This is a genomic window from Blastopirellula retiformator (assembly GCF_007859755.1).
Lineage (GTDB): Bacteria > Planctomycetota > Planctomycetia > Pirellulales > Pirellulaceae > Blastopirellula > Blastopirellula retiformator.
In genome coordinates, this window is sequence record NZ_SJPF01000005.1 from 345,387 (window position 1) to 460,729 (window position 115,343).

General features: G+C 59.5%; 85 protein-coding genes and 1 riboswitch. Of the genes, 51 read left to right on the forward strand and 34 right to left on the reverse strand.

Translation table 11 applies throughout. From position 1 onward, the window contains the following. Positions 1 to 100: 100 nt before the first annotated feature. A complete protein-coding gene (locus Enr8_RS21550) occupies positions 101 to 1,441 on the reverse strand; it encodes a glycosyltransferase family 4 protein (protein WP_146435659.1) in 1,341 nt (446 codons plus the stop codon). A 319-nt stretch (positions 1,442 to 1,760) separates the two neighbouring features. Here Enr8_RS21550 and gmd point away from each other — a divergent pair, with 319 nt between their 5' ends. From gmd to Enr8_RS21565, 3 genes are all read left to right on the forward strand, one after another. After that, positions 1,761 to 2,762 carry a GDP-mannose 4,6-dehydratase gene (gene gmd, locus Enr8_RS21555; RefSeq protein ID WP_146435661.1) on the forward strand — a complete coding sequence of 334 codons (1,002 nt, stop codon included), beginning with the start codon at positions 1,761 to 1,763 and terminating at the stop codon, positions 2,760 to 2,762. 96 nt (positions 2,763 to 2,858) lie between these two features. Then, a complete protein-coding gene (locus Enr8_RS21560) occupies positions 2,859 to 3,968 on the forward strand; it encodes a glycosyltransferase family 4 protein (RefSeq protein ID WP_146435663.1) in 1,110 nt (369 codons plus the stop codon). Between the two features lie 396 nt (positions 3,969 to 4,364). Next, positions 4,365 to 4,973, forward strand: coding sequence for a hypothetical protein (locus Enr8_RS21565; RefSeq protein ID WP_146435665.1), 609 nt, complete (start codon positions 4,365 to 4,367; stop codon positions 4,971 to 4,973). Here Enr8_RS21565 and hemG read toward each other — a convergent pair. Further along, positions 4,953 to 6,383 carry a protoporphyrinogen oxidase gene (gene hemG / locus Enr8_RS21570; RefSeq protein WP_186767786.1) on the reverse strand — a complete coding sequence of 477 codons (1,431 nt, stop codon included), beginning with the start codon at positions 6,381 to 6,383 and terminating at the stop codon, positions 4,953 to 4,955. The genes Enr8_RS21565 and hemG overlap by 21 nt on opposite strands. A 226-nt stretch (positions 6,384 to 6,609) precedes the next feature. Between hemG and Enr8_RS21575 the strand changes: the two genes are divergently transcribed. The 4 genes from Enr8_RS21575 (at position 6,610) to Enr8_RS21590 (ending at position 12,258) form a co-directional block, all read left to right on the forward strand. Further along, positions 6,610 to 8,517, forward strand: a complete 1,908-nt coding sequence (locus Enr8_RS21575) for a hypothetical protein (protein WP_146435669.1) — start codon at positions 6,610 to 6,612, stop codon at positions 8,515 to 8,517. 132 nt (positions 8,518 to 8,649) lie between these two features. Beyond that, positions 8,650 to 9,387: a hypothetical protein gene (locus tag Enr8_RS21580; protein ID WP_146435671.1), complete on the forward strand. Its 738-nt coding sequence runs from the start codon at positions 8,650 to 8,652 to the stop codon at positions 9,385 to 9,387. A 90-nt stretch (positions 9,388 to 9,477) separates the two neighbouring features. Further along, positions 9,478 to 10,365: a formylmethanofuran--tetrahydromethanopterin N-formyltransferase gene (gene fhcD / locus Enr8_RS21585; RefSeq protein ID WP_146435673.1), complete on the forward strand. Its 888-nt coding sequence runs from the start codon at positions 9,478 to 9,480 to the stop codon at positions 10,363 to 10,365. Between the two features lie 594 nt (positions 10,366 to 10,959). Beyond that, positions 10,960 to 12,258 (forward strand): AAA family ATPase, encoded by a 1,299-nt coding sequence (locus Enr8_RS21590; RefSeq protein WP_246120197.1) that lies wholly within the window; start codon positions 10,960 to 10,962, stop codon positions 12,256 to 12,258. A 634-nt stretch (positions 12,259 to 12,892) separates the two neighbouring features. Here Enr8_RS21590 and Enr8_RS21595 read toward each other — a convergent pair. Next, entirely contained in the window at positions 12,893 to 13,354 is a 462-nt protein-coding gene (locus Enr8_RS21595) for a RidA family protein (protein WP_146435675.1), read from the reverse strand. A gap of 281 nt (positions 13,355 to 13,635) precedes the next feature. Here Enr8_RS21595 and Enr8_RS21600 point away from each other — a divergent pair, with 281 nt between their 5' ends. The 12 genes from Enr8_RS21600 (at position 13,636) to Enr8_RS21655 (ending at position 27,415) form a co-directional block, all read left to right on the forward strand. Continuing rightward, a complete protein-coding gene (locus Enr8_RS21600; RefSeq protein ID WP_146435678.1) occupies positions 13,636 to 15,180 on the forward strand; it encodes an MFS transporter in 1,545 nt (514 codons plus the stop codon). Between the two features lie 390 nt (positions 15,181 to 15,570). Beyond that, a riboswitch (cyclic di-GMP riboswitch) is annotated at positions 15,571 to 15,646 on the forward strand. A gap of 184 nt (positions 15,647 to 15,830) precedes the next feature. Further along, complete coding sequence (locus tag Enr8_RS21605; RefSeq protein WP_105336408.1) at positions 15,831 to 16,034, forward strand: Flp family type IVb pilin; 204 nt, start codon at positions 15,831 to 15,833, stop codon at positions 16,032 to 16,034. Positions 16,035 to 16,359: 325 nt separating this feature from the next. Further along, on the forward strand, positions 16,360 to 16,926 hold the full coding sequence (locus tag Enr8_RS21610) for an A24 family peptidase (RefSeq protein ID WP_146435680.1): 567 nt from the start codon (positions 16,360 to 16,362) through the stop codon (positions 16,924 to 16,926). A 113-nt stretch (positions 16,927 to 17,039) separates the two neighbouring features. After that, a complete protein-coding gene (locus Enr8_RS21615) occupies positions 17,040 to 17,447 on the forward strand; it encodes a TadE/TadG family type IV pilus assembly protein (protein WP_146435682.1) in 408 nt (135 codons plus the stop codon). A 186-nt stretch (positions 17,448 to 17,633) separates the two neighbouring features. Then, positions 17,634 to 18,794 (forward strand): Flp pilus assembly protein CpaB, encoded by a 1,161-nt coding sequence (gene cpaB / locus Enr8_RS21620; RefSeq protein WP_146435684.1) that lies wholly within the window; start codon positions 17,634 to 17,636, stop codon positions 18,792 to 18,794. Positions 18,795 to 18,873: 79 nt separating this feature from the next. After that, a complete protein-coding gene (locus tag Enr8_RS21625) occupies positions 18,874 to 20,496 on the forward strand; it encodes a type II and III secretion system protein family protein (protein ID WP_146435686.1) in 1,623 nt (540 codons plus the stop codon). A gap of 99 nt (positions 20,497 to 20,595) precedes the next feature. Next, complete coding sequence (locus Enr8_RS21630; protein WP_146435688.1) at positions 20,596 to 21,852, forward strand: nucleotide-binding protein; 1,257 nt, start codon at positions 20,596 to 20,598, stop codon at positions 21,850 to 21,852. A gap of 240 nt (positions 21,853 to 22,092) precedes the next feature. Continuing rightward, entirely contained in the window at positions 22,093 to 23,418 is a 1,326-nt protein-coding gene (locus tag Enr8_RS21635) for a CpaF family protein (RefSeq protein ID WP_146435690.1), read from the forward strand. Between the two features lie 39 nt (positions 23,419 to 23,457). Further along, positions 23,458 to 24,420, forward strand: a complete 963-nt coding sequence (locus Enr8_RS21640; protein ID WP_146435691.1) for a type II secretion system F family protein — start codon at positions 23,458 to 23,460, stop codon at positions 24,418 to 24,420. A gap of 8 nt (positions 24,421 to 24,428) precedes the next feature. Further along, positions 24,429 to 25,388 (forward strand): type II secretion system F family protein, encoded by a 960-nt coding sequence (locus Enr8_RS21645; protein ID WP_146435694.1) that lies wholly within the window; start codon positions 24,429 to 24,431, stop codon positions 25,386 to 25,388. 241 nt (positions 25,389 to 25,629) lie between these two features. Then, positions 25,630 to 26,166 (forward strand): hypothetical protein, encoded by a 537-nt coding sequence (locus Enr8_RS21650; protein ID WP_146435696.1) that lies wholly within the window; start codon positions 25,630 to 25,632, stop codon positions 26,164 to 26,166. Between the two features lie 205 nt (positions 26,167 to 26,371). Beyond that, positions 26,372 to 27,415, forward strand: a complete 1,044-nt coding sequence (locus Enr8_RS21655) for a tetratricopeptide repeat protein (RefSeq protein WP_146435698.1) — start codon at positions 26,372 to 26,374, stop codon at positions 27,413 to 27,415. Between the two features lie 85 nt (positions 27,416 to 27,500). Here the strand turns inward: Enr8_RS21655 and hemL are convergent, their stop codons facing one another. After that, positions 27,501 to 28,781 (reverse strand): glutamate-1-semialdehyde 2,1-aminomutase, encoded by a 1,281-nt coding sequence (gene hemL, locus Enr8_RS21660; RefSeq protein WP_146435699.1) that lies wholly within the window; start codon positions 28,779 to 28,781, stop codon positions 27,501 to 27,503. 103 nt (positions 28,782 to 28,884) lie between these two features. Here hemL and truB point away from each other — a divergent pair, with 103 nt between their 5' ends. Together truB and Enr8_RS21670 are read left to right on the forward strand one after the other, a co-directional pair. Further along, the gene (gene truB, locus Enr8_RS21665; RefSeq protein ID WP_146435701.1) at positions 28,885 to 29,760 is read left to right on the forward strand and encodes a tRNA pseudouridine(55) synthase TruB; all 876 of its coding nucleotides are present in this window, start codon (positions 28,885 to 28,887) and stop codon (positions 29,758 to 29,760) included. Between the two features lie 270 nt (positions 29,761 to 30,030). Then, entirely contained in the window at positions 30,031 to 32,943 is a 2,913-nt protein-coding gene (locus Enr8_RS21670; protein WP_146435703.1) for a DNA translocase FtsK, read from the forward strand. Positions 32,944 to 33,030: 87 nt separating this feature from the next. Here the strand turns inward: Enr8_RS21670 and Enr8_RS21675 are convergent, their stop codons facing one another. From Enr8_RS21675 to Enr8_RS21685, 3 genes are all read right to left on the reverse strand, one after another. Next, positions 33,031 to 33,420 carry a hypothetical protein gene (locus tag Enr8_RS21675; RefSeq protein ID WP_146435705.1) on the reverse strand — a complete coding sequence of 130 codons (390 nt, stop codon included), beginning with the start codon at positions 33,418 to 33,420 and terminating at the stop codon, positions 33,031 to 33,033. A gap of 152 nt (positions 33,421 to 33,572) precedes the next feature. Continuing rightward, the gene (locus Enr8_RS21680; protein ID WP_146435706.1) at positions 33,573 to 34,451 is read right to left on the reverse strand and encodes a DUF1559 domain-containing protein; all 879 of its coding nucleotides are present in this window, start codon (positions 34,449 to 34,451) and stop codon (positions 33,573 to 33,575) included. Positions 34,452 to 34,894: 443 nt separating this feature from the next. Next, the gene (locus Enr8_RS21685) at positions 34,895 to 35,497 is read right to left on the reverse strand and encodes a hypothetical protein (protein WP_146435709.1); all 603 of its coding nucleotides are present in this window, start codon (positions 35,495 to 35,497) and stop codon (positions 34,895 to 34,897) included. Positions 35,498 to 36,006: 509 nt separating this feature from the next. On the opposite strand from Enr8_RS21685, the gene cimA reads away from it, so the two are divergent. From cimA to Enr8_RS21705, 4 genes are all read left to right on the forward strand, one after another. Continuing rightward, entirely contained in the window at positions 36,007 to 37,635 is a 1,629-nt protein-coding gene (gene cimA / locus Enr8_RS21690) for a citramalate synthase (protein ID WP_146435711.1), read from the forward strand. Between the two features lie 122 nt (positions 37,636 to 37,757). Further along, the gene (locus Enr8_RS21695; RefSeq protein ID WP_246120207.1) at positions 37,758 to 40,838 is read left to right on the forward strand and encodes a valine--tRNA ligase; all 3,081 of its coding nucleotides are present in this window, start codon (positions 37,758 to 37,760) and stop codon (positions 40,836 to 40,838) included. 137 nt (positions 40,839 to 40,975) lie between these two features. Beyond that, positions 40,976 to 41,365: a bifunctional nuclease family protein gene (locus Enr8_RS21700; RefSeq protein ID WP_246120198.1), complete on the forward strand. Its 390-nt coding sequence runs from the start codon at positions 40,976 to 40,978 to the stop codon at positions 41,363 to 41,365. A 297-nt stretch (positions 41,366 to 41,662) separates the two neighbouring features. Beyond that, positions 41,663 to 42,604, forward strand: coding sequence for a PQQ-binding-like beta-propeller repeat protein (locus tag Enr8_RS21705; protein ID WP_246120199.1), 942 nt, complete (start codon positions 41,663 to 41,665; stop codon positions 42,602 to 42,604). A 240-nt stretch (positions 42,605 to 42,844) separates the two neighbouring features. On the opposite strand, the gene Enr8_RS21710 is transcribed toward Enr8_RS21705, so the two are convergent. Genes Enr8_RS21710 through Enr8_RS21720 form a run of 3 tightly spaced genes read right to left on the reverse strand, consistent with a single transcriptional unit; the run spans position 42,845 to position 47,196 of the window. Next, a complete protein-coding gene (locus Enr8_RS21710; RefSeq protein WP_146435717.1) occupies positions 42,845 to 44,623 on the reverse strand; it encodes an aspartate kinase in 1,779 nt (592 codons plus the stop codon). A gap of 56 nt (positions 44,624 to 44,679) precedes the next feature. Then, positions 44,680 to 45,882: a cofactor-independent phosphoglycerate mutase gene (locus Enr8_RS21715; RefSeq protein ID WP_146435719.1), complete on the reverse strand. Its 1,203-nt coding sequence runs from the start codon at positions 45,880 to 45,882 to the stop codon at positions 44,680 to 44,682. Between the two features lie 12 nt (positions 45,883 to 45,894). After that, complete coding sequence (locus tag Enr8_RS21720) at positions 45,895 to 47,196, reverse strand: homoserine dehydrogenase (RefSeq protein ID WP_146435721.1); 1,302 nt, start codon at positions 47,194 to 47,196, stop codon at positions 45,895 to 45,897. Positions 47,197 to 47,339: 143 nt separating this feature from the next. On the opposite strand from Enr8_RS21720, the gene Enr8_RS21725 reads away from it, so the two are divergent. Together Enr8_RS21725 and Enr8_RS21730 are read left to right on the forward strand one after the other, a co-directional pair. Then, positions 47,340 to 47,669: an antibiotic biosynthesis monooxygenase family protein gene (locus Enr8_RS21725; protein ID WP_146435724.1), complete on the forward strand. Its 330-nt coding sequence runs from the start codon at positions 47,340 to 47,342 to the stop codon at positions 47,667 to 47,669. Between the two features lie 45 nt (positions 47,670 to 47,714). After that, on the forward strand, positions 47,715 to 48,767 hold the full coding sequence (locus Enr8_RS21730) for a M42 family metallopeptidase (protein ID WP_146435726.1): 1,053 nt from the start codon (positions 47,715 to 47,717) through the stop codon (positions 48,765 to 48,767). Between the two features lie 130 nt (positions 48,768 to 48,897). Here the strand turns inward: Enr8_RS21730 and Enr8_RS21735 are convergent, their stop codons facing one another. Continuing rightward, positions 48,898 to 50,550, reverse strand: coding sequence for a hypothetical protein (locus Enr8_RS21735; RefSeq protein ID WP_146435729.1), 1,653 nt, complete (start codon positions 50,548 to 50,550; stop codon positions 48,898 to 48,900). A 231-nt stretch (positions 50,551 to 50,781) separates the two neighbouring features. Between Enr8_RS21735 and Enr8_RS21740 the strand changes: the two genes are divergently transcribed. The 3 genes from Enr8_RS21740 to Enr8_RS21750 all read left to right on the forward strand — a co-directional run bounded on the left by Enr8_RS21740 (position 50,782) and on the right by Enr8_RS21750 (position 53,281). Beyond that, the gene (locus Enr8_RS21740) at positions 50,782 to 51,222 is read left to right on the forward strand and encodes a thiol-disulfide oxidoreductase DCC family protein (RefSeq protein WP_146435731.1); all 441 of its coding nucleotides are present in this window, start codon (positions 50,782 to 50,784) and stop codon (positions 51,220 to 51,222) included. 77 nt (positions 51,223 to 51,299) lie between these two features. Beyond that, positions 51,300 to 51,734 carry a hypothetical protein gene (locus tag Enr8_RS21745; RefSeq protein ID WP_146435733.1) on the forward strand — a complete coding sequence of 145 codons (435 nt, stop codon included), beginning with the start codon at positions 51,300 to 51,302 and terminating at the stop codon, positions 51,732 to 51,734. A gap of 176 nt (positions 51,735 to 51,910) precedes the next feature. Continuing rightward, on the forward strand, positions 51,911 to 53,281 hold the full coding sequence (locus Enr8_RS21750; protein WP_146435735.1) for an L-serine ammonia-lyase: 1,371 nt from the start codon (positions 51,911 to 51,913) through the stop codon (positions 53,279 to 53,281). Between the two features lie 36 nt (positions 53,282 to 53,317). Here Enr8_RS21750 and Enr8_RS21755 read toward each other — a convergent pair whose 3' ends face one another. The 4 genes from Enr8_RS21755 to Enr8_RS21770 form a co-directional block, all read right to left on the reverse strand. Next, positions 53,318 to 53,863, reverse strand: coding sequence for a flavodoxin (locus Enr8_RS21755; protein WP_146435737.1), 546 nt, complete (start codon positions 53,861 to 53,863; stop codon positions 53,318 to 53,320). 136 nt (positions 53,864 to 53,999) lie between these two features. Then, positions 54,000 to 54,725: a tetratricopeptide repeat protein gene (locus Enr8_RS21760; protein ID WP_146435739.1), complete on the reverse strand. Its 726-nt coding sequence runs from the start codon at positions 54,723 to 54,725 to the stop codon at positions 54,000 to 54,002. 53 nt (positions 54,726 to 54,778) lie between these two features. Further along, positions 54,779 to 55,537 carry a tetratricopeptide repeat protein gene (locus Enr8_RS21765; protein ID WP_186767787.1) on the reverse strand — a complete coding sequence of 253 codons (759 nt, stop codon included), beginning with the start codon at positions 55,535 to 55,537 and terminating at the stop codon, positions 54,779 to 54,781. Between the two features lie 376 nt (positions 55,538 to 55,913). Beyond that, on the reverse strand, positions 55,914 to 56,639 hold the full coding sequence (locus Enr8_RS21770) for a DUF2071 domain-containing protein (RefSeq protein WP_146435743.1): 726 nt from the start codon (positions 56,637 to 56,639) through the stop codon (positions 55,914 to 55,916). A 93-nt stretch (positions 56,640 to 56,732) separates the two neighbouring features. Here Enr8_RS21770 and Enr8_RS21775 point away from each other — a divergent pair, with 93 nt between their 5' ends. Beyond that, the gene (locus tag Enr8_RS21775) at positions 56,733 to 57,362 is read left to right on the forward strand and encodes a hypothetical protein (protein WP_146435745.1); all 630 of its coding nucleotides are present in this window, start codon (positions 56,733 to 56,735) and stop codon (positions 57,360 to 57,362) included. 16 nt (positions 57,363 to 57,378) lie between these two features. Here Enr8_RS21775 and Enr8_RS21780 read toward each other — a convergent pair whose 3' ends face one another. The 6 genes from Enr8_RS21780 to Enr8_RS21800 form a co-directional block, all read right to left on the reverse strand. Then, positions 57,379 to 57,786, reverse strand: coding sequence for a hypothetical protein (locus tag Enr8_RS21780; RefSeq protein ID WP_146435747.1), 408 nt, complete (start codon positions 57,784 to 57,786; stop codon positions 57,379 to 57,381). A 63-nt stretch (positions 57,787 to 57,849) separates the two neighbouring features. Next, positions 57,850 to 58,131: an H-X9-DG-CTERM domain-containing protein gene (locus tag Enr8_RS21785; protein ID WP_146435750.1), complete on the reverse strand. Its 282-nt coding sequence runs from the start codon at positions 58,129 to 58,131 to the stop codon at positions 57,850 to 57,852. Between the two features lie 61 nt (positions 58,132 to 58,192). Next, positions 58,193 to 58,351 (reverse strand): hypothetical protein, encoded by a 159-nt coding sequence (locus Enr8_RS25585; protein WP_186767788.1) that lies wholly within the window; start codon positions 58,349 to 58,351, stop codon positions 58,193 to 58,195. Between the two features lie 317 nt (positions 58,352 to 58,668). After that, positions 58,669 to 59,442, reverse strand: a complete 774-nt coding sequence (gene purQ / locus Enr8_RS21790) for a phosphoribosylformylglycinamidine synthase I (protein WP_146435752.1) — start codon at positions 59,440 to 59,442, stop codon at positions 58,669 to 58,671. A 57-nt stretch (positions 59,443 to 59,499) separates the two neighbouring features. Then, complete coding sequence (gene purL, locus Enr8_RS21795; protein ID WP_146435754.1) at positions 59,500 to 62,424, reverse strand: phosphoribosylformylglycinamidine synthase subunit PurL; 2,925 nt, start codon at positions 62,422 to 62,424, stop codon at positions 59,500 to 59,502. Next, positions 62,405 to 63,247, reverse strand: coding sequence for a prephenate dehydrogenase (locus Enr8_RS21800; RefSeq protein ID WP_146435756.1), 843 nt, complete (start codon positions 63,245 to 63,247; stop codon positions 62,405 to 62,407). The genes purL and Enr8_RS21800 overlap by 20 nt, the downstream gene beginning before the upstream one ends. Before the next feature lie 161 nt (positions 63,248 to 63,408). Between Enr8_RS21800 and Enr8_RS21805 the strand changes: the two genes are divergently transcribed. From Enr8_RS21805 to Enr8_RS21815, 3 genes are all read left to right on the forward strand, one after another. Continuing rightward, positions 63,409 to 64,461 (forward strand): type II secretion system F family protein, encoded by a 1,053-nt coding sequence (locus Enr8_RS21805; protein WP_146435758.1) that lies wholly within the window; start codon positions 63,409 to 63,411, stop codon positions 64,459 to 64,461. Positions 64,462 to 64,880: 419 nt separating this feature from the next. Continuing rightward, the gene (locus tag Enr8_RS21810; RefSeq protein ID WP_146435760.1) at positions 64,881 to 67,904 is read left to right on the forward strand and encodes a PSD1 and planctomycete cytochrome C domain-containing protein; all 3,024 of its coding nucleotides are present in this window, start codon (positions 64,881 to 64,883) and stop codon (positions 67,902 to 67,904) included. Positions 67,905 to 67,917: 13 nt separating this feature from the next. After that, a complete protein-coding gene (locus Enr8_RS21815; RefSeq protein ID WP_146435763.1) occupies positions 67,918 to 69,357 on the forward strand; it encodes a DUF1501 domain-containing protein in 1,440 nt (479 codons plus the stop codon). Positions 69,358 to 69,372: 15 nt separating this feature from the next. Here Enr8_RS21815 and Enr8_RS21820 read toward each other — a convergent pair whose 3' ends face one another. The 7 genes from Enr8_RS21820 to Enr8_RS21850 all read right to left on the reverse strand — a co-directional run bounded on the left by Enr8_RS21820 (position 69,373) and on the right by Enr8_RS21850 (position 74,601). Next, complete coding sequence (locus Enr8_RS21820; RefSeq protein WP_146435765.1) at positions 69,373 to 70,866, reverse strand: PcfJ domain-containing protein; 1,494 nt, start codon at positions 70,864 to 70,866, stop codon at positions 69,373 to 69,375. Positions 70,867 to 71,129: 263 nt separating this feature from the next. Beyond that, entirely contained in the window at positions 71,130 to 71,420 is a 291-nt protein-coding gene (locus Enr8_RS21825) for a type II toxin-antitoxin system RelE/ParE family toxin (RefSeq protein WP_146435767.1), read from the reverse strand. Positions 71,421 to 71,432: 12 nt separating this feature from the next. Next, positions 71,433 to 71,675 (reverse strand): type II toxin-antitoxin system ParD family antitoxin, encoded by a 243-nt coding sequence (locus Enr8_RS21830; protein ID WP_146435769.1) that lies wholly within the window; start codon positions 71,673 to 71,675, stop codon positions 71,433 to 71,435. Between the two features lie 103 nt (positions 71,676 to 71,778). Further along, on the reverse strand, positions 71,779 to 72,006 hold the full coding sequence (locus tag Enr8_RS21835; RefSeq protein WP_146435771.1) for a hypothetical protein: 228 nt from the start codon (positions 72,004 to 72,006) through the stop codon (positions 71,779 to 71,781). Positions 72,007 to 72,015: 9 nt separating this feature from the next. Further along, positions 72,016 to 73,482 carry a sulfatase gene (locus tag Enr8_RS21840; protein ID WP_146435773.1) on the reverse strand — a complete coding sequence of 489 codons (1,467 nt, stop codon included), beginning with the start codon at positions 73,480 to 73,482 and terminating at the stop codon, positions 72,016 to 72,018. Positions 73,483 to 73,573: 91 nt separating this feature from the next. Further along, positions 73,574 to 73,855: an anti-sigma factor family protein gene (locus tag Enr8_RS21845; protein ID WP_186767790.1), complete on the reverse strand. Its 282-nt coding sequence runs from the start codon at positions 73,853 to 73,855 to the stop codon at positions 73,574 to 73,576. Positions 73,856 to 73,857: 2 nt separating this feature from the next. Beyond that, a complete protein-coding gene (locus Enr8_RS21850; RefSeq protein WP_246120200.1) occupies positions 73,858 to 74,601 on the reverse strand; it encodes a sigma-70 family RNA polymerase sigma factor in 744 nt (247 codons plus the stop codon). A 14-nt stretch (positions 74,602 to 74,615) separates the two neighbouring features. On the opposite strand from Enr8_RS21850, the gene Enr8_RS21855 reads away from it, so the two are divergent. Next, the gene (locus Enr8_RS21855) at positions 74,616 to 76,031 is read left to right on the forward strand and encodes a hypothetical protein (protein WP_146435777.1); all 1,416 of its coding nucleotides are present in this window, start codon (positions 74,616 to 74,618) and stop codon (positions 76,029 to 76,031) included. Between the two features lie 4 nt (positions 76,032 to 76,035). Here the strand turns inward: Enr8_RS21855 and tsaB are convergent, their stop codons facing one another. Then, positions 76,036 to 76,713: a tRNA (adenosine(37)-N6)-threonylcarbamoyltransferase complex dimerization subunit type 1 TsaB gene (tsaB, locus tag Enr8_RS21860; RefSeq protein ID WP_146435779.1), complete on the reverse strand. Its 678-nt coding sequence runs from the start codon at positions 76,711 to 76,713 to the stop codon at positions 76,036 to 76,038. A 204-nt stretch (positions 76,714 to 76,917) separates the two neighbouring features. On the opposite strand from tsaB, the gene Enr8_RS21865 reads away from it, so the two are divergent. The 15 genes from Enr8_RS21865 (at position 76,918) to Enr8_RS21935 (ending at position 106,057) form a co-directional block, all read left to right on the forward strand. Further along, complete coding sequence (locus Enr8_RS21865) at positions 76,918 to 77,670, forward strand: metallophosphoesterase family protein (RefSeq protein ID WP_146435781.1); 753 nt, start codon at positions 76,918 to 76,920, stop codon at positions 77,668 to 77,670. A gap of 44 nt (positions 77,671 to 77,714) precedes the next feature. Then, positions 77,715 to 78,467, forward strand: a complete 753-nt coding sequence (locus Enr8_RS21870; protein WP_146435784.1) for a metallophosphoesterase family protein — start codon at positions 77,715 to 77,717, stop codon at positions 78,465 to 78,467. 209 nt (positions 78,468 to 78,676) lie between these two features. After that, positions 78,677 to 81,010 (forward strand): membrane protein insertase YidC, encoded by a 2,334-nt coding sequence (yidC, locus tag Enr8_RS21875; protein WP_146435786.1) that lies wholly within the window; start codon positions 78,677 to 78,679, stop codon positions 81,008 to 81,010. A 25-nt stretch (positions 81,011 to 81,035) separates the two neighbouring features. Then, positions 81,036 to 82,373 (forward strand): tRNA modification GTPase, encoded by a 1,338-nt coding sequence (locus Enr8_RS21880; protein WP_146435788.1) that lies wholly within the window; start codon positions 81,036 to 81,038, stop codon positions 82,371 to 82,373. A 316-nt stretch (positions 82,374 to 82,689) separates the two neighbouring features. Next, entirely contained in the window at positions 82,690 to 84,018 is a 1,329-nt protein-coding gene (locus Enr8_RS21885; RefSeq protein ID WP_222434923.1) for a Gfo/Idh/MocA family protein, read from the forward strand. Between the two features lie 179 nt (positions 84,019 to 84,197). Next, entirely contained in the window at positions 84,198 to 84,860 is a 663-nt protein-coding gene (locus Enr8_RS21890; RefSeq protein ID WP_186767791.1) for an RNA polymerase sigma factor, read from the forward strand. After that, positions 84,853 to 89,505 carry a PQQ-like beta-propeller repeat protein gene (locus Enr8_RS21895; protein ID WP_146435792.1) on the forward strand — a complete coding sequence of 1,551 codons (4,653 nt, stop codon included), beginning with the start codon at positions 84,853 to 84,855 and terminating at the stop codon, positions 89,503 to 89,505. The genes Enr8_RS21890 and Enr8_RS21895 overlap by 8 nt, the downstream gene beginning before the upstream one ends. A 117-nt stretch (positions 89,506 to 89,622) precedes the next feature. Further along, the gene (locus Enr8_RS21900; protein ID WP_186767792.1) at positions 89,623 to 90,783 is read left to right on the forward strand and encodes a prenyltransferase/squalene oxidase repeat-containing protein; all 1,161 of its coding nucleotides are present in this window, start codon (positions 89,623 to 89,625) and stop codon (positions 90,781 to 90,783) included. Positions 90,784 to 90,820: 37 nt separating this feature from the next. Further along, on the forward strand, positions 90,821 to 93,340 hold the full coding sequence (locus tag Enr8_RS21905; protein WP_146435794.1) for a BatA domain-containing protein: 2,520 nt from the start codon (positions 90,821 to 90,823) through the stop codon (positions 93,338 to 93,340). Next, positions 93,340 to 95,832, forward strand: a complete 2,493-nt coding sequence (locus Enr8_RS21910; protein WP_146435796.1) for a hypothetical protein — start codon at positions 93,340 to 93,342, stop codon at positions 95,830 to 95,832. Before Enr8_RS21905 ends, Enr8_RS21910 begins: the two co-directional genes overlap by 1 nt. Further along, positions 95,829 to 97,517 (forward strand): hypothetical protein, encoded by a 1,689-nt coding sequence (locus tag Enr8_RS21915; RefSeq protein WP_146435798.1) that lies wholly within the window; start codon positions 95,829 to 95,831, stop codon positions 97,515 to 97,517. The genes Enr8_RS21910 and Enr8_RS21915 overlap by 4 nt, the downstream gene beginning before the upstream one ends. Then, positions 97,514 to 101,563, forward strand: a complete 4,050-nt coding sequence (locus Enr8_RS25590) for a hypothetical protein (protein ID WP_186767793.1) — start codon at positions 97,514 to 97,516, stop codon at positions 101,561 to 101,563. Before Enr8_RS21915 ends, Enr8_RS25590 begins: the two co-directional genes overlap by 4 nt. A gap of 66 nt (positions 101,564 to 101,629) precedes the next feature. Beyond that, on the forward strand, positions 101,630 to 102,661 hold the full coding sequence (locus Enr8_RS21925; protein WP_146435800.1) for an AAA family ATPase: 1,032 nt from the start codon (positions 101,630 to 101,632) through the stop codon (positions 102,659 to 102,661). Positions 102,662 to 102,681: 20 nt separating this feature from the next. Continuing rightward, the gene (locus Enr8_RS21930; RefSeq protein ID WP_146435802.1) at positions 102,682 to 103,587 is read left to right on the forward strand and encodes a DUF58 domain-containing protein; all 906 of its coding nucleotides are present in this window, start codon (positions 102,682 to 102,684) and stop codon (positions 103,585 to 103,587) included. A gap of 367 nt (positions 103,588 to 103,954) precedes the next feature. Further along, a complete protein-coding gene (locus Enr8_RS21935) occupies positions 103,955 to 106,057 on the forward strand; it encodes a prolyl oligopeptidase family serine peptidase (protein ID WP_246120201.1) in 2,103 nt (700 codons plus the stop codon). A 252-nt stretch (positions 106,058 to 106,309) separates the two neighbouring features. On the opposite strand, the gene Enr8_RS21940 is transcribed toward Enr8_RS21935, so the two are convergent. Genes Enr8_RS21940 through Enr8_RS21950 form a run of 3 tightly spaced genes read right to left on the reverse strand, consistent with a single transcriptional unit; the run spans position 106,310 to position 110,115 of the window. Next, entirely contained in the window at positions 106,310 to 107,422 is a 1,113-nt protein-coding gene (locus Enr8_RS21940) for an ABC transporter permease (protein ID WP_146435804.1), read from the reverse strand. A 31-nt stretch (positions 107,423 to 107,453) separates the two neighbouring features. Continuing rightward, on the reverse strand, positions 107,454 to 108,953 hold the full coding sequence (locus tag Enr8_RS21945; RefSeq protein WP_146435806.1) for a sugar ABC transporter ATP-binding protein: 1,500 nt from the start codon (positions 108,951 to 108,953) through the stop codon (positions 107,454 to 107,456). A gap of 43 nt (positions 108,954 to 108,996) precedes the next feature. Beyond that, the gene (locus Enr8_RS21950; RefSeq protein ID WP_186767794.1) at positions 108,997 to 110,115 is read right to left on the reverse strand and encodes a substrate-binding domain-containing protein; all 1,119 of its coding nucleotides are present in this window, start codon (positions 110,113 to 110,115) and stop codon (positions 108,997 to 108,999) included. 597 nt (positions 110,116 to 110,712) lie between these two features. On the opposite strand from Enr8_RS21950, the gene Enr8_RS21955 reads away from it, so the two are divergent. Then, a complete protein-coding gene (locus tag Enr8_RS21955) occupies positions 110,713 to 111,594 on the forward strand; it encodes a serine/threonine-protein kinase (protein ID WP_146435810.1) in 882 nt (293 codons plus the stop codon). Positions 111,595 to 111,681: 87 nt separating this feature from the next. Here the strand turns inward: Enr8_RS21955 and Enr8_RS21960 are convergent, their stop codons facing one another. Both Enr8_RS21960 and Enr8_RS21965 read right to left on the reverse strand, forming a co-directional pair. After that, complete coding sequence (locus Enr8_RS21960; protein ID WP_186767795.1) at positions 111,682 to 113,049, reverse strand: SH3 domain-containing protein; 1,368 nt, start codon at positions 113,047 to 113,049, stop codon at positions 111,682 to 111,684. A gap of 1,085 nt (positions 113,050 to 114,134) precedes the next feature. Further along, the gene (locus Enr8_RS21965) at positions 114,135 to 115,289 is read right to left on the reverse strand and encodes a serine hydrolase domain-containing protein (protein ID WP_186767796.1); all 1,155 of its coding nucleotides are present in this window, start codon (positions 115,287 to 115,289) and stop codon (positions 114,135 to 114,137) included. Between the last annotated feature and the right edge of the window lie 54 nt (positions 115,290 to 115,343).

The window sequence follows — 115,343 nt, forward strand, 5'->3', positions numbered from 1 at the left end:
TTTCAGAGCAAGAGGAAAACATCGCGTTAGGGAATTGGCATTGTCGGATTCCATCAAGTGGTGGGGGCAAACGCGGTGCAGGCGGCAAGAAGGTCGCCTGCTATGCCGCTTGACTTTGCTTGGCGGTCGATTCGCCCAGCCGCTGCGAAATCGTCTCGCACTCTCGCACAATCTTCTCAAAGGTCAGCGACCAGGGATGGTTGACCGGAGGCGCCTCGATCGGGATTCGCCAGCCTTGTTCCGCTTCAAAGTTGCGAATCAATTCGGCCAACTCTTCCGGCTGGTGCGGCGAAAAGTAGTTGCAATGGGGGCCGCCCACTTCCTGGTGAATTTTTAGATCGCTGGCGAACACGTGCAGGCCATGGTGCAGCGCTTCGGCGATCGGCAGGCCAAAGCCCTCGGCCAGCGAGGGGAATATAAACGCCTTGCTATTTTGATAGATGTAGGCCAGCTCGGCGTCGCCGATATCGGTCAACAGCAGCAGCCGGTGACCATACTGCGGATGTTGTTTGATCCGTTTCAACAGATCGTTGCACTTCCAGCCGATTCGCCCTACGAGCGCGACCGAGGCTTCGCTGCCCGAGGCCCAGAGCTGATCAAAGGCGTCGAGCAGCAATTTGTGGTTCTTGCGGACTTCGATGGTCGAGACCATCAAGTACGGGGCGGTGTCGCGGTCGACGAAGTGTTGGCGAACGCGGGGCGCGATTTGCTCGCCGTCGACCGTCGCGTGCGATTCGAGATCGCAGCCCAGGCGTACCGGGCGAACTTGCCAATCAGCGAGTGGGGCGTTTTCTTTGGCGATGAAGTCCCACAGGTCGTTGCGGGTCGTTTGCGAGTTGCCGAGGATGAAGTCGACGGAGCAAATCGCTCGCTTGATCCACCGCTGGAACGAAGGGGCGAACTTGTCGTGGCATAGCTCGGGATGATGGACCGGGATCAAGTCCTGGATCATCGTGCCGACTACCGCGCCATCGCGTCTCGCCGCGGAGAGCGCATCATACATCGGGATATCCCACCACGCGTCGAGCAACAACAACACGTCGCCGGCGCCGGGATTGGCGGGCTTGCGCGGCTCGTCATTGCGGGCGAAGAAACGTTCGATCGCCCGGGCGATGGTGCGGGGATAAAGTAGTTTGCGGGCGCGGACGAACGCTTGCTCCAGACCGACCGCCGATTGCGGCACGAATTTCCGTAACAGTTTTTTGCGGCGACGCAGAACGTCGGGATGGGTCTTGCGAAACCCCCGCCCGATACAGGCCTCGTCGACTTCGACAAACTGGCCGTTCTCAAACATCACCGGCACGCACTGCAGGGCATGAGATTCTCCGTAGGCGAGTGCATGTTTGGCGATATTACGCACGACGCGCTGAATGCCATGATTGACGTCTCCCTTGGCGGTCTGGGTGACGTCGATCAATAGTCTGCGGATTGGAGAGCTCATCGGGAATCTACCTGATCGTATTGTCGACGTTCGGCGCGAAACGAGGCGCCTACGCAAGCTCGCGGCATAATAGCAGTGCGATAATTTGCTTGAAATGCCAATTGCCGAAGCGATGCATTCCCGAAGTCGCTCCACTGGGGAGCGCAGGCCCGAGATTCGCCCCGTCGGATTCGCCGCCGCCGTCAACCAAATCACTCTTTACTTTTTGAAGTCCATTTGGCATTGGCCTGGCCGGTACATTTGGCTATTCTTCCGCTCTTCAAGGATCGACTCAAGGGGGAAACCTCCCGAAATTTCAAGGACGAAACGAGACAATTCGATGCCTAAAACCGCGCTGATTACAGGAATCACCGGACAGGATGGATCCTATCTGGCCGAATTCCTGCTTGAGAAGGGATACGAGGTTCACGGTTGCTTCCGGCGTGCTAGCACCAACTCGTTTGAGCGAATCGAACATCTGCTGGATCAAATTACGGTGCACCCCGCCGATTTGATCGATCAATCGTCGCTGGAGCATCTCGTTCGCTCGGTCGCTCCGCAGGAAGTTTACAATCTGGCCGCCCAAAGCTTTGTCGGCAGCAGCTGGGGTCAGCCGATCTTGACTGGCGATGTGACCGGTTTGGGCGTGACGCGAATTCTGGAAGCGATTCGGACGGTTGACAAGTCGATCCGCTTCTATCAAGCCAGCAGCAGCGAGATGTTTGGCATGGTGCACGAAACGCCGCAGCGCGAATCGACGCCGTTCCATCCGCGCAGCCCGTATGGCGTCGCCAAGGTCTACGGACATTACATGACGTCCAACTACCGAGAAAGCTACGACATGTACGCTTGCTCGGGAATCTTGTTCAATCACGAGTCGCCCCGTCGCGGGCTTGAGTTCGTGACCCGCAAGATCACCGACGGCGTCGCCAAGATCAAAATGGGCCTGGCCGATGAGCTTCGCCTGGGCAATCTCGACGCCAAACGAGACTGGGGTTTCGCCGGCGACTATGTCGAAGCGATGTGGTTGATGCTGCAGCAAGACGCTCCGATTGATTACGTCGTCGGAACCGGCGAGACCCATAGCGTTCGCGAGTTCGTCGAGATCGCGTTTGATCGGGTCGGCTTGAACTGGGAAAACCACGTCGTCATCGATCCGAAATTTTATCGTCCCGCCGAGGTCGACCTGTTGCTCGCCGATCCAGCCCGGGTAAAGGCCGAACTCGACTGGGAGCCGAAGGTTTCCTTCCAACAGCTGACCGAAATGATGGTCGACCACGACCTGCAGCGGATCTCCCAACTATCGGGGCGTACGCTAGGCGTTGTGCGCAAGTCGGCCTAGTCGCGCCAAGTGTGGCTGTCTAGCGTTCGCTTCGTCTCACTGCATCCCGCCGTGCGACGTAAGTGATCGTTCCTACCTCCATTTCGCTAGAGCTTCATGTTGCAAGTCGTACTGGATCTCGAAAAACTGCGTCAGCCGTACTGCGGCTTGGGGCAGTTTGCGCAGTATCTGGGAGACGCGATCGTCGAAGAGCTCAAATCGCGCGGGTTGGAGCCGATCATCCTCGCTCGGAAACCGCAACTGGAGCGATTTCCCAACGAGCGATCGCTCGAAGCGAACCTCTGGCGAAAAGAGCTGCTGCAGCGTCCTTCGCGGTTCTTCTACTCCGGCACGCTGGAGAAGCACCTGCTGTGGCACGCGACCCATCAACAGACTCGCTTCTTGCCGCGACATCCGCGCACGCCGATGTTGCTGACCATTCATGACTTGAACTTCTTGCGTGAGAAAGCGTCTTCCAAGATTGCTCGCGAGCGTCGGCGTCATCAACTGATCGTCGATCGGGCGACCGAGATTGTAGCGATCTCCAAGTTCGTCGCCCAAGAAGTCCGCGAAGAGCTGAACGTCGGCGACAAGCCGGTGCACGTCATCTACAACGGCGTCTCTCGCAAGGAGACCGAGCCGGTTCGTCCCGACTTTATCAAGGACGATCGCCCGTTTCTGTTTTCGATCGGATTGGTGCAGCGGAAGAAGAACTTCCATGTATTGATCGACTTGCTGGAGCGAGCCGAGCAGTATCGGATGATCCTGGCAGGCATCAAGACCGACGCCTATGCCGCCGAAATCGAAGAGGAAGTTCGCACCCGCGGGCTGGGGGAACGCTTTTTTCTGCCTGGCCCGGTCAGCGAAGGGGAACGCGAATGGCTCTATCAAAACTGCGCCGCGTTCCTGTTCCCATCGATCACCGAAGGTTTTGGACTGCCGCCGATTGAAGCGATGTTGGGCGGAAAGCCAACCTTTTTATCACGTCGTACCAGCTTGCCGGAGATTGGCGGAAAGCTCGCCTTTTATTGGGACGCCTTTGACGGCGACCATCTCTATCAACGGTTTGTCGACGGGATGCGCCGCTATGCGCAAGATCCGTTGTATGGCGAACGCTTGAAGGCTCATGCCGGTCAATTCTGCTGGAAAACGGCGGCGCAGCAATACGTCGATCTGTATGAAACGATTGGTGGCGTCAATCGCTCACGCAGCTCTTCTGCGGCCTGACAAACGACTTGCTAACGAACCGTTAGGCAATCGTTCGCGTTATTGTCAACTTCTAATGCGAAAAACTCTTGTCGGATCTCGCTATCAGTTTTATAGTGGCGAGTGTTCAAGAAACGGTTCCCGCTAACTAGCATTTGAACCTCTGGGGCAGGGCGTCACGAACGTGATTTTTTTTCACGACAGTGATACCAGGGGTTCGCCAGACGACGCAATTATTCATTGCATTGATCACGCGGTTCGATCTTCAAGTCGGTTTAGCTAGCGGGAACTTTTTTTGCGCTTTGCCGTTTTCTCGCGCGGCTTGAACCTTTCTTTCAATCAGCGTCAACTTGGCGCGATTACGCTGCCGATACTAGAGATATCGGGGGGGCTCGATTCGATTTCTGTGGAAGCGTTATGAATCCATTGGTCCTTACGCCGTTGGCTCTCGGAGCCGCAGGCATCGCCGCCCAGGCGGCGTCCAAAATCTCCAGCGCCAATTTCGGTCAACTCCTCTCACTGGGAGACAAGTCGGCCGATGTCGCCGACCAATCGGACGAGTCCGCCGCCAACGACGCTTCGGCGCTCGACGCTCTCTTCGCTTCCTCGGGACAGCTAGACGGATCGCTCGATCAGCTTTCCGCTTCTACCGAGAGCCTGGTGAAGGAGATCGAAACGGCGATTCGCCAACTGCTGCAAGACGAAGGAATCAATCCGAGTTCGCAGTTTCAATGGACGATCAACGAGCAGGGCGAAATCGAAGTTGATGGCGCCGGAACGGCCGATGATGAGATCGCCCGCTTGATTAACGGCGATGCGGCGCTGGCCAACAAGATTCGTCAAGCGGCCGCCAATCGTAGTCTGCTGGAAGCGGCCGCCGACCATCAAGATTTCTCGGCCGCTTACGATCAAAACGCTCAACAGTCGATCGACGCTTATCAGTCGCTGTTTCAGGGCAACACGCCGGCTGGGCGTCCTCAGTTCACCTTTCGCGCCGACAGCGGTCTAACGCTCGATCTCGCTTAGTTCCAGCTGCGCGACCAGCTTGGCCGCCGCTTCTTCGGCCGTCCGAATGCAGAGCGGAACGCCGACGCCATGATACGCGTTGCCAACCAGTTGCAGACCGGGCAATTCGGCCGCGCGGCGCTCGATCCGCTCGACCAGTTCCAGGTGTCCGACATGGTACTGCGGCATCTGTGCCGACCATCGCCGCACGGCGAATAGTTCCGGCTCGCCGGTCAAGCCAACCAGATCGGCAAGTTCTGCGGTCACAATCTTCCGCAACTCTTCTTCCGGCAGTTCGTTTCGCTCTGGATGACAGGCGCCCCCGACAAACGTGCGGATCAATACGGAGTCTTCTGGCGCACGTCCCGGGAACTTGTAACTGGCGAAGCTGGAAGCGAGGATCTGGCGATTCTCCACCTCCGGCGCCACAAAACCGAACCCGGCGATCGGGCGAGTAATCTGCTCGCGTCGCACCCCGAGCAACACAATCGCACAGCCAGCATATTGAATTTGCGCCAGGTCGGCGGCCAACGCCGCGTCGCCGCTTTGCATGATTTGCGCAGCCGCCGGAGCGGGCGCGGCCATGATCACGCCATCGAAGGCGGTAGCTCCTTCGTCGGTCGTCACTTGCCAGCGGTCGTTCTCCAAACGTTCGACCGATCGAACCGGGGTATTCAGCCGAATTGATTCGCCTGGCAAGCAGGCTGAGATCGCATCGACGATCGCCGACATCCCGCCGCGGGGCGCGACGAACATCGAATAGCGAGCGCCGCCATCCGATTTCTCTGCGCTGGCCGACCGCTTCCGCATGCCGCGGATCAGCCCGCCATGTTTGCGCTCCATCTCGACGAACTGTTTCATCGTGGCGGCGACGCTCAGCTTTTTGGGATCGGCCGTATAGATGCCGCCGATCAGCGGTTGCACCAGTCGCTCGTAGGTCTCTTGCCCCAAACGCCGCACGACAAAATCTTGTAAGCACTCGTCGCTCGTTTCTTTGCGAGCCGGCACGAAGTACTCCCAGGCGAGTCGCAACTTGCCCCGCCACGAAAGAATCGGCGAAGTCAAAATCGGCCAGGCTCTGCCCGGCGCCATCAACAGAAACCCGGCCGGCACTTCGATCAGTTTGCCGCGGTTGACGACGTACGCCTTGCGGAGGGCGTCGTTGGTCTGCAGCAGTTCGCTCTCGATCCCCAGTCGGCGGCAGAGATCGAGTCCCCAAGGAACGTTCGTGATGAAGTTGTCGGCGCTTTGTTCGACCAGGTAATCGCCGCACTGTTGCGTCTCGAGCACGCCGCCAAGTCGCTCGCCTGCCTCGTAGAGGGTGATCTCGGTCGCCGGCGCCAGTTCTTGCAAGCGATGGGCGGCCGCAAGTCCGCTAATTCCGCCGCCGATGATGGCGATTTTCGATGGTTTGGCTGCGGCGGCGTCCAAGGTGAGATCTCCAGGCGGGTTACGTAATCTTTTAGTGTACCAGATCGGCTGGGCGATGCCTTGAATCCGGAAAAGATAGGGGAAAAGCGACCAATTGGTTGCGTCATGATCGCCGCCTGGGTAGGTTGCAGAATACTCCTCTAGCGGAAAGTTCGCTCCACCCTCAGCGGCGGGCTCTTGGGCTGGGAACCAGTGCCGGCGATCGCTGACTTTTCAAGGTTTCTCCATGTTCCGGTTGCGCGTTTGGATGTTGTGGACCGTGGCGATTGTGATCGCCCCGCTGGCGCCAGCTTCGGCTCAATTTGGCGGCGGTGGTCTTGAGGACGGGTTTGGCGGTGGGTACGGCTATGTGCCGCCGGCGCCACAGCCGCAACTGCCCGCCGTGCAACTGGCGGCCGACTATGTCAACCAGCCGATGCCGCAGTTGGAAGAGCGCCGCGCCGTCGAAGCGATCTTACAAAAGCGGGTCCACTGCCAGTTTGTCGATACGCCGCTCGACGTGGCGCTGTCGCGAATCGGCGCCCAGGCGAACGTGACGATGTTTGTGAACAACCGGGCGCTCGAAGACGTCGGTTTATCTACCGATACGCCGGTGACGTTCCAGGTCCGCAATACGCGGCTTCGCACGGCGCTGCAGTTGATGTTGCGCGAGATGGATCTTACGTTTCGCGTCGAGCCGGGCCGGATCGAAGTGACGACGCCGGAAGAGGCGGAGTCCGATTTGCGAACCGCCTACTATCCGTGCGATGATCTGCTGACTATCTACAATGGCAACCAACCTGACTTCGACCCACTGATTCAACTAGTCACCACCACCGTCGAACCGGAAGACTGGGAAGAGTTGGGCGGTCCCGGTTCGGTTCAACCAGCCAATGGGGGCCTGGTCGTCTCGCAGATGGATCATGTCCATTACAAGGTGCGGCTGCTGTTGGCGGCGCTGCGGCAGGCCAGGGCTCTCTCGAGCGATAACTACGATCCAACGCCGATCGAAATGGGAAGCCAGCGGTTCTTTCGCGAGCAGACGCAAGCCCGACTGTCGGTTATCTATTCCGACTTCAACGTGCGCGATACGCCGCTGGAAAAGGTGGTGCAGATGCTGAGTCAGAGAACCGGCGTGCAGATTTTGATCAACAACCGGTCGCTGGAGGACGTGGGCCTGTCGACCGACGTGCCGGTCACCGGCGACTGGCGCGAGACGACGGCGCTGACGGCGCTGGGAGACATTCTTACCGAGCTCGACCTGGCGCCGCAGTACTACGACGAGCTGTTGGTGATCACGACGCCGGAAGAGGCCGAACGCGAGCTGGTGCGGAAGGTCTATCCGATTCGCGACTTCTTTGCGAAGGAGAGCTGGATGCCCGGCGGCGATCCGTTTGAGGGCGATTCGACCCAGCGACAAAAAGCGTCGCGGCATTATGTGGCCGACTACGATTCGGTGATCCAGTTGCTGACGACGACGATCGAACCGGAATCGTGGGAAGAGTTGGGCGGACCAGGCGCCATCCAGCCGCTCGCCGAATCGGACGCGTTGGTGATCAGTACGGTCGAAGAGATCCACGCCAAGGTTGAGCAGCTATTGCGCGAGGTCCGAGCGGGCCGCATCGCCCCGGTTCCCTCTCCCGAAGAAACGACCGGGTTGGGAAGTTACATGCCGCTGCCACTGCCGGTCAGCGATCAGACAGTTGATCGGACGCATCGTGTGGAAGGGGTCGATGATGGTCGCCGCCTGGCCCAAATCGCCCAAGATTTGCAGCAAGGGATCGCCCCAGGCTCGTGGGATGGGCAGAAGCGGTACATCGTCACGCTGGGAACCAATCAGCTAGTGGTGCGCCACAACGCCCAAGTGCAACGCGAAATCAGCGGCCAGCTGCGCCGCATCGCCCGGGAAAATGGCGCCGGGCAAACGGTACGAGCCAACCGTTATGACGAACCGACCATCGCTCCTAGGACGACGCCACACGGAGGCGGCGGGTTCTTTCAAGCCGACGGCGCTAATTCCGCCGATCCCTTTGCCGCACCGCCGAACGCTGATCCATTTGATGGCAGTCAAGACCCGTTTGGCAGTGGCGATCCGTTCGGAGGACCAGATAATCGTTTCGCCGGACCTGGTGACGACGATCCTTTTGGCTCCTGACAACACTTGCTCCCACAAGCAAAGCCCTCTCGCCACGTGCTCGGAAGAAAACCTATGCCCTCACGTCTGTTAATGCTGACGCTCTCGGCAATCGTTGCGTTTGTCTCTTGGACCCAGGCCTAAGAGCCGCCGGTGACGTTAGTCGACGGCTACTTTGATACCCTCAATCAACAGCAAGCGGCCGCCGAGGAGACGCAAAAAAAATTGCAGACGCCAGTCAGCTGCAACTTTTCGGTCTTCCCGCTGACCGAAGTGGCGAAATTTCTGGGAGAGAAAGCGGGAGTCGAGATCCGTATCGACAAGCGCTCGCTGGAAGATATGGGCCCGCTGATTTATCCGCTGGCGGACTTGCCGAAAAAGTTGAACTTTGCCACCGATCGAGACCCCGTCGGCGGCGCGCCGGCGGAACGTTCGCTGGACGAGTTGATCACGGCGGTGTCGCTGCCATCAACCGACGAGTCGGCGGAGCAGGAGAACTCGCTGCTCGGTTCGGCCGATTGCCGGATGATCATCCAGACCGAAGCGGAACATCGCAAGCTGGTGCAGTTTCTGACAGCGCTGCGCAAGAGTCATAGCCAACTGCAACCAGGCACGCCAGGACGACGAACGATTGAGTATCGTCTGTTCGACTCCAACGGCGATCAGTTGTCGCCGAACCGACTCGGCGTCGTCGCGATTCGCCTGCAGGCCGAACTGCGGCAGTTGGACTGGGACGATAACGAACATTTCATCGTCGTCGACAAAGAGCTGGTGATCTCGCAAACCGACGCTGGCCACAAGGCGATTTACCGCAAACTCATCGAGTGGTGGATCACCGCCAAGACCGACGCGCCCCTCTTTCCGCCTGCCGAGCCGCAAGGTGCGAAGTAGTTCCCTTCTTGCGTTTCTGGCGGCAACCGGGGAGACTGGGCTTTTCGCTGTTTCTTTACTGCGGCGGCCTAGATTGCAAAGTCAAACCTCGTGAAGCTTGGGCCTACAGAAATCGTCGACACTTTCGCCGAGGCGTTCGGCATGCGGTATTGCCGCGTGATCGTCACGGCGCATGACCCCCATTGGTTAGACGCGGCGGTGCGCGAGCTGTGCGGCTATGGCACTTCGGTGATTGCCTGCGACGCCGAAGTGGGCGTCGACCAGTGGCTCTCCACCGACGAGTCGCCCGATGGACGCGTTGGCGCGGTCGTGCTGGCGTTCGGCTTTTCGACCGACGCCCTGGGCAAAGCGATCGCCAACCGGATCGGTCAGTGCGTAATGACTTGTCCCTCGACCGCGGTTTTCGATGGCATGCCGCAGGCGGAAGAGAAGGTACCGCTTGGCAAGCGGCTTCGCTTCTTTGGGGACGGCTTTCAAAAGAGCAAGGTGATCGCCGGGCGTCGCTATTGGCGGATCCCGGTGATGGATGGCGAGTTTCTGTGCGAAGAGTCGCTCGGCGTCGCAAAAGGAGTCGCCGGCGGCAACATCTTGATCCAAGGCGCCACGCAACCGACGACGCTCGACGCTGCCCGGCGCGGCGTGGAAGCGATCCAGCAGGTGACCAACTCCATCACCCCGTTCCCCGGCGGCGTCGCCCGCAGCGGCAGCAAAGTGGGATCGAAGTACAAAGCGCTGAAGGCGTCGACCTCCGACCCGTACTGTCCGACGCTCCGCAGCCGCGTCGAATCGCAGGTAGTCGAAGGCGCGAGTTGCGTGCTGGAGATCGTCATTGACGGCACCACCGAAGCGTCCGTCGCCGCCGCCATGACCGCGGCAACCAACGCCGCCGCCGGCGAAGGCGTCCTGGCAATTTCAGCCGGCAACTACGGCGGCAAACTCGGCAAGTTCCACTTCCATTTGCACCAGCTCCTAGCGTAGGGCAGGCCATGCCTGCCGAGGGCAAACACCCCGAAAAAAAGCCGAGACCCGAAAGCGGCCAGAAGCCACCTCCGGCGTAGGGTCCGCTGTGCGGACCAGGAACCTGCCCACACGCAATTTTCTCTCACCGCGTGGCAACGCAAGTGAGCCGCGCATCGGTCCGTAGGCTGTGTCAAGACCCAGCAGATCTCACTCGCCGGTTGGCCATTCTCGGCGCTTCCGACCGCATTTTGCTGGGTCTCGACCCAGCCTACCCAGGACCTACGAAGCGTCAAAAAAGGCTTGCAAAAATGCCTGGCATTTCGTACACTACATCCCTCAAAGTTGCGGGCGTCTGATCAATCGCCCGCCGAGCCAAAATTCTTCGCGCCCTGCATGGCGGCAAGGCGAATTTTCCAAGCACGCAGGTCGCTGATAGCCCTCCCTGCGCGCTGAGCGAAGCAACTTCCCACCGGGCGCCACTGGCCTTCCGCCAGTGTTCTTCATGATCGAAGTGACGCGGTTGAAGTATGGAGCTGGATATCGATTCACGGAAGACACTGGCTGAAGGCCAGTGGCACCCAAATTTTGTTTTCACAAACCAAGGGAAATCTCATGCGCCGAGCCCGAATTCAGAAGTTTCAAACCCGGATGCGTCAGTTGCGAAAGGAACTGCGAGCGAAGGAAACCGCCGAGCAACTCGCCGCCGACCGAACGAAAATCATCGAGCGGCTCGACGCGCTGACCACCGACGATTCCGCTTCCAAGGATATCGACTTCTTCCGCAGCGATGTCGGCGGCGGTGATGAAGCGAAAGAGACGCATCGCACGCTCTCGACTGCCGAACTAATCGCCGAGCGAAAGCCGCAAGAGTGGCTCTTCCCGAATTTGCTCACCAAGAACGAACCGGCCGTGATCGTTGGGCCGAGCAAGACATTAAAGTCGTCGCTGGCGGTCGATCTCTGCGCGGCGCTCGCGACCGGCGGCAAGTTTTTGGGAGAGTTCGCCGCTGAAAAAGTGTTCCGCGTCGGTTTCGTCGGCGCCGACAACAAGCAATCGCAGCTCACCGACTTGGCGGTGCGGTGGAGCGCCGCGCGCAAAGAAAACCCGTCGCTCGAAAACCTGCAGTGGTTCATGGCGGTCGAGGAGCCGGCGGCTCCGGAGAACCTGGAGAGCCTGCGTCAGTGGATCGAGAAGTTTGAACTAGAAGTGGTCGTGATCGATCCGCTGAAGCTCGGTTCCACCAACAAACGCAAGCAGGCCGAAGCAATTCAAACGCTGGTGAAAACCATTTCGAAAGCCGGCGCCACGCCGATCCTCTGCGTGCAGACTCGCAAAGAAATGAAGCCGGGAAAACTCGATGCGTCGATCCTGGCCGGCAGTCTCGACTTCGCCCAGCAATGGTTATTGGTGAATCGTCGCGAAGCGTTTGAGTCGGGTAGCGGAAAGCACAAACTCTGGCTCTCGATCGGCGGCTACGCCGGGCAAGGTGGCGAGTGGGGCGTCGATATCGACGAAGGCAAACTGACCGATGAGGGGGGCCGGCGGTGGAACGTCACTCTTCGGGAAGCGACCGAGATCGAAGCCGCCGCGAAGCAGGCGAAAGAAGACGTGAAGTTCGAAAAGCTGGAGTCCCAACTCCGCCGCGTCTTGATCGACGCTGGTGAAAACGGCCTGTGCAAATACAACATCCGCAGCAACAGCGGCATGAGCGGCAGCAAATTCGGCCCGACCTGGGACCGGATGATGACCGCGGGGAAGATCGTCGAGATGCCGAAAGAACCCCATTCGACGCTCAAGCGATATACGTTGCCGCCGGAGAACGAAAAAAATGAAAACGATCGGTCCAGTCCGCCAGTCGACGCCACGCACGAAACACGAACCCGAGGCGCGAGCCGAGGAAATGCGGTGTGAAGCCAAGCGAAACCATCGTAGCCCGACGCGCGAGCGAGGGAAATGCGGTCGGAAGAAAGGTCGAACACCGAGGCCACGGACGAGCCGGGAGAAGTGCGGTCAAAAAAAACGTGCGCTGCGGTCCAGTGTCGCACTTGCAAAAAGCCCCAACGGGGCGACCTAAAGTAGCCCTGGGTATTCGTTGGGTAATTAGATCGTTAGCCCTGAAGGGGCACGCTAAAAAAAGGCGCGGCGGTGGTCCAGTCCCGATCGACGTCGGCGAGCGAAAAAAATGCAAACCATCGGTCCAGTCCATCGCAGGATACGAACCGACATTCCGCGCCATTGTTAGATCGCCCCGGTGGGGCTGATGACGATGCGGGCTGTTTGCCAATTCGGAAATTTTGAAGCTGGCGGTCCAGTTGGTGTTGTTTGCCAAACGGGCATTGGCGCAGGTTCTTGGTCCGCACAGCGGACCCTACGGGGATGGGGGATCAAAAAACGTGCGGGCTGCGGTCCGGTTTGTTGGCTTGCGGGCGGATTCCCTCGGCTTGCGCACTCGGGCTACGTGTTTGTCTGCTTTCGGCTTTTCTTTCCACATTCGCAGCTCGGCGGATACGGTCGACTTACCGTATCCGCCGGCTGCCGAGTTGCCTTATTCGACTTCGAAGATCGCTTCGACTTCGACGATCATGTTGCCGGGCAGGCCGCTGACGCCGATGGCGCTGCGGGCGGCGACGCCGTTGTCCGCGCCGAAGACTTCGGCCATCAGTTCGCTGAAGCCGTTGATCACGGCCGGGTGCGCGGCGAAGTCGTCGACGGCGTTGACCATGGCGAACGTTTTGACCAGACGCTTCACCTTGTCGAGGCTGCCGAGGTGGGCCTTGAGGGTCGAGAGCATCGCCAGGCCGGTTTGCCGGGCGGCGTCGTAGCCTGCCTGTTGATCGACGTCTTTGCCGATCTTGCCGGTGGAGAGGCTGCCGTCCATTTGCAGGGGGCCGTGACCCGAGATGTACGCCAGGCCGTCGTGGATCAGGACCGGCTTGTACAAGCCCATCGCTTTCGGAGCAGGGGGGAGTTCCAACTTCAGTTCGGCGATTTTGGCTTCAGCGCTCATCGTCTTTGCTCGCTCAATAGTGATCGAAAATAGTTTGAGGGGAAGCCGGGAGTATAACATTGCCGGCGATGGGCAGAAACGGGCCGCCAGCCGGGGTTTGCCGAAGCTGGGCGGTAGTTTGCGCGGGGCGCCGTGTGAGGGAAAACTGCCGTAGTTTTCGGAGCAAAATCAGCGACGGACATTGCGGCGATTCTTCACCTTGCTGGCTACGCAGGCTAGAATGCGACCTCCTCTGTAGCCGCATCCGTGCCCTCCATTTGTGAACCCTCGGGGATTGTTGAATGAACGTATCGATCTTTTTGCGCCTTTGTTTGATGATGTTCATTCAGTTTTTCGTCTGGGGATCTTGGTACGTAACCGCCTACCTCTATTTAGGGAAGGTTGGCTTTGGCGGCCCCGAAATTGCCTGGACCTACTCGGTTGGTCCGATCGCGGCGATCATCTCGCCGTTTGTGGTCGGGATCTTCGCGGATCGCTTTTTTGCGACCGAGAGGGTGCTGGGGACGTTGCACATCGCAGGGGGACTGTTCATGTTTGCTGCGGCGACGGTGATGAACGTGGGAGATCCGGCGACGGCCGATCCAGCGGCTCTGCCGGCGCCCTGGCTGGTGAATCTGCTCTTCTTTGGTCACATGTTGTGCTACATGCCGACACTGTCGCTGACCAACACGTTGGCGCTGCATAACATGACCAACCCCGAGACCGAGTTCCCGCCGATTCGCGTGTTTGGCACGATCGGCTGGATCGTCGCCGGGGTGTTGGTCAGCTTTCAAGCTTGGGACGCGGCGATCAACCTGTTTTACCTGGCGGCGTTGGCGGGGATTATCATGGGCCTGTATTGCTTCTCGTTGCCGCATACGCCGCCGCCGGCGAAGGGGACCGAGCTGCGGATTGGCGCGCTGATCGGAATCGACGCGTGGGGCATGTTGAAGAACCGTTCGTTCCTCGTCTTTATTCTCAGCTCGTTTTTGATCTGCATTCCGCTGGCGTTCTACTACCAGTTGGCGGGCAAGTACGTCGACGCGTGCGGGATTCCCAACCCTGCTTTCAAGATGAGCTTCGGTCAGATGTCGGAAATCATCTTCATGATCTTGATGCCGCTCTTCTTCGCCCGGTTAGGAGTGAAGTGGATGTTGATCTTCGGCATGTTCGCCTGGGTTGTGCGTTATGGTCTGTTTGCGGGCGCTTCGTTTGACGGGACGTTCTGGATGGTGATTGTCGGCGTGGCGCTGCACGGCATCTGCTACGACTTCTTCTTCGTCACCGGTCAGATTTATACCGACAAAGCGGCGAAGCCGGCGATTCGAGGACAGGCCCAAGGCTTGTTGGTGTTGTTTACTCTGGGCTTGGGAATGTTCGTCGGCGCCCAGATTGGCGGCCAGGTAGAGAGCGCGTTGACCGCTCCGGCCGAGCAGAAGGATGAACTGTTGGCCAATGCCGCCAAGATTGAAACTGGCATGAAGTCGTTGGCAATCGCCGAGAGCGCCGCGACGCAGGTCGCCGCTCAGGCGGGCACGTTGGCCCATGAAGTCGCGCCAACCACGATGACCGTTGAAATCGGCGGGGACGTCACGCCGTTCGACGCGACTTTCTCGACCTCAGACGGGCAAGAGAAGCTGCAGGGCGAAATCGCGGAGATTGGAACGAAGCTCGACGAAGCTCGCCAAGAACGTTCGAAACTGCTGTTGCAAACCTTGAATTGGTTCTGGGTGTGGGCGATTCCGTGCATCTTCGCCGGGTTGATCATGGTGATGTTCGGGTTAATCTTCAAGGATGTGCCGGCGACGCCCAAGGAAGAGGAAGAGTCGGCCCCGGCGGCCCATTAAGAAGAGTATCGGCAGTGGGCCAAACGACGTTTTGACCCGCTTCGGCGCTAAAAAAGCGAGGCGAAAAAGAGGCTGGCCTGCTGGGGCGAGCCTCTTTTTTTGCGGGGGCTTTCTGCGCTGCGAAGGGCGAAAAGCCTATTTTCCCCGAGAAAAACGAGGGAAACAGGCCTTGGCCGAAAACTTGGCGGATTTTCTCCAGATTTTCTAAAGCGTGCGATTTGACTCAGATCGGATCCGACCTAGGTTTCAAGTGAACGGGGGAGTAGCCGAACAGGCCAAACCTTGCTCGGCGACACAACGTCGCCGTCATTTCCTGTCGCTTCCGGAATTCTCCGAGCATTCGAAAAACTCGTTATTTCGGTCAGACAGGCGATGGCCTGCTGCCAATCGTCCTCGAAAAGGCAAACCGATCGTGAGGTCGGGACGCAAAGCCAAGGGCCATGCAAATGGTCGCCAGGCTGCCGAAGGGTGTGGTGCGAACGTTCGCACCGCGAATGAGCCTAGATGGCGAAACGAAGGACGTGGCGAAATTCGTCGTAGGTTGATTTTCAGTTGCAGCTTGCAGGCCGACGTCGGAGACAACGTCAGCGACTGAGAGTCAAAATCGCATCCTTGTTAAATGCCGCTTTTAGGCACTGTGGAGAGATCTCATGAACGTTCTCGCTCAAAAGATTCAGAATTTCCTGGTATCCGAAGATGGCCCGACCGCGGTTGAGTACGCCGTGATGTTGGCCCTGATCGTCATCGTATGCTTGACGGCCATTCAGGCCATCGGTACGCAGGCGAACGCCACGTTTACCAAGATTGGTAACGACATGTCGACCGCCAACGCCACCGGCGGCGCCACTCCGTAGTCGACCGACGACCAGCAGGGCGTGCGAGTTAAATCGCACGCCCTACCCGTTTATTCGAAAAGCCCCTTTGACGTCCTCAGCTGGTCGACGCCAAAGCGGGCTTTTTTTTTCGCCGCCGATCGACGGCTGGCGATGGGGAAAAGGTAGTGACGCGGCGGAGCGACTCGCCACCGTCGTGAAAAGTAGCGGAAAACCTGCGGCTGCGTCCGTCGTCACGTGCGGCGCATGCTACGTTTTCTGACCAGTCCGCGCAGGCCGCGCGGATCGACACGATTCATGAGAAGACCGAGAAGCGATCTCGGCGGGGAGCACTCAGGAGAGAACCATGGAATACGTAAACGATTTGGGCGCCGCGATCGCGGAGCATTGGCCGGTTTGGGTTGTGACCATCACCTTGATCGTCGCTGCGGTGATTGACGGCTTTCAGCTGAAGGTCCCCAACTGGATCACGTTCCCCTTCATCATCGCCGGCTGGATCTACAGCGTGGCGGCGTTCGGCTGGGAAGGTCTCGGCTGGAGCATGCTGGGCACGGTCGTCGGTTTGGCGCTGTTGCTGCCGGCTTATGCGATCGGCGGCATGGGCGCGGGCGACGTCAAGCTGCTAGCTGGCGTTGGCGCCTGGATGTATGGCACGACCACGTTCTACGCATTCTGCATTTCGGCCGTTGTCGGCGCGGTGCTGGCGATCGGCATGGTCTTGTTCCGAGGGGCTTGGGAAAAGCACTCGAACCAGGCCTGGATGATTTTGAACGAAATTCTGACGATTCGTGACCCGAATCAGCTTTCGGCGATCGCCGCAGAACGGAAGCCGACCATGATGTTGCTTCCGTACGGCATCCCGATCGCGATCGGCTCGATCGCCTACTTCATTTGGATGGGAATGCTGGTATGACCCCCACACGAACCGTCTCTGCGGAAGCTGACGTAAATCTCGAGACCTGGACGCCATGTAAAGATGGGTCGACTTTAACGACGCATCAGTTCAGGTTACATCGACCTTGCCGATTGTACCGATCAAAACGAACGGGAGCGGCTGTCGTCGAATTCGCGATCGTCGCGCCGCTCTTCTTCCTGTTGGTGTTCGGCATGATCGAATACGGCCGGATGGTGATGGTTCAGCAGGTGATTACGAACGCGTCGCGCGAAGGAGCTCGCCGAGCGGTTCTCGATGGGACGACCACTAGCGAAGTGGTCGCCGCGGTCGAAGAATTTCTCGACCAGGCTTCGGTCAACGGACCGAACCTGCAGGTCCGTGTGACGCCGGATCCCCCTGGTACCGCCGAAAATGGCGACCCAGTGGGAGTGACGATTTCCGTTCCGTTTAGCGACGTCAGTTGGATCCCTTCCCCGATGTATCTCGGGGGAACGACGTTGGAAGCGAAGACGGTAATGCGTCGCGAAGGAATCAAATAAACGACTCCAGATGGCGCCAGATGCGACAGTGGAATCGACTGAATCGGTTGTAGTGGTGCGCTGGCGTGGGTTGGCTTCGCATCGAAAGTACGCCGATGAAGGAATTAACTATTTTGCGCTATGGCCAAGCGCTCATTGCTAGCACGTTTACGACGGCACGGAGGCTAGCAAACTAAGGAAACATTCATGCGTCCCAAATCGTTAATTCTGATCGTATTCGCCCTGGGCTGTGGGCTGGTAGCCTCGATCGGCATCAGCCAGGTTCTGGAAAGCAAAAGCCAGCAGGCCGCCGCTCCCCAGATAGAGATGGAGAACATCTTCGTCGCGATCGAAGATATCGACATCAACGAGCCGCTGACCCCGGAACTGATCAAGCTTGAGCCGTGGCCCAAAGACAAAGTGCCCGAAGGCGCGGTCACCAACCTGGAAGAGCTCGAGAATCGTCGCCCCCGCGTGCGTCTGTACGCTGGTGAGCCGATTCTGGAACGCAAGCTGTTTGGGTCGAACGAAGACAAGGGCGCCTCGAAGATGATTCCGTCGGGCTACCGCGTGCACTCGGTTCGCGTGACCGCCGAGAGCTCGGCCTCTGGGCTGATCTTGCCGGGCGACCGCGTCGATGTGCTGGTTTACCTGCGTAGCTCGGGCGCAATCAACAAGACGCTGACCCGCACCATTTTGGAGAACGTGCGCGTCTTCGCGGTGAACGAACAAACGCATCGCGAAACCGACTCGGAAGGAAACACGATCAACGCCAAGACGGTTTCGCTGCTGGTGAAGCCGAGCCAGGTCGAGATTTTGATGTTGGCGAGCCAACTGGGCCAATTGAGCCTGTCGCTACGTCCGCCGAACGAACAAGTGACCGACGCCGACGAAACCGACGACGCCACGGTTGAGGAGCTGTTGGGCATCGACGAAGACGCTGACCCGAAGAAGACGGAACGCAAGCCGATCGCCAAGAAGGAGTCGGACTCTGGCGGCGGGTTCCTTGGTTTCCTGCAGAACTACGGCGGCAGCAAACCGCTGGAAGTTCCGGTCGCCGAGACCGGCCCGCAGTGGACGATGGACCTGCTCGACCCGAACGGCGTGCGTCGCTTTGAGTTTGGTGAAGAAGGCAAGCTTCCGACCGAAGTCGCACCGGGCGCCGCCAGCGCACCGTCGCCGGCTCCGGTTTCCGTCCCAATGCAAGGATTGGGCGCTCCGGCGATGCCGCTGGGACCGGGCTTCGCTCCGAATGGAGCGGGCGCCGCGGGCGGTCTTGGACTGCCGAGCGGAATGACCGGAAGCGGCGATTTGAGAATGGATGACGCGTCGCCTGACGACGCGGCTCCGCAGGGCCTGGATGACTAAGTAAGCAGACAACGGAATTCGATTCGGGCAAGTGGGTTCACGGATTGAACGCACGCCCAATACGCAAGGATGTTCACGGATGATCACTTTTCGCCGCCCTCTGGGGTTTCTGTATCGCTGTGCGGTCGCTTGTATGCTGACCGCACTGGCGACCGCCGCCCACGCCCAAAATCCGGGCGCCGTGCCGAGCGTTAACTTTTCGGTCGACGCTCCCAATCAGCGATTGGAGATGATGGTCAACTCCAGTCGCATCTTCACGCTGGACGCCAAGATTCCGAAGGCGCAGGTCAACAACCCTGACTTGCTGCGGTTGACCCCGCTGGCCCCGAACAAGATCCAAGTCTCGGCCCTCAAGCCGGGCGTGACGCAGGTCAACCTGTGGAACGAGGACGGCAATATCCACACGATCGACGTGATCATCATCGGCGACGGTCGCGAATTGCAGCTGTTGCTCGAGACGGAGTTCCCCAACTCCTCGATCAAGGTGCGTCCGCTGGCCAGCAGCGTCGTGCTCTCGGGCTATGTCGATCGCCCGGAAGCGGTCAGCCGAATCGTGGCGATTGCCGAAGATTACTACCCGAAAGTCATTAACAACATCAACGTCGGCGGCGTGCAGCAGGTGATGCTGAAGGTGAAGGTATACGAAGTCTCGCGCACCAAGTTGCGTCAGCTCGGCATCGACTGGGCCTCGATCGGCAGCGAGTACTTCGTCAGCTCGACCGCCTCCAGCATCCTGGGCCCGGCCGGCGTGTTGACCAGCGGCGCCCGCGACGGCCTGGAAGCGACCGCCCAAACGGTTCAGTTTGGCGTGCTCGGCTCGCAAACGCAGTTTTACGGTTTTATGGAAGCCCTGCGGCAAAAAAACGTCGCCAAATTGACGTCGGAACCGACGCTGACCACCATTAGCGGACGACCAGCGAGCTTTCTGTCGGGCGGTGAAGTGCCGATTCAAGTCGCCTCCGGCCTCGGTACTACCTCGATTGAGTTCAAAGACTTTGGTACGCGAGTCGACTTTGTGCCGATCGTCTTGGGTAATGGCAATCTGAAGTTGGAGGTGCGGCCAGAAGTGAGCGAAGTCGACGCCAGTTTGGCGGTCGGTGGCACGCCTGGTTTCCGGACGCGACGGGCCGACACCGCCGTCGAGATGAAAGCGGGACAGTCGATGGCGTTGGCCGGATTGATTCAGGAAAAGATCGAAACGGAAAGCCGCGGTGTACCGTACTTGGCCGATTTGCCGTGGGTTGGCGCCGCGTTCCGCCGCAACGTCGATCGTCGCAACGAAGTAGAACTGTTGATCATCGTGACGCCCGAGTTGATTGGCCCGCTCAATCCGGAAGAAGTGCCGTGCGAATACCCCGGCTCGAACACCGGCATCGTCAACGACTGCGAACTGTATGGTCGCGGTTATGTCGAAGTTCCGGCTTGCCCGCCGGGCGGCGCCTGCATCGATGGCGGCATGCCGGGGATGATCGGCCCGTACGACGGCGAAAACATCGCCCCGGGACCGCCGGTGATCGAGATGTCGGAACCGGTGATTCAGGGTCAGATGATGCATTCGCCGGCTCCGGCGCATCAGCCGGCCCCAGCCCCGAGCCCCGCTCCGGCCAAGCCGGCGATGGTGGAAACGTCAAATCCGCTGCAGCCGGCGCTGTCGGAACCAGCGTTGATCGGACCGGTCGGTTATGACGCTTTGAGATTTTAAAAGCGTCGCGCCGATCGCGTACTACACTTACTTAACTTGCACTTTGGCTAAGTCCGTCTGTAGTAGCGCCTTGGCGACGCATTAAGAAGAAAAGCGGCTATGAACAACGTATTACGAGTCGCGTTGGTGGATCCAACCGACTCGACGAGAGAAATGCTGAAGTCGACGCTGCTCGGCATGGAAGTAATCTGGCTCGAAGCCGAGTGCTCTCGGTACGAGTTCTTTGCGGACGTGGTCGGGCAAACCAATCCCGACATTGGCGTCGTCTCCCTGGACGGCAATCCCGAGAAAGCGCTGGCCCTGATCGAAGAGCTGCACGACGTGAATCCGGAGTGCAGCATCCTGGTCGTCAGCGCCTCGACCGATGGCAACATGATCTTGCGCTCCATGCGCGCCGGCGCCAAAGAGTTTCTGACCCACCCCGTGGTGCTGGAAGACCTGGTCGCCGCCCTCGAGCGAATCAGCAATCAGAAGTTCGGCAAGGGCGAATCACGCTCGCGCGGTTGTCGGGTGATCACCGTTGGCGGCGCCACCGGCGGCGTCGGCGCGACTAGCCTGGCAGTCAATCTCGGCTGTATCCTGGCGTCGAACGAGAAGAACAACGTGGTGCTGATCGACCTCGATCTCGCCTTGGGCGACGCCGACGTGTTCCTTGACACCATTCCCGACTACACGTTGGTCGACGTCGCGCAGAACATCCAGCGACTCGACTTCAACTTGCTAAAGCGATCGTTGACCAAGCACTCGTCCGGTCTGTACCTGCTGCCGCGACCGGTGCAGTTGCATGACGACTCGCTGATCAGCCCAGCCGACTTCTCTCGCGTGATCGGCTTGCTTAAGGCGACCTTCACGCACCTGATCATCGACCTGTCGAAGGGGTTCCGTCCGCTCGACTTCGTCGCGATGCGAGAAGCGCATGACAACCTGATGGTGATTCAGCTTGATCTTCCCTGTCTGCGCAACGTCGTGCGGCTGATGATGTCGTTTGCCGAAACCGACGGTTTGAAAGAGAAGACCCGCATCGTGGTTAATCGCGTCGGCCTCGACTCGGGCCAGATCAGCCTGAAGAAGGCGCAGGAGACGATCGGCAGCGAGATCTATTGGCAGATCCCCAACGACTATCGTGTGATGGTCGAGGTGCGCAACAACGGCGTGCCGCTGATCGAACAGGCTCCTCGGGCCGGCATCACGCAGGCGATTTCGAGCCTGGCCGATGCGTTGTCAGGCGACAGCAAGAAGGCGGCCGCGGCCGGCAAGGCGGGAATCAGCCGTTGGTTTGGCTTCCTCGGCGGCAGCAAGCAGGCCGGCGAAAAGCAAGCTTCGGCCGAAGAGGGCGAAGAGACCGTCTCGAAGTAGCCGTTGGCTCGCATTCTCGTGAAACAAGGCCCCGCCAATCTCGAGCCGGGCGTGGGTCGCAGTTGCCGCAAAATCGGTACGACCCGATCGGTGCGCAAGGTCGCCGAAATTCTTCCGACATTGTCAATCGTATGACGTATATTTTCCACGAGGTCCAGTGGCCGTCGCCCCTGACGGTATGCGCTCGATTTCTAGAACATCCGCATATAGCGTCGCATGAAGCCGACGCGGAGAAAAGACATGTCCGTACGATCATTGAACGCAGAAGCGAAGAGCGGAGACGCGAAGCAGGCCGAATTCGAAAACCTGAAGCGTCGTATTCATGGCAAGCTGGTCGATAAGCTTGATCTCTCCAAGGTTGGCGAGTTGGAAGGCGAAGTTCTGCGCCGCGAGATTCGCTTGGTGGTCGAACATCTTTGCGATACCGAGGAGACGCTCCTCAATCGCAACGAACGGGAACGTCTGATCGAAGAGGTCTTGGACGAAACGTTCGGTCTGGGCCCGCTCGAATTGCTGCTGAAAGATCATGGGATCAGCGATATTCTGATCAACGGCCCCAAGCAGATCTACTGCGAAAAAGGGGGACGTCTCGAGAAAAGCCAGGTCACCTTCCGCGATAACAATCACCTGCTGCAGATTATCGACCGCATCGTTTCTCGGGTCGGCCGTCGTGTGGACGAAACCTGCCCGATGGTCGACGCCCGTCTGCCGGACGGCTCGCGTTTCAATGCGATCATTCCGCCGCTGGCGCTGGACGGCGCTGCGGTGTCGATTCGTCGTTTCGGCTCCAATCCGCTGAAGCTGGAGGACCTGCTCAACTACAAGGCTTTCACGCCTGAGATGGTGATGCTGCTGGAAGGCGCCATCAAAGCCCGGCTGAACATCATCATCGCCGGCGGTACTGGTTCCGGTAAGACGACGCTGCTGAACACGCTGTCGAGCTTTATTGCGTCGTCGGAACGTATCGTGACGATCGAAGACGCGGCGGAACTGCAGTTGCAGCAAGATCACGTGGTGCGGCTGGAAACCCGCCCGCCGAACGTCGAAGGGAAGGGGGGCGTGACCGCTACCGACCTGGTGCGCAACGCCCTGCGTATGCGTCCTGAACGAATCATCATCGGTGAGTGCCGCGGCGGCGAAACGCTCGACATGCTGCAGGCCATGAACACCGGTCACGAAGGCTCGATGACCACGATCCACGCCAATACGCCGCGCGACGGCATCGCCCGTATTGAGACGCTGATTTCGATGGCGGGCTTTGAGTTGCCGATCAAGGCGATGCGTCAGCAGATCGCCAGCGCGGTCGACTTGATCATTCAGGCTAACCGTCTGCAAGGCGGTCCGCGTCGCGTCACGCACATCACTGAGGTGATCGGCATGGAGCAAGACACCGTCGTGATGCAAGACGTGTATCGATACAACAAAACCGGCATCGATGAGACAGGGCGAGCTCGAGGCCAGTTTGAAGCGACCGGCGTCCGGCCGAACTTTATGGCGCGACTTGAGTCGGCCGGAGTTCGGCTTCCGGCCAGCGCGTTCCGACAACGCGTGATGTTGGTCGACTAACCCCTAGTTCCAGGAAGGCGCCAAACGAGGTAAGCCCCCATGTTGTCAATTGTAATCCCTATCGTCGTCTTTGTAGGCATCGCCGCCTTGGTAGGCGGCGTAGCGCTCAGTTTCCGGGGCGCCGGGAGCGAAGAAGCGGAAATGCGGCTCGATGCGCTGACCGGCGCTGGTCAGCCGCACGGAAAAGAGGCGGAGCAGAACACCGGGTTGCTCTCCGGTTTTCAGGACGAAGGAAACGCCCTGGAAGCCTACATCATGCAGTTCTTCAATCTCCGGTTGTTTCTCGATCAGGCCGACATGTCGATGTCGGTCGCCAACCTGGTGATGATTTGCGGCGGCATCGGCGCTGCCGGCGGCATCCTGCCGATCTTGCTGGGGGCGCCAATCTGGATCGCACCGATTACCGCGCTGTTATTGGCCGGCATTCCGATCCTGGTCGTCCACTTCAAACGCAAATCGCGGCTCAACAAGTTCGGCAAGCAGTTGCCCGACGCGCTGGAGTTGATCTCGCGGGCCCTTCGCGCTGGTCATAGCTTGGGCGCCGGTTTTCGCCTGGTGAGCGAAGAAATGGATGACCCGATCGGGCGCGAGTTTCAAAAGGTGTTTGAGGCCCAAAACCTGGGCGTTTCGCTGGAAGACGCGATCACCGACATGACCGAGCGGGTGCCGAACCTCGACCTGAAGTTCTTTGGCACCGCGATTATCTTGCAGCGCCAAACGGGCGGCGACTTGGCCGAAATCTTGGATAAGATCGGCCGCCTGGTTCGTCAACGTCTCGAACTGTTCGGCACCATTCAGGCGCTGACCGGCGAAGGTCGTATCTCTGGCATCGTGCTGCTAGGTTTGCCGCCGGCGCTGTTTGTGGCGCTGTGGCGACTCAACCCAGGCTACGTCATGACGCTGTTCACCGACCCGCTTGGCAACAAGATGCTGGCCGGGGCGATTCTGATGCAGCTGATCGGCGCGTACGTCATCCAAAAAATCATCGATATCAAAGTGTAGGCGAAACCATGGAATCATTATTCAGTTGGACCTTGTTGGTACCGCTGGCCGTCTTTGGTCTAATCGCTGCCGGCGTCTGGTGGTTGGTCGACGCGATGTCGGCGAGCGGTTCTCGCGCCGAAGATCGTCTGGACGAATTCAAAGACCCGGTCGGCAAGAAGGCTCGCGAAGATCGCGCTGGCAATGCGGTCTCGAAAGTGCTCGAGAAAGCGACGCCGGCGCTGGCCGCTCCGCTACAACCGAAAAACGTCAAAGACGCCAACGCGCTGAAAGAAGCATTGACCCACGCCGGTTTCCGTAGCGAGTCGGCCCCGCAGGTTTTCCTCGGGCTGAAGTTCGCCAGCTTGATGCTGGGCTTGATCGCCGGCGGCGGGTTGGTTCTTTTCCTGGGCAACTACACGCAAAGCGACCTGTTTAAGGGGATCGCCATCGCGGGCGTCTCGTTCTACATTCCGTCGATCGGTTTGTGGTACCTGGGCAAGAAGCGAAAAGAACAGATCTTCCGCGGTCTGCCGGACGCGCTCGACCTGATGGTCGTCTGCGTCGAGGCGGGGCTTGGTCTCGACCAGGCGATGCGCCGCGTTTCGGAAGAAATGAAAAAGACCTATCGCGTCATCGCCGAAGAGTTCGGCCTCTGTAACTTCCAACTGCAAGTCGGTCGCGCCCGTACCGACGTGTTGCACGAATTGGGAAGTCGCACCGGCGTCGAAGACTTGCGTTCGCTCGCGGCGATCTTGATTCAGGCCGATAAGTTCGGTTCCAGTATCGCTCAGGCGCTTCGCGTGCAAAGCGATGCGATGCGTACACGTCGTCGCCAGATCGCGGAAGAAAAAGCGGCCAAGACCGCGGTCAAGATGATCTTCCCGCTGGTGTTCTTCATCTTCCCCGGCATCTTTGTGGTGCTGGTCGGACCGGCCGCGATTACCGTGATCCGCGAGATGTTGCCGATGATGGCCGCCAACAGCTAATCGGCACAACCGGCAAAGCTTGACATGCAAAGCCTGGTCTCCCCCGCGGAGACCAGGCTTTTTTCAGAGGCTGCCGGGGGGAGGAATGTGAATCTGTACCGGCGCCGCGGCGACGATTGGCTGCGCTTGTCGCCACTGGCCGATAAGCCCTACAGCACCGGGCCACGGGCATGCGCGCCGCCAGCGCGCTTGAGAATACACCTAGCTAGTTGGACTAGCCCCCATCGCAGGAGATTGACGGATGAATCGAGGTCAGGGAATCGCGCTTGCCATTGCGGCCGCCTTCGCCATGGTGGGCTCTTGCGACGCCGGGTGGAGCGAATTCTGGGAACGTACCCATCTCGACTACGCGCGAAACAAGTGCTGGCCGGAACCGTTCGTCACCTACGACCGGAATGCGACCCGCAACTATCTGTCGCAGATGACCGCCAACGGCATCCGCCTGCAGAACACGCTGGGCGAAGCGCACTTCAACTCCGAAACCAACCAGATCACCCATGGCGGCGAGATGAAGATTCGCCAGATTCTGGAAGGTTTACCCGATCGTCGTGCGGTGTTCGTTCGCCGTGGTCTGACGCAGCAAATTACCGAGGCCCGCATGGTTTCGGTACAAGAGGCGATGACGCGGATCTTGGGCCCCAACGCCCATCCGGAAATCTACGAAACCGGATCGGAACCGTATGGTCGGCCGGCCGACTTCATCGACGACATCTACCGAGCCGAACGGAGTTCGATTCCGGCGCCGCGGCTCCCCGAGACGCAGTCCTCCAACAATTAGTGGGGGACTCGCCAACGAAAGCGGCGCCGGCAGGGGGGCGTCGCTTTTCCGGAAAAAGAGGCCAGTTTGCGACTTGGTTGCCGCTCGGCGCCATTTTCGGTGCAGAGCGACGGCAACTTGCGTCGAAAAGAAAACGGGCAGGTTATTCCGATTATGAGTGTGGCTGGTGCTAGCAGTCGCATACGCGTTCGCACGGAGGTGTCGCGTGGCCCTGAACAAGTCAGTTTTTCAATCTAAACCGCTGTGTGCCGGCATCGCCTCGCTTGCGCTGGCGGGCGCCGTGTGGACTTCGCCCCTTGCGGCTGAAGAAAACAGCGTCGGCCTGCTCAACAAGCTCCCCAGTTTCAACGTTCGTCAGGTGCAATTCACCAGCGAGAAGAGCGACTCGGATTCTCTGGAAGAGTACATTCGCGAGACCGAAGAGCGCAACAGCAAGAAGTCGAGCGGCAACAGCTTCACCCGGACGCTCAAGAACGCTGGCAAGAGCATCTCGGACGCCTTCACGACTAAATCGCAATCGACGGCTGTCGATGACCCGCTGAGCCTGTCGAACATGCCTGATCAGTTGGGCCCGACCATTTATCTAAGCGCCGGGCGTATGCTGGAACAGCAAGGCAAGTTCGAGGAAGCGGCCAAGCAATATCAGACCGCGCTTCAAGAGCAACCGGACAAACTGTTCGCCCTGCTCAGCGTCGCTCGGTTGATGGATCGTCAAGGGAAGTCGACTGCGGCCCTGGAGTACTACCAGAAAGCGGCTGAAGCGCACCCCGACAGTGCGATTGCGATGAACGATCTGGGGCTTTGCTACCTGAAGCTGAAGCGCTTTGACGATGCGATGGCGTCGATCTTCAAAGCGACCACGATCGAGCCCGAGAACAAGCGCTATCGCAACAACATGTCCAGCGCCCTGGTCGATGCGAATCGTTTGGAAGAAGCGTTTTCGCAGCTTGAATACGCCCATGGCGCCGCGGTGGCTCACTACAACCTCGGCTATCTCCTCTTCAAGAAAGGGGACGGGCACCTGGCTCGGCTCCACTTGAACCTGGCGATCGAGAAAGACCCCGACTTGGAATCGGCCCGCCAGTTGTTGATCATCATTGATCGGAATCAGCCGGAAGTCGCCGCTCGTCCGAACTACGGACAGCAGCCGAATCTTCGCCGGCTGCCTGCCGCGCCCAGCCCGCCGCAGCTGAACTTCAATCAGAAGTCTGTCGGCAACATGCAAACGCTGCCGCCAATCCGCCGCTAGTTGCGATCAGTTGAAGTACGAATCAAAAAGGACGCCGACCAGATAGGTCGGCGTCCTTTGTTTCTTGCTCTATCGGAACGGCGACTTAGGCGCCGAGAGCTTCTCGGGCGGCGGCGATCGTCGCATCGATGTCGGCCTCGGTATGCGTAACCGACAGAAAAAGCGCCTCGAACTGACTGCAGGGGAAATAGACGCCTCGGTCGATCAGCCCCCAGAAGAAGTCGGCGTATCGCTTGGTGTCGCTCTTGGCGGCGGTGTCCCAGTCGACGACAGGGCCTTCGCCAAAGAAGAGGGTCGCCATGCTGCCAACCCGGGCAACCGAGTGGGCGACGCCGGCATCAGTCGCCGCTTGTCCTAAGCCGGTCATCAGTCGCTCGCTCAGCTTGTCGAGTTGCGGATACGGGTTGGTCTCTTGCAAGATCGACAGGGTCGCGATTCCGGCCGCGGTCGCCAGGGGATTGCCGCTGAGCGTCCCCGCCTGAAACACCTTCCCGGCCGGCAGCACATGATTCAGAATATCGGCCCGACCGCCATACGCGGCGATCGGCAATCCGCCGCCGACGATCTTGCCCATCGTCGTCAGGTCTGGCGTCACGCCAAACAACTCTTGGGCGCCGCCCAGCGCCACGCGGAAGCCCGTCATCACTTCGTCCATCAGCATCACGGCGCCATGCTTGGTGCACAGGTCGCGGATTGCGGCCAAGAAATCAGGCGTCGGCACGACCGTTCCCATGTTGCCGACGATCGGCTCAAAGATCACGCAGGCCAGTTGATCACCATGTTGTTCAAATGCGGCGGTAAGCGTTTCGACGTCGTTGTAAGGCAGCACGATCGTGTCGGCGGTTGTGCCGGCCGTCACGCCAGGCGAGTTGGGCACGCCGAGCGTCGCTGCTGCGCTGCCGGCGGCGACCAGTAGGCTGTCGACATGCCCGTGATAATTGCCGGCGAATTTGATGATCTTGTCGCGACCGGTATAGCCGCGGGCCAGGCGAATTGCGCTCATCGTCGCTTCGGTGCCGCTGTTCACTAGGCGAACTTTCTCGACCGACGGGACGATGTCGATGATCAGTTCGGCTAAGTGGTTCTCTCGTTCGGTCGGCGCGCCGAAGCTGGTTCCTTGATCGACCGCCGCATGAATCGCCGCGCGAACCTTGTCGTTGCCATGTCCCAGAATCATCGGCCCCCACGACCCGATGTAGTCGATGTAGCGATTGCCGTCGACATCGTACAGGTAGGCGCCTTCGGCCCGCTCGATGACCAGCGGCTCGCCGCCGACTCCGCCAAACGCCCGGGCCGGGCTATTCACGCCGCCGGGCATCAGTTCTAAAGCGCGGTGGAAAATCTCGTGACTGCGGAAGCGTGACATGGGGGATCTTCTTTGAGGGGCCTGTTCGGGTGGCGAAACACTTCTTAGTTTTATAGTCAAAACCAGTGATCTCGCTACCGCCTCTCCCGTAGATTCTCGTCCCATGCACGGCATTCTCAATATCCACAAACCGCTGACGTGGACCTCGCGCGACGTGGTGAACCGGGTGAACAAGTTCGTTCGCCCAGCCAAAGTGGGGCATGCCGGCACGCTCGATCCGCTGGCGACCGGCGTTTTGATCTGCTGCGTCGGCAGCGGCACGCGGCTGATCGAGTATGTGCAGAACATGCCAAAGCGCTACCTCGGCCAGTTCGAACTTGGCAAAACGAGCGATACCGAGGACCTGGAAGGAACGATCACCGAGATCGCCGATGCCCCGCAAATTTTGGCCGACCAGTTGGCGGCCGTCCTGCCCGAGTTCGTCGGTCAGATCCAACAGCGCCCCTCTGCCTTTTCGGCGATCAAAGTCGACGGCAAGCGGGCCTACGACCTGGCGCGCCAAGGAGAGGCGGTCGAACTGCCGACGCGAGAAGTTTTGATCTACGAGATTAACCTCCGGAGCTTCGAGTATCCGCGATTTGAGATCGACGTCCTCTGCGGCGGCGGAACCTACATGCGGGCTTTAGGGCGCGACATCGGCGAGCGTCTGGGCAGCGGGGCCATGATGACCGGGCTGTCGCGAACCGCGATCGGCGAGTTCCGTTTAGAAGACGCGCTGCCGCTGGAAGAACTAAGCGAAGAAGCGATCGCCGCCCATCTCGCTCCTCTGGCGCCGGCGGCCAGCTTATTGCCGCAAATCACGCTGACTGAGCAGGAAGTCAACGAGATGCGTTACGCCCGGGGGATTCGCCCGGAGATGGAAAACGCCGAGCCCGAAGTCGCCGCGCTCGACGACCAAGGACGCCTGATCGCGATTCTCACCCGCCGAGCCGACCACAGTTGGAAGCCGGTGAAGAATTTTGTCTTCACGCTCGAGTAGTCGGGCGCCACTGTTGGCTTGTCCCAATAATGTCGGCACCCCAGTTCCACGTTGCTGATTCCACTCTTGTCGACTATTCCGGTCGTACTGCTAGCTCCGATTCTTTTCACCAGCGAAACGGCGCCGCGCGCGGATCTGCCGCTGATTTACTCTCGCTAGCAATGCCGAAATAGAGAGAGACGGACCAACAGGATTTGTCGGGCAAGGATTCGCCCAGCGACTTCGCGACATGCGCGGCATGTCGTCTGCCATAAAGGAGTGGCGCCCGCCATGTTCGAAAATCGCAGCCTTCATCGCGACCTACTAGCAATCGGTCTGGCGGCGGCGGTCTTGTTTTTAACCCTCTCGCTAGTCAGCTACGACGCGGCGGACCCAATCCCTGCGCCGATCTTTCCGATTAGCGAAGTTTATCAGCCCGACGTGGTGGTCTACCCGCCGGCCGAGCGCGCCCACAACATCTGCGGCGGCATGGGGGCGCTGGCGGCCGATCTGCTCTTCTCACGGCTTGGCGGCGTCGGCGCGTACTACCTGATCCTCTCGCTGGCGGGGCTCGATTTCATTTTGCTCCGGCGGCTCGAAGTGTCGGTCCCAGCGTTGCGGATGTTCGGCTGGCTCGCGTCCCTCACTGGATTGACCGCGCTGGCGGCGATGTACGCTCCTCTCTTGCACAACGGGCCGCTCGCCGGATCGGGGGGCGAGCTGGGAATGCTCGGGTCGGCGCTACTGCATCAACACTTCGCCGCGGTTGGGGGCACGCTTCTGGCGCTGACCGTGACGGCGGTGGGGCTGTTCCTCTGCACCGACTACGAATTGCTCCGTCTGGCGATGGTTGTCGGCGTGAAGGGGATTGAGACGGCGGTGCTGGGTAAGCGGATGGTTGCCAAGCGGATGGGCAAGAAGGGCGCCGATAGCGAAGACGAGGCGGCCAAAGACGAAGAATACGAAACCACCGACCTGGAAGATATCGACGAAGAACTGGCCGAGGGTATGAAGATCCGTATCGGCGGTCGCCAGGTCGAAGGAGAAGAAGAGGAGCACGAGGAAGAGGAAGCCGAAGGGGAAGAGTGGGAGGAAGAAGAGCAAACCGCCGACGAAGAAGAAGCCGAGTGGGAAGAGGAGGCCGAAGAAGAGGAAGAGCCGAAAAAAGAAGCGATCCCGGTCAAGACGCTCGCCGACAAAGTTGAGAAGGTCGAGAAGGAAGAAGATCCGCTGGCCGTCAAGAACAGCAAGTCGAAGAAGAAGGCCAAGGAAGACGATCGCCTGGCGGTGATGAAAGAGCTGAACGCCGCCGCCGACGACGAGCCGAAGCACGAGCACTACGAACTGCCCCCGATCGACCTGTTGATCGAGAACGAGGAGTTCTCGTACGAGGCGCAAGAGAAGGAAGTCCGCCAAAAGGCGAAGGTCCTCGAGAAGACGTTCGCCAACTTCGGCTTCAACGTCAAAGTGGTCGAGATCGAGACCGGTCCGGTCATCGCCCAGTACGAAGTCGAACTCGAAGCGGGCCTCCGTCTTTCCAAGATCACCGGCTTGGCCGACGACCTGGCGATTGCGCTGCGCGTGCCGAGCGTGCGTATCGTCGCGCCGATCCCCGGCAAGAACACCGTTGGCATCGAAGTGCCCAACGACGAGCGGCAGATGGTTCGCCTGCGCGAGGTGATGGAAGAAGGTCTCGGCCGCGGCGGCAAGATGAAGATTCCGATCTTCCTGGGCAAAGACGTTTCGGGCAATCCGCTGGTGGTCGACCTGGCGTCGATGCCTCACTTGCTGATCGCCGGTCGTACGGGTACCGGTAAGTCGGTCTGTTTGAACGCGCTGATCACGTCGATCTTGATGACGCGTCGTCCCGACGAAGTCCGGATGCTGATGATCGACCCGAAGATGGTCGAACTGAGCTGCTACAAAACGCTGCCCCACTTGATGCACCCGGTCGTGACCGACATGAAGAAGGCGGAAGCGATTTTGGCTTGGGCGGTCGAGAAAATGGAAGAGCGGTATCAGCTGCTCGCCAAGGTCGGGGTGCGTCATTTGAGCGTCTTCAATCAGCTGAGCCCGGAAGAGATCTACGACCGGATGGAAGTGGGGGACGAAGAGGATCGCAAGAGCGTGCCGACTCACTTGCCATACATCGTGATCGTCGCCGACGAAATGGCCGACCTGATGATGACCGCCGGCAAAGAGGTCGAGCAGCACATCATTCGTCTCGCCCAGAAGAGCCGGGCGGTCGGTATTCACCTGATCCTGGCGACGCAAAAACCTACGGTTGACGTCATCACCGGTTTGATCAAGTCGAACTTGCCGGCTCGCTTGGCGTTCCAGGTCGCCAGCCGCACGGATAGCCGCGTGGTGCTGGACGAAATGGGCGCGGACAAACTGCTCGGCAACGGCGATATGCTCTTCCTGTGGCCAGGTACCAGTTCCCTGATGCGTGGTCAGGGTACGTATCTATCGGACGAAGAGATCAATAGTGTCGTTGACTTCGTCAGCACCGGCGAGCAAGACTTCGTCAAAGAACTGGTTCAGCTACGCGTCGAAGATGGCGCGGTCGCCGACCCCAGCAAGATGAAGAAACGGGACGACCTGTACGAGCAGGCGGTGGATGTGATCGTCGCCGAACAGCGTGGTAGCGTGTCGCTGCTGCAGCGAGCGCTTGGCGTTGGTTATGGACGTGGCGCCCGCTTGATCGACTTCATGGCCGAAGACGGAATCGTTGGTCCGTACAACGGTTCGCAGGCCCGCGAAGTGCTGATCGACGTCTTGGAATGGGAGCAAATGAAGGCGGGCGACGGCCCCGGTAAGATCGAGATCGAAGGGGAAGAAGAGGGGGAAGACGCAGAGCTGGAGATCGACGAAGCTCCGCCGGAGAAGAAAGAGCCGCCGAAAGCGAAGCGAAGCAACAAGGTCGTCCCGGTTCCTGACGTCGAAGAAGAAGAGGAAGAGGAATACGAAGAGGAGGACGCCGAGCTGTTCGACGAGGAGGAAGAGTCGGAAGAAGAAGTCGAAGAGTACGACGAAGACGACTCGGAGTATGAAGAAGAGGAAGCGGACGGCGACGAAGAAGAGTACGAGTACGAAGAGGAAGAATACGAGGAAGAGGAGTACGAAGAGGAAGACGAATACGAAGAGGAGGAAGAGGCCGACGACGATGAGCCGGAAGAGGGCGGTCGGCAGAAGACGGCTTGATATCAGGCTTCCTCATCAAACGTCGCTTCTCCCAAAAAAAAAGGACGCTCGTGTCGAGCGTCCTTGGAACTTGACTTTCCGCGTCGGCTACTTGCTGACGGTAAACTCCAGCGAACCGGCGTTTTCCTGTGTGATGTTCGCTTCGGTGTGAAATTCTTTGAAGATCGCCCGTCCCAAAGGGATCTCCTTTTCGGGCATCGCGTTGCCGTCGAAGCCGTAGATTCGCACGCGATAGGCGCCCTCGGTCATGCCGTATTTCGCCTTCGTCGTATCGAACTTGCCGTCGAAGATATCGGCGGAAACGGCAGGCCCAGAGTTGCCTTGCGTCGAATTGGGGGTGAAGGTCACCGAACCGCGGGGAACCGGGGCGCCCTTAAAGTTGACGACGCCAGCGACCGGCAAGCTGGTCGAATTGGACCCGCCACAGCCAACGGCCGCGGCGAGCAAGAGCCAAATTGCGTAGTTGAAAAATCTCATGGGGCAGACCGAAAAAAACGATTGGGGAACGAGGATCAAGCGGCCGGGCGTTAGAGCGGTTTTCTTCAATCTTTAGCGTTCTGGCTGGTTCGGTCGCCTTGACCAGCTTGCCTCACCAACGCCAGAAACGCGACAGCTATCAGAAAAACGCGCTAGTCGAGCGGTACCGCTTCGCCCCCTTTGCAACTGGCGGCCGACAGATAGGCGTCATGGTCAATCGTTTCGGCTAGGAACCGGACCGAGCCGTCCGCCAGCGTGAACATCGCCCCGCCGGGATGCATGCTGCCGAACGACATGTCGTTGAAACGGCTGGTTTGATCCGAGTTGATGGCGTCGTTGACGTTCTTGGCGCCAGCGCAGTAGTACCGGACCCGTCCGCCGCGCGACCAAGGACGATAGCGAGTAACGCGTCCGTTTCGATCACTCCAGGAGATTTCGCCGAAGGCCAACGTGTTGCTTGTGCCATCGATGATGTCGCGCATGCCTCGGGATTCGTCTTGATAGAAGATGCCAACCTTCGAGAAGCCGCCGTGGGCGGTATCGACCCCAGCATCGGCTTCATAGGCGCTGCCGGTCGCCGGGTTGGTTCCTTTCGGGCCCAGCACGCCGTAGTAGTGCGTGGTGTAATAGTCGTTGTTGTCGTCGGCCTGCTGCTTGGGGCTGCTTGGGCAGTGGTAGGCGTCGATTTTGGTCGTTAGGAATTGCGAATTGACGCCGGAGCTGAAATTCAGCTTCGTATCCATCTGGTCGTACATGTTGGCTTGCTCGATGAACGGCAACATCGCCACATGCAGCGCCGTACGCTCGGAGTCTCCCTGGCAACCGAGCGGGAACTTGCCGTGCGTATCGTGATAGTTGTGCAGGCTCAACCCAAGCTGCTTGAGGTTGTTGGAGCAAGACATCCGGCGAGCCGCTTCGCGAGCCTGTTGAACGGCCGGCAACAACAGGGCGATCAGCACCCCGATAATGGCGATGACGACCAGCAACTCAACCAACGTGAAGCCGCCGCGGCGGCGATCCATTCCAGACATAGGGAGCCTTCAGTTAACAAGAGAGAGGAGAATCTCGCCTAGCGTCCACAAAGGACGCTGGGACTTCGGGAAAAGTACGAAAGCGATGTCTCGCCAAGCCGAGGCAACGACCAATGAACGTTGACGCATCGATCTTGATTGATTCGTGGGGCGAGCTGAAAATCAAACGCCAGTCAGCTGGTTGAAGTTTCGCGCCCTAGAGTTATTTGTAACGGGGAGGATGCACGCGTTCGCATAATTCGCATTGTTTTTAATGCATTTAATCGAATTTTTCAACGAGAATGCCCATCAATTTTTTCTTGATTTTGGCGCCGCTTGTGGATCTTCCTATTAGGTGCATGAAAACACCCCGCAATGGCTGGTTTTCTTGCATAGCCAATGGCAGATTTTCGGTAGTTCTCTAGCCCGAACTAGGAGGATTGAGAAGGTCGAGGGAAATGGGCTCAGTTGACCGGTACGTTTTCCCAGGTCACGCCCTGACCGGCGGCGACTAACTCCAAGGCGCGATCAAAATTCCAGCCGACGACTCGGCGTTTGTGGGGACCTTCATGCCAGGAATCAAACGTGACGGTCTGGCCGAACGCCTCTATTAGAGCGACGAGCGATTCTGTTCCGCCAAAAGGGAGCGCCAACGGCGTGTAAATCAGTTTGCCTTCGGCCGGCGAAAGACGGACGAGCTGGTCGTAGGTGCATTCTTTGTCGAACAAGGAATCGATCATCGAATCGAAGTCCCAGTTACCGGGGAACTGAAACATCGGGTGATCGAAACGCAGTTGCGGCTCGGTCAGTTCCCAAAGTTGCTGGTAAACCTTGCCTTCTTCACTATCGAGGTTGAAAACGTCGGCAAACCAGGCATTCGCTTCCCCATCGAGGTAGTCCCGCCAGTTGGTTTCTTTCTTGGGATGATAGTCTTCGTCGGACAGGATTCCGTCAACGAGGTCGTTCACGATTTGCTTTTCGCACTGGAGAGCTTCGAATAGCTCTAGCAGGGCCGGGAACCGCTCAGTCGCTGCGATATCGAATTGCAAATACTGAGAGTTCAGCATCGGCTTGGTTTCCTGTATGCGTGCTGGTATCTGACGCCACTTATTCGAGACGAGCCGATCAGCGTAGAGGCTAGCGCCGTTTGGACCGGTTTCCCCCTAGAACTGTCAAAATGGGAGGTTTTTTCCCGACCGTTCAGTTCCGCCGGTTGCAGGTCGATCTTACGGAATGTCTCCCAGGGTGCGAACCGCCCTCCCCGCGGGTGCGTCTGGTTGACATAGATTGCTGGTAATTTTAGACTTACGTCTTCTTTCGCAGATGCGTGAGACAGCCGTCCTCCGCGGTAGGGTGCAGACAAAATGCCCAACATGCAGATCAACGTAGGCTCACAAATGGGACCGATTACGATCGTACGAATCGTAGTACCGGGCCGTTGTGGGCTTGGCTAGAGGAAACGGCGAAACACCGACATCCAACAGCCCTGAAGCCCATTGCGGCCTCAGGGCTTTTTTTATTGTCGCTGCCTTGGCAGCAACCCAAACGGCAGGCCCAGCCAGTAGGGACGTTCTTCATGAAAAAAATCGAGATCTACGACACGACGCTACGCGATGGCGCCCAAGGAGAAGGCGTGAGCTTTTCTTTGCAGGACAAGCTGTCGATTACCGAGCGTCTGGACGAGATCGGCGTCGATTTCGTGGAGGGTGGCTATCCCCTGTCGAACGAGAAGGACGCCGAGTACTTCCGCCGCGTTCAAAAGCTCGACTTGAAGCACACCAAGGTCTGCGCCTTCGGCATGACCCGCCGCAAAGGGATGGACGCTGCGGACGATCCCGGCATGCAGGCGCTGGTCCAGTCGGGCGCTCCCGTGGTGACCATCGTCGGCAAGACGCATGACTTTCATGTGACCGACGTCTTGCGGGTGACGCTGGAAGAGAACCTGGCGATGATCGCCGATTCGGTCGCTTACATCGTCAGCCAAGGTCAGGAAGTGATCTACGACGCCGAGCACTTCTTCGACGGCTGGAAGGCGAATCCCGAGTACGCCGCCGAAACGATCCGCGCCGCCGCCAAAGCGGGCGCTCGCCTGGTCGTGATGTGCGATACCAACGGCGGCAGTCTGCCGGAAGAAATCGCTGAGTACGCTCAGAATGCGATCGCCGCGTTGGCCGAGTTCAACGTGCCGGTCGGCATTCACACGCACAACGATGGCGATCTGGCGGTCGCCAACAGCCTGGCTGCGGTTGATGCCGGCGCCGTGCAGGTACAAGGGACGATCAACGGTTTTGGCGAACGTTGCGGCAACGCCGATCTCGTCTCGGTGATCGCCAACCTCGGCCTGAAGAAGAAAGGCTACGACGTGATCGGCGGCGAAGGTTTCGATCATCTGACCGAACTGTCGCGTTATGTCTATGACACCGCCAACGTCAATCGTCGCAACAACCAGCCGTTTGTCGGGCAAAGTGCATTCGCCCATAAAGGGGGCATGCATGTTCACGCGATCAACCGAGCCGCGTCGAGCTACGAACATATCGCTCCCGAAATCGTCGGCAACGAACGCCGCGTGCTGGTGAGCGAGTTGTCGGGCCGCTCGAACATCATGGCCCTGACGATCAAGCACAACCTGCAAGACGACCGTGAGCTGATGGACAAAATCCTGGCCGAGGTGGTCGCCAAAGAAAACCAAGGTTACCAGTACGAAGCGGCCGAAGCGTCGTTTGATCTACTGGTCAAACAGGTCGCCGGCGTGTTTCAGCCTCACTTTGAAGTGCTGAAGTACCACGTTGAAGTCGAAGATCTGGTCGAGCACAAAGTGGTCGATCTGGTCACCGAAGCGACCGTCAAGGTTTCGGTCGATGACGTCGTCCACTACGAAGTGGGCGAAGGAGACGGTCCGGTGCAGGCGCTCGACGTGGCGCTGCGTAAAGCGCTGAACTGCTGCTTTGCGACGCTCGAAACGATGCACCTGGTCGACTACAAGGTTCGCGTGGTGAACCAAGAGGCGGGGACCGCCGCGCGGATTCGCGTGATGATCGAAAGCGCCGACGAAGAAGACGTCTGGGGAACCATTGGCGTCAGCGAGAATATCATTCAGGCCAGCTGGAACGCGCTGGTCGATGCCATCGAATACAAACTTCATAAAGATGAGCAACGGGGTAAGTTGCCGGCGCGGGCCAGCGCCGAGTCAACGGCGACAAAGTAGTCGTCGCTTGCCGCCGAAGCGAATAAAGCTTGAGCCCAAAGAAAGTGGAAGCTGTGACTTTCAATCCGAAAGATCTCCCGAATCGATTTGATTTTGTGGCCGCCCAAGAGCGCATCTATCCCATGTGGGAACAGCGGGGTTACTTCCACGCCGAGCCCAACCCCAACAAAGATCCTTACACGATCGTGATCCCGCCGCCCAATGTGACCGGCGCCCTGCACTTGGGACACGCCCTCAACAACACGCTGCAAGACGTGCTGATCCGCTACAAGCGGATGAAAGGGTTCGAGGCCCTTTGGGTGCCCGGTACCGATCACGCCGGCATCGCAACCCAGGCGATGGTGGAACGCCGCATCTTGGAAGAAGAAGGGCTCTCGCGGCATGACATGGGGCGCGAGAAGATGGTCGAGCGGATCTGGAAGTGGAAAGATCAATACGAGGCCCGCATTCTCGGCCAGCTGAAGCGAATGGGAAGCAGCTGCGACTGGGAGCGGACGCGGTTCACGCTTGATCCGATGTGTGCCCGGGCAGTGCGGAGCACCTTCTTCGATCTCTTCTCGAAGAACCTGATCTACAAAGGGAAGCGTTTGGTCAACTGGGATACGTTCCTGCAGACCGCGGTGAGCGACGACGAATTGTCTCATGAGACGATCCAAGGGCATTTCTGGCACTTCAGCTATCCGGTGATCGACGCGCAGCCGGGCGAATCGCCGGTGGTGACGATCGCCACGACCCGCCCCGAAACAATGCTGGGCGATACCGCGGTGGCTGTCCATCCTGATCCGGAGAAAGCGCTCACTGATCTGGAAGCGGAGCTGAAAGAGAAGCTGAAGACGGCGCCCGGCAAAGAAAAGCCGGAGATCGAGGCCGAACTCGAGCGTCTGGCGGAGCGTCGCAAGACGATGCTGCCGCAGCTGATCAAGTTGCGCGACATGGCGCTCGCCGGCCGCAAGCTGATGCTGCCGCTGATCGAACGCGAAATCCCGCTGATCGCCGACGAGTGGGCGAAGCCCGAGCTGGGTTCGGGCTGCGTGAAGATCACCCCGGCTCACGATCCGAACGACTACGAAGTGGGCGTGCGGGGCGAACTGCCGATGATCAACATCCTGAACCCCGACGGCACGCTCAACGAGAACGCCGCCCAGTACAAAGGGATGAAGATCTACGACGCCCGCGAGAAGGTGGTGGCCGATCTCGACGCGATCGGCCTGCTCGACAAGGTGGAAGATCGCGAGATCGACCTGGCGCACTCCGACCGTAGCAAGACGCCGATCGAACCTTACCTGGCCGACCAGTGGTTCATCCGTATGGACGAACTGGCCCAAAGCGCGATGGACGCAGTGACCGACGGCCGCGTGAAGATCTTTCCGTCGCGGTACGCCAAGGGTTACGTCGACTGGCTCAGCGAAAAGCGCGATTGGCCGGTCAGCCGACAGCTGTGGTGGGGACATCAGATTCCGATATGGTCGCAAACCTGTCAAACGAAGGAAGATCACGACAAACTGATCGCCACGCTCGACGCCGATCCCGATATCAAGGCCGAACGGGCCTCGTACCAGATCGAACGCGATGTCGAACGAGAAGCGGCCGAAAAGAAGGGGACCATCCAGGGCGCCGCTCGGGTGGGCATGCCCTACTCGATGATTCACGTCTGCATCAACGAAGACAACGACGATCTGGCGACGAAGTACGAGAAGCTCGGCTTCGTGCGAGAAGAAGACGTGCTCGATACGTGGTTCAGCTCGGCGTTGTGGCCGCACTCGACGTTGGGTTGGCCCGAGAAAACGCCGGAACTCGATTACTTCTATCCAACCAGCACGCTGATCACCAGCCGCGACATCATCACGCTATGGGTCGCCCGGATGGTGCTGGCCGGTCTGAACAACATGGGCGAGATTCCATTCCAGGAAGTCTTCATCCACCCGACCATTCTGGATGGCACCGGCGAACGGATGTCAAAGTCGAAGGGGAACGGGGTCGATCCGCTCGACGTGATCGAGAAGTTCGGTACCGACTCGCTACGGTTTGGCTTGGCCTATCTGACCACCGAAACGCAAGACGTGCGGATGCCGGTGCAGTTCGAGTGCCCCCACTGCGGCGCGTTGATTGATCAGACGAAGAAGAACCGCATCCAGCCGAAGATCGAGTGCAAGAAGTGCTCGAAGGAGTTCTCGACGCAGTGGGCGATGACCGACGCCGACCTAGCGCTGCCGCGCGGCGCCGTGGTGAGCGAACGGTTCGAGATCGGGCGTAACTTCTGTAACAAATTGTGGAACGCCGCTCGTTTCACGATGATCAACCTGGAAGGTTTCGAGCCGGCCCCGGTCGACGACGCCGACTTGCAACTGGAGGATCGTTGGATCCTCAGCCGTTTGGCCTCGGCCGAAGCGGAGATGACCCGCTGCCTGGAGACGTATCGCTACGCCGATGCAGCCCGTGCGTTGTATGACTTTGCGTGGGACAACTTCTGCAGCTTCTATCTGGAGATGACCAAAGAGCGGTTCTCCGATCCGGCGCAGCGTCCGCTGGCGCAGCGAGTGATTATCTTCGTGCTCGATTCGCTGCTGCGAATGTTGCATCCGCTGGTGCCGTTCATCACCGAAGAGATCTGGCAGTCGCTCGGCAAGCTGGCGCCGAAACGCGGTTTTGCCGACGTGACCGAGGCGACCGACAGTATCATGGTCGCCGAGTGGCCGTCGATCGATCCGGCCTGGCAAGACGAGAAGATCGAAGCGCAGTTCGCCAAGTTCCAAGAGACGCTGGCCAGCCTGCGAGAAATTCGTAGCCGCCAGAACATCGCCCCGCGCGAGAAGATCGAATTCGTCATTCGTTGCGACGCCAAGGCGGTCGATTTGCTGGAGACGATGGAAGCCTACTTCGGTTCGATGGCCAACGCCCAAAGCGTCGGTTGGGGCGAAGAGGTGACCGTGCCGGAGACGAACGCCCGAATCGATCTGCCGGGGATGGAAGTCTATGTCGACTTGAAAGACTTCATCGACGTTGGCGCCGAAATCGAGCGGAACCAAAAGCAGCGCGACCGTTTGCTGGGGATGATTACCGGCAAAGAGAAAAAACTGTCGAACGCGAATTTCGTCGAGCGGGCTCCCGCTGACGTCGTCGCCAAAGAGCGGGAAAGCTTGGAAAACGCCCAGCGTGAGCTGGAAACGGTCGAAGCGGCTCTGGCGAAACTGCTGAAAAAATAGGGAATGCGAAGGCCGGATCCGGGGGCGAAGGCCCCTGGCTCTGGTTGCTCGAATCCCTGCGGGTCTATAATAGGGATACGTTAGTAAGCCCGCCTCATCGCGTCACGATCATCGGTTCATCATCTATGCCGGTCCAAATGGAACTCTCGCGTATTATCATCAGCGAGATCAACGATCAGCAGGTTATCTACCTGAAGGAAGTCGATGGTGATCGTCAGTTTCCGATCATGATCGGTATCTTCGAAGCGACCAGCATTCACCGCCGCGTGAAAGACTTCGCCTCGCCCCGCCCGCTGACGCACGACCTGATCTGCAACATCATCGAGCAGATGGGAGGCGAACTCGACAGCATTGTGATCTGCGATTTGAACCAGGGAACCTACTTCGCCAACCTGCGGATTAAGCGGGATGGCGAGTTGATCGAAATCGACGCCCGCCCGTCCGACGCGATCGCCATCGCGGTGACGAATCAGCCGAACCTGCCAATCTACGTCGAAGAGCACGTCCTGGACGAATCGGCGAACTAGCTTTCAAGGGTAGGGCAGGCCGTGCCTGCCGTCTTCTTCGCTTGCAACCGTATTGTTGGGCCAGCGCTGCGCTGCACCCAGCCTACAGCTTGCGGGCGTCACTGGTCTTCGGACCTATCCATTCGGCAGGCACGGCCTGCCCTACGATTAACTTACAGCTTGCGGGCGACGGAACTACGGGTAATCGCGAAACTATCCTTTGCCAAATGTTGAAGTTTGGCGGTTGGGTTGCCTGGCGACGTCAGGGTACTACGATGACGATTGGTACCCGTCCCCCCATCTCTGGAGTTCCCACTCATGCCGCGTCTTCTGGTTTCGCTGCTGTTGGCAGCCGCTTTTTCTCTTCCCGCCTATGCCGGCCATCGTCTTGTCACCCAGGGCAACGGCAAGCTGGCGATCGTCGACGCCGACGGCAAGGTCGAGTGGGAAATGCCGTTTGGCGGAATCCATGACATTCACGTTGGCGACGATGGTCACATCTTCGTTCAACAGGGAATGAAGAAGATTGTCGAGATCGATCCCGCCACCAAGAAGATCGTCTGGTCGTACGATTGTGCGAACGAAAACGGTAACGCCGGTAAGCCGATCGAGGTTCACGCGTTCCAGCCGCTGGAAGACGGCAAGATGATGATCGCCGAGTCGGGCATCGGCCGTATCATCGAAATCGACCGCGACGGCAAACTGCTGAAAGAAATGAAGCTGGTCGTCGATCATCCGCATCCGCACCGCGACACCCGTCTGGTTCGCAAGCTGGACAACGGCAACTACCTGGTCTGTCACGAAGGAGATGGCAAAGTTCGTGAGTATGACGGCGAAAGCGGCGACATTGTTTGGGAATATGAAGTTCCGCTGTTCGACAAGAAGCCGAATGGCGACCATGGCGCCGCAGGTTGGGGCAATCAATGCTTCGCCGCCGTCCGTCTGAAGAATGGCAACACGCTGATCGCGACTGGCAATGGTCACAGCGTCATCGAAGTCGATCACAACAAAGAAATCGTCTGGAAGCTAGAACAAAAAGAATTGCCCGGGATTACGCTCGCGTGGGTCACAACGCTGGAAGTGTTGCCCAACGGCAACTACGTGATCGGCAACTGCCACGCCGGCCCGGGACAACCGCTGTTGGTTGAAATTGAACCGAAGGCGAAGAAGGTCGTCTGGACGTTCGACCAATACGATCGGTTCGGCAACTCGGTTCCGAACTCGCAGCTGTTGGATGTTGAGGGGGAAGTGATTCGCTAACGATTGCGATCACCAAAAAACGAGAAAGGGAAGCGAGATTGCTCGCTTCCCTTTTTTTGTGCGATGTTCGCTGCGCGAAGACTAGAGCGGTTTTCTTCAATCTGTATCGTTCTGGCTGGTTGCGGCCGCGCTGGTCGGCGTTGACCTGCATCGACGAATCTTGAGGATTCGCCTGCTTCGGTCGCCTTGACCAGCTTGCCTCACCAACGCCAGAAACGCTACGGCTATCAGAAAAACGCTCTAATCAAGCAGCACGTCGGCGAACGCCTTGTTCAATACGTCCAAGCCGGCCTGGCCCTGCTTGCCTTCGACGATCACGTTAACCATCACTTCCGAGGTGTTGATCAACTCGACATTGATGCCGGCGTCGCTTAGCGCGCGGAACATCCGAATGCCGACGCCGGTATGGCTGCGAAGGCCGATGCCGGAGACCGACAGTTTGGCGGCGTCCGCTTTGCACAGGATCTCTTCGGCGCCAAGCTCATCGCCGATCCGCTTGGCGACCACCAAGGCTTGTTCGCTGTCCGATTTCGGAACGGTCAAGCTCAGGTTCGCCGCGTCTCCGCGGCCGACGTTCTGGACGATCATATCGACCAGAATCCCTTCCGCTGCGATCGCCTCGAAAACTCGCGCCGCGATGCCGGGATGATCGGGAACTCGTCGCAGGGCGATAACCGATTGCGAGTCGTCCAATACAATGCTGTCGATCGTCAGGTCTTCCATCGTCCGGAGGCGAGAGACCACTTCGGCGGCGTCATGCTCGCGCTCCCGTGAGACGGCGGCAACCGACTCCGGCGCGTCGTCCGGAGTGACGTCGAGCAGGAAGCCCGAGTGAACCGCCGCCAACGCTCGCTGGGCGTCTTCGCGGGCGACCAGCACCGAGATCTTGATCTCGCTCGTGGTGATCATCTGGATGTTGATTTTGTTGTCGGCCAAGACGCGGAACATCTTATCGGCGACGCCCGATTGCTCGGCCATGCCAAGCCCGACGACCGAGATCTTCGAGACTTCCTCGTCATGGCGGACGTTCTCGTACTTGAGAATGTCGGAGGCGCTGCGGACGGCGTCGAGCGTCTGCTCCAATTCGTCACGCGGCACCGTGAACGAGATGTTTGCGCGGCCATCGGCGCCAATGTCTTGCACGATCATGTCGACTGAAATCGCCTTCGACGCGATGCTGTGGAACAGCTCGTGCGAGATTCCGGGGACATCTGGAACGCCTTCGATCGTCACGCGAGCTTCGTTCTTAGTCATCGCGGCGCCGCCGACTGGCCGGGTATTCGACTCGGGCTGGTCGACGATCATCGTGCCGGTGATGTCGCTGAAGCTGCTGCGGACATGAATCGGCACGCCGAATTTTTTGGCGAACTCGACCGAGCGGCTGTGCATGACGCCGGCGCCAAGACTGGCTAGTTCGAGCATTTCGTCGTAGCTGATCTGCAGTACGCGACGGGCTTCGGCCAGCAGTCGCGGGTCGGTCGTGTAGACGCCGTCAACGTCGGTGTAGATTTCGCACGCGTCGGCGTCGAGCACCGCGGCCAGCGCCACCGCGGTCGTATCGCTGCCGCCACGACCCAGGGTGGTGATGTTCAAGTTTTCGTCGATGCCCTGGAAGCCGGCGGCGATGACGATGTTGCCGGCGTCGAGCAGTTCTTTGACCCGCTCGGTTTCGATCGAGATGATCCGGGCTTTGGTGTGGGTGCTGTCGGTTTTGATGCCGATCTGGGCCCCGGTCAAGCTGACCGCTTTGGCGCCCAGCGAATGGATCGCCATCGCCATTAGCGCGACGCTCACCTGTTCGCCGGTCGAGAGGAGCATGTCCATCTCGCGGGCCGGGGGGTGATCGTTGATCTGGCGAGCCAGGTCGACCAGCACGTCGGTATTCTTGCCCATCGCGCTGACCACCATCACAACCTGGTGACCTTGTTTTTGAGCGCGGATCGCCTTCCGGGCGGCGGCGACAATTTTCTCACAATCGGCGACGCTGGTGCCGCCAAACTTTTGAACAATCAGTGACATAGAGTGTTTTTTCTGCCTTTTGGCAAAGAGCTGCAGTTGGGGCGGCAGTGGCGCGACTAGCTGTCGAGAAAATGGCGCATCATGCGCCAGCCATCGTCAAACGACAGCGCGGATCGTCCAGCGTTTTCTTCGTCGTAGGTCGCGTACTGATCGGCGGTGACGCCGGTACCGCAAATCGTCAGCGGCACAAAGCCGTGACTGTGAGTCTTGGTCCGCACCGGCGTGGGGTGATCGGGCGTGACCAAGATCCGATAATCACCCTGCTTCTGTAGGGCCTCGTGAAGGGGGCCGACGATGTGGCGATCGATTTCTTCGAGCGCCTTGATCTTGGCGTCGGCGCGTCCTTCGTGCGAAGCTTCGTCGGGAGCTTCGACATGGACGCAAATGATGTCGGTTGTCGGAATCGCGTCGATCGCATACTTGCCTTTGGCGGCATAGTCGGTATCGATGTAGCCGGTAGCGCCGGGAACTTCAATCCGGTCCCATCCAACCAGCGCCGCCAAGCCGCGGAGCAAGTCGACCGCGGTGATCATCTTGCCGCTCTTACCGTAAACCTCTTGGAACGATTTCAGTGCCGGACGCTTGCCGATGCCCCAGAGCCAGACGTTGGTCGCCGGCAGTTTGCCTGCGGCGATCCGCTTCTTGTTGACCGGGTGATCGGCGAAGATCTCGACAGTGCGGCTCATCAGTTCGACCAGCAGGTCGCTGCCCGGACCGCGGGGATAGTCATCCGCGACCGAGTTGTCGGTCAAGTCGTGCGGGGGCGTGGCGCGGGTATCTTGCGAGAAAGGCGCCGGCGTTTTTTCGCCGCGGTAGAGCAGCAAATTGCGGTAGCTGACGCCGGGGACGAACTCGAGCAACTCGCTGCCCAGTTCCTCTTGCGCCGCCTTCAGCAGTTCGGCAGCTTCTTCGCTGGAGATATGACCGGCGGTGAAGCTCTTCATCGTCTGGTCTTGAATGCAGACCAGGTTGCAGCGAATCGCCCAATCTTCGGGAGCAAGCTGAATGCCTTGCGCAGCGGCTTCCAGCGGAGCGCGGCCGGTGAAGTATTCGTTCGGGTTGTAACCGAGCAGGCTGAGGTTCGCCACGTCGCTACCAGCCGGCAGGTGCTCTGGCACATTGTTGGCGCGGCCGACCGTACCGGCCGCGGCGATAGCGTCCATGTTGGGCGTGTTGGCGGCGGCCAGCGGGGTTTTGCCGCCGAGCGACTCTTGGGGTTCGTCCGCGCAACCGTCCGGAATGATGATGGCGTATTTCATCGGTAGCTCGCTTTAGTCTTGAACGCGAAGTTTACGGTTGCCGGCTCGCACGCTTTCGAGCCGAACGATTTCGTCGAGCGCGGCGTCTGCGTCGCCATCGGTCGCGGTGTGGGTCATGATGATCAGCGAGACGACGGCGTTGTCCCCTTCGACGTCCGGCGCGTGCTGAATGACCGACGCAATCGAGATGTTGTGCGTGCCGAGAATCGCCGCAATTTCGGCCATCACGCCCGGGCGATCGTCGACCAGGAACCGGAAGTAATAGCGACCGATAATATCGGCCGGTGGGCAAAGCGCCACGTCCGGGTTGTGACTGGAGAACAGCTTCAGCGTGCGGAAGGTAAGCTCGGTGCGACCGACCGCCGTGTCGATCATGTCCGCCACCACCGACGAGGCGGTCGGCTTTTGCCCGGCGCCCAATCCGTGGTACAGCAAGTCGCCGACCTGATCGCCGGTCACTTTGATGGCATTGTAGGCGCCGCGGACTTCGGCCAGCGGGCGACCGATCTTGACCAGCGTCGGCGAGACGTGCAGTTCCAGCCCGTTGTCGGTCATGCGGGCGACCGCCAGCAGTTTGACGCGGTAGCCTAGCTCTTTGGCGAACTGCAAATCGATCGGATCGAGCGAGTCGATGCCGACGCGGGGGATTTCTTTCCAGTCGATTGAAGCGCCAAAGGCGATGTGCGCCAGAATCGCCAGTTTTTGAGCGGCGTCTGATCCGTCGACGTCCATCGTCGGGTCGGCTTCGGCGTAACCGCGGACTTGCGCTTCGCGAACGGCGTCGTTGTAGTCGTTGCCGTCTTCCTCCATCTTCGACACGATGAAGTTGCTGGTGCCGTTCAAGATGCCGACCAGCGAAGTGACTTGGTTGGCGGTCAGGCACTGCGTCAGGTTGGTGATGATCGGGATGCCGCCGGCGACGGCCGCGTCAAACGCAATCGAACGGCCCAGTTCGTGCGCGCGGCTGAACAGCTCTGGCCCATGCTCGGCGACGAGCGCCTTGTTGGCGGTGACGATGTCTTTACCCGCTTCGAGCAGTCGCAACATCGTGGTGCGAGCCTCATCGACGCCACCCATCAATTGGGCGACGACTTTGATCTCGGGATCGTTGATGATCTCGTTCAGATCGTCGGTCAGCACGCCATCGGGCAGTTGGCAATCGCGATCCCGCGATAGATCGCGGACAACCGCTTTTTCTAGCCAGAGCGTCGCACCTGCATTTTTCGCGGTGCGATCGCCGTGGTCGAGTAGAATGCGCGCTACGCCGGCGCCTACAGTGCCGACGCCGACAATGGCGACCTTCGTTTTTGGCATGGCGAAACGATCTACTCCCCAGGCGGACTACGATATCGAAGCGAATCATTCATCGTAGATGCCCGCAGCGGCGGTCGTCAACCGGGCTAAAGTTGTTATAGGGTAAAGGTTTCGGGGGCCTAAGCACGGAAATGGGGAGCGGTATGACGCAGCTTGATAATCCCCCTTACTATGCGGTGATCTTTACCAGTCAGCGGACCAATCAAGATCGGCCGGGCTATCTGGCCGCCGCCGAGCGAATGGAGGAACTGGCGCAGCTGCAAGCCGGCTTTCTGGGGATCGAGTCGGTCCGCGACGTCGACGGCTTCGGCATCACCGTTTCTTATTGGAGTGATCTGGCCGCAATCGACGCTTGGAAGAACCAGATCGACCATTTGGGAGTCCAGCAGCTGGGGCGAAAACGGTGGTACGAAAGCTACCGGCTGCAGGTGGCCAAGGTAGAGCGTGCTGTTGAGTTTCCGCCCAGCCGTTAAGATAGAGCCTTTCAGCCCACTCGTTTTTTGTCTGCAAAGGACGCCATGGAATCTGCGCCGCTCGAATTCTTTAAGCGTTTGCTCGATACTCCCAGCCCCTCCGGCTACGAAAAACCGGTCCAGGATCTGGTTCGCGAATATCTGAAACCGATCGCCGATTCGGTCGAGACTGACCTGCACGGCAATGTGATTGGGGCGAAAAACGCCTCGGCGCCGCTGCGGTTGATGTACGCCGGTCACTGCGATCAGATCGGCATGCTGGTCTCGCAGATCGACGAAATGGGCTTTATTTACGCCCAGACGATCGGCGGCTGGGATCCGCAGCAGCTGATTGGTCAGCGGATGGTGATCTGGGCGTCGAACGGACCGATTCCGGCGGTGATTGCCCGCAAGCCGATCCACCTGCTCAACGACGAAGAGCGCAAGACGGTCGTCCAGACTAAGGACTTGTGGCTCGACATCGGCGCGAAGGATCAGGCCGAAGCGAAAGCGCTGGTCCGGATCGGCGACCCGGTGACGCTGAAGCTGGGCTTTGAAGAAATGCGAAACGGTCTGGCCAACGCTCCGAAGATGGACAACACCACCGGTTTGTGGGTCGTGCTCGAGGCGCTGCGTCGCGCCGGCAAGTTGAACTGTGCTCTGTACAGCGTTTCGACCGTTCAGGAAGAAATCGGCCTTCGCGGCGCCAAGACGAGCGCCCATGGCATCAATCCGCATGTTGGTATCGGCGTCGACGTGACCCACGCGACCGATTGCCCGACGATCGACAAGCGGCAGAATGGCGAAGTCGATCTGGGGAAAGGCCCGGTCATCTATCGCGGTCCGAACATGAACCCGAAGGTGGTCGACCTGCTGATCGAAGCGGCCGAATCGCACAAGATTCCGTATCAGCTGTCGGCGCTGGGCAAGCCGGCCTCGAACGACTCCAACGCCCTGCAGATGGCCCAAGCGGGCGTTGCCGCCGGTTGCGTTTCGATCCCGAATCGTTACATGCACAGTGCGGTCGAAGTTTGCTCGCTCGAGGACATCGACAACGCCGCCACGCTGCTGGCGCGGTTCGCCGAAATGATCGAAGCCGATCACGACTTCCGCCCGTAGGGGATACGCCCTTAACGCAGGCTAACCACTTGGTTTGTTCAGCAGCGCCACCCGTTAAAGAGAGTCAAGAAGCAGAGCAGGGCGTCCCAATCGGGACGCCCTATTTTTTTTCACCCATTCAACCTTGCCGTTACTCGCCGTCGCGAATCAGGTCGAAGTATTGTTGGGCGTTTTTCTCGTGATCGCGGGAGAGACGTTTTTCGACGATCGCGTCGGCGTCGTCGGACGAACCGGCCGACATCGCTTCTTTGATTTCGATCAGCGTTTTGCCCGCCATGTTCTTGCCATCGATGTAGTCGACGATCACGCCCTTGCCCTTCTTGGGGGCGGCGCGAACTTGTGAGTCGTAGAAGCCGGTGTCGGTTTCCTCTTCGGGACGTTCGCCCTGACCTCGTCCTTCGCCCATGCCGTTGCCGGGACGCTGACCTTGCTGCATCCCCATCTGACCCATTTGCCCCATACCTTCGCCCTGGCAGGCTTCGCACATCGCTTCTTTGGCGGCCATCATCTGGTCCATCGCCTCGTCCATCATTTCGAGCTGGTCCATCTGACCTTGCAGATCTTCCAGTTGCTGCTGCATCTGGCTGAGCTGTTGCTGCGCTTCCTGCATGTTGCCGTTTTGCATTTGCTGGGCCGCTTCACCCATTTGTTGGGCCATCTGATTCATCCGCTGCGTTTGCTCGTCTTGCATCTCAAGTTCGTCGAGCTGTTGCTGCAGCTTGTTGGCCGCCGCTTGGTCGCCAGCCGCTTTGGCTTGTTCGATCTGCTTCTTCAGATCTTCCTTCGCTTGTGCTTGGGCGTCGGCCATTTGTTTCATCTTGTCGGCCATTTCCTGCAGTTGTTTGCCTAGTTGCTGTTGCTCTTCTTTCGAGAGCTCGCCGTTGGCCATCTTCTGCTGCAGCTTCTTCATCTCTTCGACCGCCTTCTTCAGGTCGCCATCTTTGAGGGCGTCGGCGATCTTGTCGGCTGGGCCTTTGGAGAGGTTCTTCAGAGCTTCCAGTTTGTCTTTCAACGCTTCGGACATGCCAAGCTCTTTCACTTTGTCTTTTAGCGCCTTGGCCAGATCGTTTAGTTCCAGCAAGGTCTTCTTCTGGTCGCCATCTTTCTTCTTGGCGATCTTTTCGGTCCCTTCTTCCAGCTTTTTGAACAGCTCGGAAGCTTCGGTCAGGCCTTTTTCTTCCGCTTCTTTACGGCGCTCTTCCAGCTTCTTCTTCAACTCTTCGGTCGTCGTTTTGACGATCTTCTTCTCTTGATCGACGTTGCTGGCGACCGCCTGGCCGGCATTGGGATCAGGCTGCGCGTCAGGGACGAACACCGCGACCAAAAAGGCGACCGCAGCGACCAAGACCGGCAGCAGACCTTTCCACGAAGCGTGGATCGGAAACTTCTCTCGCACGTCGAGCCGTTCGACGCGCCGAACGGCGTCCGACACGAGCGCTTTGCCAAACTCCGATTCGAGCGACTCTTGGTCGAGCGTCAGAGAACTGGAGACGCGCTCTCGCAAGCCGTAGCGAAGGTCGATTTCGATCGCCGCTTCCAGCGAGTTGCGGCGGACGACGTAGGTCCAGATAATGGCCCCGATCACGCCAACCACGGCGGCGCCGGCCAGCCAACTCCACTTCCAGATTTCGCCATCGACGCCGATCGCCCAGATCTTGGGAATCGCCAAAGCGACCGCCGCCGCCAGGTAGGCGAACAGCAACGACCAGACGAGCCGCTCGAGAAACTGCTGAGCGTTCAGACGCCGGCGCGCGGCGCCGATCTGTTGTTGCAACTTGTCCATCGAAGGGTCCTTTGGCGGAAAACCAGAAGAAAAGGGGCTCTTGCTCGTAATTCGTGCCAGAAAGCTCCATCTAAGAAGTGTACCGAAATTCGCCCCGACTTATCCACCGAAATGGCGAAAATTCGTTGCGGAGCCGCGCCTGGCGCGGTTCTTAGCTTGGGAAGCTGCTGACAGTAAGTTAGACTCCCAAGCGGCGGGGTTTGTTTCCTCCAATTCGCAAGTGATCCCGGAATGTTAGCGACCGACAAGAAAACCGAACGCCCGTTGGCTAGCCCCAGCCAGGCCCCTGGTCGCGATGTGCTGATCTATGACGGCCATTGCCGGTTTTGCACCGCCAGCGTCCGTTGGGTCGACTTTTTGGGGGGCAAGGGGCGTCTTTCTTACCTTTCGCTGCACGATTCTAAGGTGGCGGACTACGCCGCCGACCTAAGCTACGACCAGCTGATGGAAGAGATGCTGGTGGTCGAGCCCGATGGGACTCGACACGGCGGAGCGGCCGCGTTTCGGTACCTAACCAGGAAGCTTCCCCCTCTGTGGTTGGCAGCTCCGCTGCTGCATATTCCCTACAGCCTTCCCATTTGGTCTTTCTTCTATCGGCAATTTGCACGAATCCGGTACCGATTTGGCAGGAATCAATGCGACGGGGATTCTTGCAAGATACATTTCGACTAGTTCACTGAACTGGCCAGCACCGATCTTATCTGAATAACCGTTCCAGTCCGGAACAGGGCAGTCAAGGAGCCGACTTCATGTTCGATTTTCGCTCGCGCGATCACGACGATCTGCCCGTGCGTGCACATCGCATGGGAACCGAACTCGCCTTGGTAGAAAACCATGGCGCCTGGCAAATGTCGATCCAACGTCGACTTTCTGGGACGACCATTCGTCGCCACGTATATAGCGTACAACTGGTCGGTCACGAGTCGTGTCTGCGTGAGTTTCTGACCGGTTTTACGTCGCTATCCAGCGCCAGAAACGCTGCCCTCGACAAGATTGAGAAGTTGGAAGACAAGTACTACAAGACGGTCTCGGTCGAAGACGATTTCACGCCGCTGCCCGATATGGCCAGCACTCTGAAGAAGCAAAAGGAAATCAAGAAGGTCGCCGGCATGAAGCAGCGGCTCAGCGAAGCGAAACGTCGCCGCAAAGGTGGCGGCGAGCAGGCCGTCAGCGACGAGGCGTAAATCGGCAGATTTCGCATTTTGTCGCTTTTTTACGTTCCCGGCGCGATTTTGACAGACTTTCGCCGCGGCATCTATCAACGTCCACCAACTTTCGTCAGATTGGTAGTGTGCGCGCTCCGCCCTGAATTAGGGTAAGGGGCGCAAGCCACTGCCAGAGGAAAGCGAGTCGGGCGAATATGATCAGCGTTTTCGAGCTATTCACCATCGGAATCGGGCCTTCCAGTTCTCACTCGGTAGGTCCGATGCGCGCCGCGCATCGTTTTCTGGCCGATCTCGCCGCCGCCGGACAGTTGGACAGGGTCGCCCGCGTGCAGGCCGAACTCTACGGTTCTCTAGCTCTGACCGGCATCGGCCACGGAACCGACAAAGCGGTCTTGGTTGGCTTGGCCGGCGAAACGCCCGAAGCGGTCGATCCCGACTCGATCGTGCCGACGGCCGAAAGCATCGAGTCGACCAAGAAACTGAATCTGGCTGGCCAGCGCGAGATCCCCTTCGACTGCGAAACCGACCTGCTGTTCCATCGCCGTAAGTCGCTGCCGGCACATCCCAACGGATTGAAGTTCGCCGCGTTTGACGCCGGCGGAGTCGTCCTACAAGAGACCGCTTACTATTCGATTGGCGGGGGTTTTGTCGTCTCGGAAGAGGAACTGGCCCAAGGCCCGCCGGTCGATGCCGTCGCGTTCCCGTATCCCTTTGAAAAAGCGGCCGACCTGCTACGGATCTCGGAGGAGACCGGACTCTCGTTCAGCGGCATCATGCTGCAGAACGAAAAGGCGCGGCGCAGCGAAGAGGAAGTTCGCGCCGGCTTGAAGAAAATCTGGGAAGCGATGCAGGCCTGCGTCGAGAAAGGGCTCTCGACCGACGGCGTCCTTCCCGGCGGTTTGAAGATTAAACGCCGCGCTCGCGGATTTGCACAGGAACTAATGAAGCGGTACGGTGGCGCGAACGATCCGCTGTCGGTGCTCGACTGGGTCAACGCCTTTGCGATGGCGGTCAATGAAGAGAACGCCGCCGGCGGCCGAGTCGTCACGGCGCCCACCAACGGCGCGGCGGGAATCATTCCGGCGGTTCTGCATTACTATGCCCGGTTTTGTCCGCAGGCCAGCGAGGATGGCGTCATCCGCTTTTTGTTGACCGCGGCGGCGATCGCGACCCTGTACAAGAAAAACGCTTCGATCTCTGGCGCCGAAGTTGGTTGCCAAGGCGAGGTGGGCGTCGCCTGTTCGATGGCGGCCGCCGCATTGACTGAAGTGCTGGGAGGGACGCCGCAGCAAGTTGAACAAGCGGCCGAGATTGGCATGGAGCACAACCTGGGTTTGACCTGCGATCCAATCGGCGGCCTGGTGCAAGCGCCGTGCATCGAACGAAACGCGATGGGCGCTACGAAGGCGATCAACGCATCGCGACTGGCGCTCCGCGGCGACGGCACGCATCATGTGTCGCTCGACCGCGTGATCAACGTCATGCGCCGCACTGGGGCCGACATGTCGAAGAAGTACAAGGAAACGTCCCGCGGCGGTTTGGCGGTGAATTGGACCGAATGCTAGGCAGCCAGTTCATGGGCTAACCACTGGTTTTGATTCTCAACCTGCGTCAGCAAGGTCCTGCAGGTCAAGCAACCCAATCTCCTGCAGAACCTGGACCAACCAACCGCGAATTCGCTCTTCGGTCAGCTCCGGTTCGTTGTCTTCGTCCAGGCCAAGTCCGACGAAATGCTCGTCGTCGTACATTGCCTGCGACTCGTCAAACTGATAGCCGGCGGTTGGCCAGACGCCGACTAGTTGGGCGCCCCGTTTCTCGATCGCTTCCCATAGCTGGCCCATTGCGTCGAGGAAGTTGTAGGGATAACCGTACGCGTCTCCCATCGCGAATAGGCCCACCTTCTTGCCGGTCAGATCAAGGTCGCCCAGCTTCTTCAAAAACGCGTACCAGTCGTCTTGCATGTCGCCGATGTTCCAGGTCGAGACGCCCAGCAGCAGCACGTCATACTCGGCCAACTGTTGCGGTTCGCTCAGCGCGACGTCACCGATATGCGCAAGCAGGCCGCCTAGTTCTTCGGCCAATTTGTTCGCGGCCAGTTCAGTGTTGCCGGTCGTCGATCCGTAAAAGATCGCAAGTTTCGAGCTCATGGGATTCACTCCGGGGAAAGCATGTGAGGTAAGAGACGCAGCGCAATGGAGGTTCGACCTCAGACGTAGGTTGGGTGCAGCGCAGCGCTGGCCCAACAATGCGGTTGCAACGGAAAGGTGAGAGAAAGACGCCGCTCTACTCGCTGGCGATTTCCACCAGCCGGCAGCGGCAGTAGGCGGCTCGCTCGCGGTCGTCGAACAGTTCGAACAGCTCGACCAACCGGGCGACGCAGCAGGCGCAATCGACCGAGTACATCTCGTCGTTTGAAGCGTCGGCGATCGCCAGGTACGCCTTTTCCTGCTCGTCTAGCTGCGTGTAGAGAGTCGCCAGCGACATCCGGTAGCGAAACACTCGCGGCGCCAGGTCGATCAGTCTTTCTACTAGAGGGATCGACCGCTCGGCAGGTTCGCCCCCACGCGACATGTAAAACACGACGCCGTATAGCGCGGCGTGGCTGTTGGGGTTTCGCTGGACCGCCAATTCGCAGACCCGGCGGGCCAATTCAAATTCTTGCAGTCGTCCTAGCCCTTCTGCCAGGGAAGATAAGAGGGCGGTCGGAAAGTCGCTTCGCTCGGCCAGTCGGCAGAGAATTTCGCGACCTCGATCGAGGTCGCCCGTATGGCAATAACAGTCGGCGATCGCCAACTGGGCCGCCGTCGAAAGGGACTGCAGCTGTTGCGCTGCGAGCAAGGTTTCTAGACCTGCAGGGAAGGCGCCCTGCATCTGCAGGATCACCCCTTTTAGTTCTAAGGCGTCGGCGCCAACGTCTCCGGCGGCCAGCACCGCTTCGACATGTCGCAGGGCCTCGGGCAGCAAACCGCGGGTGTAGCACGCCACGGCGCGTTGCAAGCGATCTTGCATCACGGCATTCTCTCCAAGCGAATCAAGTTAGCGAGCGCGAAGCGAAAGCGAGACTAGCCGTCCCCCTCTTCTTCGTCGCTCGGTCGATACGATGAGACCGTCTCGTATTCGATCTGCGCCAAGCGGGCATGGCACGCTTGGGCTCGCTCCTCTTCGCCGCAAGCCGCCAGCAGCAGTCGTAACCGCTGCAACGAAGCGACGCAGTCGAGCGACTCGACCTCGATGACTCGCAACCGACGAACGGCGTCGAGCCGTCGTCCCGCTTCGACCAACCGCTTGATCACTGCGATTTTGTAGTGGAGATTCTTTGGTTGCAGACGTTCGGCCTGCAATAGCATCGGCAGCGAGGCTTGTGGGCCAAGTCCCGAACGCTCGAGCCCCTCGGCGACCAATGTCAGCAGCCGATGGTTTTCCCGAAAGCGGCGAAGGGTCCGCAGACCCAAATCGACCGCCACTCCAATCGCGTCGACCCGCATCAGCCCGCGAACCGTATCGACCGCGTCCGCCTCGTCGAGATTCTCGATCGTGGCGAGATGCTGGTAGATGCAGTCCGCCAATTCAGGCCGCTGCGTACGGAGATAACACTCGGCCAACCGGCACTGTGCCGTCGCCGAGAGAGGCAAGAGAATCGCAGCGATTTCAAACGCTTGCGCCGCCAACGGCAAGTTGCCGAGGTCGAAATGAATCTGTCCAGCCAACTGCCAGCAACGCCCATCGGCGTCCCACTGGTCCCGAGTTTGACTCAGAACATGCAGGGCCTGGTTGGTGCGTCCCTGACGAAACAGTTCGACGGCAAGCGCGTAATAGTCCACCATTCTCTCCTTTTCGTGCCGAAGCCAGCGGTTGCGGCAGCCCGAGCAAATCAGGCGACCGCAGCGAGCCAGCCGAGTTCGCCGCACTGGGCAAATCCGGACGGTCCTTCCAGCAGGGCTGGCTCCCAGTTTCCAAAACCGGGCTGGCTGGCAGCTGAAATGATAGTGAGTCTCAATAGCTGTAATGATACCGGCGGCGGTGGATTGCGTCAACAGATTGGTGACGAGAAATGCCCAAATCAACGTATCCGCTTAGAGAGTAAAGAGTTATCTAAGGAGTCGGTGATGATGGCGGACTGATAATTAGCGTAGTAAGTTCGGGCGACCGTCCATCGGTAGCATGGTAGAGGGCTCGAACAGTCGCTTTAAGTGTGATTCAACTGGCCGAAAGCGATTCTTTCCCAATCCATTCGTGCCGGATCCCCTTCATCAACAGGGCAGAGTCAAACTCGATCGTTCCGCCGGGAAAAAGACGGCGATCGTCGAAGTAGCTCGACTCGACCCGCTCGATCCTTAGCGGCTGGACTTTCCAACCAAAGGATCGCAGCTCTAGGCCGTCGAACTCGTTCGGTTTCGTCCCGTCCGAGTAGCCAAGGCAGCCAGCCTCGAAAAAGTTGGACGCTTCTTGAAGCGACGAGAAGACGGAATTGCGCGGTAGCTCCGCCGCAATCGCTCCTTGGACTGCAATCTGGATCTGGTGATCATCGCTATGGACGTCAAGGCTGTAAGAATCATCTCGCTCGTTGACGTCGAATTGAGCGAGATGATGCACGCCTGGGAACAGTCGTCCACCCACCAGCGCGTTCAACCAAGAGGAAGTGTCTCGTCTCGGGATGTAAACGCCCTGAGAGGTTTGCCCTGCCTGATCCCATTCAACCGCAAAGCGGTGAGCGGCGTTTTCCGAGGAAATGCCACAGAAGCTGGGCAAGAATTTCGGCGTAACGTTCTTCAGCCGGATCAGGCAAATGCCTGCCATACCAAAGCCGTTTACAAGCTGCGGGCGAAACGGCGGCGGCAGCGCCTTGGCCAGCGTGTCGGGGGCGACTCGATAGTTCACCAAGATGCGCCGGTCGATTGTGCCTTGGATCGTGGGGATTTGCATGATTCTTCTCCGCTCTGGCAGACAACCGCAAATTGCCTGCGGACGTAACCGGGAAAAGCGCATCGGCGCCAGGGAACCTCTCACCGGCGGCAAATGGCCGCGATTTGCATCGCAATTTTTTGTCCGGTTTTCAAAGCAGGCGGGCAATCTATTGGCAGGAGCGGGGCTGACGCGTCGTTTGGCAAAGGTGTCGTCGGCTCGTTCGTGTTCAACATACTCCCGGTGAGAACTGCAATTGAACGGAGACCGATTATGATTCGGAGCGTGGTGATAGCGATGCTGACCCTCCTGCCCTCACTGGTTGGCGCGGAAGAATCGCAAGTAGGTCTGTCGTTGCAAACGCCGCAGCTGGGGGACGGTCAGGCTCGCGCTCTGCTCAAGCAATATCACAACTTCGCCCTGGAAACATTTCGGGGGGCATGCGCCGATTGGCTACAGTGCGGGGCGTCGTTTGATCGCGTACAGGCAAACGTCGATCGCATTTTTGATGCGCGGGCCGACCTGATGGATCCCCAAGCTTCGCGCGTCGACCTGCTGCGAGAGAAGTTAGAATGGGCGAAGCTGCTAGAGCGGCAGGCGGTTAACATCGATCAACAGCCGGCCATCGAATATCGCGTCCAGGTCGAATTCGAGCTAAAACGCGCCATCGGAAAACCAGAGGCCAAGACGGGTCTCACCTTGGCCCCATTGTTCCAGCAAATAAACTCAACCGCCACTCGTTAGACGGTCCGACGTCCAATTACGGAAGATCGAAGTTCACTTCGTTACGTCCTTCTTCCGCGACCAACGTTAACTCGGACGAGCGCGTGTCGCCGTAGTTGGCCGGGATCAGGTCTTTGGCTCGGATCATCCGGCTCGCTTCGTCGCGGATGTCGACTCCGTCTTTGTAACGGATGGCGATCTTGTACTCGCTCGGTTTGAGCAGGGGCGAGTAGCTGCCGCCTGATTCTATCTTGGCGACTTCGACCGCCGCGTCGGAGACGAAGTTCATCGAGCCGACGCCGCCCTCGAGCGGTTGTCCTTGGTGAGTGATAACCCCGTGGACATGCGCCATTCTGGCGGGCGTGCTCGAGAAGCAGCCGCCGAGTAGCGTCAGTCCCATGCAGACGACGCTCAGGCTCAGGGACCGGTTTAAGCAAAATGCCAAAGTTCAGTTCCTTAGTGCGATGAGAGAGAATGACCCGCGTCGCGACAAGCCGACTTGCCTGCGTTACTGCAAGTTGATCGGCAGGCCGTCGATGCGGCCTCCCATCGCGTTGTAAGCCCGGTGATCCATCGTGTCGGGTAGGAACTGAACCGACGCATCGGCCAGCGTAAAGACAGCCCTGCCGGGGTGAAAGCTGGACGCGCCGATGTTGTTGACCACGGCGGCCATATTCGCCTCTTCGATGAACCGGCTATTGATCCCGTGGTTGGTCGGGCAGCCCTGAAAGTTCGGGCAGTAGGCGCACATCCAGCGGGTCAGTTCGCCGCGGCGGCCGGGTTGCTTCAATGCGTTTCTTGCTGATAGCAGTAGTTATGTCGCTGGCGCAATCCGGGGGCAGACCGTCGGTCTATTGCGGACAAATGCTGGGGGCATAGCACATCACGGCGGTGTCGCCGGCCCAGTTGTCAAAAGGCTGCCCGTCGCCGCGGCGCATCGAATCGCCATTTGGATTGCTGGGCCATTCCTGCCACGGAGCGCGAACGCCGGTCAGAGCGTCTCGTTGCATGTCTTCAAAAAGACAAGCCGGGGTGCGTTTCGTGTATCATGAAAAAATTAGTAGAATGGCGTTTTTACGGCGAATGTCTTTCATGAAATTTTGACTACGGCGATTGATTTGGAAATACGCGTTTGCGTCGCGATGTTTGCGTTTTCGCTACTTGCAAAGCGATCGTGCCAACTTTTGGGGCGGATTTGAGAGATTCGTTGCCCTGAAAAGTGGGCGCGAGCGGAACAGCCATGTCAGAGCGCTGACATGCGCACGGTGGATGCACCGATGGTCGGTGGAGTGGCGATCGACGTTCCGCGATTGGGGGCGACTTGCGACTAAGAAAAATACTCCACCGCATTCTGGAAGATCTTCAACCCATCACCAACTTCCCCCGCTTCGCCGCGCGTCCAGCGTGGGTGATGCGTCGGATCGAGGTGACGCTCGGGGTGCGGCATCAGGCCGAAGACGCGGCCGGTGCTGTCGCAGGCGCCGGCGACGCCGAGTTGGGCGCCGTTGGGGCAGTCGGGGAAGGCCGCCTCGCCGCCAGCGGCGTCGGTGTAGCGGAGGGCGAGCTGGTCAGCCTTGTCGAGCGCCGCAAGCGTGGCGGCGTCGCGGGCGGCGAAGCGGCCTTCGGCGTGGGCGACCGGCAGGTACATCTTTTCGATGTCCTTCAGGAAGACGCACTTGTCGCCGAACGTTTTCAGGTGGACCCAGCGATCGACGAAGCGTTGCGACTCGTTCCAGGCTAAAGTCGCCGGCGGGTGACCGTCGTCGGAGTCAGGCAGCAGGATGCCCGACTTCAGCAAGATCTGAAAGCCGTTGCAGATCCCCAAGACCAGCTTGCCGGCGTCGATGAACTGACGCAGCACTTCATCCAGGTGATGACGAATCTGGCTGCCGACGATCCGGCCGGCGGCGATGTCGTCGCCATAGCTGAAACCGCCCGGCAGGCAAAGGATCTGAAAGCCTTCGGCCAGGTTGGGCTGATCGAGCAAGCGGTTCAGGTGAACGCGCTCAGCCTGGCCGCCGGCAAGCTGAAACGCAAACGCCGTTTCGCCATCGCAATTGGTGCCGGGGGCTCGCAGGATCAAGGCCTTGGGAGTCGCCATCGTCGGTTACTTTACTAGGGAAAAAGGTGCTGCAAACGGAAACAACAACAGGGGCGTCTACCAGTCGAGCGGCGACAGCCAGGCTTGCTTCAGCTCGTCCAGTTCGGCCGAGACGAGCGTCGTCTTGTCGTGCGTGATCGTGACGGTCGGCGCTTCGACGACGGTGCCGATCGCGGCGTGCGGAACGCCGGCCAACAGCGACTGGAACTGCTTCTCGTTCTCGGCCGGCACTTCGACCAGGAAGCGAGTATTCGATTCGCTGAACAAGAGGCTGACCGCGTGCTTGGCCGCGACGTCATGCGGCATCGCGTCGAGCGAAACCTCGGCGCCCAGTCCGCCCGCGAACGCCATTTCGGCCAGGGCGACGGCGAGACCACCTTCCGACAAGTCGTGGCACGCTCGGACGAGCCCGCCATGGATCGCCTTGTGAAGCGAGGTGAAGGTCGCCTTGGCGACGGCCGGATTGACCTTCGGCGCGGCGCCTTCTTTTTGGCCGTGAATCAGGGCCCAGTGCGAACCGCCCAACTCGTTGAACGTCTTGCCGACGACATAGAGCTTGCTGCCTGCTTTCTTCAGGTCCATCGTCACGCAGCGGCGGACGTCGTCGACCTGACCGAGCGCGCTGATCAAGAGCGACGGGGGAATCGAGATCGTCTGCTTCTCCCCCTGGTCGTTAAAGTAGCTGAACTCGTTGTTCAAGCTGTCTTTGCCGGAGATGAACGGCGTGCCGAGGGCGATCGCCATGTCGTAGCAAGCGATCGCCGAACGAACGAGCGAGCCGAGCGTTTCGGGACGATCGGTATAGCCCCAACAGAAGTTATCGAGGATCGCAATTTGCGACGGATCGGCGCCGACGGCGACGCAATTGCGCATCGCTTCGTCGATGGCGCTGGTCGCCATGTCGTAGGTGTCAAAGTCGCCATACCGCGGGTTCATGCCGCACGAGACGACCACGCCGCGGTTGGAAGTCAGCACCGGGCGGACGACAGCCGCGTCGCCAGGACCGTCGTTCATCACGCCGACCAGCGGCTTGATGGCGCTGCCGCCTTGCACTTCGTGGTCGTATTGGCGAATGATCCAGTGTTTGCTAGCGACGTTGAGCGAGCCGAGGATGCTCTTCAGGTCAGCGGCAAAGTCGCAACTCTTCGCGACCGGCAGCTTCACTTCTTTGACCGGCAGCGGCTTGTAGGTCGCTTCGCGGATGATTGGCGGGCGTCCGTCGTGCAGGAATTTCATGTCGAGGTCGCCGACCTGCTCGTTGTAATAGAACAACTTCAGGCGGCCGGTCGGAACGTAGCGGCCGATAATGGTCGCTTCGACTCCTTCGCTGCTGCACAGTTCTTCCAACTCGTCCCATTTGTCGTCGGGCACGGCCAGGATCATGCGCTCTTGGGCTTCGCTGATCCAGATTTCGGTGTAGGAGAGGCCGTCGTATTTCAGCGGGGCTCGATCGAGCCAAACGTCGGCGCCGATCATCTCGCCCATTTCGCCCACGGCACTCGAGAACCCGCCAGCGCCGCAGTCGGTGACCGCATTGAACAGCCCACGATCGCGAGCTTCCAGCAGGACGTCGAGCACCATCTTCTCGGTGATCGCGTTGCCGATTTGGACGGCGCCGCCGGAGAGCGATTCGCTTTCGCTGGTCAGCTCGGCCGAGCTGAACGTGGCGCCATGGATGCCGTCGCGACCGGTTCGTCCACCCAGGGCGACGATCAGGTCGTTCGCCTTCGGTTCTTTGAACGAGTGTTGCTGCGGGATCAGCCCGACGTTGCCACAGTAAACGAGCGGGTTACCGAGGTAACGCTCGTCAAAGTAAACGGCGCCGTTGACGGTCGGAATACCCATCCGGTTGCCGTAGTCGCGCACGCCGCTGACGACGCCGTTCATCACCCGTCGCGGATGGAGCACGCCTTGCGGCAGCGATTCCGGATCGACATCGGGCGGAGCGAAGCAGAAGACGTCGGTGTTGCAGATCGGCTTGGCGCCCATGCCGGTCCCCATTGGATCGCGGACAACGCCGCCGATGCCGGTGTTGGCGCCACCGTAAGGTTCCAGCGCCGACGGGTGGTTGTGGGTTTCGACCTTGAAGACGACGTTGTGCTCTTCGTCAAAGCGGACGATGCCGGCGTTGTCTTGGAAGACGCTGACGCACCAGTCCTTGTCACCCAGCGATTCGCGAATCTCCTGCGTCGCCGCGAAGATCGTTTCCTTCAACATGTTATTGAAGCTGCGTTTCCCCTTTTCGTCTTCGTAGGCGATCCGGCCGGCCAGGGTTTTGTGGCTGCAGTGCTCGCTCCAGGTTTGAGCGACCGATTCCAGCTCGATGTCGGTCGGGTCGCGGCCCAGTTCGACAAAGTACTTTTGAATCGTCTGCATTTCGACCAGCGTCAGGTAGAGCTGACCTTCCTTGCTCAGCTTGGTTAGACCGGCGTCATCGAGTTTGCGGATCGGCGTCGTCTGCAGGGCGAACTCGTACGGCTTGCCGAACGAAAGCTTCTCGAACGGAATCGGGCCGACGATCACTTGCTCGATCGCGTCGTTGGCCAGCAGCTTATTGCAGAGTTTCTCGAACTGGGCCTGCGGTAGTTCCGGCAACCAATACTTGCGGAACGTGCGAACCGCGGCGACCGATTGGCCGAAGTCGGCGATCGCGGTGGTCGTACTTTGTGCGACCGGATCCATCACGCCCGGCTTGGGCAAGACGTAGACCTGCTGCGACAGCTCAGCCTTGGGCGCCTGCGAGAGGGAGTCGGCGCCGGCCTCGTCGATCTTGGCCGTTTCGACCACCGTATCGCACAGCAGTTGATCGGAGAGCAGTTCGACGTACTCGCGATTGAATTCGGCTTGGATCAGGAACCCGCGCGCCGTCGCGACGTGCAGATCCGACGCCAGACCGAGATCGGCCGCGGCGGCAATAAGCGAATCAGCGGCAGCGTCGCGCTCGTCAGCGGACGGATAGATATCAATTTCCCACAGCGTCACGGCGATTTTTTCCGTCGTTTAGGAGTTTTTCGAGCTTGGCGTCATTCTCGCTTTCGAGCGATTCACGCAAAGCCGCCAGCACTTTCTCAAACTTGTCGAGCGCCTTCAAGACGTGGCCTCGATTCGATGTAAATATCTGTCGCCACAGCGCGGCGTCGCCACCGGCGATCCGCGTGGTGTCGTACCAGCCGGTTGCGGTTAGGGGCAGCCATTTCTCGGGGGTGGTCGCCGCTACGGCCGCCGCCGCCCAGTGAGGCAGATGGCTGGTGAAGGCCAGCGCCTCGTCATGTTCTTTCGGTTCCATCCAGACGACGGTCGCGCCGAGCGCCGTCCAGAGATCTTCGATCGTCTCGGCTGCCGCCTGGTCGGTCTTGGCGGTTGGCGTCAGCACTACCGTGCGGTCGACAAACAGGCCGGCGTCGGCATGTTTGGGGCCTGCTTTGGCGCCCCCGGCCAGCGGATGGCCGCCGACAAACCGGGCGTTCTTCAGACCTTTGTTCAGTGCGGCGACGATTTCTCCCTTGGTGCTGCCGGCGTCGGTCACAATCGTGCCTGGCTGACAGTGGCGATCGACTTGCTGCACCAGATGAACGATTTTGTCGACCGGAGCGCAGATGATCACCAACTCGGCATTCTCAACCCCGGCGTCAATATCGGTCGCCGCCTGGTCAATTGCGCCAACTTTCAGAGCGTCCGCCAAACTTTCCTGACTTCGCCCGACCCCGACAATCTTCTTGGCTAACCCGCGAGCCCGCATCGCCAGACCGATCGAACCGCCGATCAGGCCGACTCCGACGATCGTGGCTTGGTTCCACTGGGGCATGGGGGCTTTGTGGGGTGTTAGTAGCAATTGGCTAATTTCGAGAATCGATTAGTTTAACAAAATCTGATCCATTAGGCGGAGGGGCTAGGCGCTCCCATGGGCGAATTCCCCAGGTATCTTGGGAAGGAAACCGTTCCGACTCCCATAAATCGCGAGATGGCATGTTTTTTTCCCCACGCATCGGACTTCAGACCCTCGTCCAGCTTTGCCGGCGGGTCGGAACGCAGCTGGACGCAGGTGTGGATGACCGCACCATCTGGCGGCGCGAAGTCGAGCGGGCTCATGGCGCCCAGCGGCGGGTGATGGAAGAGATTCGTGATGGGGTTGAGCGGGGATCAACCTTGGGGGACGCTTTGAAGCGAACCGGCGACTACTTTCCGCATGTTTTTCGTGAAATGGTCCGCCTGGGGGACGAAACGGGACATCTTGATCGGATACTGCAGGAACTGTCGGAACGGTACGAACATCGGCTCCAGCTCCGCCGGTCGTTTCTGGCGGGGATCGCCTGGCCGATGATCCAGCTGATTTTTGCAGTCGTCTTTGTTGGGCTGCTGATCTGGTTCATGGGCTTCCTGGGCCGTACGACGGGAAAACCGATCGACATCCTGGGGTTCGGGCTGGTCGGTACCTCGGGCATGCTCACCTATTTTTCGATCGTCGGCGCCATCGTGTTCGGCAGCGGGGTGATTTGGATGTTCTATCGCCAGGGGCAGCTCGATTTTTTGCCGATCGGCCGAATCGCGATGAACATCCCCGGAGTCGGCGCCCCACTCAAAACGATCGCCCTGTCGCAAATGGCCTGGACGCTGGCGCTGACCACCGGCGGCGGGCTCGACGCACGCCGGGCGATTCGACTCGGTCTTGAGTCCACCCACAGCGACTACTACACGCAGTTCATCGACCAGGTCGATCGCGAGATTTTGGCCGGGGAAGAAATCGGCGACGCGCTGCGGCACACCGGCGTCTTTCCGGAAGAGTTTCTCGACGCCATCTACACCGGCGAGCTGACCGGCCGAATTTCGGAGATGATGGAGAAACTGTCGGACGACTATCAGTCTCGTGCGAAGGCAGCGCTCAACATGCTGGCGATGATCGCCGGTTTTGGCGTTTGGCTGTTGGTGGCGGGGTTGTTGGTGACGTTGATTTTCCGGATCTTCTTCAACGCCTACTTGGGGCCGATGAACGAGGCGCTGGATGACTTGAATGGTTTCTAGCGGCCAGATTTTCAGGGTGAGTTCTACCAACTAGCCAATGTATGGGGGATGGCCCTATTGTGGAAAAACCACGTGTTCGGTGCGAGAACCTTCCTGGGTTCGCAAACGATCTCACATCCGCTTTAACAGTCCGTTGATTTTCTCGTCGGACTGCGTGATCGCACGGATGCGATCCCAAAATAACGACGTAAGTCGTTATTTTGCGAGCCGCGAAGAGCTATGCTCTGAGCCTGGCGAGGTTGAAAAATGCCACGATGGCATTTTTCAACAGGCAGTTGAGCCTTGCAAAGCCGGTATGACTTTACTGGGCGTCTCCCCTCTTTCTCTCTGGTAATCGTCTCCTGGGAAAACTACCTTGAAGTTTGCATCGAGCGTCTGCGATACTTCGCTCCCGCCACCACTCTCTTTGAGAAGGGCTCATGCAGCATTCCCGCCTATTTTCTGCCTGCCTGGTTTTTTTGCTCGTTCCGCTCTCGTCGCTCGCGGCGGCGGAGATCGATTTCAATCGCGACATCCGTCCGCTGTTTGCGTCGAAATGTATTGCCTGTCATGGCCCTGACGAAGGTCATCGCGAAGCCGATCTGCGGTTGGACGAGCGGGACGCGGCGATTGAGTATGGCGCGATCACGCCTGGTTCGCCGGACGAGAGTTTGCTGCTGGAGCGGATCTTGACCGATGATCATGATCTGCAGATGCCGCCGCCCCCTACCAACGATACGCTGACGGCGGACGAAAAGAAGTTGTTCACGCAGTGGATCAAAGAAGGGGCGCCCTACGCGAAACATTGGGCGTTTGTCCATCCGCAGACATCTCCCCTGCCGGAAGTTGCCGATGCCGGCTGGGCGAAAGGCCCGCTCGATTCGTACATACTCGCGCGGCTTGAACAGGAAGGCTTAACGCCATCACCCCAGGCCGATCGCTACGCATTGATTCGCCGGGTCTCGCTTGATTTGACGGGCCTGCCGCCGACGCCGGAAGAGGCGGAGGCGTTTGCCAATGATCCTGATCCGGGCGCTTACGAAAAGCTGGTCGATCATCTACTGGCTTCTCCCCGCTATGGCGAACGTTGGGCGCGGGACTGGCTCGACTTGGTCCGCTATTCTGACACCAACGGCTATGAGAAGGATCGAGAGCGTTCGATCTGGCCCTACCGCGATTGGGTCATTCAGGCGATCAACAACGACATGCCGTACGATCAATTCTCGATCGAACAGATCGCTGGAGACATGTTGCCGAAAGCGACCGAAAGCCAAAAAGTTGCAACCGGTTTTCATCGCAACACGATGCTCAACGAAGAAGGGGGCATCGACCCGCTCGAGTTTCGCTTCTATGCGATGATCGATCGAGTCTCGACGACCGGCACGATCTGGTTGGGGATGACGGTCGGTTGCGCTCAGTGCCACACGCACAAGTACGATCCAATCACGCACACCGACTTCTACAGCTTCATGGCGCTGCTCAACAACGCGGATGAACCGGATCAGGTGCTGAAGCGTCCGGCGATTGTCGAGCAGCGGGCAAAGCTGTTGGCCGAGATCGAAACGCTGGAGTCGGCGCTCCCCAATCAGTTTCCGCCGGCCGAAGGTGATGGACCGATCGAGCAGCGGCGCCACGCAAATCTGGAAAAGCGGAAAGCGGCCTGGCTGGCCGAAGCCGAGGCGAATGCGACCCCGTGGCAAACGCTGATGGCGTCGAAGCTGGAAACGAACTTGCCGAAGCTGGAAACGCTGGCCGATGGTTCAATCTTTTCGAGCGGCGACATAACGAAGCGCGACGTCTTTACGCTGACCTTTCCGATCGACCCATCGCAGTTGCCGCTGACGGCACTTCGCTTGGAGGTCTTGCCCGATGAACGTCTCCCGGCCGGCGGACCAGGGCGCTCGTACTACGAAGGACGCCAGGGCGATTTCTTTTTGAGTGAACTGTCAGCAAAGCTGGGGGACCAGCCGATCCCGCTTACCGCCGCATCGCATAGCTACGGCAAGATCAGCATCGGCAGCGGTAGCGCCGATGCAGCGAATGTACTCGACGGCGATGGTTCGACTGGTTGGGGAACCGCCCAGCGTGAAGGGGAAGCGAATCAGCTGGTCGTCAATATGGCCGAGCCGATTACCAGCCCCGGCGATCTGACGATCGAGCTATTGTTCGAGCGGCACTTTGCCGCCAGTTTGGGCCGCTTTCGGATCTCGGCGGCCAGTTTACAAGTCGAAGCAATCGCCAAGTCGATGACGACCGAAGTCGAAATGATCTTGGTGAAGAAGGTCGAAGCACGGACGGCCGAGGAAACGAAACGGCTTGACCACTACTATCTTTCGGTAGCGCCCGCGCTGGCCGCGGCTCGCAAGCCAATTGATCAGCTACGCAAGAAGCTGCCGCAGTTCCCAACGTCGATGGTGATGCTGGAGCGGCCCGCCGACAATCCACGGGAAACGTTCCGCCATCATCGAGGTGAGTACCTCAGTCCGAAGGAAAAGGTGACGCCGCGGATTCCGGAGTTCTTGGGGATGGAATCGAAGGAGGCGCCAGCCGATCGACTAGAGCTGGCCAAGTGGCTGGTAAGTCGCGAGAACCCGCTGGCGGCCCGCGTTGCAGTGAATCGGTGGTGGCAGGCCTTTTTTGGCCGCGGCCTGGTCGAAAGCAGCGGCGATTTTGGGACGCAATCGCAGCCGCCGTCGCATCCTGAGCTACTCGACTATCTCGCTTGCTCGCTGATGGAAAACGACTGGTCGATGAAGCAGCTGCATCGCGAGATCGTGCTGAGCGCCACCTATCGGCAAGATTCGCGACAGACCGAAAAGCTGAAGTCGGCCGATCCGCAGAACCGTCTGCTGGCGCGGGGGCCGCGATTGCGTATCGACGCCGAGATGGTCCGCGACGCGATGCTGCTGGCCAGCGGTAAGCTGTCGGACAAGATGTACGGCCGCGGCGTCTTTCCGCCGCAACCGGCCAGCGTGACGGCGCTTGCCTACGGCGGATTCCGCTGGAACGAGTCGCAGGGCGAAGATCGGTATCGCCGCTCGATCTACACCTTCAGCAAACGGACGGCGCCGTTCGCCGCCTTCGCCGTGTTTGACGCTCCCAGCGGCGAAGTTTGTACCGCCAAACGGGATCGCAGTAACACGCCGCTGCAGGCGCTCACGTTGCTGAACGACGCGATGTATATCGAACTGGCGCGAGCGCTGGCCGCCGCGGCGGCCAGCGAAGCGACGACCGAACAGGCGATCGCCGAGAATCTGTTTCGGCGTCTGATGACTCGCCCGCCGACGCCGGAGGAGGTGAAGGCGATCTTGCAATATCGCCAGACGCAGCTGACGCGGTTGCAGGCAGGCGAACTGGACGCGGCGAAAATCGGCGGCGGCGAAAGCTCTTCGCCGGAAGCTGCCGCTTGGGTGATGACGGCTCGAACGCTGATGAACCTGGACGAAGCGATTACCAAGTCTTAAGGAAGACCGCTCGATGAACTGGCTGCAAGAACAAACGCGACGGCACTTCTTCCGCAACTGCGGCGTCGGACTCGGCAAGATCGCGCTGGCGTCGCTGTTGGCGGAGTCAAGCTTGGGCATTACCGCCGCGCAGGCCGAACCGATCAGTCCCTTCGCGCCGAAGCCGTCGCACTTTCCGGCAAAAGCGAAGCGGGTGATCTACCTGTTTATGGCAGGGGCCCCGAGCCAGCTCGATATGTTCGACTACAAGCCGAAGTTGGCCGAGATGGAAGGGAAGCCAATCCCGCCGTCGGTGATCGCCGGGCAGCGGTATGCGTTCATTCAGCCCGACGCCGCGGTGCTGGGACCGCGGTTCTCATTCGCCAAGCATGGCGAGTGTGGCGCCGAGATTTCGGACCAGATGCCGCATCTGGCGAAGGTGGTCGACGACATCGCGATCATCCGCTCGGTGACGACCGACCATTTCAATCACGCCCCGGCCCAGCTCTTTTGCAACACCGGCAATGGCGTGCCCGGGCGGCCGAGCATGGGATCGTGGCTCAGCTATGGACTGGGAAGCGAAGCGAACGATTTGCCGTCGTTTGTGGTGCTGAAGAGCGGCGGTAGTCTCAGCGGCGGCGCCGCGATGTGGAACGCCGGGTTCTTGCCCTCGGTCCATCAAGGGGTTCCGTTTCGCGGGCAAGGGGATCCGATCTTGCATGTCTCCAATCCGACTGGCTACGACGATCAGGCTCAGCGCGATTCGCTTGATCTGATTCGTGACCTGAATCGCCAGCAACTGGCCCAGATTGGCGATCCGGAGATCAAGACGCGGATGGAAGCGTATGAAATGGCGTATCGCATGCAGTCGCGGGCCCCAGAGCTGATGGACTTCGCGCAGGAAGCGAAGGAGACGCTCGATCTGTATGGCGCCGACCCGAAGGATACGAAGAAGTCGTTCGCCAACAATTGCTTGATGGCGCGGCGGCTGGTGCAGCGCGGCGTGCGGTTTGTTCAGGTTTACCAAGCCGACTGGGATCATCACAGCGACGTCGCCGGCGGCGTCCGTTCGCAATGTCGAAAGACCGATCAGGCGTGCGCCGCGCTGATCCAAGACCTAAAGCGATGCGGCATGCTGGAGGATACGCTGGTCATCTGGGGCGGAGAATTTGGCCGCACCCCGATGGTCGAATCGAGCGCCGCGCTCGGCCGCAGCCAAGGCCGCGACCATCATCCCCAGGCCTTTACCATGTGGATGGCCGGCGGCGGAATCAAGTCGGGCTTCAGCTACGGCGCAACGGACGAGTTGGGTTTTAACGTCGTCGAAAACAAAGTCCATGTCCATGACATCCAGGCCACCATCTTGCAATGCCTGGGGATCGATCACACGAAACTGACGTTCCGCCATCGCGGGCTCAACTTCAAGCTGACCGGCGTCGAAGAGCATCACCCCGTGCTCGATCTACTCGCGTAGGGCGATGCTCGTCGACTAAAGTCGCAGCCTGGCTTGCTGCGCCCATTGGCGAATGATCCGACATTCTTCTTCGGTCGGCACGCGATTGTGGCTGCCGCTGTATTGGGCGATCTGGCGATCTTGCGGGCGAACCTCAATCGTGAGGGCCCGCGATTTTCCTTGCGGCGTTTCCCGCTCGAGCGACCAGATCGACGACAGCCCTTGTTCGCAGAGGTCGATGTAAGTCGCCACGCAGTGGCTCATCACCTCTCCTTCCTGGACGATCTGCTTGCTGCTGAGCAGTTCGCGGATCGTCCAGGCCGCCAACTGGCCATCAGCCTCCTCTTCCACCACATCGAAACCAGCGATGCCGCACGGCGGCCAATCATGCATGCCGAAGACGAACGTATCGTGCACCGTGCCATGCCACCGCTCGACCTGACGGAGGAGCGACTGCGGAGTGCGGCCGCGCATCGTGAAGTTCGGTTCACGGGCGTTGGTGGCCTGGGGATCGCCCTCGCCCGTCAGCACATAGTGCGGCACGAACCGTTGGAACTGGATGTAGTCGATAATCGAGCCGACCTGCGAGCGATCAACCTCGGGATACCGAATCAGCCACTGCAGCACGACCCGCCAAAACTTGTGATTGGCGAAGTCGACCGACAACCGCGAACGGAGCACCGCATAGGCGAGCGCGTCGTCGCCGCCGAGACCCTTTACCTCGCCCCAACGGATCGCCTGTTCGATTGTCGAATTGCCGGGCGCTTGGTGAAAATGGTGGGCCATTTTCTTGGTGTATTCCAGCGGCATTAAGTTGCAATTCGCCAGGTTGTGACCCGCAGCCAGATGCAGATAGATCCGTCGCCAGGCGGCGCTGCGCTCGGCGAATCCGGCAAGCCAGACCTGGTCGAGAAACGCCGGCAGTTCGCCGTATTGTACAAACAAGTGCTGCAACAGCGACTGGAACTGGCGGCGGGGACTGCGACTGGTCGGCGTCCACGATTCGATCGGGCGAATCCAGCGGCGGCAATGGGCTGCGATCAGCGGCAGCGCTTCGAGCGCCGAGTTGCCGGCACGCTGACCGAACCGCGGGTAATAGGGGGTTCCGTCCAGAAACCGAGCCTTCGTCTCCAACAGATGAGCAACCAGTTTCTCCAGCACCTGCGGCTTGATGTTGGCGCCGCTGCCGTCATGTTTCGCAAGATGCGCCCCACGATAGAACCCTTCGAGCGGCGCTTGCCAATCGTAGCGATAGACTTGATCGCGGCAGATTCGCAACAGCAAGTGATCGGCGTTTCTCGCTTCACGGCGCTTGGCGAGCATAGCTTCAACGGCCAGTTTACGACGCGAATATTGCACTTCGCGCTGGCGCAGTTTGGCGGTCTTGTGCAGCTTGCGGCAGAAGCCGTTGGCGGCGCACCAATCGCGATAGTCCTTGAGCGACCCCAGATGAAGGGCGCTGAGATGCCGCACTAGCTGCGGATTCGACTCCAGGATTTGCTGATCGGTAGGTTTGGATTTGGTAGCCATAATGGATCTTGTGGGCGCATAGGATCTCTACAGTGACAAAGCGATGGGTAACTGCGAGCGATGTTTGGCTTTGGTTTCATGTCAAGAGACTCCAACAGAAAATGGGTTGGTGATAGACGGGGACACACGTCGCGGATTGCGGTTCGCGCACAAACGCGATCCGCCAAACAGAGCGTAGGGGCCGCTCTGCCGCCCCAGAGGCAAGAGAGGACGCGGCGATGGCAATCGAAGTGTACGAACGCATTTGGTCCGCACGACAGACTCTACAACTGCTGATACATGGGATCACAGTCGCCAGGAAGAATGCGAACAATCTCGACGCCCGAGGCGCGGTGACGGAAATAGATTACGTAGCGGCCGAGGGCCGTTGCTCGGATGTCGGATCCAAGTTCTTCGCGAACGTCCCCAATGTCAGGTTGACTCGCGATGAATCGACATTTCTCACGAAGCTTGCTGAGCCATCGTCGGGCAGCGATCGGTTCATCACCCGCAATATGAGCTGCAATATTCGTGAGATCTGTTTTCGCGTCAGCCGAGTATCGAAGTCGACTCATTTCGGATTCGTACTAGGTACGTTCGGATTCGGTCTTGGAAATGGCCGATTCCGCCGCGGCGAAAACGTCTTCTTCTGAGAAAGATTCGTCGGCATCAAGTTGGCGAATCCCCTTGGCGATTTCCAGACGGAGCGCCTCCTGGGCCTGCAGTAGACGAATACCTGCGGCGACCGCTTCTTCCGCTGAGGAATAACGCCCCTGGTTCACGAGCGACTGAACGAAGGCGTTCAGTTCGTGGGGTAAGGTTAGATTCATACGGTTCTTTCGCCAAAGGCAAACGACTTGGGCCAACAAATCCAGTATGGGTCAGCAGCTTGTTCTCATGCAAACGAACACGAGGTTTGTGTGTAAGCCGAGCCTACAAACACATGTAAACCACGACCGCTGTCCCTGAACTCATGACGATGCTGTAGACCGCCTCTTGCTCGTAGTCAGCGAACCGATCGGGGCAATACGACGAGAACATCGCCCAGAAAAAAAGGATCGCCACCGGCGCCGCGAAGATCGGGTGCGTATTGGCGCCGACGGCTAGGCAGATCGAAAAGCCGCCGAACAAGAGTAACAACGTCTTCAGGCCGTACAGCATGTGGTTCCTTTACAACTCCGGAATTGGATCATCCTTGTGGATGACTTTCCCTTCCCAGACCGGGATGTCGTTATCGTAGGTCAAGATGCGATGGGCGCTGCCAGGCGCGGCGTGGACGTCGACTTTCGGCAGCCAGGCGGAGAGTTCTTTTTTCATGTCGCCCAGCTCTGGCTTGGCGGCCAGATTGGTCATTTCTTGGGGATCGGCTTGCATGTCGTACAACTCTTCCGATCCGTCGGCGTAGTGGATGTATCGCCACCGCTTGGTGCGGACGGCGTGGTTGCCTTGGTTGTGGGTGGTGATCGCTGGTTGCTCCCGTTTCGCGTTGGCGTCTTGCAGTTGTGGCGAGAGGGTGAGTCCTTCCAAATCGGCTTTGGCCGGCAATCCGCATAGATCAATCAGCGTCGGATAGATATCGAGCAGTTCGACCGGCTGCTCGCATTTACCGTGAATCGCGACGCCAGGGCCGGCGAAGATCAACGGGACGCGAGTGGAACGATCCCAAAGCGTATTCTTGCCGGTAATTCCTTTTTCGCCCAAATGCCAACCATGATCCGACCAGAGGACAATCACCGTGTTGTTCGCATACCCGTTTTTCTCGAGCGCTTCCATGACGCGGCCGACCTGCGCGTCAACAAAGCTGGTACAAGCGAGGTAGGATCGCACCAGGTTCTTCCATTCGCCTGACTCGGCGAGGAATTTTTGTCGTGGTTCAGGAAGCTTCCAGTGCAAGTACCACGAGAAGCGGGGCGTGTCGTCCCGGTCGTTGGCCGCGAAGGTAGGAAGCTGGACCTCGTCTTCGGGATAGAGATCAAACCACTGCTGCGTCGCGTAACAAGGAACGTGCGGCAGGAAGAAGCCGACCGACAGGAAGAAGGGCTCCTTCGGTTTTTCGTTGAGCGTTTTTACTGCCCAACTGGCGACCTGGTAGTCTCCCCTGTCTTCGTCGCGATGGGGAAAGGTTCCCCAGTCAACCAGCGGATGCGGATTGGGCGTCTGCACTAGCTTTTGCTTCGGCTTGGCGCCGACCGATGCGGCGGGGCCAAGGTGATCGAATTCGTCATCCTTCTTCGGGCGTCGGCCGTAACCGCCATGAAAGATCTTGCCGGTCGAGTAGGTGGTGTAACCATTGTTTCGCAGGTACTGCGGAAGCGTGACCAGGTCACTCAAACCTTCGACATCGCGGAACCAGGGCGCCAGACCATGAATGCCGGTCGTGCTGGGGCGAAGACCGGTCAGCAAACTGGTGCGCGACGAATTGCAAAGCGGCGCCTGGCAGTGGGCGTTGTTGAACATCGTGCCCCGAGCGGCGAGCGTATCGATGTAGGGCGTCTGCGCCTGAGGATGTCCGCCAAAACAGCCGATCCAATCGTTTTGGTCATCGATGGCGATGAACAAGATGTTGGGCTTTTCGGCCAGCGCAATAGAAACAATGCAGGGGAGCGCAAGCAGGGCGCCAAGGGCAAGACGAACCATGGGGGATCTCTGGGGCGGGAGAGTGACTAGAATCGACTCCCCGATTCTAGTGGATCGCGCCGCGGGAATCACGCGTTTGCCGGCGAATCGTTTACTCAGCCGGCGGCGGCGTCTTTTCCTCGCCCTGTTGCCGTGCAGCCAAGATCGCGTTGATCAACGCATCAGGCGCCGGAGGGGGCGGGTTCATTTTGTTGCAGCAGGCCGCTTTGCCCAGGACTAACGTTTCTCGGTAGTTGTCCAGGTAATGCTTGCAGCAGGGACAATGCTCGAGGTGCGTCTCCATTACCTCTTGCTGGTTATTGGGGAGCGCATTGTCGAGAAAGTCCGCGAGGTATTCGTAGATTTCTTTGCAGGAGAGTTTGGCGTGATTCATGGTCATGTACCTTGCATGTGTGGATCTAGCAAGGTCTTGAGTGCCTGGCGGGCACGATGAAGTCGCGTTTTGACGGCGCCTGTCGTCAGTTCCAGAGCTTCCGCCGTTTCTTCCGTACTCATCTGTTCGATGTCGCGCAGAAGTAGAACGGTTCGGTAAGATTCTGGCAATTCGGAAATCTTCGTTCGGACAAGTTCCCGAATCTCGCGGTCATTAACGGCGGTATCAATAGTAACCGCCCAAGCGGGTTCATGACCATCGCGATGTCCGTTCCCCACAAATTGAGGCAACAAATCATCAATCGGCTTTTCCGGCTTCCGGCGCCGCGTTCGCAGCTTCATCAGCGACGCGTTGACCACGATCCGGTGGAGCCAGGTCGAGAGCTGCGAGTTGCCCTCGAATCGCTCAATCGACCGAAATGCTGACAGGAACGCATCTTGCAACGCGTCTTGAGCGTCCTGTTCTTGGGTCAAAAAACGACGGGCCACCGCGAGCATTCGCCCACTGTAGTCTCGTACCAAACGCTCGAAAGCGGTCGGATCGCCCGACTTGAGGCCCTGTACCAACTCCGCTTCGGTGACGAAGGGATCGGCGAGTGGACGTTGAAAACTTTCCATATCAACAAAATACCAGAATAAGAAATTGCCGTCCATTCGACGTAGTAAGGTAGGATTTTCCCAAGCTGGGCCATTGAATCCTCGCCGCACCAACGAAACGATCAGATAGGTGGGCGATGGCAATTGCATCAAAGGGGATTGAGATGTCAAAACTGACCGTTTGCGTACTCCTCGTCTTGGCGGCGAGCGTACCCGCCTCACTGCAGGCTGGCTCGCTGCGCGTCGCCTTCGGCCAGGTCGATATCACCCCCGAACTGAAAGGCCGGCCCGTCTTTTTGGCGGGCTACGGCTATAACCGCCGCGCTACCGGCGTCCACGATCCAATCATGGCCCGGGCGGTGCTGCTGGACGACGGTCAGCGGAAGATCGCCATCATCGGCGCCGACCTGATCGGCGTCGCACTGCCGGATGTCGAGCGCATACGGGAAAACCTGCCCGGCGTCGATTATGCGATTCTCGCCAGTAGCCACAGTCATGAGGGGCCCGATGTGATCGGCATCTGGGGGCCCAATCCGTTTACCCGCGGCGTCCATGACGACTACGTCACGCTGGTCGTCGATCGGATCAGCCAAATGGTGGCGTCGCTCGAAGGCAAGCTGCAGCCGGCCACGGTCAAGTTCGGCACGGCCCAGGATGAGAAACTACTTCGCGACAGTCGCTTGCCGATCGTCTATGACCCGGTGCTGCGAGCGCTTCGTTTCCAATCGCCAGAAACCGGGGCCGACATCGGGTTGCTAGTTCAATGGAACTCGCACCCCGAGGCGATGGGCCCGAAGAACACGCTGCTGACCGGGGACTTTCCGGCCACGACCGTTGCGGAACTGGAAAAGATGTATCACTGCCCGGTCGTCTACGTCTCAGGTGCGGTCGGCGGTCTTATGGCCCCGCCGCGTGGGCTGTTTTATGACGCTCAAGGCAATGAGCTGAAAGAAGGAGATTTCGCCTATTGTGAAGCGTATGGTCGAGCGGTCGCGCACCTGGCCGAAGCGGCGATCGACTCGGCGACGCCGATCATAGTCACGCCATTTCGCGTCGCGGCGAAGCGGGTGTTGATTCCGGTCGAAAATCCGCTCTACCGCGTGGCTCGCAAGTTGGGCATCGTCAAACGCCCCGTCTTCGAGCTGGCGGATGATTTTGAAACGTTTGGTCGTCAAGCGACGATGGAGTTTCGTCCCGAAGAAGCGGGCGTCAAATCGGAAGTCGCCGTCGCACAGCTAGGACAGCTGCGAATCGCCTGTATCCCCGGCGAACTTTACCCAGAGTTGGTATACGGCGAGTTCCAGGACCCGATCGAGTCGAACGTCGACTTCGCCGACTCGCCCCGCGAACCGACCGCCGCGTCGGTGCTAGGGGACGACAAGTGGATGTTGTTTGGCCTAGCCAATGACGAAGTCGGCTACATCATCCCGAAGAGCCAGTGGGACTCGAAAGCCCCGTATGCGTACGACCGCGAAGATCGTCAATATGGCGAGATCAATAGTTGCGGTCCCGACGTCGCCCCAATCGTGATGGAAGCGCTGCGGCGATGTGTGGTGGAGTTGGATGGGGAAGGGAAGTAGCGGCCTACGTCTTCTCTTCCAACTTCTCTTCGGCGGCGCTTTTGCGATAGTACTGCGGCGATAAATTCCAGTGATCGCCGCGAGCGCCGGCCTGATAGTCAGCCCAGGCCAACTGTCCGACGGTCGCCGCCATCGGCCGCCAGCAAGTTGCGGGCAGTACGCTGACGCCGGACGGGATTTCGTCCTGTAGCTTGGTAAGAGCGGTTCCACTGACGTGGTCGCCTGGGGCTAGAGCAGCGAGCCAAGCGTCAATCTCGACGATTCCGATCTTGCTGTTGATCTTCCAAACGCCGTTCGCACGTTGATATTTGGCGGCGAACAGCTCTTGCCGCTGCGCGTCGAGCAGGGTTTGAACCGCGTCGACCTGGTCAGGCGATTGAGCGGCGATGACGCGAAGCGTATCGATGCCAAGGACTTCGGCGCCTGCGACATAGGCGAGCGCTTTGGCGGTAGCGACGCCAATTCGCAAGCCAGTGAAGGAGCCGGGGCCGTGCGAGACGGCGATCAGCCCGATCTCGGCCGGTTTCCAGCCGAGATCGCGAAACGCCGCTTCCAGGGCCGGCGTAATCGCGGCGGCAGTGCGAAGCGCTGGGTCAAGTTCTACCTGTCGCAACAGTTTTCCCCCCTCCAGCAAGGCAAAGGAGGATTGGCGGAGCGAGGTCTCAAGTGCCAGCAGCTTCATGGCGATGTATGATTGGGGGCGTGCGTAACTGGACGAGGGCGTTGTTCCTGCTTGACCTAGGTCTTTATCCTACCTAAACTTCGGGGCTAGGTCTGCAATCGCGACGCCTTATAGGCTACCATTGATGCAACGCTCCGGTAGGGGAGCCCCGTTCGAGAGCAGTTCCGAAAATACCCTCCCTAGGCAAACGAAAGGTAGTCAGGCTTGAAACGAGCGCTGATTAGCGACATTCATGGCAATCTAGAAGCGCTGACCGCGGTTCTAGATGACATTCGACAGCAGGGTATCACCGAGATCTACTGCCTGGGGGATGTTATCGGCTACGGACCGAACCCGGTCGATTGCTTGGATCTTGTTCGTCGCAAATGCACCATGTGCCTTCTGGGCAACCACGACCAAGCGGCCCTGTTTGATCCGGACGGCTTTAATCCGGTCGCGTTTCGCGCGATTCTGTGGACCCGCGATCAAATTGACAATTCCACCGGCGGCGCCAATTTGGTCAACGAACGGTGGGATTTTCTGGGTGAGCTGCCGCGAACCCACATGGAGCCGACGCGGCTGTTTGTGCATGGTTCGCCGCGTGACCCCACCAACGAATACGTCTTTCCGGAAGATGTCTATAATCAACGGAAGATGGAGAACCTGTTCGACCGGCTCGATCAGTTCTGCTTCCAGGGGCACACGCACATTCCTGGGATCTTCACGCCGAGTCTCGAGTTTTTCGGCCCTGACGAATGCGACAACGTCTATCGTCTGGGAGACGAAAAGGCGATGTTCAACGTCGGCAGCGTCGGTCAGCCGCGCGACGGCGATCCCCGCTCGTGCTACGTGATCCTGACCGAAGAGTCGGTGATGTATCGTCGCGTTGAATACGACTTCAACGTCACCGCGAAGAAGATCTACGATATTCCGGACCTCGACAACATGTTGGGCGACCGGTTGAAAGAAGGCAGATAGGATTCTGCCTCGCCACATGCCGCTAGCCTGATGAGACGACTTCGATGAAACGCGCGATCGTCAGCGACATCCATGGAAATCTCGAAGCGCTGACGGCAGTTCTGACCGATATCGCGTCGATCGGCGTCACCCAGATTTACTGTCTGGGGGACATCATCGGGTACGGACCCAATCCGCGCGAATGCGTCGATGCCGCACGCAAGTTCGACTTTTGCATCCTCGGCAACCACGATCAGGCCGCTCTGTTTGATCCCGAAGGCTTCAGTCAGGGGGCCGAACGGGCGATCTTTTGGACCCGCGAACAGCTTGAGACCGGCGGTGACACCGATCCAGAAGTCGCCAATCGCTGGAAATTTCTGTGTGAATTGCCGCGAACCCGGATTGAAGAAGACTGGATGTACGTACATGGTTCGGCCCGTAACCCGCTGAACGAGTACGTTTTCCCGGAGGATGTCTACAACAGCCGCAAGCTGGAGCGGATTTTCTCGATAATTCCGAAGTATTGTCTGCAGGGGCATACCCATGTTCCCGGCGTGTTTGCCGACGACTTCACCTTCGTTGCGTCGTCCGATCTGCCGGAAGGCCGCTATCAGCTGGGGCAGCGGAAACTGATGGTTAACGTCGGCAGCGTCGGTCAGCCGCGCGACGGGGACCCCCGCAGCAGCTATGTCGTGCTGCATGACGACGAAGTCGAATTTCGCCGGGTTCCGTATGATTTTCACGTCACCGCGGGAAAGATTCGGGAAATCGACAGTCTCGACAACACGCAGGCCGACCGTCTATCGGACGGGCGTTAAATCCGCGATAATCGGCCTATTCTCGCTAGCAGCGGCTTCCCTTTTTTTCTGGGCCCCAATTAGGCGAAATAGACGTATCGGACTATTTCTCGATTTGCGCGGCATGGTTGCAAGATTCGCCCATGCCATGAGAATACTTCCTAATAGGCTTTGATCACGCGCTCCCAGCAGGGGCGCACCCAATCTTTCGTCCAGCAGGGTTTGTAGTTGTGGAACGTCGTGTAATCGCGTTTTGTCTTATCGCCGCCGCGATGTTCATGACGATGAGCTTGCTGAGCCGCAACAAAGATGCGGACCAGGAGAAGCCGGACGCCGAGGTCGCCCAAAACGACGATCCGCCGAAAGCGGACGAAAACAGCAAAGATCCCGAGATCAAGCCGGCCGACGACCAGGACGATCCGGTCGAAGAAAAGGTCCAGCCGCGCACGTTTGTGACGCTCGGTTCGGTCGATTCGAGTCAGGCCGACATGCTGGTGACGTTCGACTCCCGCGGCGGCGCCGTGACCCGGATCGAACTGCCGGCCGACAAGTTTCATAGTCTCGAAGATCGCCGGATCGGCGGCTACTTAGGTTGGCTGATGCCATTTGACGCCGCCGCCGGATGTGAAATCCGCGTTGTCGGACCTGGCACGCCGGCCGCGATGGCGACCCCCAAAGACTCCGCATCAGGCGTTGGCCTGAAGGTGGGCGACATCATCAAGAGCCTGGCTGGCGAGGAAGTGGTCGACGTCGAGTCGTATCTTGCTGCCCTCGAGCAGACCAAGCCGGGGGACGAGATTCAACTGGTCGTCGAACGCAAAGGCGCCGACGCCGTTTCGCTGTTGGACTACACCGCCCAGCTGACCGAAATTCCGCTGGAAGTGATTAAGCCGGAGACGTCGGAAGTGGTCGACGAACTGACCGGCCTGACGCGGTCGATCGAACATCCTTCCGCCTATTTAACGTCGTTGGCCCGGATCAACGGTTCGATCATTCCGGTCGAAGGCAAGATGGTTAGCGACATGCCGCTGGTTGAAAAGAACTGGCGTCTGGTTGAAAGCGACGATCCGACGATCGTACAGTTTGAAACGCTCGTGACGCCGGAAGACTTGCCGCAAGGCGTTCGCTTCGCTCGCTTGCGACTGGTGAAGACCTACGAACTGCCAAAGCGTCCCGAAGCGGGCGCCGCCGACGAGAACTACAATCCGTACGGTCTGAAGTTCAAGCTGCAGGTCTTCAACGATGGCGAAGAAGCGGTCGACGCGGCGTTCCGCCAGTATGGCGCCACGGGACTGCCGACCGAAGGTTGGTGGTACAGCAACAAGATCTCGCGTGGTTGGGGTGGCGCTGGATTGCGTGACGTGGTTTGGGAAGACTCCCGCAACGCGTACGAGATGTTTACCGTCGCCAGCATCGTCTCGGAATACGAAGACAAAGAGGGCGATCGCCAGGTGTCGATGTTCAAAGTCGACGATCAGGTCAAAGCGAAGTTTGCTGGCGTCGACGCCGTTTACTTCGCATCAGCGATGGTCTTCATGGATCCGCAGGCCGGGCCTCCGCTGTCGCGCGGCGCCGCGTTTGTGGCGGCGGCGGTCAGCGATGTGATGAAGCAGAAAACCGACTGCACCTATCGCTTGGATGGGGCGGCAACCACGATTCTGCCGGGCGACCAACCGTTTGAGATGTCGTGCGTCATCTTCTCGGGCCCGAAGCAGAGCGAACTGCTGGCTCACTACGGCATGGAAAAGCTCGAGTACTTCGGCTGGTTCCACTATGTGTCGAGCGCCCTACTCGGCGTGCTCCACTTCATGCACGATTACCTGTACATCCCGTATGGCCTGGGGATTATCTTCCTGACCTTGATGGTTCGCTCGGCCTTGTTCCCGCTCAGCCGCAAACAGGCCCGCAACATGCTGATCCAACAGCAGCTTGCGCCAGAGATGAAGCGGATCAGCGAGATGTACAAAGACGATCCGATCAAGCAGCGTCAGGCCCAGCAAGAGCTGTTTACCAAGTACAACTTCAATCCGCTCGGCGGTTGCGGCGTCATGTTCCTGCAGTTGCCGATCTTCCTGGGGCTGTACCGGGCATTGGCGGTTGATATCCAACTGCGTCAGGCTCCGTTCATTCCGGGCATCCAATGGTGCTCGAACCTGGCGGCGCCGGACCAATTCTGGTACTGGGACGGCGTGTTGCCGGACTTCATGACGAGCGTTCCTTCCAGCAGCTTCCCGACCAGTTTCCTGTTCCTGGGGCCGTATCTCAACATCCTGCCGCTAGTGACGATCGTATTGTTCCTGGTGCAGCAAAAGATGTTCATGCCGCCGGCGGTCGACGAGCAGCAAAAGATGCAGCAGCAGATGATGACCTACATGATGGTCTTCATCGGTTTCATGTTCTTCCGCGTGCCGTCGGGGTTGTGCATCTACTTCATCACGCAAAGCGTCTGGGGCATCGTCGAACGGAAACTGATTCCGAAACCGAAGCTGCCCGATATGCCGCAAACGATCGAAGCGACTTCGATCCCGAAGAAGCCGAAGAAACGTCCGCCGGGCAAGAAGTAGTCTCTAGCGATTGCGACACGCATTTATGTCGGCCGCATTGGAAGACGCCATCGTGGCGATCGGCAGCGGAGCCAACGGCGCGCTGCGGGGAGTTGTACGCATCAGCGGCGACAATGCCTTTGATTGTGTGCGGACTTGGATCGAACTTCAGGATCCGCCAGCTGCGTTCGGTAGCGCCGCCGCGTTATCGGCGGCGACGGCCATTATCGCGGATCGTCGCTTGGCGTGTGATCTCTACTACTGGCCCAATCAGCGCAGCTATACCCGGCAACCTTCGATCGAGATCCATACGATCGGCTCGCGTCCGTTGCTAGAGGAGATGGTTGCCGCCGCCTGTCGCCATGGGGCGCGGATGGCCGAGCCGGGCGAGTTCACCCTGCGGGCATTTCTTGCCGGGCGACTCGATTTAACCCAGGCCGAAGCGGTATTAGGCGTGATCGACGCCGAAGGAGATGCCCGGTTGAAGCAGTCGCTCGCGCAGCTGGCTGGCGGACTGTCGACGCCGCTTGCCGATGCCCGGACCAAACTGCTGGAGCTGCTCGCTCACCTGGAAGCAGGCCTCGATTTTGTGGAAGAAGATATTGAGTTTATCTCTACCGAAGCTTTGTGCGGGCAACTGCAGGAGGCCCGCGACTGCGTGGACCATGCTCTCGCTCAGTTGACCGATCGCGACGCCGGCGACGAAATGATTCGCGTCGTTTTCTGTGGCGCTCCGAACGTCGGCAAGAGTAGTCTGTTCAACGCGATTGTTGGCGAAGAGGCGGCCATCGTGGCAGACCTGGCCGGCACAACCCGGGACGCGCTCGTTTGCTCGGTGACGATCGGCGGCCGGCAGATCGCGCTGATTGATACGGCGGGCCAAGAGGAAGTGGTCGCGGGGCCGCTGCAGTCGGCACAAAGACTCGGCAGTCAGCAAATCGAGCGGGCCGATCTGCGGATTGTTTGTTGGGACGCCACGCGAGAGCCGACCGCCGCGGAGAAAAATTTGTGGGAGCGATCGCCGGCAGACCGGCGGCTGTTGGTTTACACCAAGTGGGATCTCACGACCGGATCCAGCGTGCTGGGCGTGCCAACTAGCTCGACTACGGGGGAGGGGATCGATCGGCTTCGCCGCCTGATTGGTGAGAAGCTGGCTGAGCTGCCCGAAACCGAGGACGCGACCGCGGCCCGTTGTCGGGCGAGTCTCGGGCAGGCGTCCGGTTCGCTCTCGGCGGCGTTAACCGCTGCTGACAGCGGTTTAGGGGAAGAGTTGGTTGCCGTCGAAATTCGGATGGCGCTCGCCGAGCTGGGCCGCGTGGTCGGAGCGATCGCGACGGATGACATTCTGGACGTCATTTTCAGCCGGTTTTGCATCGGCAAATAAATTTCCATTTTGAGAATCTTTGCGTGGCTAGACGCACCCGAAGAAGGGGCCGGAAAAACCGGCTGATTCTCCACGATTAGTTGAGGAATTTTACCGGATTGGCGGTTTTGCTGAATTGCAGAACTTTCGCCTAACGGGTATCGTAGATCAATACGGTGGTAAATTGTGCGCACCAACGGGCGGCTTGATGAAGCTATTTCCGTCAAAGCACGTTCCACCCACCTCTCTTTGAACCACATCGATCGCGCACCTATTTAGCGCAACCTGCCTCATCGTTTGTGGTTGATGTTGACCACCGGATTAGGAGCTAACCTCAATGACAATGAATAACAACCGTCGTAACTTTTTGAAGATTTCGGCGGCTGCTGGCGTCGGCTATTGGGCGTCGAACATGCAAGCGGCGGAAACCAAGTCGCCGAACGAAAAAATCAACTTCGCTTGCATTGGCGTGCAGGGCAAAGGCTCGAGCGATTCTCGTGACGCCAGCCGCGCCGGCAACATCGTCGGTATCTGCGACATCGACGACAACAACCTGGAAAAGGCGGGTCGTGAGTTCAAGGGCGCCAAAAAGTACAACGACTTCCGCAAGATGCTGGACGAAATGGACAAGGAAATCGACGCGGTGACGGTCAGCACGCCCGACCATTGCCACGCGGTCGTCGCCGCCGACGCCATGAAGCGCGGTAAGCACTGCTTCGCCCAAAAGCCGCTGACGCACAGCATTTGGGAAGCTCGCCGCTTGGGCGAAATCGCCAAAGAAAACAAAGTCGTTACCCAGATGGGTAACCAAGGTACGTCGCACGCTGGTCTGCGTCGCGCCGTCGAAGTGATCCAATCGGGCGCCATCGGCGACGTGAAGGAAGTTCACGTTTGGACGAATCGTCCGATCTGGCCGCAAGGTCAAGGTTACGACGCCGCCGAACCGACCCCGAAGACGGTCCACTGGGACAACTTCATCGGCCCGGCCGAGATGATCGAGTACCGCCCGAACATTCACCCGTTCAAGTGGCGCGGTTACTGGGAATTCGGCACCGGCGCCCTCGGCGACATGGCCTGTCATACGGTCAACATGCCGTACATGGCGCTCAAGCTGCGTGACCCGGTCTCGGTCGAAGCGGTCACCTCGGGCCACAACGGCATCACCTATCCAAAATGGTCGACGATCACCTTCGACTTCCCGGAACTGGATGGTCGTCCGGCGCTTAATCTGTACTGGTACGACGGCGGTAAAATGCCTGACAACGCGCTGCTGGACGGCGTGCCGCGCAACGGCGACGGCAAAGTGGCCGATAGCGGTTGCTTGGTGGTGGGCTCCAAGGGGCGTCTGTACTCGTCGAGCGACTACGGCGCCAGCTTCCAACTGTTGCCGGAAGACGCCTACAAGGATTACGAAGGACCGGCCGAATCGATTCCGCGTTCGCCGGGTCACTTCAAGGAATTCGCCGAAGGCATCAAGGGCGGTCCTGAACCGATGTCAAACTTCCCCAACTACGCTGGCCCGTTGACCGAGACGATCCTGCTCGGCAACCTGTCGGTTTGGGCGGGTAAGAAGATCGAATGGGACGCCAAGAACATGGTCGCCAAGAATGCTCCGGAAGTTGCGGATATCATCCATCCGAAGTATCGCGAAGGTTACTCGCTGTAAGGCGCGTCCGTCGCAAAAGGTAAGAATTAGGGAGGAGAGTCGCTCTGGTAGCGACTCTCCTCTTTTTTATGCGCCTCTGCTCATTGATTGACGGATTGTTTGCATCTTTCTGCGGTTTTGCGATAACATGGAATCTGTCGTCTTCCTACCGCATCTTCCTTCTGCCCACCACCATCGACATGCCGCCTGGCCAGCCGACAACTTACCTGCCTGAAGCGGCGACGTTGCCGTTTGACCTGCGGGCTGCGACTGAGCAGAACGTTTGCGACGATCGTCAACGCGTCGCGGCTGATGACGACGCATTGTTGATGGACGCGATCAAAGCGCAAGACCGCGAAGCGTTCGCGGCGTTCGTTTCGCGGCAGCAAGGCTTCGTGTTCGGTTACTTGCGTTCACGAATGCTTGAACCGTCCGACGCCGAGGATCTTTGCCAGGAAGTCTTCTTGCGGTGCTTCATCGGCAAGGTTCGCTTTCCTGAAAACGTGCCGGTTCGTCCGTGGCTGTTGGGCGTCGCTCGCAACGTGCTTCGCGAACATGTGCGCAAGGTAAACCGTCGTAAGGAAGTCGCTTGGACCGAACTCTGCCTAGAAATCGACGCGCTTGCCGAGAACAACCATGACGACTACTCGGCCGTACAAGGCTTCTTGAAACAATGCCTCGACTCGCTCGGCAAGAGCGCACGCGACGCGCTCGATATGCACTACTACGCACAGATGAAAATGTCGGCGATTGGCGCTAAGCTGCGGCGAAGCGAAGGGGCCGTTAAACTGCTCGTCTTTCGCGCTCGCCAAGCGCTGAAGAACTGCATCACGCGAAAGATCCACGTCAGCGCCGATGACTAACGAAGAACTGATCGAGCTGGTTCAGTCGCATACGCCGGCCGAACTGAAGCTTGAAGAGATTGAACTGCTGCGCCAGCGGATCGCCGAGTCGTCTGAACTGCGCCGGGTGCTGATCGACCAACTGCAGATGGAGCACTACCTGAGCGACGCGCTCGGACGCATCGGCTTCTCCGCCGAGACGCTGCTCGAGAAGTTTGACCGAGATCAACGCCGCCACCGTACGGCGCGGGCGATCTGGGGCGTGTTGGCGTTGCTTGTTCTCGCCTCGGCAGCCGCGGTGATTTACTCTCTGCAGCCAGATCGCAAGGTCGCCGAAGCGGAGATCGAACCCGCGCCACCGGAATCCGCTCAGCCGTCGAAACCAGATCCGGCTCAGCCGGCGCCAGAGCCGACCGGCACGCCAGACGCTGCCGAAAGCGGCGGCGACCCCGCCATGCCAGCTGAGGCAAGCCAGACCGACAGCGGAGACCCAGACGCGGCGCCGAAACGTGGACCATGGGACGTATCACTAGAACGTCCGCCGGTTCGCTTTGCCGAGGCGTGGTATCACGACTTTGATCCTGCTCGGGAAGCGCCGACGCAAGACTCGCTTCGTCAGTGGTTCACACCGTTGGAAAAGCAGGGTGGAAAGTTCGAGACGCAAAAGCATCACAACACGGTGCGAACTGGAATGTTCGGCGCGTTTCGCCTGAACGCTCCCTGGCCCAAGCAAGCCGCGCTGCGGTTGTCGGTGTGGGATGCCGAGCAATATGCGATTCACTTCATGAATGGCGACCAAGGGATTTCGCTGGTTCACCACAACCGCGACTTCGATCCTTGGAATGCTTACGTCGTCACGCGTTCGGCTGGCCAAGAGAACGTCGAAACCTACGCGCTGGCCGCCAACGATAACTATGCAGACCGGCGCTCCGATTTGTACCAGGCGCCCATCACGTGGTACTACTATGACGAGTCGCAGCAAGAGATCGTGTTGTTTCGGGGAGAAGTTGAACTGTTGCGGGCGCCTTTGGCCGGGCCGCCGACCGAAGTGATCTTCGAAGGGCGAGCCTGGCTCCGCGGTCTCGATTTTCAACGGCTTAGCGAGCTTCCGCCGACCAACCGAATCGAACTGCCGGTCGTCGCCGAAATCGATCGACCCGCCGATCTCAACTGGACCGAACGCCTGCCCGAAGACGGCGTAACCTTTCAGAAGTTGGTCGACGGCGCCGTCGAGCTGGTCGCCGAAAAAGGGGAGGGGTTCATCACCGCGCCGATCCCTGGCGAAGGAATTCGCGTCGTCGATATGCTGCTTGAGAATGTCGAAGTCGGCAGTTCCATCTTTCTCGCTTTTCGCACCAACCCTGATGAAGAGACTCCGCGTTACGATCCAGGCCTGGCGATCCCGTTTGGCTATAACCGCGGCACGAAGCAAGTGTTTCCCTTCTTCTCTTGGTGGGGAGACGATGGTCGCAAGGATGATCGCAAACCGCAGCAACTGCCAATCGCCGACGTTGCGCCGCCCTTTTGGATTCGGATCTTGGCCTGCGACGGCCAGGCTCGCTTTTGGCTGAGCGCCGATGGTCGGAACTGGGCGATTTATCCCGCTGGCGTTGGCGGCATCGAACGCGAGATGACCCAGTTCGGCATCTCCGTGAAAGCGGGCGGAGACAAGCCGCGTAAGACGCGCCTGCGAAAAGTGATCGTTCGCCGCGTCGACGTCTTGCCAGAATTGGTTTCTAGCGACAAGCTGGCGGCGGCGCCAACCGCTGTCCGGCATTCGATCGACTGGATTGCCAAGACGATCGCCATTCGCCCCGCCGACGTACCGGTAGAGCAATGGATGGCTGCCGCGGCCGAAAACGCCATCGTCGCCGGAACCGACAATCCCAACATCTTCAAGCAACTGGTCCCGCTGCTCGACGATCCTGCATCGCTCGAAACGACGATTGATCGACTCCGCAAGTTCGCGTACATCAACAAGAGTTGGCCAGCAGGCGGAACCGAAAAAGAGCTGTTCGAGTTTTACCGCGACTTTGCGGCCAGTCTGATCGGCCGCCAGTATGCCGACGGACGTACGTTCGACGTCGACGACATGCGCCGCACGATGTTGTCGCTGCCAATCGACATGCGCGATCGCGTGAATCTGGTCGATGAGGCCGCGATTCGCCGAGAGATGCTGCGGAGACTCGCCGAGCGCGACTGGAGCGGAGCGAGCGAGCTTTGCTTGCGGCAACGCAATTATTCGGGCCGTGACGACTATCGGATGCGCCGCGACTTTCAACTGCCGATGTGGGTTTACAACGCGGCGACGCGGGAAGGGAACGTGCGGCTCGAAGGGGAATGGCCTTCGATTGACGCTCGTTACCGTTCACCGCTGTTAGAAGAGTTGAGCAAAGACGCCTATAACGTCAGCGCCGATCTTTCGGCGGCGATCGACAGCAATGCGCTGGCGGATGCGTGCCGCATCATCAATGGCGTAAATTTGCATGGCGCCAGCGGACTGGCGCCTGATCGCGACGATCCCGATCTCTATTTCTCGCTGCCAGCTGCCATCACGATGGCGATGCGCCGTAACCCGCAGTTGTGCGAAGAGATGAATCAGAACTTCTCGGACGTCGCCCGGTTGCGGGCCAGTTCCGAGATTCACTCGGGCGACGTGGAAGCGGTCGAGTTGGTCACGTTGCAGTTTTACGGCACGCAGGCCGCGTCGGAGGCTCATTTGTGGCTCGGCGATCAAGCGCTTGCCGTTGGCCAAGTTGCCAGGGCAATCGCGCATTATCGTCAGGCCGGAAGCGAACATTCGACGATTGACCACTCGATGTTGTCGGCTCGGGTTGCCCTGGCCTCCGCGATGATCGGCGCCGTAGAAACGGAGCCGCTCTCGACATCGGTCGCCATTGGAGGCGAATCGCTGTCGGCCGATGCAATCAAGCAGTTTGGCGAGCAGCGTCGGTCATCCGCTTCCGAAAACTGGAACGCTGCTCGCGAAACGGCGATCGACGCGTCGACGCTCGATTTTTCTCCAACCCATCCCAAGATCAGCGATGGCGTTCGCTTGCAACTCGATTTCGGCGAAGGATCGCAAGATCGCGATAACCTCTACGCCTCGAAAGACGTCGACTGGGTCGCCGAGACGTTGGCGGCGACCGCAACCGAGAATCGCATTTTTCTGAACAACCGTTTTCAGATGTTTGAGTTCAAGCCAGAGTCAGGTGAGATTGGCTGGAAGACGGCGCGGATCGACAATCATCGTGCCCGAGCACACGACAAATGGCCGCTCACTTCGATGCGACCGGTTGTGGTGGGCGATCGCATCTTTGTGAGATTGCTCCACTCGAATCGCCCCGAGCTGTATTGCTTTGCTCGGTCCGACGGCAAAAAGATCTGGCGAGCCGAGAGCGAGATTCCGGTGCTCTCCGATCCGCTTTGGATTCAGGGGGAGTTGTTCGCCATTGTCGGTGAGGAGGACTCGCAAAATCTGTGGCAGATACAGCTTGCCCGCATCGATGCCGAGACAGGCGAGACCTTACGCAGGCATCCGCTGGTTCGCTTGCGTCAGTCCTGGGGTGAGCGTCATCTTTGCACAGCCGCCGTTGCCGGCGAAGTGATTGTCGTTGATTTGGGCGGGGCGGTGTTGGCCTGCGACCTATCGGGCGGCGTTCGTTGGGTCCGCAAGCAGACGTCGATTCCAACCACTGCCGACAGCGACTTGGTGCGTCAGCAGGAGATGACGCCGATTGTCGTTGGCAATCACGTGATTGTTCGCCAGGTCGGCGCTTTGTCGATCGATTGCATTGATATCGCGACCGGGCGACTTCTCTGGTCCCACTTCGCGCCTGACATGGAGCGAAGCGTGGGGCTCGCCGACGGGAAGTTCGTCTATTTGAATCGTCGCGAGGCGGTGGCGCTTGACGCCGACAACGGCGAGGTCGCTTGGAGTAACGCCGACGATTGGCAAATTTTCGGCGCCACGATTGCCGGGCCTTACCTGATCGAAGTCGCGGGAGAAGGGCGACACCACGGCAACAGCAAGGAGATCGTACCGTGGATTCGCTGGCTGTCGCTAGAGAGTGGCCAATGGGTCGCTGGGGCGCCGCTGTCGAAACTAACCGACAAAGATCCGCACCTTGGCAAGCTACTGGTTCATCCGCAGGGAACTTTCGTCAGCCATCGTAAAGAGGCGCGGGACTTGGACGTCCGGTTGCATCGGTTGGCGGCTGATGGCCAGCCGCTGCCGCTAGGCGAGTACCGCCAAGTGCCAGGCGCCAAAGAAATCTACCCGATATTCGCCGCCGCTTGGGCGGGGAAGTTTCCTGGATGGCGATTCGCGACCGCGGAAATCTCTGGCGGCCAAACCATCGTCGATCGCGAGGGCAAGCTCGGTTTCCAGTGCAATCTTCATCCAATCAACGAAACGACATGGATTCGTCCGGTTGGCGACGCAAAGTTGCTGGAGCTGACGGTCGATCGTCGCGAGGCGAAGCGAGCGATTCGCGCCGTCGTCCACTGCGGCCAGCAGTTGCTGCTCGACGGTCCGATGGACGAAGATGGGGATCTGGCGAAATTTTCGATCAACGTGCCCCCCAATCGTCAGGCCAACGAGTTGATCGAAATCTGTTTGACCGGCAGCGGTAAGATCTTGGTGCGGGATTTAACGATTCAGTAGCTCGGACAGGCAATTTTGGGCGAAACGGCCTGGTTGTCCGAATTTCCGCGTAACGTTTTACACGTCACCTTACATACCATGGAAAGAGGCGTTTTTCCTTGGATGTTGAGACCTGTCGTGCACCCCTTTTCGTTGCAAAACCGACCTTTCCCCGGATGGCTGCTAGCCGCGATTTGCGTGCTAATTCTGCCGCAAGCTGCACTTGCACAAGGGGAATGGGAACTGACGCCCGAGAGCGAAGCGGCGCTGGATCGCGGGCTCGACTGGTTAGCCAAAAACCAAGGCCCGAAAGGGAACTGGGAGTCGAACGACCTAGGCCTTGTCGCGATGGGGACGTTGGCGTTTCTCGCCGACGGCCATGCGCCCGGCCGGGGCAAATATGGCCGCACCGTCGAACGTGCGGTCGATTATCTGCTGACCAACGCCAAACCGTCCGGGCTACTCAATGTCGCCGACGCGCAGCGTGATATGTACAACCATGGGCTGGCGACATTCGTCCTGGGGCAGGCTCATGGGATGACCGGCGATCCGCGCATCAATTCGACGCTTGACCGGTCACTGAAGCTGATCGCCAATACGCAGTGCGAAGATGGCGGCTGGGACTATCGAGCCCGGCGGCAGGATCATGGTCACGACCTTAGCCTGGCCGTGATGCAGGCCAAAGCGCTGCGCAGCGCCGTCGACAGCGGTCTGGAAGTGCCGCCGGAGGTGATCCAGATGGCGATCGCCAGCGTTCGCGATCATTATGAACCGGAAGGGATCTCCCGAAACGCGCCCGAAACCGAACAGATGAAGCGTGCTGGTCAGTTCACTTACTCGCGCAACGGCGGCAAATCATCGACCGCCATGGCGGCCGCCGGGGTCGTTTGTCTGCAAGAGTTTGGTCAGTACGACGATTGGCGGATTCGCAAGAACATGGACATCATCAACGCCAAGATCGAAGAAGTCAAAGGTCGTGAGGAGCGACACAACGGCAAGCTGCCATTTGACGCTTACACGTTGTACTACGTCGGTCAAGCGTTGTATCAGGTTGGCGGCGACGACTGGAAGAGATCGTACCCGATTCTGCGCGACCAAGTGGTCGCCAGTCAGGTGATTCGGCCTGACAGTCCCCGCGACCATGGCAAGTGGAGCGCTGGCGCTCACTTGGGCGGCATGCCCAGCGAACTGTACGGCACGGCCGTCGGTTGCTTTATTCTGGCGATGCCTAATCGCTATCTGCCGATCTTGCAGGAAGGCCGCATTGAAGGTCTCTCCCAGCAGTTTAACTCGAACTAACGCCGCCTCGTTCTTCGCACCTATCAGGTAAGTTCCTATGAGCTTTCTTCCCTCACTGACGGCTGGCGGTTTCGCAATTGCGGGACTGCTGTGCGCGGCGGGGCCGATCATCATTCACTTGATGAATCGTCGGCGCTATCGCACCGTCCACTGGGGAGCGATGGACTTTCTGCAGCAAGCGATGAAACGCAACCGCCGCATTTTGCAGCTGCGCGACATCTTGCTGATGATCTTGCGCACCGCGGCGGTGCTGTTGTTCGGCCTGGCGCTGGCTCGGCCGTTTCTGTCGGTAGGCGCCAGCGACTTTGACGCTTCGCAGCCGCTGTTGGCGGTCTTGGCGATCGACAACAGTATGAGCATGGGCGTCGAGTCGCTCGACGGCACGTTGCTTGACGAAGCGAAACGCCAGGCCGCTGATTTTCTCGATCAACTCCCGCCTGGCAGCCGCATTAATGTGATCGCAGCCTGCGGTTCGAGCCGCTCTCCGGCGGTTGATCCCTATCGAACCCGCGAAGACGCCGCCGCCGCGATCGCCGCGATCGATCCAACCGACCGCGAGGCCGACCTGATCTCAATCGGCAATCAAATCGCGGTCGCCGCCGCCCACACGCCGCAGCTTTCGCCGCGGGCGATCTACTTTACCGATCAGCAAGCCAGCGCCTGGGACGACTTTCGTTCGCCCGGGCAATGGGAACAATTCCCGCCGCTGCAAGTGGTGGAGATCGGCGCTGACGACGCCACCAATACCTCAATCACTGGTTTTGAACTGCAAGACGCGTTGGCCGACGTCGATACGCCGTCGACCTTTGTCGTCCGCGTCGCCCATGCCGGTGAGAACCCCCGTGACGACGTACCGGTCGTCTTTAGCGTCAATGGCGAAGAAGTCGACTCACAGATGATTTCGCTTCCTCCGAACAGCGAACGTGAGTTGACGTTTGAGTACCTGTTTGATGGGATGGCGATCGAACCAGGCAAGGCTTCTTCGATCGCGATCGAAGTTTCCTTGCCGCCCGATCGGTTGCCGGCCGACGACTCACGTACGATTGTCGCATCGGTCGTTGCAGCGCTGCCGGTGGTCTTCCTCGATTCGATGTCGGAAACCGACGAAGATCCTCGCCGTAATCGTTATGGAGAAACCTGGGCGCTGCGTCGTCTGTTGGCTCCGGTTACCAGTCGTCGCGAAGAACAACGTCAGCTAATTCAGGTTCGGCATCGTCGCTTGGAAGATCTCGATGCGCCGAGCCTGCGTGCGCTGCTGGAAGACGCCCGGTTGGCGGTGGTGGGAGGAATTTCGGAGCCGCCCGAGTTTGCGGTCGACGTCTTAAACGAATTTGTCAGCCAAGGTGGGCAGTTGGTGATTTCCGCGGGCGGCGAATTTGATCCGGCTCGCTGGACGCAAGTCGCCTGGCGAGATGGCGCTGGCGTCTTGCCGGCGCCACTCGATCCGATTCCCAATGGCGTTTCGCTCGATGCGAATGTCGACCGGCTTGAGCCATTTCGGCTGTCGTACGACAGCATGAAGGACAACGCTTATTTTCAACTGTCCGGGCTTTCCGACTCGCAGCTGTTGGATCTGTACGCCGAGCCTCTCTTCTTCAAGTCGGTAACGCCCCGCGTGGACGAGACGACGCTGGCCGCCGTCGAGAAAGCGGCGACGGCTCAGGCGAACCAACCGACCGACGAAGAAGATATGACCGCCGATCGTTGGCTCTTGTGGCGCAATGACGTCACGCGGACCGGCAGCGTTTCGCAATCGGCGGAACAGGAAACGAGCGTCAATAACGCGGCGGAGTCGCCAGCCGCTGAACAGGAAAAGCCGTTTGATCGGCGCTTGCTGCCGCGAATCCTGGCGAGCTTCGACAACGATCAACCCTTCCTGGTTGAGCGTCAGATCGGGGAAGGGAAGGTCCTGTTGGTTACGACCGGCATCGACAATCTTTGGAACACGTTGCCCCGGACCAACGCCGTGTTGATCTTCGATCGTTTGTTGCGAGGGATGCTGGAAACAACGTTGCCGCAGCGGAATTTCGCGACGCTCGCCCAAGTTTCGCTGCCGCTCGAATCGGCATCGACAACGACGATGGTCGAACTGACGCGGCCCGGCGATGACGCGGCCGAAGAACTGCCGATTGGGTTCCTTGATGATCAAACCCGCGGCGTGACCGTTCCGCAGCTGATGAAGGGTGGCAAGTACGAACTGACGATCAGTCAACGTCAAGTGAGCAGCGATCCGACCCTTTCTCCAGAACCGCCGCAAACGATGGTGTTGGCCGTTCAGCCAGAAGCGACCGAGTCGCAGATCGAACGTCTCTCGCACGAAGACTTTGAGTCGCGCGGATTGGGGGACAAGATTAAATGGCTCGCCCCCGGCGAAGTCATCAGCCTGGCCGGCGCCCAGATTCGGGGACAAGACTGGTGGAAGTACCTGATCGGGCTCGTGCTCGCTTGTCTGTTGCTGGAAATGCTACTGATCGCTCGTCCCGCTTGGGTCGACCGATTGTTGTCTCGCGCCGAGAACAGCGGCGCCACGCCTGTCAGCGAGGAGGCTCGTTCGTAATGACCGAAACGCTTGGCTGGCTGTTGAATGTACGTAACGCGTCGTCGATTGATCGCGTCCATCTTTCTTTGGCGGCGCCGTGGGCGAGCGGCAATGCCTTTTGGGTCATCTTCGGCTGCGCCGCCGCGCTGGTCGCTTCGCTTTGGTTTTACGCCAAGTTCCATCCGCGACTCGCCGGATCAGCTCGCTACGCGCTGGGGGCGACCCGCGGTATGCTGCTGGCGCTGTTGATCTTCACCTTGGCTGACCCGATTTTGCAGGTCACTGCGACCAATGATCCGGAGCCTGTCGTCTACGCCGTATTCGACGGGACCGAGAGCATGACGATCGCGGATGACCTGCCTGTGGAAACGCGCGAGGCGTTGGCTGCCGTTGTGGGACTACAGACGCAAGGGAGTTCCGCAGCGCTGGGGACCTCTGGGTCTGCAGCCGCCTCGCGCGCCCAATGGCTGCAAGCGTATCTGCAGAACCCCGATGGCAACCTGCTGACTCGTCTGGCCGACGAGCGAGGCGTGCAGGTCGAGCCGTTCATTTTCGACGGTCAAAACACCAGCCGACTGCGAAGGCTACTAGGTGAACAGGAAGAGTCGGAGGCGACCGAGTTGTCGAACGCCGCCGCTCAGCTAACCACCGAAGGCCGCGTCACCGCGCTTGGCGATATGCTGCATGACCTGTCGACGCAGCATCGCACCAGTCGACTGGCCAGCGTGCTGCTATTTAGCGACTTCGCGCAAAACGCGGGTACGCCGCCGCTGAATGCGGCCCGCAGCGGATTGAGCCCGGTCGAGCGGGTTGGCGCCCCGATCTACACGATCGGTCTTGGCGTGCAGTCGGCCGTCGATATCGCGGTCGACGTGCAGCCCCCGCCCAAGATGAAAAAGGCGGAACGGGCGACGATCGCCGTGCGGGTGAATCAGTCGGGCCTGACCGGCGAAACGGTCGACGTCAGCGTCTACGCCGAGCCGCTGGAAGGCGACTCGCTGAGCGGCATGTCGCGAATCTCGGTCGGCACGACCACCCTGACGCTTGATTCCAGCGTGATGTACGTCGACATGCCTTTCACACCGCAGCAAGCGGGCCGTTTCGCCTTCATTGCCGAAGTCGAACCGCAAATTGGCGAAGCGACGCTCGAAAACAACACCTCGGTTCGCGCTGTGAACATCATCGATGACTACCTGCGACTGATGTTCGTTGAGAACGAACCGACGTGGGAATGGCGATTCGTCAAAGAAGTGTTCCATCGCGATCGGCTGGTCGGAATGCGCGGCTTCCGTACGTTTCTCCGTTCGGCCGACCCCAAAGTCCGCCAAAACAACGAGCTGTTCCTGCCGACGCTTACCCCACAGCGCAGTGAGTTTTTCGCCAACGATGTGATCTTCCTCGGCGACATGCCGGCGGGCGCTCTCAGCGACCGCTTCTGCGAAATGACGAAAGAGTTTGTGGGACAGTTCGGGGGTGGTTTGGTTGTCATCGCCGGACCCCGCTTTGGCCCTTCGCAATTGAACGGCACGCCGCTGGCCGACATGTTGCCGGTGAAGGTCGACGCATCGCTGGCGATTCGGGACGACAAAGAATTTGAGCCGCGCCTGACGCCGCTTGGCCAACAGACCGATTTCATGCAGTTGGGCGAAACGACCGACGCGCGGGAAAACGCCGCCGCCTGGAAATCGCTTGGTAAGTTGCCGTGGTACCAGCCGGTGCAAGGGGTTCACTCGCAAGCGACCGTACTGGCTGAACATCCGTTTGATCTGTGTGCCGACGGCAAGACTCCGCAACCGTTGATCGCGATTCGTCGCTATGGCGCCGGCGAAGTCGTGTACGTCAGCTTTAACGAACTGTGGCGCCTGCGGCGTCTCAATGGCGAAAAATACTATCGCCAATTCTGGTCGCAGCTGATCAATCGACTCGGACTAAGCCACGCGCTTGGCGCCCAGAAACGTTTCGTAGTGCGAGCCGAACGAGATCAATACCTGGTCGACGAGAAGGCGCTCATCTCGGTCGAAGCGTACGACGAGAACTTCGAGCCGCTCTCGGCCGCCACGCTGGCCGGGGGAGCTTTGCAAGGCGAAATCGAAACGCCTGACGATCTTGGCCGCGCATCGCCGCCGCGCGAGATCATGATTCCAGAACTACGAACCGGGCGATTTGAGATCCGCGTTCCGGTCAGCCGCCAAGGGCAATACGTCGTGCGGGTCAAAGATCCGGTGACTGATAAGGTGAGCGAAGTCCGCTTTCAGGCGACGGGCGCTTCGGCCGAGCTTCGCAGTGCAGTTCGCAACGTGAGCCTGCAGAACGAAGTTGCCCAGCAATCCGGCGGCCTGGCCGTGGAACTGGAAGACGTCGAATCGCTGCTCGACAAGATCGAGCTGAAGGATGTCCGCGAGGAAGTGACCCGCAACGAACCGCTGTGGGGAACGCCTTTGTGGTTTACTTTGGTCGTCGGCTTGATGCAGGGCGAATGGTACTCGCGGAAGAGGGCGAACCTGGCATGACCCGCAGCAAACTGAATCAACTTCGCTGGCAGCTCCAAAAGCTGCGTCAGGCCCGTCGCAGCGTACGACTGGGGAGTGCGCTGGCGGTGATCGTCGGCAGCCTGCTGTTGGCGTTGCTGATTGTCTTCGGGCTTGACGTGACGCTCGAGATGAACGCTTTCCAGCGAGTGATCGTCTTCGCAATTGCGATCGCCACGCTGATTTGGGCTTGGCGAAAATTCGCCGCACCATGGCTGGGTGGCAGCGAGTCAACGCTCGACATGGCGATGATGGTCGAACGGCGTCATGGTATCGAAAGCGATCTGGTTGGCGCCTTGCAGTTTGAATCCCCCGAAGCGACGAAGTGGGGATCGGCCGAACTGGAAACGGCGGTTATCGACTATGTTGCCGAACTTGGCGGCGACATTGACGTATTCGACGGGTTCGATAGCGGCCCACTACGTCGCCGCATGACTGGCGCGGCGATCGTACTGGTGATCGCGATCGTCACAGCGCTGCTCGCTCCGCGACATCTGTTTACTTTTATGCAGCGACTGGCGCTAAGCGACGTCCATTATCCCACTCAGACAACGATCGAGTCGATCCGGATTGGCGCCGTCGAAATTGACCCGTCGCATGCCGCCGATACGGTCGTGAAAATCGGGTATGGCCAGCCGTTCGACGTCGAAGTGACCGCCTCAGGCGTTGTGCCGACGAAAGGGATGTTCTCCCTTGCGGGCAAGAGCGGCGCCACCGAGGTGGAGTTGCTTCCTCTCGCAGAAGCCATCAAAGGAGACGTCCCATTCGTCGCTCAATTGCCGCGGCTGATGGAGCCGGCCGTCTATCAGATTGCGATTGGCGACTGCTGGACCGATAAGGCCAAGATCGAAGTGATGCCGCTGCCGACGATCGAGACCGAAATGTCGGTTACGCCGCCCGAATATGCGATCGGACTGGAGAGCGGAGAATCGGCTCGCGGGCTCCAGCGAGCGGTGCTCGAAGGGAGCGAAGTCGCGCTACAGGTAACCAGTAGCAAGCCGCTGGCGATCGCACGGCTTCAACTGACGGTCGGAGAAGAGAGCGAAACGATCGAGATGGTCGCCGCGGATGATCAGAAATTGGTTTGGAGTTTGCCGCAGGCCGACACGCCCTTCGCCAGCGTCGCCGCGCCGATTCGGTTCGAACTGGAAATGCAGGACGAAGACGGCCTGGCGCCGCAGTTTATTCCCAGGGGATATCTCCGTCTGAAGAATGATCGGGCGCCGCAAATAGCCGCCAGTGCGATTCACCGTGTTGTGCTGCCAACGGCGACCCCTGTCATCGCGTTTCGCACCAGCGACGACTATGGCGTCGCGTCGATCACGCTGCAGTTGAAGGTCGAGCGGGGCGAAGACGAAGAGTTTGCCATGGAAAGTTACGAGCTGCTCGATAGTCCTTTGAAAGCGAGTCAGCTTCCCTTTTCCGGAGAATTCCGACTACCGCTGTCGGAACTCAAGTTGGAAAAGGGGGACAGTTTAAGCGTCACGCTCGAGGCCCGCGATTGGCGCGGCCGGGGCGAAGGGGCGGTGGCGATCAGCGAACCGCTGGTCTTGGAGGTCTCGGACGAAAGCGGCGTGTTGGCCGCGATCTCGGAGTCGGATCAGCGTTCGGAAGAACAACTCACCGAAATCATCAAACGTCAACTCGGAATTGGAGAGGCGCGATGAGTCGATACGGATTATCAGCCTTGGTGATCGCGATCGGTCTGACCTGCGTAGGTACGATCAGCGCCCAGGATTTGAACTCGACCACCTTGCGGCGGCGCGAGATCGCGCAAGAGCGCGCTCAAGCGATGGCCCGCGATCTGGTGACCAGTATTCTCGATATCCAGCTGCGTCAGTTTGAAGAGAACGGCCTGGAGAGCATGCCGGTCTATCTCGAAATCAAAACGATGCGCGACAACGTTGATGGGCTTGTCGGCTCGGAAATGCAGACGGTCGTCGACTTGTTGGTGAAAGCGCAAGCGGGGGACGACGCATCGCGGCTGAAACATTTCAATGAGGCCCGCGATCAGATTCGCGACGTTGTCCTCGCCCTGATGGCTGAACGGCAACGGCTGTATCGTCGCCTGCAGGTGGCAAAGCTGGCGGCGCAGGTTCGCGAGTTGATTCAGATCGAAGATCGGACCCACGACCGCACCGTGGGACTGCTTGACCAACCAGTACAGCATCGCGAATCGATTGCCCTGACCGTGATCCAGGATCAGCGCGACGTGGCCGGATTGTTCGTGCAGTTGGTGCACGACTTGAGCGAAGTGACCCAGTGGGGCGGCAAAGTCGGCGCTGGCGCCGCGGATGGAATCCGAATTCTGAAAGCGGCCCAAACAGGCGTTCATCTCGACCAGGCCGACCAAAATCTAGCGACCGGGCAATACTCGGAAGCGGGGAACGAGCAGGCCGAGGTAATTCGGGGTTTGAAGCGGCTACTTGAAAAGCTGGAAGAAACCCGCGGGCTAATCAGCAGCGATCGAGATGCCGCCCGTAAGCTGATCGCCGAGATTACCCGGAAGCAGGAAGAGCTGCGCGAAACGACCAAAGAGACCGATCTTTCGCAGTTGACGCCTGACGCGTTGACCGAGAAGCAGGAAGAGATTCGTAACGACCTGGGCAAGTTGGCGCAACAGTTGGAAGACTTCGCGCCTCTTCAGCCGCTACTGGAACAAAGCAAAGCGGCCGCCCACGACGCCGTGGCGGAGTTGTTTGAGGGGGACCAGACCGAGGCGCTCGCCGATCAAAGCGAAGTGCTAGGCGCTCTGGCCGAACTAGCGCACCAGCTGGATACCGCCGCTCCCAAAGATGACGCCGAGAAGAGCGCCGACGAGTTGGCCGAAGAAGTCAAAAAGCTGGAAGAGCTACAAGAGAATCTGGCCGAAACCGCCAAAGATCAGGCCGAAGCGGCTGAGACTGCGATGAAAGACGCCGCCGCCGCGCAAAAGGAGGAGGCCAGCGTTGCCGAAGAACTGGCCCACTTGGCGGATGACGCCTCGCCGGCCCCAGTTGAATCGCGACTGCTGGACGCCCAAGAGGCGGCTGCCGAAGCGGCCGATGCGCTGCAGGCCGCTCAAGAGCAAAACGCGTCGCCCGAAGCGATGCAGTCGGCTCAAGAGGCGATCGCCGAGGCGACCGACGCGATTGAAAAAGCCCAGGCCGAAACCGCCGCGCAACTGGCCGATCTGAAACGAAAGCAACTGGCCGTCGAAGTGGGCGAGTTGGCTCGGGCGGCCGAGGCGCTTGAGCGGGCTGCGGCGGCGGAGCGTGATATCGCCGCCGACGCCAAAGAAGCGGCCGCGATGCCCGCGGACGCAGCGAAAGAGGCCGCCGCTGACTTGGCCGAAACGCAGCAGCAAGTCGATAAGATCGCCAAGGAGGTTGCCGCGGGGCTTGAGAACACGGCGCCGAAAGTCGCTGAGATGCTAAAGAATACGGAGCCGCAAATCGCTCAGGCGGCGAAAGATTTGGCCTCGGCCGCGCAGCAGCAAAACGCCGACAACGCGAAGAATGAGCTGAACGAGGCGGCCAAGGGCGCCGAGTCGGCCAGCGATTCGCTGAAACATGCGGCCGCACAACTTCGCAAAGAAGCGGGCGCCGCCGCGAAAGAGTTGGCTGAAATGACAGGCCAGCAGTTGGCGCAGACCTCCGCCGCAAAAGAAGCGGTGAAGCAGTCGCTCGACAATGCCGCGACCAGCGACAACCTGCAGCAACTGCAAGCGGCCCAAGAGAAGATTGCCGCCGCCCAGCAAGAGCAAATGAAAGCGGAAGGGAAGTCTGCCGCCGCCGAAGCGCAGGAGCTGGCCCAAGAGATCGGTAAGCTTGCTCAGATGCAACAGCAAGCCGACAACTCGGCGGCGGAGTTTAACCAGGGCAAGTCGAACTCACCGGTCGACGCCGCCGCCAAACAACAGCAGGTCGCCGACCAGGCCGAATCGTTGGCCAAGGCATTAGGCGAAAACGCCGCCAGCCCGATTGCCGAAGCGCTGCAAAACGCAGAGAAGGCGGCCGCGACGGCGGCCAAGGAAACGCTGGGCGGTGATCCCAACAAGGCGGCCGCTGCTCGCGAAGAGGCGGCAGCCCAGTTGGCCTCGGCCCAGCGAAAAGCGGAACAGATGGCTGCCGAGAAATCGAACGAGCCCGCCGGTCAAGCCGACGCCGCCGCGCAAGCCAAAGCGGCCGAGCTGGCTGCCGAAGCGGCGCAAATGGCCGCTGACGCGGCTCCCGAAGCTGCCGCCGCGGCGCAGCAAGCGGCCGACGCCGCCAAGGCTGCCGCCAGCGATCTTGCCGCGGGCAAGGAAGAAGGCGCTGCCCACAACCAAGCTGCCGCCGACAAGTCTTTGGGGGACGCTGCCGAGAAACTGGCCAGCGCCATCGACCAAGCCGCCAAGCAATTGGCGCAGGACCTGGGTAAGCAGGCGCCGCAGCTCGATCAGTTAGCGCAAGATGCCGGGATGGTTGATCCGAACGCCGCCTCGGCGCTTCGCCAAGCGGAACAAGCGAGCGCGCAGGGCGCCGAGATGGCCAGCCCCCAAGATGGCTCCCCACAGACGCCATCGCCAGGCGAATCGCAACAAGCGGCGAATGACGCTCAGCGTAGTCTAGAACAAGCGGCGGCGGCGCTAACCGCTCGCGAACAACAGCTTGCTCGCGACAAGTCGATCGCCGAAGCGCTTTCCGCCCTGGCTGAGCAGCAACAAGCGGCTCGCGACGCGATCGATAGCTCGGCGCAAGCTTTGGCCGACAACATGCCGGCTTCGCCGATAGGCGAAGGTGCGGAGGGACAAGCCCAACCGCCGATTTCGCCGGAAGCGGCAGCCGCGGCGCAGCAACTGCAAAACGCCTCGCGACAATTCGCCGAAGCGCAAACCGCCGCCGGACAAGGCGCCCAACAGATCTCGGGTCAGCAGGAAGTCGCCAACCAACCTCTACGAGAAGGTCTAGAAGCGGCGTCACAACTTCCGCTCCCCGAGCAGTCGCTGGCTCCGGCGCCGCCGGCGAGCGACTTGGCGATGGGAGAGTCTGGGGGCGAGATGAACTCCTCCAGTCAAACTCCCGGAGGCGAAGGGAACCAGCCTGCCTCGAACAACCAGCAACTTGGTCAGCCCGCCCAAGGACAAAGCCCGGGCCAGCAAATGGCTGACGCTTCCGCCTCGCAGGCCATGCCCGGCATGAGCCAGGATCTGGGCCAGACCTCTAGCGAACTGGGAACCGGCCTGGTGCCGAACTCGCCGCAGACGACCGCCGACGCGATCGCTGGAGGCGAAGCGGTACAGCAAGCCCTGCAAGCGATGCCCGCCGCTCCACAACAAGGCGGCATGCCGGGGCAAGTGGCTGGGGCGCCCAAGCCGGGCGTGGGGGATGGTCCGACCGCCCAGGCGCCGTCTCCTTCGGCCGCCAACGCCGCCACGCCGGGACAAAAGCCGCAGCAAGGCGCCAGCTCCAGCGTCGCAGCCGCCGGCGGAACTTCGCAGGGAGGACAACAAACCGAAAACCAGGATGGCGCCGAGATGCCGCTGTCGCTTTCGCCTGAACCGGAAGGGGGCGACTCGCAAGCTAACTTGGCCGACGGAGACAGCGACGCCCAAGCGCGCCGCTTCGACAACGAGCCGTGGTTCGCGAAGCTGCCGCCTGGCTTGCAAAAAGCGATCCAGGCAGGCGGTCGTCGCCAACCGCCGCGCGGCTACGAACAACGATTGCGTCGCTACTTCGAGAACGTCGACTAGTCGCCGCACCCCTAACAACACAAGACCACCGGCGAATAACTCGCCTGACATTTTGAGGAGCTTTCGATGAGCAGCGAACCGATTTCGCAGGATGACGTCGCCGCCGTGCAGCGGTGCGAACAGGCGTATGGACGCATTCGTGACGAACTGGCCAAAGTGATCGTCGGGCAAAACGACGTCGTCGAGCAAGTCCTGGTGGCGATGTTCGCTCGCGGACACGCGCTGCTGGAAGGCGTGCCGGGCTTGGCCAAGACGTTGCTGATCAGCTCTTTGTCGGACGCGCTGCATCTGACCTTCAAGCGGATTCAGTTTACGCCAGACTTGATGCCGAGCGACGTGACCGGCACCGAGGTGATTCAGGAAGACCCCGAAACGCGTCAGCGGGCCTATCGCTTTTTGCCGGGGCCGCTGTTCGCCAACCTGCTGTTAGCGGACGAAATCAACCGTACCCCGCCCAAAACGCAGGCCGCGATGCTGGAAGCGATGCAAGAGCGTCAGGTCAGCGCCGGCGGTTCGGTCCATCGGCTGCCTGATCCGTTCTTTGTGCTGGCGACGCAAAACCCGCTAGAGCAAGAAGGCACCTATCCGCTGCCGGAAGCGCAGCTCGACCGTTTTCTGCTGCACATCAAGGTCGACTATCCCAGCGGCGCTGAGGAATGGGATATCGCCCGTCGCGTCACAACCAACCAGATGGGTAAGATCCAGGCCTGCGTTTCGGGGGACGAGATCCACGCGTTCCAAGATCTGGTGCGCCGCGTGCCGGTCAGCGATCAAGTGCTCGGTTACGCGTGGGCATTGATTCGTGCGACTCGTCCTGGCCAGCCCGAAGCGCCGGAGTTTGTCAACAAATGGGTCGCGTGGGGCGCCGGGCCGCGCGGTTTGCTGACGTTGGTGACCTGTGCGAAATCGCGGGCGATCCTGTACGGGCGATATCATGCCAGCGTCGCCGACGTGCAAGCGGTTGCTAAACCGGCGCTGCGGCATCGCATTGCCGGCAACTACGCCGCCCAGGCCAACAACCTGTCGAGCGAAGATTTGATCGGGATGTTGCTGGAAGCGATTCCGGCCGACAAGAAGTACGAACGCCCCGCCGCTTAGCCAACCGATGAAGTGCAGCGATGTCTAGTTCCGTTTTAGCCCGTTATCTCGATCCCGAAGTTCTCAGCCGCGTCGCCGGTCGCAGTATCGAACCGCGCGGCCTGGTGATGGGAAACCTCGCCGGTGCGCACCGTTCGCCCGCGTCTGGTTTCGCCGTTGAGTTCGCCGGGCATCGTGAATACGTCCCTGGCGACGATCCGAAGCATATCGACTGGCGGGTCTATTTCACCCGCGACAAGTACTTCATCAAGCAGTACGAGATGGAGACGAACTTCACGTGCCATCTGCTGCTCGATATCAGTTCTTCGATGCGGTACGGAGAAGGGGACGAACAGAAGCTGCTGTACGCGTCCCGAATGGCGACCATACTGGGGCACAGCATCGTGCGGCAGAGCGACAAGGTTTCGCTGGCGACGTTCGACACGCACCTCCGCGGGCACATCCGGGCCAGCAACTCGATGCACCAGGTGGTCAAGATGACGCAGCACCTGGACGAAGTCGACGCGATCGAGAAGACGAATCTCGCCCAATGCTTAAGCGAACTGGCCGAACGGATGCAGCGCCGCGAGATCGTAATGATCTTTAGCGACTTCTTTGGCGAGCTAGAATCGCTGGAAGCGGCGATCCAGCGGCTGCGGTTTAGCAAGCACGAGGTCGTCTTGTTTCAGGTGATGCACCATGACGAACTCTATTTCGACATGGACGGCATGATCCGGTTTGTGGGGCTTGAATCTGCCGAGCAGTTTTTGGCGCAGCCTGACGATCTGCGAGCCGGCTATCTCGAGGCGGTCGGCGCCTTCAACGCCCAGTTGGAAGAGATCGCTCAGCGAAACGGCTGCGACCACGTGTTGGTCGACACCCGCGAAGATATGGCCGGCATGTTCGCCGACTATCTCAACAAGCGAATGCGAATGCCGCGCCGTTAACCAAGGGTAGGGCAGGCCGTGCCTGCCGGGATGGATACGCACGCAAGTCGGCCGCCACGACCAACCCTATCGAAGAGCGAGCTGTCTTGCCCGTCCGTGAAATCGGTAGAATCCTACTAGGAGGTTTTCCCGCCGCTTGGTGATCCTTTTCACTCTCACTGCGACGGTCAGCCCTGAAAATGGCGATTCCTCTCCATCCAGCGGCGAATTTCGCCACGACCCGACTTGCCGGTTTGGGCTAAGATTACGGGATGTCGCTCGATGGTGAGCGACGGAAGCTTCGCTTGGAATGTCGCAGTCGAAACGGGGAATTCTCGATATGATGGTGCGAGTCGCGGCCGCTGCCGCAGCAACTTGGATGATTTTGATGTTGGCTCCAATGGTCTTACTGGCCGAGGGCGCCGAAGAAAATAAGAAAGCGGAAAGCGTGAGTAGCGAAACCGATCCCTACATCTGGCTGGAAGATGTCGAAGGCGAAGAGACGCTCGACTGGGTGCGGGCCCGCAACAAGATCTCGCAGGCCAAGCTGGAAAGCGACGCCGATTTCTCGACCCTGCAAAGCGACCTGCTGGCGATCCTCGATTCCAACGATCGGATTCCCTTCGTCCGCAAGCGCGGTGAGTACTACTACAACTTCTGGCGCGATGAGAAGAACGAGCGAGGCGTCTGGCGGCGCACGACGCTCGACGAGTACAAAAAGGCTGAGCCGAAGTGGGAAGTGATCATCGATCTGGATGAACTGGCCAAGGCCGAAGGAGAGAACTGGGTCTGGAGCGGCGCCCAAGTGCTGCGTCCTGAGTACAACCGGGCGCTGGTCAGCTTGTCGCGCGGCGGCGCCGACGCCGACGTCACCCGTGAGTTTGACATCGCTACCCGCAAGTTCGTCGAAGACGGTTTCAATCGTCCCGAAGCGAAAGGGGGCATGAGCTGGATCGACATTGACCATGTCTTCATCTCGACCGACTTTGGTCCCGGCTCGGTGACCGACTCGGGCTATCCGCGGATCGCCAAACTGTGGACCCGCGGCGAAAAGCTGGAAGACGCCAAGGTGGTGTACGAAGGCAAGATGACCGATATGTCGATCAGCGCCTCGCACGACAGCACGCCGGGGTTTGAACGCAACTTCGTTCGCCGTGCGATCGCCTTTTACAACAACGAAATCTACCTGCTGAAAGAGGATGGCTCGCTCGCCCAAATCGAAACGCCCAACTCTGCCGGCAAGGGCGTCCATCGCGAGTATCTGACGCTTGAACTGCGCGAGCCGTGGACCGTCGGCGACAAGACCTACAAGACAGGCTCGCTGCTGGTCGCCAACTTTGACGACTTCATGGCGGGCAAGCGGGACTTCACCGTCCTGTTTGAGCCGACTGACCGCAACGCGTTGGCGGGCGCCCGCTTCACGAAGGACTACCTGCTGCTGAACGTGCTGGAAGACGTCGCCAGCAAGTTGTTCGTCATGCAACCGCAAGCCGACGGAAGTTGGTCGAAGACGCCGTTGGTTGGCGCTCCGACGCTTGGTACGGTTAGCGTCTCGCCGGTCGATTCGGACGAGTCGAACGACTACTTCATGACCTCGACCGATTACCTGACGCCCACCACCTTGTACATGGGCGAAGTTGGCAAACAGCCCGAAGAACTAAAGGCGATGCCGGAGTTCTTCGACGCGACCGGCTTGACCGTCGCGCAGCACTTCGCCACCAGCAAAGATGGCACGAAGGTTCCCTACTTCATGCTCTATCGCAAAGAGATGAAGTTCGACGGCGCCAACCCGACGCTGCTTTACGGTTATGGCGGTTTTGAAATCTCGCTGCAGCCTGGCTATCGGGCGACCGTTGGTCGGGCTTGGTCGACCCAGGGAGGCGTGTACGTCGTCGCCAACATTCGCGGCGGCGGCGAGTATGGTCCGCGTTGGCATCAAGCGGCGCTAAAGCAAAATCGTTTGAGGGCGTACGAAGACTTCGCCGCGGTCGCCGAGGACCTAATCGAGCGCAAGGTAACGTCGCGCGAACATCTGGGCATTCAAGGTGGTTCAAACGGCGGATTGCTGGTCGGCAACATGGTGACGTTGTACCCAGATCTGTTCAAAGCGGCCGTCTGCCAGGTGCCGCTGCTCGACATGAAGCGTTACAACCATCTGCTCGCCGGCGCCTCGTGGATGGCTGAATATGGCAACCCAGATCTGCCCGAGGAATGGGAGTTTATTCGCACCTATTCGCCGTACCACAACGTGAAAGAGGATGTCGACTATCCGACCGTTTTCTTTACGACGTCGACCCGCGACGACCGCGTTCATCCAGGGCATGCCCGTAAGATGTTCGCCAAGATGGAAGGTTGGGATAAGGATGTTCTCTACTACGAGAACATCGAAGGGGGCCACGGCGGCGCCGCCAACAATCGCCAGTCGGCCTTCATGACCACGATGGCCTTCACCTTCCTGAAGCAACAACTCTTTCCGAAAGACAAAGAGTAAACCGCTTCCAGGGCGTGGGGCGTCGAGACGCACCACGCCCTGCTTAGAGGCATTAGATGTAACCACGCGTGGTAACGCACTTCTAGGGCGTTTTTCTGATAGCAGTAGCGTTTCTGGCGTTAGTGAGGCAAGCTGGTCAAGGCGACCGAAGCAGGCGAATCCTCAAGATTCGTCGATGCAGGTCAACGCCGACCAGCGCGGCCGCAACCAGCCAGAACGATACAGATGGAGGAAAACCGCTCTAATGCGTTGCTACGCGGTTTGCTTTTCCAACAGCGCCGCTTCCTGGCGAGCCCGTCTAGCGGCGATGATGCGCCGGGCGATCTCATCGCCGATCACGCCGATCAAGATGACGCCGCCGACAACGGCGAACTCCAACTCCTGAATCGACCACATTTCGATCGAGTTTTGCAGCACCCGCAAGATCGCGGTGCCGATGACGACGCCGACGATCGAACCTTCGCCGCCGCGCAAACTGCATCCGCCTAGCACCGCCGCCGCAATCGCGTACAGTTCGTAGAAGTTGCCGAAGGTACTGGGCATGACGCTGCCGATGTCGATCGAGAAGAGGACGCCGGCGATTCCGGCCAGGCAAGTGCAGATCATGTAGCTGAGGATCACCATCGCGTCGGTCCGGACGCCGCTGAAGCGAGCCGCCTGTTCGTTCTTGCCGAGGGCTTTCAGGTGGCGGCCGAAGACGGTCCAGTTAAGCAACACCGTCGCCACAATCGCGATCACCGTCAAGTAAATCAGCGGCGGATGAAGCGGGACCCAGTCGTACCAACCAAGGGCGATTCGCTCTCCCGCGTCGTTCAGGGCGAAGTGCCCTGGTTGATCCCCCAGGCCTGGGACCCACTTGTGAAAGCTCCAGTAGCCTTCGTTGATCCAGGGCAAGAAGGGAACCGGCACGCTGCCCCATTCGTAGTTGATGAGGAAGTCGAGCTTGGAAAAGCCGCCGACCGAACTTCCCCCAGCCGTCGCTCGCGCCAAACCACGGAGAATCAATAGTCCGCACAGCGTGACGACGAATGGCTGTAACTTCAGCTTCGTGACGAGCAGCCCATAGACCAAACCGAGCAGCGTCGACATCGCAATCACCGAGCCGATCGCCACCGCTGGCGGCAAGTTGTAATCGGCCATGAAGATGCCGAACAAGCAACCGACCAAGGCCAGCATTGAGCCGATCGACAGGTCGATGCCGCCGGTGATGATCACAAACGCCACGCCGATTCCCATCACGCCGTACAGCGAAGTCCAGCGGATGATGTTGGCTAGATTGCCAGGCTCGACAAAGCGGGGGCGAAAGATCGCCGTCACAATGCAAATCACCAGCAGTAGGATCAGCATTCCCCAACTCTTATTCATTCGCCAGCCCTTTGCGTCGCCTGATGTTGTTCTACGTGGTGCTCGCGATCGCTGCGCCGGTCGCCAGGCGCATGATCGCTTCTTCGCTCAATTGGTCGCGGCGCAGCTCACCGGCCAACTGGCCTTCGTGCATGACCAGCGTCCGATCCGACATGCCGATCACTTCTTCCATCTCGCTCGAGGCGAACAGGATAGCCACCCCTTGTTGCGCCAGACGCTCCATCATCTCATAGATTTCATGTTTGGCGCCAATGTCGATGCCACGGGTAGGTTCGTCCAGCAGCAGCACCTTCGGCCCCATCGCCAACCACTTGGCGATGACCGCCTTTTGCTGATTGCCGCCAGAGAGAAACTGAATGATCTGCCCCGGTCCCGGCGTCTTGATCCGCAGCGTCTCGATCATCTCGGCGGCGGTTGATCGCTCCCAACTGGTCGGTAAGATGCCAGCTGTTGACGCTCGCGATAGGCCCGGCAAGGTGATGTTCTCGCCGACCGTCATCTCGATCACCAAGCCGTCTTGCTTGCGATCCTCCGGGACCAGAAATAGCCCGGTCGCGATCGCATCACGCGGACTCCGCAGACTTACCCGCTTGCCGGCGACTTCGACCGATCCACCGACCGCTCGGCGGACGCCGAACAGCGTTTCTAACAGCTCGGTGCGACCAGCGCCGACCAGGCCCGCCAAACCAACGATCTCGCCGGCCTTCAACTGCAGGTCGATCGGAAATCCGCTCTTGCCAGCAACGCGAACACCCTTGGCCGAGAGCACAGTCTCTTCTGCAGTATGTGGGGTGTGCGGAAAGAACTGATCGAGATCGCGGCCGACCATCAGCCGCACCATCTGTTCGTGCGTGATCTGATCTTTGGCAAGTTCGCCCGAATTGCGGCCGTCTCGCAGCGCCACGACGCGGTCGGCGACATGGTGAATCTCGCTGAGCCGGTGCGAAATATAAACGACGCTGACTCCTTGTTCGCGCAAGGTGCGAATGACCCGGAACAGGTTCTCCACCTCGCCGGTCGACAGGCTCGAGGTTGGTTCGTCCATGATCAGCACTTGGGCGCTCGACGCGAGCGCCTTGGCGATCTCGACCAACTGCCGACGCCCGATCGAAAGACTGGCGAGCGACGCGGTCGGCGGGACGTCGAGCCCGACTTGCCGCAGCACCTCGCTGGCGCGGTGCTCCATTTCGCGACGTTTTAAAAAGCCGAATGCCCGCGGCTCTTTGCCGAGGAAGATGTTGGCGGCGACGTCGAGGTTGTCGCACAGGTTCAGCTCTTGATGGATCAGGGCGATGCCGAGCTTCTCGGCGTCGCGGACGGTGCGAATCTCGACCGGCCGGCCATCGATTTTGATCTCGCCTTTGTCGGGCGTTTGAATCCCGGCGAGGATCTTCATCAGCGTGCTTTTGCCGGCGCCGTTCTCACCGATCACCGCTACCGACTCACCGGGGGCGATCGAGAGGCTGACCCCTTTCAGCGCTTTGACGCCGGGGAATCGTTTGGTGACGTTACAGACTTCAAGCAGCGGCACGCGGAGGCCTTTCGCACAAAGAGCTGAAGCGGGCAGGCGGCCGCTACTCGGACCGTTTCTCGTCAGCTTCGGCCGGCGGAGCGCCGCCGATGGCGTACTGCGCCGGGATCGGCTTGTCGAGCAGTTCGTCGATCACGCCGGAGCTGCGCTCTTGCGCATTCAGCTGTTCGAGCTTGCCGACAAAGATCGCCACTTCGCCCCCGTCCGGAATCGCTTTCTTCACCAGCTTGCCGACGGCGCGACCCGCCAGGTAGTTGCCGGTGCCAATGTAGAATAGCCGCTCGGTATCAGGGGCATCGCTGTCGTGGCAGATCACCTTCATCTTTTCGCAGGCCCGATTGATCAGCGGCCTTTGGTTCTCTTTGTCGATCGGCGACAGGGCCAGGCCTTGGCAGTCGTCGTTCAGCTTCCGCTCGATAAACCGCTTTTGCTCTTCGGCGCTGGCGGTCGGCGGGTGATAGACGTCGCACGAGGCGTTGAAAATCGGCTCGGCTGATCGCACTCCTTGTTCGGCCAACTCCCAGAAGGGGTCGACCGTGTTGGTCAAGAACGCCAGGCTGACCGGCCGGCTGGTGTCGTAGTCGTCTCGCTCGCTCTGGGGCGCCGGGGCTTTGCCGGCCATCATCTGCTCGATGTCCGACTTGAACTGCTTGGCGTTGTCGGGCGTGATGACGCGATGCGGAATGTAAATGATCTGACTGTCAGGTACATCGACCTGTTGGCCGCGAATCAAGGCCGAAAGATACTCGACCGACTTAAAGCCAAACAGGAACGGCTGCTGCACGACGGTGCCGAAGATCTTTCCTTCTTCGATTCCTTTGAGGGTCTCAATATCTTCATCGAAGCCGACGATTTTGATGTCGTCGAGCTTTCCGGCATTTTCTACGGCCCGCAAAATGGTGGGGGGATTGTAGGCGTAGAGGCCGACCATGCAGTTGAGATTGGGGTATTTGGAGATCGCCGCTTCGGCGTTTTGCTTGGCCCGGTCATGATTTCCGCTGTCCGAACGGAGGGCGACGACCGTGTATTTGCCGTGCGAAACGGGGAACTCGTACTGCAGAGCGGCGCTGCTGGAGCCCCCCCCAGAGTTCGACTCAGATCGACAGCCGAGCGTTGCCGTGGCGGCGACGGCGCACGCCTTCAGAAAGAGACGACGTTTCATAAGTGCTGGCCCAAAGCGGAGAAGGGAAGAGCGATACAAAAGCGAACAAGTCGCCATTTTAGAGTGACGTCAAGGCAGAGGCAACTGATGCCCAGCAAAGGCTTTAATAACGTGCCGAAGCGCCCCGTTATGGCCGGGTGGTTCGGTTCCGCGCACAGAAAAACGCACGTCCCGAAGGACGTGCGTCGGAATTTCGCATTTCCGCAGCGAACCCCAAGGCCCGCAGGGAAGTCGAAATAGGTAGCCTAGTTGCTGGTGTTGGCCGGCGGAGGCGTGGTCGGCGGTTCCGCCGGAGTACAACCGACAAACGGAGCGGCCAAAGAGGCCAGAACAACAGCAACCATCAAAGTCTTCATGATTTTCATCTGCGTAACCCTTCTTCAAATTGAGCATTTCCACGTATTGGCCAGTCTAATGAATGCGAATGAGCTACTCAACTACGCGTTTTTTTCCATTAGCCCGGTCAATAAAATTTAGAGCGGTAAAATCGGCGCCATCAGGCTAACAAGATTCGCCGGCGCTCCATCGTGCTGTTCGGCCGTCCTGGCCGACTATTAGAAATAAGGTCGTTCCTTTCTTCCCCCTTCGCAGAAGCTTATGCAGTCGACTCTCGTTCAACGTCAACTTCGCACCCCCGCGCGCCCGTCGGTCGTGGGAGATTGGCGCATCGGTAATCTCGTCGCCCGAGGTTCCTTTTGCGACGTTTCCCGGGCACAGCCCGTTGGCGGCAAAGGGATCGCGTGGGATTACGCCATCAAAACGCTTCGCACCGAATATGCCGACGACCGGCTGGCGCTCGAAATGTTGCGTCGCGAAGTTCGCGTCTCGCAGCAAGTCGCCTCGCCCCGGTTGGCCACGGTGCTCGCCCATGACTTCGCCGGCGACGAAGAGGCGTACGTCGTCTTCCCCTATCTGACGGGGGTAACCCTCAATCATTTGGTTCCGCGCCGCGGGCCGCTCGCCGCCCGGATTTGGATTTTACGTCAAATGGCGGAAGGGCTCTCCGCTTTGCATGCCGCCGGTTGGCGACATGGCGACGTGAAGCCGGAGAACGTCATCATCGACGCCACTGGCCGCGTCACGCTGATTGATCTCGGGTTCGCCACCCAAATTGGCGTCGATGAAGTCGACGCCGCTCAGTACCAAAAGGGAACCCCACGCTATATGGCGCCAGAGCTGTTCACCTCGACGCTCGCCGCCTCCGACGCCAGCGACATCTACAGCCTCGGCGTGTTGGCGTTTGAACTGCTCAGCGGGCACCGCCTGTTCGACACCCAAGACCTGGCGAAAATCATCGCCGCTCACAAGGCGCAATCGCCTCCCCCGCTTCGCCGCTTTCTGCCGCACGCTCCCGCGCACCTCGCGACATTGGTCGCTCGCATGTTGGCGAAAGATCCTCTTCGCCGTCCAGAAACAATCGACGACGTCGCCGACCAGCTTCGCTCGCTCGAGTTTGAAACGATCGGCAACGCGGGTTAAACTCGCAACGTCTTCTTGAAAACGGGTGCCACTGCTGGCTTGTCCAGCAGTGAGAGCATGGGACTAGGTCACTGGTTGAACTTGGCTTTACTTCGTCTCGACGTTCGCCTTCTCATGCCGACTCAGCACAATGACTCGGCTGGCGGTCAAATGGGGCCGCGTGAACTCTTCGGTTGCGGCGACTTGTCCGTACAGGCCGACCTTTTGTTTCAGGTACCGTCGCAGGTTCAGCCCCGGCGACGGCGTGACGAACTGGAGCACGTTGCCATCTTCGTCGGTTAGGGCAAACGGCGGCGTGTAGCGAGCCGAGTTGCGGGACGAGGTCGCTCGCTTGATCACCGGCATCAACCAACCTTCGCCGTCATACTGAGCGTCGCTGTCGCCGACGAACACGCCAGTACCGATGGCGCTCACCTGTTTTTTCGCGTCCTCGCTGATCGTCACCGAAGCGACCGCGGCCGCCGGCTTGTCGATCGGCATCGTCGTTTCGATGCGTGCCGCTTGCCGCTTGCGGGCCTGCAGCTGCGAGAACTCTTCGATCTTCTCGGCGATCACCAGCGCTTCGCCGCGCTCTAGCGGCGTGGCCCCGGTGAAACGCAACTGCTGCGCGGCCGCTTTCAGTGAACTGAGGTTCCATTGATCAATTGGCAGGGCCACCGTCTTGGTCAGCTCCGCTTCCAGCCACTGCATCGCGGCCGAAAAGTCGCCGCCAAAGTTGGGCATCGTCGCCGGGGCGGCGGTTGTCTGCGAACCTGGGATCATCGCCACGGCGCTCGCCTTGGCGTGATTCAGCGGCCCCGGCGGCAGTGACGGCGTCACCGGGATCTGGTTGTTTTGCTTGGCGATCCGCATGATCGGAAAGGTGCTATTACGAACCGGCTCTGGCTCAGCATCGTCGAGCGTCCAAGGGGAATCGCCGGAGCGCTGGCTCCAGCCCCCGGCTGATAGGTTCATCTTGGCGTCCGGCGTTGTGGTGGCGGTCGCGGCCTCGCTGGGCAGTTCCGACGCCAGCTTGGCAGTCTCGGCCTGGATCCAGCGAAACTCGCCAGCCGGCGGCGCGATCTTGATCCACTTTTCGACCTGGCCCGTCTCGGCGTTCAGCGACTGCCCGCTGCCGAGCTTCTGGACGATCTCTCCCCGCATCAGTCGTACGTGGGCGGCGTCGCGTCGCTCTTCCAAGCGGCTGCCGATAAAGCAGGGCGCCTGATCGCGGGACGCTTCTAATAGGTTCGGTTTGTCGGTCGGGATCAACGCGTCGTTTAGCACCCAGCTAAAGCTGCCGTGCGGGGGACGAATCGCCAGCCAGCCATTTTCGGCCTGGTCGTAAATCTCAATCTCGGCGCCTTCCTCCAGGAAGTCGCAGACGTAATAGTCTTCGCCAGGGCCGCTGTATATGTCGGAGACCTTCGCCACGATTACCGCGCGCTGCGGCTGCTGCGCCGCGGCAGTTGCCACGACCAAAACGGACGCCAAAAGCGAAAACGTGACGCGATCAAGTTGTCGTATCATCAAACCGGCCCAACTACCGCAGTTTCCCCCCTGCGTAGATGCATTGTGGGGAATACCCAATTTGCCGGCGCGGTTCAAGGTCGATCGGGCGACGGCGGGGCCGCGCGGCGACGCTCGGGTACACGTTGGGGTGAATGACGAATCACGAATGTCTAACGTTTGGATTCACTGGACCGGACGATTTCCTTTTTTCGTAGGGTGCGTCGGGACGCACCGGGAACCTGTTGGTGTGGCTGGCATTGCTAACGCGTGGAAATGCAATGGCGCCAACGGTTTACGTCTCCTTCTTGTTTCGAGGTAGCGCGACTGGACCGGACTGTTTCGTTTTTTTCTCGCGGCAGTGGACTCGATCGCTTCTTTTTTGTGTCCTGTCGAAAGCCAGACGCATCAATATTTGCTGATGAACACTGGACCACTGGTTTCGTTTTTTTCTGCAGCGAAGTGGACTGGACCGATCTTATTTTTCTGGGCTGGGGCATCGCGACGCACCCGACCGATTGGGAACAGGGACTGGACTGGACCACAACGTTTTTTTTTGAACGTCGGTCGCTTTGCCTCCGAACCAAAAGTGGACTCCGTTCTGCAAATTTTTTCCCGGCGTAGGGTCCGCTGTGCGGACCAGGGAAGTGCCGATTGGTTAGGCCAAGTCGAACGCGCTTCCCCCGTCCGCACAGCGGACCCTACGGCGTTTACCGAATCGACCAGAATTCCGTGCGCTTTGTCAAGCAAAAGAAAGAAGGGGCCGCGGTTGCGGCCCCTGGGGGAATTCTTATTTGGCAGTTTCGGTCGTCCGCTGAATTTGCAGCCACATTCCCTCGGCCTGCGCCTCGCGCTTAGCAGTCCGTTGATTTTCTCGACGGACTGCGTGATCGCACGGATGCGATCCCGAAATAACGACGTAAGTCGTTATTTTGCGAGCCGCGAAGAGCTATGCTCTGAGCCTGGCGAGGTTGGAAGATGCCACGATGGCATTTTTCAACAGGCAGGTGGTGTTCGATGAAAAATTTCCGCTTTCGCGAGCCTTGGCTCGCCTACTTTCCTTCCAGCAGCGTCTTGGCCATGTTGATCGCCGTCGTCTGACCCGACGGGGCCGACTGCAGGTTACACAGGACGATCATCGTCAGGCCGCTTTCGGGATCATGTCCCATGAACGACTGGTAGCCGGGAAGCGAGCCGTCATGCCCCAGCATCGGGCCCAGCTTCGCAATCCCCAGGCCATAGCTGGCGCTCTGCGGGTTGCCTGGCTCATTGGGCTGTAGGCTCGCCAGCTGCTTATTGTGCAGTTCTTCTGAGCAGAGCTTGCCGCCGACCAGCGCTTCGACGTAGGTCGCCAAGTCCTGGGCGGTCGAGATCCCGGCGCCAGCAGCCCAGCCCCAGGATGGGTTGTCGTTGGTGTGATCGCTCGGCAGCAACTTACCGGCCAGAGCCGCTTGTTGGTCCGCTTCGCTCAGGTCGGGGTTTTCGTTGGTGCCGAACAAATAGCCCCGCGAGTAAGGCGCCGGCATCTGGTTGTCGGTCCGGGCGGGAAACGACGTGCGAGTCAATTTCAGCGGCGCAAAGATCCGCTGCTGGAGAACGTCCTCCAGCGGCTTGCCGGTCAGCTTTTCGGCGATCACGCCCAGCATCACGGTGTTGGTGTTCGAGTAGTCGTAGCCCGTGCCGGGCTTGAAGAGGGGCTTCTGCTCGCTTCCGATTTCAATAAGCTCTTGCGGCTTAAAGACCCGCTTGGGCTCTTGGTCCATCAAGCGGTTGAACGACTTCAGTTCGCTATAGGTCGGAATACCGCTCCGCATCGAGAGCAAATCGGCGATCGTGATCTCGTCGGCGCGCGGCACGTCGGGGAAGAATTTGGAAACCATGTCGTCCAGTTTCAGTTTCCCTTCGTCGATCAACTGCAGGATGACGGTCCCGGTCATCGTCTTGGTGTTCGAGCCGATCCGGAACGCCATATCGGTTTCCATCGGCGCTTTCGTCTTCAGATCGGAGATGCCGTACGCTTTAGTCCATTCTTGGTCTCCCTTGCGGAACAGGACGACGGCGCCCGGGATGGCGTTCTCTTGCATCAGCCGCTCGACGGTGGCGTTCACCTTCGCTTCGTCGACCGGCCACTGGCCGAAAGCGGTTGCGCAGGTCGCGCAGAGAACGAGCGGAGCGATTACAAGCGAGTGGAGACGTACGTTGCGCATTGGATTTCTCAACAGGTTTTCAGGGGCGGTTGGGTCGATACCCCAACTATTGGT

Coding starts and splice junctions, on each gene's coding strand:
- Enr8_RS21550 (WP_146435659.1), bottom strand. CDS start 1,441: ATGAGCTCTCCAATCCGCAGACTATTGATCGACGTCACCCAGACCGCC.
- gmd (WP_146435661.1), top strand. CDS start 1,761: ATGCCTAAAACCGCGCTGATTACAGGAATCACCGGACAGGATGGATCC.
- Enr8_RS21560 (WP_146435663.1), top strand. CDS start 2,859: ATGTTGCAAGTCGTACTGGATCTCGAAAAACTGCGTCAGCCGTACTGC.
- Enr8_RS21565 (WP_146435665.1), top strand. CDS start 4,365: ATGAATCCATTGGTCCTTACGCCGTTGGCTCTCGGAGCCGCAGGCATC.
- Enr8_RS21575 (WP_146435669.1), top strand. CDS start 6,610: ATGTTCCGGTTGCGCGTTTGGATGTTGTGGACCGTGGCGATTGTGATC.
- Enr8_RS21590 (WP_246120197.1), top strand. CDS start 10,960: ATGCGCCGAGCCCGAATTCAGAAGTTTCAAACCCGGATGCGTCAGTTG.
- Enr8_RS21595 (WP_146435675.1), bottom strand. CDS start 13,354: ATGAGCGCTGAAGCCAAAATCGCCGAACTGAAGTTGGAACTCCCCCCT.
- Enr8_RS21600 (WP_146435678.1), top strand. CDS start 13,636: ATGAACGTATCGATCTTTTTGCGCCTTTGTTTGATGATGTTCATTCAG.
- Enr8_RS21605 (WP_105336408.1), top strand. CDS start 15,831: ATGAACGTTCTCGCTCAAAAGATTCAGAATTTCCTGGTATCCGAAGAT.
- Enr8_RS21610 (WP_146435680.1), top strand. CDS start 16,360: ATGGAATACGTAAACGATTTGGGCGCCGCGATCGCGGAGCATTGGCCG.
- cpaB (WP_146435684.1), top strand. CDS start 17,634: ATGCGTCCCAAATCGTTAATTCTGATCGTATTCGCCCTGGGCTGTGGG.
- Enr8_RS21625 (WP_146435686.1), top strand. CDS start 18,874: ATGATCACTTTTCGCCGCCCTCTGGGGTTTCTGTATCGCTGTGCGGTC.
- Enr8_RS21630 (WP_146435688.1), top strand. CDS start 20,596: ATGAACAACGTATTACGAGTCGCGTTGGTGGATCCAACCGACTCGACG.
- Enr8_RS21635 (WP_146435690.1), top strand. CDS start 22,093: ATGTCCGTACGATCATTGAACGCAGAAGCGAAGAGCGGAGACGCGAAG.
- Enr8_RS21640 (WP_146435691.1), top strand. CDS start 23,458: ATGTTGTCAATTGTAATCCCTATCGTCGTCTTTGTAGGCATCGCCGCC.
- Enr8_RS21645 (WP_146435694.1), top strand. CDS start 24,429: ATGGAATCATTATTCAGTTGGACCTTGTTGGTACCGCTGGCCGTCTTT.
- Enr8_RS21650 (WP_146435696.1), top strand. CDS start 25,630: ATGAATCGAGGTCAGGGAATCGCGCTTGCCATTGCGGCCGCCTTCGCC.
- hemL (WP_146435699.1), bottom strand. CDS start 28,781: ATGTCACGCTTCCGCAGTCACGAGATTTTCCACCGCGCTTTAGAACTG.
- truB (WP_146435701.1), top strand. CDS start 28,885: ATGCACGGCATTCTCAATATCCACAAACCGCTGACGTGGACCTCGCGC.
- Enr8_RS21670 (WP_146435703.1), top strand. CDS start 30,031: ATGTTCGAAAATCGCAGCCTTCATCGCGACCTACTAGCAATCGGTCTG.
- Enr8_RS21675 (WP_146435705.1), bottom strand. CDS start 33,420: ATGAGATTTTTCAACTACGCAATTTGGCTCTTGCTCGCCGCGGCCGTT.
- Enr8_RS21680 (WP_146435706.1), bottom strand. CDS start 34,451: ATGTCTGGAATGGATCGCCGCCGCGGCGGCTTCACGTTGGTTGAGTTG.
- Enr8_RS21685 (WP_146435709.1), bottom strand. CDS start 35,497: ATGCTGAACTCTCAGTATTTGCAATTCGATATCGCAGCGACTGAGCGG.
- cimA (WP_146435711.1), top strand. CDS start 36,007: ATGAAAAAAATCGAGATCTACGACACGACGCTACGCGATGGCGCCCAA.
- Enr8_RS21695 (WP_246120207.1), top strand. CDS start 37,758: ATGTGGGAACAGCGGGGTTACTTCCACGCCGAGCCCAACCCCAACAAA.
- Enr8_RS21700 (WP_246120198.1), top strand. CDS start 40,976: ATGGAACTCTCGCGTATTATCATCAGCGAGATCAACGATCAGCAGGTT.
- Enr8_RS21705 (WP_246120199.1), top strand. CDS start 41,663: ATGCCGCGTCTTCTGGTTTCGCTGCTGTTGGCAGCCGCTTTTTCTCTT.
- Enr8_RS21710 (WP_146435717.1), bottom strand. CDS start 44,623: ATGTCACTGATTGTTCAAAAGTTTGGCGGCACCAGCGTCGCCGATTGT.
- Enr8_RS21715 (WP_146435719.1), bottom strand. CDS start 45,882: ATGAAATACGCCATCATCATTCCGGACGGTTGCGCGGACGAACCCCAA.
- Enr8_RS21720 (WP_146435721.1), bottom strand. CDS start 47,196: ATGCCAAAAACGAAGGTCGCCATTGTCGGCGTCGGCACTGTAGGCGCC.
- Enr8_RS21725 (WP_146435724.1), top strand. CDS start 47,340: ATGACGCAGCTTGATAATCCCCCTTACTATGCGGTGATCTTTACCAGT.
- Enr8_RS21730 (WP_146435726.1), top strand. CDS start 47,715: ATGGAATCTGCGCCGCTCGAATTCTTTAAGCGTTTGCTCGATACTCCC.
- Enr8_RS21735 (WP_146435729.1), bottom strand. CDS start 50,550: ATGGACAAGTTGCAACAACAGATCGGCGCCGCGCGCCGGCGTCTGAAC.
- Enr8_RS21740 (WP_146435731.1), top strand. CDS start 50,782: ATGTTAGCGACCGACAAGAAAACCGAACGCCCGTTGGCTAGCCCCAGC.
- Enr8_RS21745 (WP_146435733.1), top strand. CDS start 51,300: ATGTTCGATTTTCGCTCGCGCGATCACGACGATCTGCCCGTGCGTGCA.
- Enr8_RS21750 (WP_146435735.1), top strand. CDS start 51,911: ATGATCAGCGTTTTCGAGCTATTCACCATCGGAATCGGGCCTTCCAGT.
- Enr8_RS21755 (WP_146435737.1), bottom strand. CDS start 53,863: ATGAGCTCGAAACTTGCGATCTTTTACGGATCGACGACCGGCAACACT.
- Enr8_RS21760 (WP_146435739.1), bottom strand. CDS start 54,725: ATGCAAGATCGCTTGCAACGCGCCGTGGCGTGCTACACCCGCGGTTTG.
- Enr8_RS21770 (WP_146435743.1), bottom strand. CDS start 56,639: ATGCAAATCCCCACGATCCAAGGCACAATCGACCGGCGCATCTTGGTG.
- Enr8_RS21775 (WP_146435745.1), top strand. CDS start 56,733: ATGGCCGCGATTTGCATCGCAATTTTTTGTCCGGTTTTCAAAGCAGGC.
- Enr8_RS25585 (WP_186767788.1), bottom strand. CDS start 58,351: ATGCAACGAGACGCTCTGACCGGCGTTCGCGCTCCGTGGCAGGAATGG.
- purQ (WP_146435752.1), bottom strand. CDS start 59,442: ATGGCGACTCCCAAGGCCTTGATCCTGCGAGCCCCCGGCACCAATTGC.
- Enr8_RS21800 (WP_146435756.1), bottom strand. CDS start 63,247: ATGCCCCAGTGGAACCAAGCCACGATCGTCGGAGTCGGCCTGATCGGC.
- Enr8_RS21805 (WP_146435758.1), top strand. CDS start 63,409: ATGTTTTTTTCCCCACGCATCGGACTTCAGACCCTCGTCCAGCTTTGC.
- Enr8_RS21810 (WP_146435760.1), top strand. CDS start 64,881: ATGCAGCATTCCCGCCTATTTTCTGCCTGCCTGGTTTTTTTGCTCGTT.
- Enr8_RS21815 (WP_146435763.1), top strand. CDS start 67,918: ATGAACTGGCTGCAAGAACAAACGCGACGGCACTTCTTCCGCAACTGC.
- Enr8_RS21820 (WP_146435765.1), bottom strand. CDS start 70,866: ATGGCTACCAAATCCAAACCTACCGATCAGCAAATCCTGGAGTCGAAT.
- Enr8_RS21825 (WP_146435767.1), bottom strand. CDS start 71,420: ATGAGTCGACTTCGATACTCGGCTGACGCGAAAACAGATCTCACGAAT.
- Enr8_RS21830 (WP_146435769.1), bottom strand. CDS start 71,675: ATGAATCTAACCTTACCCCACGAACTGAACGCCTTCGTTCAGTCGCTC.
- Enr8_RS21835 (WP_146435771.1), bottom strand. CDS start 72,006: ATGCTGTACGGCCTGAAGACGTTGTTACTCTTGTTCGGCGGCTTTTCG.
- Enr8_RS21840 (WP_146435773.1), bottom strand. CDS start 73,482: ATGGTTCGTCTTGCCCTTGGCGCCCTGCTTGCGCTCCCCTGCATTGTT.
- Enr8_RS21845 (WP_186767790.1), bottom strand. CDS start 73,855: ATGAATCACGCCAAACTCTCCTGCAAAGAAATCTACGAATACCTCGCG.
- Enr8_RS21850 (WP_246120200.1), bottom strand. CDS start 74,601: ATGCAATTGCCATCGCCCACCTATCTGATCGTTTCGTTGGTGCGGCGA.
- Enr8_RS21855 (WP_146435777.1), top strand. CDS start 74,616: ATGTCAAAACTGACCGTTTGCGTACTCCTCGTCTTGGCGGCGAGCGTA.
- tsaB (WP_146435779.1), bottom strand. CDS start 76,713: ATGAAGCTGCTGGCACTTGAGACCTCGCTCCGCCAATCCTCCTTTGCC.
- Enr8_RS21870 (WP_146435784.1), top strand. CDS start 77,715: ATGAAACGCGCGATCGTCAGCGACATCCATGGAAATCTCGAAGCGCTG.
- Enr8_RS21880 (WP_146435788.1), top strand. CDS start 81,036: ATGTCGGCCGCATTGGAAGACGCCATCGTGGCGATCGGCAGCGGAGCC.
- Enr8_RS21885 (WP_222434923.1), top strand. CDS start 82,690: ATGACAATGAATAACAACCGTCGTAACTTTTTGAAGATTTCGGCGGCT.
- Enr8_RS21890 (WP_186767791.1), top strand. CDS start 84,198: ATGCCGCCTGGCCAGCCGACAACTTACCTGCCTGAAGCGGCGACGTTG.
- Enr8_RS21895 (WP_146435792.1), top strand. CDS start 84,853: ATGACTAACGAAGAACTGATCGAGCTGGTTCAGTCGCATACGCCGGCC.
- Enr8_RS21905 (WP_146435794.1), top strand. CDS start 90,821: ATGAGCTTTCTTCCCTCACTGACGGCTGGCGGTTTCGCAATTGCGGGA.
- Enr8_RS21910 (WP_146435796.1), top strand. CDS start 93,340: ATGACCGAAACGCTTGGCTGGCTGTTGAATGTACGTAACGCGTCGTCG.
- Enr8_RS21915 (WP_146435798.1), top strand. CDS start 95,829: ATGACCCGCAGCAAACTGAATCAACTTCGCTGGCAGCTCCAAAAGCTG.
- Enr8_RS25590 (WP_186767793.1), top strand. CDS start 97,514: ATGAGTCGATACGGATTATCAGCCTTGGTGATCGCGATCGGTCTGACC.
- Enr8_RS21925 (WP_146435800.1), top strand. CDS start 101,630: ATGAGCAGCGAACCGATTTCGCAGGATGACGTCGCCGCCGTGCAGCGG.
- Enr8_RS21930 (WP_146435802.1), top strand. CDS start 102,682: ATGTCTAGTTCCGTTTTAGCCCGTTATCTCGATCCCGAAGTTCTCAGC.
- Enr8_RS21935 (WP_246120201.1), top strand. CDS start 103,955: ATGTTGGCTCCAATGGTCTTACTGGCCGAGGGCGCCGAAGAAAATAAG.
- Enr8_RS21940 (WP_146435804.1), bottom strand. CDS start 107,422: ATGAATAAGAGTTGGGGAATGCTGATCCTACTGCTGGTGATTTGCATT.
- Enr8_RS21950 (WP_186767794.1), bottom strand. CDS start 110,115: ATGAAACGTCGTCTCTTTCTGAAGGCGTGCGCCGTCGCCGCCACGGCA.
- Enr8_RS21955 (WP_146435810.1), top strand. CDS start 110,713: ATGCAGTCGACTCTCGTTCAACGTCAACTTCGCACCCCCGCGCGCCCG.
- Enr8_RS21965 (WP_186767796.1), bottom strand. CDS start 115,289: ATGCGCAACGTACGTCTCCACTCGCTTGTAATCGCTCCGCTCGTTCTC.